The organism is Cupriavidus sp. 01L415, assembly GCF_056400065.1.
Genome location: NZ_JBFTSP010000003.1, coordinates 343,443 through 455,577 on the forward strand (window position 1 = coordinate 343,443; position 112,135 = coordinate 455,577).

The window sequence follows — 112,135 nt, forward strand, 5'->3', positions numbered from 1 at the left end:
ACAACTCCCAGTCCACCGAGGACACCCTGAATCGCCACGGCTTCTTCCTGGGTGCGGCAGCCCAGTCGGACGCCGACGTCAGCGCCGAGGTGGCCCCGCCGCCGGCCGACCTGCGCACCGCCGAACACCTGGGCGCACGCGTCGCGCAAGTGGCCCAGCAACTGGCCGCCGGCCGCGAGGCACTGGCCACGCTGAAGAAGGCCGCCTGATCCCCTCACATCCCTCAGATCCCATCTGACCTCCCGCGCCCTAGGCGCCCTCCCGGGCGTCTCGGGCGCGGACTTGCGACGGGCCATCGTCCATCAGAGCACGCTGACCACCGTCGCGGCGACGAGCGATGCCGTCGCGGCCGCCAGCGGTGCGGCGAATGCATGGCCGGGACGCACCAGCACGCTTGCGGCAATCGGCCCGGCGATCTGTCCGATGCCATAGGCCGCCGTCAGCACCGCCACCAGGTTGTGGCGAACGCGCGGCGCCAGATGCTTCGCCGCCGACATCACGATCGTCACCGTTCCCATGAAAGTCCCACCCACCAGCAGCGCGCTGCCCAGGTAGCCTGCCCGCGATGGCAGGAGCACGGGCAGGATCACGCCGAACGCCTGCACCATCAGATTGAACGCCAGCGCACGCTTTGTGCCGACCTGCTTCTGGACGACATGCCACAGATAGCAGGACGGTGCCGCGCAGAGACCGAAGACCGCCCAGACGTGAACGGGATCGACGGATCCGAATGCATCCCGGACGAACAGCGGCAGATAGGTGGCCGTGATGATGTAGCCAAACCCGGCCAGCCCGTAGGCCATCGTGAGCATCCAGGGCTGAGGCAGGCCGGAGACCTCGCCATGACCCGATCCGGGCGCGGTAACGGGCGATGGCAGGAATCGCCCGAGGACTGGCCACGCGAGAACCATCGGCAGCGCCGCCGCCACCGCAAGCAGTATCCACATTCCCCCACTGGACAGGCCCGCGACATTGCCCCTGGCGATCAATTCGGCCGATACCGTGATGCCCGCGCCCACGCCGGCAAACAGCAATGGCGCGCCGCGAGAGCTGCCCATCACGCCGAAGAGCCACACCGAGGCGGACACCATCGAGAACGCGCTCAGTACGCCGGCCACGAAGCGGATGGCGATGATGGCCGACGGCGGCATCGGTATGGCGAGCGCGAGCATCGCAACCACCGTCCCCGCCAGCGCCAGGCGACACAGCTGGGCGGCCCGGGTCTCGGGAACGCGGCTGGCGAGCAGCGCGCCAGCCAGATAGCCGGCATAGTTCGCGGATGCCGCCAGCGAGCCCGCCGTCACGCTCAGCACGTGGTCGCGGACCATCAGCGGATAGATGGCGGTGAACGCGAACCGGCCGAACCCCATGGCGACCGCCAGCACCAGCGCGGCGGAAACGGTGGCCATCGACAAGCCCGCAGGGACATGGCCGGCGGTCGACGCCGGCGCGGTGGATTCTGATCTGGACACGATGCAACTCGCGAAGGAAAGCCTTTAGTCTGCAGAATGGGCAGGAAAGCGCGGCACGACGTATTCGGCCAGTTCTTCCAGCACCTTGCCCGCCGGACGGCTGCCGTACTTCAGGTTGAACAGGACGTGGTTGGCCCCGACGTGCTCGAGAAACTCCAGATGCTTCAATAGCCAGTTCCGGCCGAGCCGATGTCCGCCGTGAATGGGCGTGGGCATTTCATTGGGGTTCTCCACCAGGTCGATATGGTAGGGCTGCGCAAACGGCTTGAATGCGCCCGGCGCGGCCACTTCCACGGCCTGATGCCAGCTCCGGATCAGGTCCGCTTGCACGTCGTAGCGTCGCGGATAGGTGATCCAGCCATCGGCCTGACTTGCGATCCACTCGATCGACTGCTGACTGTTGCCAGTCACGATCAGCGGGACCCGCCTGGCCACCGGCTTCGGCACCAGGTCCGCACCGCTCAGCACGCCATAGCTGCCGGCGATCTCGGGAAAACTCTCGCCCCAGGCAGTCTTCAGATAGCCGACCTGCTCGCGGAACAGTTCTCCGCGTTGTTCGCGGGAAACGCCGAACGCGGGGAACTCGACCTCACGGTCTCCCGATGCGATGCCGAGCACGAAGCGCCCGTCCGTCAGTCGATCGACACTTGCGGCGGCCTTCGCGGTGTGCAGCGGATGCCTGAGCGGCAGCACGATTGCGGCGGTAAAGAGCGAGATCGATTCGGTTTGCGCGGCCGCGTAGCCGAGCCACGTCCAGGGATCGTAGATCTGTCCGAGATCGCCGAAGCCGGGATCGCGGAGCGGAACGTCACGCACCCCCAGTGCCGCGAATCCAGCCTGCTCGGCACGCTTCGCCAGCGCAATCTGGTTGCGCATGGTCGGTGCGTCGCCCGCGTATGACTCGATCGCGAACAGCACGCCAAGCGTCAGCCGCCCCGGCTTGAACATGCGTGAGAAGCCATTGCCCGACTGCGGCTCGAGAGCGGTGGAAGGGGTCAGCATGACGACCCCCAATCGGCCATCGCGCAAGTCGAGGCAAGCCCGCGCACGAAGGTGTAGGGGACTTCGTCCAATGCGGCGACGTCCGGCCGCCATGATGTGGGCAGTTCATCGGCCCAGTGGCTGGCAGAGGGGGTGGCGCTGATGGAATGCGTCGGCCCCGAGTGATTTCCGTAGTGGTCCATGATGATCGAGTGGCAACGTGAATGGAAACTCGTGCCCCCGGGACTGCAATCTGCTTGCGCTCAAGGGCGGCGCGTTGAACCCATTCTGGTCGGTCGACGCCGGAAGATCATCGTGGTGAGGCGAAATTGATTTGTTCCACCGTGTATAGGGTGGACTTTCGGGAAGCGCCGGCATGTCTGCGCGCAGGCCCGATCCCGCACCTGCGCGCATCACGCGGCGTGCCGCGCCAGTGGCGTTCAGGCCCGTTTCGCCTGGAACGGAAAGCCGTCGGCGAACTGCGCACGGAGGTATGTGACGAACTGGCCCACCGCGCGCGGTACGTGGGGGGTGTAGGGGCGCACGAGATAGAGCTGGTCGGCAAAGGCCCCCATGGCGTGCCAGTCCTGCAGGATCGGCACCAGCTTGCCGGACACAATGGCCGCCTGGGCCGTGAAATCGGGCAGGAGCGCGATGCCGAGCCCCGCCAGCGCGGCGTCGCGCAGCGCCTCGCTGTTGTTGGCCGCGAAGGGGCCGGACACCTTGAGGGAAAACCGGTCCTGCCCCGCCTTGCGCGTGCGCCGCTCGAACGACCATGTCGCCTCGCCGCCGAGCCGCGGATAGTAGAGGCACTCGTGATCGGAGAGATCCGCCGGCGACTGCGGCGTGCCCCGCCGGCGCAGATAGTCGCGCGTGGCCACCACGACCGACCGCGATTCGCACAGCTTGATGGCCACGTGGGTGTCCGGCGCACCCGCGCTATGCCGGATCGCCAGATCGAAGCCCTCCGTGGCCAGCGACGCGATGCGGTCCGACAAGTCGATCTCCACACGGATCTCGGGATTCTCCGCCAGGAACGCCGGCAACTTCTGAATCAGCTGCTGTCGGGCGAAGGCGACGGGCGCCGTCACGCGCACCAGTCCGCGCGCGGCACCGGCCTGGTCGCGGATGGAGGCAAAGCTCAGCGCAATCTCGTCATAGTGCTGCCGCGTGCCCTCCACGAGGCGCAGACCCGCCTCGGTCAGCCTCACGCTGCGCGTGGTCCTGCTCACCAGCGGAATACCCGCGATGCGCTCCAGCTCCGCGATGCGCTGGCTCATCGCGGCCTTGCTGACGCCCAGGCGCGCTGCCGCCTGCGTATAGCTGCCGTTCTCGGCAAGGACGACGAGCCAGTGAAGGTGCGTCCACAACCCTTCTATTTTTCGCTGATCCATACGGTGATCGTTCACGTATCAAAACAATGAGTTAAATCATACCGCCTTCCGCTCCACACGGTATCTCCCTAGACTGCATCCATTCCTACAGCACAGCAACGGAGGCAAGTCATGAGAAGCTACGAAGACGCGCGCGATGTCGACCACTTCATCCACGGCAAGCGTACGGCGGGTTCCGGTACGCGCAGCCGGCCGGTGTTCAATCCGGCCACCGGCAAGCCGGCACGCCAGCTGCTGCTGGGCAACGTCGCCGATGTCGACACCGCCGTGCGCAGCGCCAGCCAGGCCTTCCCCGCATGGAGCAACACCCCGCCCATTCGCCGCGCGCGGATCATGCTGAAGTTCCTGGAGCTGATGAACCGTCATCGCGACGAACTGGCGGCGATCATCACCGCCGAGCACGGCAAGGTGTTCTCCGATGCGCAGGGCGAAGTATCTCGCGGCATCGACGTCATCGAGTTTGCCTGCGGCATTCCGCAGCTGCTCAAGGGCGACTACACGGAACAGGTTTCCACCGGCATGGACAACTGGACCGTGCGTCAGGCGCTGGGCGTCGTGGCCGGCATCACGCCGTTCAACTTCCCATGCATGGTGCCGTGCTGGATGTTCCCGGTGGCCATCGCCGCCGGCAACACGTTCATCCTGAAGCCCAGCGAGCGCGATCCCTCCGCCTCACTGCTCATGGCCGAGCTGCTCAAGGAAGCCGGGCTGCCGGACGGCGTATTCAACGTAGTCCAGGGCGACAAGGAAGTGGTCGACGCACTGCTGCAGCACCCGGAAGTGCGCGCGGTGAGCTTCGTCGGTTCCACGCCCATCGCCCGCTACATCTACGAGACCGGCGCGCACTACGGCAAGCGTGTGCAGGCGCTGGGCGGCGCGAAGAACCACATGGTCGTCATGCCGGATGCGGACATCGACCAGGCGGTGGATGCGCTGGTGGGCGCCGGCTACGGCTCCGCGGGCGAACGCTGCATGGCGATCTCGGTCGCCGTGCTGGTCGGCGACGTCGCGGACAAGATCGTCGACAAGCTGGCCGAGCGCGCACGCAACCTCGTGGTCGGCAACGGCATGAACCCGGCATCGGAAATGGGCCCGATTGTCGCGAAGGAAGCGCTGGAGCGCATCGAAGGGTATATCGGCCTGGGCGTCGAAGAAGGCGCGAAGCTGGTTGTCGATGGACGGAAGTTTGTCGTCGACGGCCACGAAGAAGGCTTCTTCACCGGCGGCACGCTGTTTGACCACGTGACGCCCGAGATGCGCATCTACAAGGAAGAGATCTTCGGACCGGTGCTGGCGTGCGTGCGCGTGAAGGACTTCAGCGAGGCCGTCGACCTGGTCAACGCGCACGAATTCGGCAACGGGGTCGCGTGCTACACCCGCGATGGCCATATCGCCCGCGAGTTCGGCCGCAGGATTCAGGTCGGCATGGTTGGCATCAATGTGCCGATCCCCGTGCCGATGGCGTGGCATGGCTTCGGCGGCTGGAAGAACAGCCTGTTCGGCGACATGCACGCCTACGGCGAAGAGGGCGTCCGCTTCTACACCAAGCAGAAGTCCATCATGCAACGCTGGCCCGAAAGCACGGAAAAGGGCGCGGAATTCGCGATGCCGACCGCCAAGTAATCCTCATCGCGCCGGGCCGCATGGCCCGCGCTGGCATCGGCCAGCCATGCGAGCCGCCAGATCCCTTCGGGGCCTGGCGGCTTGTTGTTTCATGACGTGCCGCTCGGGCGCGCGCTCTCCTGCCGTCTCGTCAGGTGTCACGCGATGGCGTGGCGTCTGCGGAGCCAGCCAAGGCGTTCAGTCAGCCGGAGTTTCCAGCCGTCGGCCAATCCAGGCACCGCGATCAGTGCCTCCAGGTCTTCCGGGTCGGGCCGGTGAGTGAGCTGCAAGCGCCAGAACGCGTCGATGGAGAATCGCTCCGTCGTCCGATCCGTCAGTTCGATCACGTCACCGGGCGTGATGACACCGTCGCCCAGCACCCGGTAATACCAGCCGGTGATGCGCTCCTTCGCGACGACCAGGGACATGTCGTCGGTATTGAAGCGATGATTGATCTTCCAGCACGGGCTGCGTGGCTGGGATACCTGAACCGTTGCAGTGCCAATCCTGAATACATCGCCAATATGGACATTCCATTCAGTCAGGCCATCGGTGGAGAGATTTTCGCCAATCGCGCCGGGAATCAATTCCGCCTCGCAATCGGGAAAATGCTGCGCCAGTCTCTTATAGCTCTCGGCAGCAAAGTGATGAATGGCTTTCTCGGGCCCGCCGTGAACCCGTCGGTCGACCTGTACGTCTCCGGCAATACCCTGGGCGGATACCGCTACCGGCACATGTGACCGGTTCTTGAATATCCCGCTGCGCTGACCTTCCCCGCCGAGAATGCCAGTGCCTCCGGCAAAAATAGCCGTGACAGCCGATTTCAACTCCACATTTGCCATGAATACTCCGGGGTATATCAGTCACACCGTATTTGAAAAAATGATCGGAAAAACCGGCATGAATCATTGCCGACCTAGTGTACTCCCTGATTTACCATCACTCATGATTATTTATAATCATAAGATCCATCATCAGGTGGAATACTTGGGAAGGGTGAGACATGGAACTGCGTCAGCTACGGATGTTCTGTGCGGTGGCCGAGCAAGGCAGCTTCACCGCAGCCGCCGAGAAGGTGCATTGCGTGCAGTCGAACGTCACGATGCGCGTGAAGGAGCTTGAGTCCGAGCTGAAGCAGCCCTTGTTTATCCGCCATAAGAGCGGCACCACGCTGACCTCCGCCGGCAAGACGTTCCTGGGCTATGCCCAGAAAATCCTCCAACTCACCGATGAGAGCCGGAGCGCACTGCTGGACACCGAGACGCCCACCGGAACCCTGCAATTGGGCTCCATGGAAACCACTGCGGCGGTACGGCTGCCAAAGGTGCTCACGCGATATCGGGAAGAATTTCCCCAGGTCCAACTCTCGCTGACGACGGGCACGACGGTCGAACTGATCAAGGCCGTTGAAAGCCACCGCATCGACGGCGCCTTTGTCGGGGGATTCCATCAAAATCCCCTGCTCCATCAGGAGAAAATCATCGACGAGGAACTGGTGCTGGTCAGCAGCAACAAGTACCAGACCTTTGATCGCCTCGCCAACGACATGGCACAGCAGACCATCCTGGTATTCAGGACCGGCTGTTTCTATCGGTCGACGCTGGAGCAATGGCTTTACCATGCGGGCCTGATTCCGGGCCAGATCCTGGAGTTGGGCACCCTTGACGGCATCCTCTCGTGCGTTGCGGCCGGCATGGGCGTCACCATCCTGCCGAAAACCGTGGTGGAAAACCTGAGCGCCCAGGCATTGATCAGCTGCCACAAGCTGCCTCCCGAATTCGCGAACGTTGCCACCGTTTTTGTCCGAAGAAAGGACGCCTTCGAGACGTCCGCGCTGCGGGCCCTTGTCGGCATGGCGCACGCGCAGTTCATGACCGGCGCGGGCGCTGCCGGCTAACGCACCAGACAAAAACGCCCCGGTACCGGGGCGTGCATCCGAAATACGGTTCGATGTGCGGTCCCGCGTGAAATGCCCGGGGACCGCACGTCGTCATGACAATACTGTTTCGGCTTCCTCGCGGCGGGCCGGCAACCAGGGCGTGAAACCCTCGGCGAGTTCCGCCACCCGCTCACGCGCCGGAACGACACTGTCGATCTTGCCGACACCCTGCCCGGCATAGAGGGACAGCTTCTCCGCCATCTCCGGTTTATCGATTACCCGGGCGCCACCACCGACAAATCGAATCAGATTCCACTTTCGCCGATTCGGGATGACCCGGTGCGGCGTGCCGAATTTCCAGCCGAAGGAGTATCCCGTTCGATATTCGGTATCGTCGGTCGTCGCCTCGACAATCTTCTTCTTGTAGAGGTCGTGCGCCAGCGATTCGTCGCTGGCAACAAATGCGGTGCCAACCCACACGCCGGAAGCGCCGACCTCGACCGCCGCACGCACATCGGCCCTGTTGGTAATACCCCCCGCCGCCAGCACCGGGCGCCCCCGGGACACCGCAACCAGTGCGGGCACCAGCGATAACACGCCGATGGTCCCTTGATTCAGGTGTCCGCCGCCTTCCGCACCCTGGGCGACGATCATGTCGGCGCCCTGTTCGATGGCCTCCCTGGCGAGCTTGACCGAGCCAACTTGCACGACCACGACAATCCCCGCGTCTTTCGCCCGGGGAATCATCTCCTTGAAATCGCCATAAAACAGCGAAACGACTTTGGGCTTCTCTTCCAGGATGACGCGGAACTGGGCCTCGAATACCTCCGGTCCGCCGAACGACGGGACGATATTCACGCCAAACGGCTTGTCCGTCAGTTCCCGGGTTTCGCGAATCCACCTGCGCAATGCCAGTGGTGGCAGGCGCAGTCCGCCAAGGTGTCCCAACCCGCCGGCCTCGGAAACGGCCGCAGTAAGCCGCGGACCGGATATTCCTGCCATGCCCGCCTGAAAGACGGGATATTGAATTCCACACAGCTCGGTCGCGAGGTTCCTAGGCATCGTCAGTTGTCTCTCGTGTTTCATGGCATCAAAGCTCCACCCGTTTGCCCAGCATGCGCCGCACCGTATCGTTCTTCAGCACAAAATGGTGTTTGACGGCACCAAAGATATGCAGCGCCAGGCCGGCCATAAATGCATACGCGCCGATCTTGTGAAGCAGCCGCGCGACTTGTTCAACCTCCGCGTTGGGGCGGATCAGCGCGGGGAGCACGATGCCGCCGGGCAGCGTGATCGCCTTGCCGGCAGCAGACATCATCAGCCAGCCGTCCAATGGCAACAGCACGGGCGCAAGGGCCAGCCCGACGGCCACCGAGCGACTGACCATCACCTCGATGGGATTAGGCGACCCAATCGGCAGCGGATGATAGGACGACAAGCGGGCCCACAAGCGGTAGATCGAGATAATGAAAATGACCACGCCTGCAATGCTGTGGAGGTAGACCATGCCGGCCTTGCCGCCTGCGTCTCCATATGTGGCGGAAAGCCCGGACCAGATCATCCATGCCGCAAGGCCTGCCACGATCCAATGAATCAAAATGGTGATGGGAGAGAATCCCAACCCGGTATCACGAAGTTTCATGGTGACTCCTCGTATTCGACGGATGCGCTCAATGCGAGACGGCTTGTGCTGCGCCAATGCCAGTCTGGGCGCGGACGAACTGGTCGCCGAAATCGTTGCGCTCCTGATTGGCCCGACTGCTGCGATCCGTGATCGAGCCCAGCCACGTCACCAATAGCGCCACATTCATCGAGATGATTGCCGGGTAATCGAGCGGGAAGATCGCACTCTGGTGACCCAGAACCTTCACCCAGACCGCCGGCGAGAGAATCACGAGGGTGACCGAACACACCAGGCCCGTCACACCGCCGAGGATCGCCCCGCGTGTCGTGAGCCCTTTCCAGTAAATGGAGAGCACCAGAATCGGAAAATTGACGGATGCGGCCACGCCGAACGTCAACGCCACAAGGAAGGCGATATTCTGGTCCTTGAACACCATGCCAAGAACCACCGCGACGATGCCGATGCAGACGGAAGCGATGCGCGATACGCGCATTTCCTGCGCTGGCGTCGCCCGGCCTTTCCGGATGACATGCGCATACAAGTCGTGTGAAATGGCGGAGGTGCCGGCCATCGTCAATCCCGCGACGACCGCCAGAATCGTGGCGAAGGCGACGGCGGACAGGAAGCCGAGGAAGATATCGCCACCCAGGGCTTTTGCAAGGTGCATGACGGGCATGTTGCTACCGCCGATGAGCTTGCCGCCAATAAGCCCGCCTTCGAAGAATGCCGGGTCCTGACCGACGATCACGATGGCCGACAAACCCAGAATGGCCACCACCACGAAGAAGAAGCCGATAAACCCGGTGGCGACGAACACCGATTTACGGGCTTCCTGCCCATTGGGGACCGTAAAGAAGCGCATCAGAATATGCGGCAGCCCGGCAGTGCCAAACACGAGTCCCATGGCGAGTGAAAACATCGAGACCGGATCGGCGGCCAGCGGCCCGGGTGCCATGATCTTCAATCCATTCTTGTGAACGCTCGCGGCCTTGCCGGCCAGCGTATCGAACGAAAAGCCAAACTTGGCGAGCGCGAGGCATGCCAGCAGCGTTCCGCCGACCAGCAGCAATGCGGCCTTGATAATCTGCACCCATGTCGTCGCGACCATGCCGCCGAAGGTGACGTAGACAATCATCAGCAGACCGACGCAGATCACCGCGTAGTTGTAGTCCAGGCCAAACAGCAGTTGAATCAGCTGCCCGGCCCCAACCATCTGCACCACCAGATAGAAACAGACGACCGTCAGCGAGCCGAATGCCATCATCGTGCGGACCTTGTCCTGGTCCAACCGGTAAGCGGCGATATCGGAGATCGTGATCCGTCCGAGGTTGCGAATTTTCTCCGCGAACAGAAACAGAAGCAGGGGCCAGGCGACGAAAAAGCTGATGGAGTATATGAAGCCGTCGTAGCCGCTGTAGTAAATCATGCTGGTGACACCCAGCAACGCCGCGGCGGACATGTAGTCGCCAGCCAGCGCAAGGCCATTCTGGAAACCGGAAATGCCGCCGCCACAGTTGTAGAAGGCGTCCAGCGACTTGGTTTTCGATGCAGCCCAGTAGGTGACCCCCAGCGTGGCCACCACGAACACCAGAAACATCGCGATCGCGATGACGTTAATGGGCTGCGTCTGGGCGGTTGCCGAAAGCGCCGGCGCGGCATGGACGGCGGAAGCGGATGCTGAAAGCATCGCGGAAATCGAGAGCGTGGCCAGAAACCTCATTTCTTCAACTCCAGAACAATTGCATCGAGGCGTTGCGTGAATTCTCCGTTCGAGCGGAGCACGTACCAGCCAGTCAGCAGCCACGACACGAAAATCAGTGCGAGACCAATCGGCCAGCCAATCGTGATATGGCTGGCTTCGGAGATCCGCATGACCAGCACATGCGGCGTCAAGGCGGCAACCAGAATGAAGGCGCAATACGGCACCACGATCGCCAGGGAGAGCAGCGCCGTGAATTGCTTTCTGCGCTTCACGAACTCACAAAACGACGGGTTATGTTGAACAGCGGAATAAGAAACGGGTCCCTGCATGTCTCCTCCTTTTTGTAGGTCTGATACGCCGGGTGCCGGGCTGAGCGCTGACGTAGCTAGCTTGCTGCCAGGACCATTCACGGCGCGGTTACATCCGGATCTCCAACCTGTTTTGGGTGGCATTCGCCGCAGGTCGTCTTGCTGCATCGGGCTCGCGGAAAGTGGGAACCGTCGAGCCCGTCAATCTCACCTCCGTGACTGGACGATAGGTGGGCACAGAAATCATGTACAACGATAATTAGTGATGCCACGCATCACTATTGATGATTCATGGAACGCATGCGGGGCGTGTGGATTCGCCACCCGTTCGCTGTGAAAAGGCGGTCTCATCCTGGGTTGCAAGGGAATTTGCCAGGGTATTCACCGCCACTGGCCTGGCGGGATTCGTGGGCGGCGCTTGCCAGACTCTGGCGGCGCGTCAGGGCAAACCCCGACGGCCGCCAGGTGTGGCCGTGTGACGTTATGGGCGCCGGACGATCAAGATCGACCGCTGCTGGTCTCGCCCTCGATCCGGCTCGATACGCTCAAATTGCCCGCTGGGTGCTCATGCAACACCACATTGATGATCTTGGGGTCCGAGCCGATCGCCTCGTGGGTGATTTGCACGATATCCCTGATCAGCTTGTGACGCCGCTCCGTGGTCAAGCCGGCGGAAATGTGGCACTCGATGAAAGGCATGGTTGTCTCCTTGTTTATTTCTGATGCGACTTACTTGAGCCGGCTGATGAGTTCCTTGTCGCCGGCGCCCCCGTCGACATAATCCGGAAGATGCTCGCCGTGCTCCACGAAGTTGATGCCGCGCCCTTCCCGAATGACAAAGAAAATGTCATTGCGCGTTTCACCGGTCGCTTCACTGACCACCCGGATCAGGCCCGCAGCGAGTTTCCGTTTCTGTTCATCGGTCCTGCCAAAACGCATGTCACATGAAATCAAGGCCATGTTTATCTCCTGTGTGAGTTGTCACTTAGAGGTTGTTTCAAAATGAAGCGAAGCGGTCCTGGCTAGGCGTGCGGCCGCAGACAGTACAACTAGTACGGCAAGGCCGCGCAACGACGCCAGGATTTTTTTGAAACGACCTCTTATTGAATTCCCGCGTGGCGAGCTGGATATGCCGCCCGCGGATGAACCGCTGTCATGAGCGCCATTAGCTCGGCGATCGAGTGTCGCTCCAGGTCTTCCACCATCTCGATAATCCGATGTCGAAGCTGGCTATCGGCGTAAGGCTCGCTGAGCCAGTGGAATTTCTCCACCGTCCGGTCCCATGTGAGCGGGTTTTCCAGGCCGCCCTCGAACCCGACGTGTTCCTTCGAGAATTCGCGCCCGTCCTTGCAGCGGATCGTGACGCGCGTATTCAATGCGTGGGGATATTGCGCGGTGAATGTACTGTCCGGACGGATCACGACCCGCCGGAGCAACGATTGCGCATCTGCCGCCTGAACACGCTCCGGCTCCAGCTGTGCAGGGCCCACCTGGTTATCAAGCAATGCGGCGGCGATCAGGTATTTGAGGTTGTAGTCGGCCTGTTCCTTGGTCTGCGGGTGGTCTTTGGCGCCAAAACCGCCGCCGCCCGCGATATCGAATCCGGTCTGGAAGATGTCGCATGTCACTGCTTCGATGTCATCGCCGGTCAGGTCATGTCGCCGCTTGAGATCCAGCGTGACTTCCAGTACCGGCTGGCCGTGAATCAGCGAGCAATATTTCTTCATGACGGTCTGGTGGATCACGCCGAGCGTCGCATCATCCCAGTCGACATCGATGGGCTGGTCGAACATCCGGACCAGGCCATTGGGGCCTTCAAACAGCCGCATGGGCCCGGTGAATCCCCGTTTGGCCAGCGATGCCGAATAGACCGCCCGCATTCCCGTCATCCCCGGAGAGAAACCCTTCCATTGCGATACGGGCTCGGAATGCACACAGGTCAGGGAAATGTTGTCGACAGTCGCGATGGCGATGGCATTGGCAATTTGGCCCGCGTCGAGGCCCAGCAGTTTCCCGGAGCCGGCCGCCGCGGAAACTGCCAGCTGGATGGCATGATTGAAGCCCTTGGACATGACCGGGACGATGGCCGTGATCCGGCACTGGATTTCGTAGGCCACCGCGAGCGCCAGCATGAAGGCCTCGCCACTCGCCGAAGCATGCTCCGCCGCGGCCAGCACGGCGCCGAAGTTATCGCTCGGATGGCAAAGGCCGCCCGGCGACATATAGCTGTCCAGCAGATCCACATAGCGCACCAGCCCGGCGTTGTAGAGCGCCGCCTGATCCGGCGAAGTGGTCCCGCCGCCGATCAGCGAGCAAGTCCCCGCCGACCGGTACTCGTCAAACTGTGCACGCAACGCCTGGAACGGCGGCCCCGGCAGCGCGGCGATGGCACAACCCAGGCTGTCCAGGATATTGCGCTTGAAGAGCCGTCTTGCCTCGGGCGTCAGGTCGTCCGGGCTGGCATCGTACGCAAACCGGGCGATGCGCTGGACGGTTGTAGCTGAACTCATTTCTCAAGTCCCCTCTTGATCGATTCACCTTGCCACCGCCGGGAAGCGGCGTGTTCCCGCGGTCGAGGCTGCCTTAACGGTGGCAGACGCCGACCCGGATTCCAAACGAATTGATGGCATAGGGATATCTGGCAGGGAGATGGCGCACCCCCGACAACAGCACTTCTGGCAGCGGGGGACTTGTTCTCGCCACGCAAAAGTGTTTGTCCGCCCCGGGTATTAGAAATTGAAGCCGATGCGCCTAAATTAGGACTCATCGGGGCCGACTGGCCCGATCGGCATCCCGCCGAATCCCATTACCCCTGGAGGTTTGCAATGAGTGCAGCACAGAAAGTCGTCGTTGTTACGGGCGCATCGCAAGGCATCGGCGCTGAGATCGTCAGCGCTTTCCTGAAGCGCAACTACCGTGTCGTGGCCACCGCACGCAGCATCAAGCCGTCGGACAATCCGAACCTGCTGACGGTAGCCGGGGATCTTGCCGATCCCGCGACGGCGCGCCACGTCATCGCTGAAGCCGTGACCAAGTTCGGCCGCGTCGACACGCTCGTCAACAACGCCGGCATCTTCGTGGCCAAGCCGTTCACCAGCTACACGGCCGAAGACTACGCGGCGGTAACGGGCATCAACCTGTCGGGCTTCTTCCATATCACGCAACTTGCCATCGCCGAGATGGAGAAGAACAAGAGCGGCCACGTGGTCAGCATCACCACCAGCCTGGTCGATCACGCCATCAGCGGCGTGCCGTCGGTGCTCGCGTCGCTCACCAAGGGTGGCCTGAACGCCGCCACGAAGTCGCTGGCGATTGAATATGCCAAGACCGGCATCCGTGCCAACGCCGTATCTCCCGGCATCATCAAGTCTCCGATGCACGCGCCGGAAACGCACGAGGCATTGGGCGCCCTGCACCCGGTCGGCCACATGGGCGAGATGAGCGATATCGTCGACGCAGTCCTGTATCTGGATTCCGCCCCCTTCGTGACCGGAGAGATCCTCCACGTGGATGGTGGCCAAAGCGCCGGTCACTAATCAGCATGCACGGGGGCATCGCTTACCCGTGCCCCCGCCTCCCGTCTCCCAGTAGCACGAGTCCATCACGCAGATTCGCCGCGTGATGGACTCGCTCTGGCGCCGATTTTCTGGCACCCAACTGCCCGGCGCCGACGATTTTTGGCGATAGGAGGTATCTGGAAACCAGATACCTCAGCGTGGGCGGACGTCGCCCTGCAAGCGCTTCATGGTTGCCAACTTGCCGCGAAATGCGCCGGATTGCCGACGTTCTCCCGCGTATGGCGCCGAGAATGCGTGAGGGATGCGGTGTTGGGTATCTGGCTCAACGATGCCCGCACGCGCACATTGCCGGTGAATCGCCGATGAGTGCCCACGGCAGACACGCAAACGATGCCGTACACTCGCCCGGCGATCTTCCGCGTCGACGCATGCCGATGCGTTCAGCGACGAGCATCCCTGAACGATGTGCTGCGCAAGATGGATGTAGCTGACAGAGGGAAAGAACATGGATGTAGCCGACCTCAGGTTCTTTGAAGCAGTCGCCCGCCACGGCAGCATGAATCGGGCGGCGACGGCGCTGCACACCGTACAGTCCAATGTCACCGCCCGGATCCGGGCGCTGGAAAGAGAGGTGGGCGTCGCGCTGTTCCAGCGCCATGTGCGCGGCGTGAGCCTGACGCCGGCCGGACAGCGCATGCTCCCGTATGCGGCCCGGATCGCCAAGCTGGTATCGGACGCCCGACAGGCCGCCATGGATGACGGCCCGCCCAGCGGTTCGCTGGTGCTGGGGACGCTGGAGACGACAGCCGCGCTGCGCCTTTCTCCCATGCTCAGCAATTTCGCCCGCCGATATCCGCAAGTGAGGCTGTCCCTGACCACCGGAACAACCTGCAGCCTGGCGGCGGACGTCGTCGAGTGTCGCCTCGACGCCGCGTTCATCGCCGGCCCCGTCGACCATCCCGATCTTTGCAGCGAAGCGATTTACCAGGAGGAACTCGTCCTGGTGACGCCACGGACCATCGCATCACTGGATGCCCTGCCGTCAGTACAGGATCTCCGCGTCATCGTGTTCCGGCTCGGATGCTCTTATCGCCAGCGACTCGAAGTCCTGCTGGCGGAAATGGGCATTCTGGTGAGCACGCCGCTCGAGTTTGGCTCGCTCGATGCGATCATCGCCTGCGTTGCAGGGGGGATCGGCATCACGCTGCTCCCACGTGGCGTGGTGGCAGCCGCCGCGCAGCAGGGTCTGGTTTCGCTTCACGAACTGTCGCCTGACAAGGCTCACGTCGAGACGCTACTTGTAAGGCGCCGAGACGCCTACGTCTCGACCGCGATGACGGCCTTTGTCAACGCGGCACGCTCTCAGTTCTCCACATTGATGGCGGCTGCGTAAGCCACTTCGCTCACGCGTCCGTTGTGCCACCAGCTTCGGCGGCACAACGGACGCATCGCGTATCAGCCCAACTGATACTTCTCCCGCACCAGGTGACCGATGCCGATGCGGTCAAGCACGTTCAGCGGGCAGAGGAAGGTCACGCGGACCGTGCCGGGCAGCCTGCTGATATCGATCGATCCCGTAATCGTCGCGCGATTGAGGACCTCATCGTAGGGCAGACCGGTCACGTCGGCGGCACGCTGGAGGCCATTCTTGGTCGCCGCGTTGAGATCCGGCCCGCTGCCGATAAAGGTAATCGGACCGGATTCCTCGATGTCGCGCTGGCCCCAGCGCGCACCCAGCTCGCGCACCTTCTGCGTCTCCAGCGCGGACATCGGCCGGGCCAGCGGCGGCAGGTCTTCCAGGTTTTGCAGCAGGATCGGGCCATCGATCGTCAGGCCCTTGATCACCTCCACAGTCAGCTCCGTCTCGCCGGATACATCCGTCGCATGGCCGGCGATTTCGCCATTGCCCTGCTGCGCATGCATGTCGCCCATATACACGCCGGCCCCAGGTACCTTGACGGGGCAGATCAGGATGCAGCCTTCGCGCACCGCGTTGGTATCCATATGGCCATCGGTCTTGGCCGCGTGCAGATCCGCTTCACTCATGCCATAGCGATGCGGCGCGTCGATCAGGTATTGACCGAAATCCGCGCAGTTATGGGAATCCGGCAGGTCGCGTGACGGCGTGGTGCCGATGTTGCCCAGGAACGGGCGCATGCGCGATGCCACGCCGGGCATGTCGGCGCGCGCCAGCGACAGGATCGAGTGCTGCGCGGCCAGTTCGGGCAAGGCGGACATTTCGGACGCGTTGCCGGCCAGCCGGTTTGCGACGTCCTGATTGACGGTCAGGCTGACTTGATTCTCGTGATCCAGCACGATGACGTAGCCGTGGCCGAAGCGGAATGCATTGACTTCCGCGCCGCAGTGATTGCAGCGGATCGCCATCTCGCCGATGCCCTCGACATGGCTCGCGGGATGCTCGGTGCCGCATTCGGCGCAGAATTTATGGACGAACGGATCACCGGTATAGCGGCCTTCGACGAACTTCATCACGCCTGACGAGGTGGCGAACGACGTGACCGTCATGCGCTGGATCTTCAGCGCAACGGCGTCGCCGATCTCGGCGCCCTCGATGGCAACGGGCTGCGTGACCTCGTGCCCGCCCTGGAAGGATGGCGTGATCATCGGGCCCCAGCAGCCGGGCGGCGTGCCCGTGACCAGCGTGCCGCCGTTGGCAAGCGGCCCCAGCATCTTCTGGCTCGGCCCGATCACGCCTTGCGTGTAGCGGGTGACGCGCAGCCAGTTTGTGGGGGACCGGTCGCTCAAGGCGTCGAGGGATTTGGTTGTCATAACGTGTCTCCTTGGAGTGGGGCCAGGTGCGAATCACCGGCCGGAATGGGGGGCGCGGCGATGCCGGCGCATCGCCTGCAGGACTTCGTGCCGCAGGGCGTCTTGCTTCCTGCGCCAATCACATACGCCGAATCACGTGCGCCATTTGCCGCCGGCCACCAGCTCGCTCACCGCATCGACAAAGGCCTGTGGCGCTTCTTGCGGCAGGTTGTGGCCAACGCCTGGGATCTGGCGATGGATACGGGGACCCGAGAAACGGGCGGCCTGCCCCTTACCGTCCGTCGCCGGCACGACCCCGTCGGCCATCCCATCCAGCGTGATGCTGGGCACCGTGATCGCCGGCAACTTCGCCAGCTTCTTCTCCGCGTCTTCATACAGCGGATAGCCGGGCGCCAGACCCAGTCGATGGCGGTAGGAATGGATCACGATGTCGACGTAGTCGGGGTTGTCGAACGCTTTGGCAGCGCGCGCGAACGTGGCGTCGTCGAACTGCCAGGTCGGCGAGTTGTTCTTCCACAGAATGCGGGCGATATCCTTGCGACTCGCCTCCAGCCCCTTGCGGCCGCGTTTGGTCTGGAAGTAGAACTGATACCAGAGGCCCCATTCAACCTGCGGCGGCAGGGGCTGCGTCGCGCGCGCGATGTCCTGGATCAGATAGCTGTTTACGGAAACCAGCCCGACGCAGCGCGATGGCCGCAGCGCAGCGACCACGCAGGCCGCGCGCCCGCCCCAGTCGTAGCCGGCGAGCACCGCCTCCGGAATATGGAGCGCGTCCATCAGCGCGATCACGTCCTCGCCAATCGCCGCCTGCTGGCCCGAGCGCGGCGTCGACGCGCTGAGGAAGCGCGTGGTGCCGTGTCCGCGCAAATGCGGGACGATCACGCGATAGCCGCGCGCGGCGAGCATCGGGGCCACATCCACATAGCTGTGGATGTCATACGGGAAGCCATGCAGCAGGATCACCGGCCGGCCGTTTTCGGGCCCTGCCTCGTGATAGCCGATATCGAGCAATTCCGTCCGCACCTGGCGGATGGACAGATGGCGCAACGTGCCGCCCGTGACGGCGGCGGCAGCGGCATCCGTCACGCCCTGGGCCGCCTTGGCGGCAAAGGCCGGCGCGCTGGCGCCCAGCGTGGCGCCGGCCACGCCGGCTGCGCCAGTCAGCAAGAACCGGCGACGGGAAAGGTTTTTCTCGGACACGATGTCATTCCTCAAGGTTAGTCGGGAGCAAACGATCGATCCCGAACGTTCCATCCCAAACACTCAATCCAATGTCACGCCGACGATGAGCCCGTTGCTCACCCAGTCGGCAAGCAGCGCCCCGGCCCTGGCGATGCCATCCACATCGCCGAGTTGCTGGACCAGGTGATCGCAAAGCTCGGAGAAGCTGCCGTTCTGCTGCAGATGCAGGAGCGCGTCGCGCTCCACCGCATCGACATGCCGCAGAAAGCAGGAAAAGTCGCGGCGCCAGACGATCAGGCCGCCCGGGGCTTCCAGCATCTCGCCCTCGGGCGTCGGCGCGCCGTTGCGCATCGCGGTCCAGATCTGCTCGGCATTGGTCGTCGCCGTCCGCATCATCAGCGAGGGCGTCAGGCGCAGCTGCGCGGCGTCCCAGTCGAGATCCGCAAGGTCCTGCGCCGAGATCGGCACCGCGTCGGCCGCGACGAACGCCTGCGATAACGCCAGCTCGATCCAGGCGAGTTCATGCAGATCCGGGTTGTCGGGGTAATGCGCCACCAGCGTCTCGCCAAAGTCGTCGGCGTAGGCATCGAGCGTCCAGGCGTACGGCGGATGAGTGTTGATATGGGCGATGGCGGCCGCCACGAACGTCTCGTCGCCCAACCATTCGCGCACCACCGGATACGAGGACTCGAGGCAGCCCACCAGTTGGGCGCGATAGTTGTTCTGGTAGACGGCAAGGCCCGGCGCGGCGCCGGAACGCAGACGGCGCGCCGCCACCGGCGACGACCGGGTCAGCCACGCCTGAAAATCCTGTTGAAGTGCGGCCAGACTCATGACGCCTCCACGGCAAGGGCGGGCGCGGCGTCATAGCCGCGGGCGCCGATGGCACGCGCCGTCGACAGTTCGGCCAGCAAGTCGGCAAGCGGCGGGATATCATCGTCACGCTCGATCATCGTCGCCACGTTGCCAACCCGGGCCCTCGCCTCGGCATAGAGCTTCCACACCGCGTCGCAGACCGCGCTGTCGTGGGTATCGATCAGCAGGTCGCGGCCCTGGCTATGGCCGGCAAGGTGAATCTGGCGCACGTGTGCAGCGGGGATGCCGGCCAGATAGGCGTGCGCGTCGAATCCGTTGTTCGTCGCGCTCACATAGACATTGTTGACGTCCAGCAGCAGGTTGCAGCCGGTGCGCCTGCACATGGCGGCGATGAACTCCCACTCGCTCATGTCGCTGTCATCGAAGGTGAGATAGCTCGACGGGTTCTCGAACAGCATGGTGCGGCCCAGCGCGTCCTGCGCCATCCCGATGTTGGCGCAGACGATATCGAGGGCTTCTTCCGTGTACGGCAGCGGCAACAGGTCATGCGAGTTGAAGCCGCCGACGCGGGACCAGCTCAGGTGATCGGATACATAGAGCGGTTCGATCTCGTCGACGAGGGCCTTCAGGCGTTTCAGGTAATCACGGTCGAGCTCGTCCGACGAGCCCACCGACATCGAGACACCATGCAGCACCACCGGATAGCGGCTGCGGACTTCTCGCAAGACATGGCGAGGCCGGCCCCCGCTGACCATGAAGTTCTCGGAGATGACTTCCACGAAGTCGACGGGAACGTCAGTCTCCAGGAAGTCACGGTAGTGTTCCTTGCGCAGGCCGAGGCCGTAGCCGGCGAAAGGCAGACTGTGAGCGGGCATGGTTCTTACTCGGGGAAACGTCAATGCATGGCCGGCCCGACGCGGCGAATCACCGCGCCGGGGCCGGAGGCTTCTTACTTCGGCTCGGTCAGCGTGCCGCCGGCCTTCAGGCATTCCGACTTGGGCTTGACCAGCACGCCCTTGCCTTTGCATTCGTTCAGGCCCTTGCAATCGTTCTTGGCGGTGGCGCAGAGGCTGGTGCCCTTGCAGCTGTTGACGCCGTAGCAGCGGCCCGGCTCTTCCTTGCCGGCGGCTTGCGCCGGGCTGGCGATCGAGATCGACGCCATGGCGATGAGGGCGGCGGCGGCGGCGATGCTGGCGCTGGACTTCTTGATCATGGACATGAAACTTCTCCTGGGTTGAATCAGTGGGGGGTGCCGGATGGCAGGAAGTACGGAAGAGCGAGGCGCCCGTCCAATCTTCCGGTTACTTCACGTTGCGTGCCGCTTCCTCGATCACCTGTGCGACAGCTTCGGGCTGCGAGATGTAGACGGCATGGCTGGCCTTGATTTCGGTCACCTTGGCACCGGCGCGCTTGTACATCCAGCGTTGCAGGTCGGGATTCAGGGCGCGGTCTTCCGTGGCCACGATGCCGTAGCTGGGCTTGTCGTGCCACGCGGCGGTCCATGCGCCGGCGGCAAACGCAGCGGACGTCACCGGCACCTGGGAGGCGGCCATGAAGTCCGTGCGATTGGTCGTCAGGTCGCCGGCAAAGTCCGCGCCGAACTTGGCGTGATCGAAGTAGAGATGCCCATCGCGGGTGGTACGGACATCGTCGCTGGCCGCAGGCATGGAAGCGGCAAGCTGCGCCACGCTTTCGCCGACGTCCGGCTGCAGGCCGGCCACGTAGACGAGCGCCTTCACCTTGCCGCGTGCGCCGGCCATCGTAATCACGGAGCCACCGTAGCTGTGGCCGACCAGCACCACCGGGCCGTCCTGCTCATCGACCAGATCGCGCGCGGCGGCAACGTCTTCGCTCAGCGTCGTATGCGGGAGCTGCACGACGCTGACCTTGTAGCCCTTGTGGATCAGGATGTCGTGCACGACGCGCCAACCCGAACCATCGACAAACGCCCCGTGCACCAGGACGATGTTCTTGGCCCCCGGCGGCGCGGCCGGCGCTGCCGCCGAAGCGAGCGTGGGAATTGCCAGCGCCATGGCGATGGCTAGCGTGGAGGTAAATCGCACTTTGTTTCTCCATCGGGCCGCAGGGGCCCTTGTTTTACGAAAGAAATCGGTTTGTCGCGGGAATCTGTGGCGCTACCGGGCACGCATCGGCGTGCTAACGGCGGCGCCCCAGGACGTGATCCAGCGACCAGGCCCCGCCGCCGTAGGCAATCAGGGGCAGCAGCAAGCCGGCCCAGCTGAGATGCGTTGGCCAGGCGTCGGGGTAGACGAAGATCTCGATCACCGCCGTCATGCCCAACAGCGCGGCGGCCGCGGGACGCGTGGCCAGGCCGAGCACAAGCAGGATCGGGAACAGATGCTCGGACCACGTCGCCAGTTGCGCGGCGAGTTCGCTCGGGATCAGCGGCAACGCGTACTCGGAGGCAAACAGTTCGTAGGTCGACGCCTTGATCGCCAGCAGGCCGTCGACCTTCGTCCGCCCCGACAGAAAGAACACCGAGGCGATGCCGAGCCGCGCAACCAGCAGCAACAAGGCTTGTGGCATCAGGCGCTGCAGCGCGGCGGCCGCCGGTCCGATCCCTGCCTCGGCACGCTGTGGTGCGGGGATGCCCGCACCGTGGCCTGTGCGCGTCGTCACTGGATGGCCTTCAGCGAGCCATGACCCTTGGGCGTCTTGATCTGCGTGCAGGTGCCCTTCTCCACCATCACCCAGGCATTGCCCTGGTAGTCCTTCTTGGACGTGCCCGCGCAGGACGTGCCCGCACCGGCCGAACAATCATTCTTTCCCGCTAGCGCCACGCCGTAGCACTTTTCGGTGGCCTTGGCCGGCTCCGCGGCATGCGCGATGCCGGCGAGGGCGTTGAGGGAAATAGCGAGGGTGGCCGCGAGGGCTGCATGGGAACGCTTCATGGTGATTTCCTTGGTCAAACGTCGAGAGTCAGAAAACAGATCCGGTGCCGGAACGGTGCTGAAGAAAATGAGTTCGAATTTGCTTTGAAATCGCATTCGATTGCATCGGATGCGATGGATAATACGCGAGGAAAAACAGATGTCAACCCTATCGATTAAATCGGATGCGATGTAGTTATAATGTGTCCCGGATACAGACTGATACAGACAGCAATTACCCATTCACGACCCTATGAAACGCACCAACGCCGCCACCAAAAAGAGCGCCGCCGACAATCCGCGGCTTGCGGATTTCCTCTGCTTTGCCGTCTATTCGGCGAACCTTGCCTTCGGCAAGGCTTATCAGCCGATCCTGAAGGCGCTCGGCCTGACCTATACGCAATACATCACCATCATCGCGCTGTGGGAGGAGAATCATCAGACCGTGAGCGGCCTGGGCGAAAAGCTCTTCCTGGAATCCAACACGCTGACACCCATCCTCAAGAAGCTCGAAGCGATGGGCTACATCGACCGGCAACGCGACCCGGCGGATGAGCGACAGGTCGTCGTGAGCCTGACCGATGCGGGACGACGCCTGCGCGAGAAGGCGCTGAGCATGAACCTCGTGGACGCCTGCGGCCTGACGCCGAACGAATTCCAGACCACGCAACAGTCCGTCGCCGCGCTGCGCGACAATCTGATCCGGTCCATGTCCGACAAGTCATAGCCATGGCGCGGCCTTTGGCCTTATTGGCTCCATTGGCCGCGCCATCGTCTACAGGAATCCCGTCGAGATCCACGGCACCGTGGCGATCAACAGGAGCGCGATGAATAGCGCACCCAGATACGGCCAGATCCGCCGCATCGCCTGGTCGGGGCTGACCTTGCCGATGGCACAGGCCGCATAGAATCCCACGCCAAATGGCGGTGCGAACAGGCCCAACCCCATGGCGAAGACCACCACCATGGCGAAATGCACCTCGTGCACGCCAACAGACTTGGCGATAGGAAACAGCAGCGGGCCGAAGAGCACGATGGCGGGAATCCCCTCCAGAAAGCTGCCCAGCACCACAAACGCGATGGCCGACACCACCATGAATCCCGCTGCACCGCCCGGGATGGCCTGCATCCACGTGGTCAGCAACGTCGAGAAGCCCGACTGGGTCAGTGCCCAGGCCATTGCCGTCGCGCAGCCAATGATGAGCAGGATCGCGCCAGACAACGACGCGGTATCGACAAGAATCGGGTAGAGCCGCGACCATCCGATGCGCCGGTAGACGATCGCCCCGACGATCAGCGTATAGGCAACGCCAATGGTTGCCACTTCCGTTGCGGTGGCAACGCCCTCCACCACGGCCGCACGGATCAGGAACGGCAATGCGATGGCCGGTGCCGCGTGCACCAGGGCTTTCATGACATCGGACGCCGATGCACGCGCAGCCTGCGCGGCGTCTCGCTTGCGGTTCTTCCACCAGACCACGATGGCCAGTGCAACAGCGCCCACAATCGCCGGCATGAAGCCACCCGTGAAGAGCGCGGCAATGGAGATGCTGGTCACCGATCCGATCGTGATCAGCACCAGGCTCGGCGGAATCGTCTCCGACATCGCCCCTGACGCGCTGAGCATGGAGACAAGCTCGCCTTCATGCTCGTTGCGCCGTTTCATCTCCGGAAAGAGCGCGGGCGCCACCGCAGCCATGTCAGCCGCCTTGGACCCGGAGATGCCGGACACCAGATACATCGCCCCGATCAGCACATAGGAGAGGCCACCGCGCAGGTGCCCGATCAAGCCGGCCAACACCCGGATCATCGCCTCCGCGAGTCCCATGGCCTCGATCAAGGCCCCCAGGAAGACGAACAGCGGCACCGATAGCAACACCGCCCCGGACATGCCTTCATCGACGCGCCCGACGGCCACGATCAGCGGCGTATGGGTTGACGCGAGCAGGTACGCCACCGTGGAAAGCCCGAAAGCCGTCATGATCGGCACGCCGACGGTGACCATCAACCCGACGCCGACGAGGAAGAAGAGCACGAGGTTCAGCGTGCCCAGGGACTGGAACATCGCCGTGTTGCAGAGGACGGCCGCCGCGACAAGGCCAGCCACCGCCACGGAAATCGTCAGATCCGCCAGCCTGGCCGTCCGCACAAGGCGCAGCACGACCAGCACCAGCATCAGCGTGAACGACACCCCCAACGCCGCGACGCGAATCGTATGCGGTATTTCCAGCGCGGGCGTCGTGATCTCCCATTCCTCACGCGCGTATTCCCACGCCGGCAGCATCATGGCGATCATGAACACCGCCACCACCACATCGCCAAACGTGTCGACGAATGCCCTGGCGCGCGGCGAAAGTCGTCCGATAAAGCTGGTCAGCCGCATATGCTGTCCGCGGCGAATGGCAATGGTGGCGCCCAGCATCGCCAGCCAGATGAACAGCAGCGACGCGAGTTCATCGCCCCACAGCAGCGGGTCCCTCACGACGTAGCGATAGAAGACATTGGCGAGCAACAGCAAGACCTCGGCGACGATCAGCAACGCGGCCGGCCATTCGGTCAGCCAGCCGATCCACTGCTCCACTTTCAGGCTCGCGCGCGACAGCGCGGTGTTGTGACTCGCGTAAAGGGCGCGGTCAGACAGCGACGATTCCATGGGGTAGTTCCTTCAGATAGTGGACCGACGATCTCAGGCGAGACCCGGCGCGTACTGCAGAAGCACATCCCAGGCTTGCGAACCGAACTTCTTCTTCCACTCGTCGTAGAAACCTGCCTTGCGCAGTGCTTCGCGGAATGGTTTCGGGTCGGTGCGATTGACCGTCATCCCCTTTTGCGCAAGCGTGGTTTCGAGACTGGCATTCAGCCTGGCCACGTCGGCGCGCAGATCCATTGCGGAGCGGTTGACATGACGGGTCACGATCTCCTGCAGCGGTTGCGGCACCGCTGCCCAGGCCCGCTTGTTCATCACCGGCCAATAGCCGTTCCACACATGGTTGGTCAGGGAGCAGTACTTCTGCACCTCGTAGAACTTGGAGGTATAGATCGTCGACAGCGGGTTCTCCTGGCCTTCGACGATCTTGGTCTGCAGCGCGGAATAAAGCTCGCTCAGGTTCAGTGCCGTCGGGCCCGCGCCGAACGCCTTGTACATCGACACCCAGAGGGGCGCTACCGGTACCCGGATCTTGAATCCCTTCAGATCATCGGGCCCCTTCACTGGTTTGGCGTTGCTCGTGATCTGGCGGAAGCCGTTCTCCCAGATGTTGTCGAACGCAACGAGTCCCGCGCCAGCGATCTTGCCGCGGACGAAGGCACCGAGCTGGCCGTCCATCGCGGCATGCGCCCGCTCCTCCGAGTCAAAGGCGAAACCGACCGCGTTGAGCGCGGCCAGTGGCACCAGCGTGCCGAGAATGATCTCGGGCATCAGCACCATCTCCATGCCGCCAGACCGCGTCTGCGCGAGCATATCGGTATCCCCGCCCAGCTGGTTGTTGCCGAACACCTGGAGGTCGAAGCGGCCACCTGACTCCGTCTTGATGCGCGCGGAAGCTTCGAGCAACCGGACGTGCATGGCATGTGCCACCGGCAGGTCATGGCCGCACTTGAACGTGAACTCGGCGGCCGCCCGTGCTTGTCCCGGCAGGATGGCGGCCGCGGGTGCCACCGCGATGGCCGCGGCACCCTGGATGATGCGTCGACGCTTAATGTCTATCAATTTGGTTCTCCTTTGGATTTCATGGCGATAGCACCCCGCCGCGCGCTAGCGCGGGGGATGCAGCGTGTGTTGTTCTTTTTCTTGGAAAGGGACGCGTGCGTGCGTCAGGAATGTCAGTCGACGCGGTAGCGATCGATGACTGCGGGATCGGGGTCGAAGCCAAGGCCCGGCCCCTGGGGAACGTCAATGTGCCCGTCACGTGGGCGCAGGGCGCCGCCATACAGGTCGGCGGCCATATCGAAGTAGCGCCACTCGATCATCGACCCGGCATCGCCCAGTGCGGCGGTGGCGTGGATGCTGGCGAGCAACCCCGGACCGTCATAGAACGTATGCACCATGACCGCCACGTTGTGCGCATCCGCGAGTGCCATGACCTTGCGCAGTTCGGTGATGCCGCCCATCTTGGCCGGACTCGGCTGGACGAAGTCCACCGCGCCGGCCGAGAGCATCTGCTGGAATTCGATCAGCGTGGACGCGTTCTCGCCTGCGGCGACCGGAATGTGCGACGCGCGGCGCAGTGCCGCCAGCCCGTGGTAGTTCTCCGGCGGCCAGATCGGTTCTTCCAGCCATCGCAGCCCGAAGGGCTCCAGCTTCGCTGAGATATCGATCGCCTCGCGCAGCGACCAAGGGCAGTTCACATCGAGGGTGATCTCGACGTCGGGACCGGCCGCCTTGCGGGCCGCTTCAATGACCGCTAGATCGACTTCGTGGAGCTTGAGCGAGCGGTAACCCTCGTCAATCGCGCGGTGGATATTCGCCGTGATCGCGTCACTATCCGCGTAGCGAATCAGGCTCGCATAGGCCGGCAGGCTGGTGCGGCGTGCACCGCCGAGCAGCGCATGCACCGGCTTGCCCGCCGCCTTGCCGGCGAGGTCCCACAGTGCGATGTCGAGTGCCGACAGCGCGAACGTCACGGCACCACTGCGGCCAAAGATGTGAAAGCGCCGTTGCAGGTCCTGCGATATCGACTCGATCGCGCCCGCGTCCAGGCCAATGCATGCGGGCCCGATCATCGTCTCGATGACCGCCTTCACCGCGGGAATGGCCGTAAAGCCGAAAGACTCGCCCCAGCCCACCAGGCCGGTATCCGACGTCACTTTTACCAGGAGCGAGTCCGCTGCCTGCAAGTCGCCCTTCCCCCACACACCGGCGGCAGACTTGCCACCCACGGTGAACGGCACACGCAGAACAATCGCCTCGACGGCTGCAATCTTCATCACTACACCTTCTGCATCTCGATATTGCGCTCCGTGTCCATCACGATGCGTGTCGGCGAATTCTAGTGAGGGCTCCGGACGAGCCAGTAGCGATTTTTCCGGATACCCCCTATCTGTTTGACAGATGGCAGACGGCCGGCGCGGACTTGTTCCGCCGTGTATCAATTCATGTTCTTCCGTGCGGCTTTATTGGGGCCGACGGCACACCTATAGTTCGACGCAAGGCAGGCCACGGCAGTCGAAGCAAATGCCGCAGGCACCTCAATCTGACCGACCTAGCCATCAGGAGAACCGAGATGTCCGACAAGACGACTGCGACCACCGGCGCTACCGGCGGGCCCCCCGCCCGGACGCTGACCCTGCCTGCGCCGCCGCAGCCACTGGGCCGCTATACGGCCGTCAGCCGCGCCGGCGATCTGCTGTTCATTTCCGGTCAGCTGCCGCTGCGCGACGGCAAGGTGGTCTGGCAAGGACAGGTCGGCAAGGACCTGACCGTCGAGGAAGGCAAGCAGGCCGCCGAACTGGCCGCGCTGAACGTGCTGGCCCAGATCGACAAGTACCTGGGCGGCGGATTCGAGCGCCTCGATCATATCGTCAGGCTGGAGGGCTATGTGACCAGCGCACCGGGTTTCCTGGACCAGCCGGCGGTGCTCGACGGCGCATCGAACCTGTTCGCCGACCTGCTCGGGGACAAGGCCGGCCACGCACGCGCGGCGTACTCGCAAACCCAGCAGCCCGGCAACGCCGCGGTCATCCTGGTCGTCATCGCTCAAATCAAGGGCGCGTGACCGCGCTTCCCGACCTTCCGGAGAATCTCATGACATCTGTTGCCCGACGAATTGGATTGAGCCTGGGCCTGGCTCTTGCCGCCTTGCTCGGCGCTGGATCGGCCTCGGCCGCCGGCCTGTCGCCCAAGGTCAACGGCGCCATCCTGCAGGAAGACATCAAGTGGTCGTCCTTCCCGGCGTTTCCGCAACGCGCGCAACTATCGGTGCTGGTCGGGGACCCGTCGACCGCAGGGCCCTACGTGGTGCGCGTCAGCGTGCCGGCAGGCGTGAAGCTGATGCCGCACGTGCATCCGGAAGATCGCATCTACACGGTGATCTCGGGGGTCTTCTATATCGGCATCGGCGACGAATTCAATCCGCAGCGGCTGGTCGCCTATCCGCCCGGCAGCGTCATCGTGCTGCCTGGAGGCACGCCGCATTTCCACTGGGCCCGCTCCGGTGGCTACGTCACGCAGGTGAGCGGCAATGGCCCGCTGGGGATCGACTACGTCAACGTCGAAGACGACCCCCGCCAGAAGGCCCACGTCCACTAGGCTAGGGCTCGAACTTCTCCACCAGGAAATCCACGAACGCGCGTACCCGGCGCGAGACGTGGCGTGCGTGGGGATACAGCAGGACGAACGGGCGGGTGCTGCCGCCATATGCCTGCAGGACCTCGACGAGAGTGCCGTCGCGCAGGTCCTGCTCCACGACAAAGCGGTAGGTCTGGAACAGGCCCGCACCGGCGCGGGCCAGCGTTGCGCCGCCCAGGGCGTCCTCGGAGGTCGAGTAGGAGCCGGTGGTCACCATGTCGATCTCTTCCCCCTCTTGCTGGAATGTCCAGGGAATCCTGCGTCCGCTGCTCGGGCGTTCGAACTGGATGCATTCGTGCGTCAGCAGATCGTCCAGTGTCTTGGGCACGCCGTGTCGCTTGAGGTAGGCCGGCGTTGCGACGACCACCATTTCGGCGTCCTCGAGCTTGCGCGCGATCAGCGTGGAGTCCTCCGGTGCCCGCCCGCGCACCGACAGATCGAAGCCATCGTCGGCGAAGTCGACGTTGCGGTTGCTGATATGCACGTCGACGTCGACATCGGGATAGCGCTCCCTGAAAGCCGGCAATACCGGCAGCACGCGATAGTGGGCGTACGGCGTCGGCAGGCTGATGCGCAAGCGCCCGGCGGGCGTGGCGTGCTGGCGGCTGATCTGCCGCTCGGCGTCCACGAGATCCGCCAGCGCGGTGCGGCACTGCTCGAAGTAGGTCCGGCCTTCATCGGTCAGGCGAATCTGCCGCGTCGTCCGCACGAACAGCCGCGCGCCAAGACGTTCTTCCAGCCGCGAAACACTACGGCTGACCGCTGCGGGCGTGACGCCTGCGGCGACGGCCGCGGCGGTGAAGCTGCCAAGCTCCGCCGCAAGACAGAAGAGTTCGATGCTGCCCAGTTGCAAATCGTCGAATTGGCGCTTCATGGTCTATGACACCGTGTAATGACTGTTGTTGCTTCGACGTCGTTCATCACGACCCCCAACGCCAGTACATTGGTTTTGTCGAAGCAAGTCATTCTAATCCCGTCTCCTCGACGACGCAGCCGCGAGGAGACCTAGCAAGCAAAGGCAAGAAAATGGAACTGATCTATGTTGGCGATCCGATGTGCTCGTGGTGCTATGGATTCGGCAAGGAAATGACGGCGCTCCGCGAACGTTTCCCGGAACTGCCGCTCCGCATCGTCGTGGGCGGCATCCGCGCGGGCGCCACCGATATCCTGGACGATGCCGGCAAGCAATTTCGCCTGCAGCACTGGAGCCGGGTCGAGGCCGCCAGCGGCCTGCCGTTCAATCGCGAAGGCTTCGTGGCCCGCGAGAACTTTGTCTACGATACGGAGCCCATCTGCCGTGCCGTGGTAGCGGCGCGCCAACTCGCCCCGCAGGCCGATCTGCTGGCGATCTTCCGGGCGCTGCAGCACGCGTTCTACGTCGACGCGCGCGATACCACCGACGGCAAGACGCTGGCGGAAGTCGCCACGCAGGCGCTGGCCCGGCAAGGCCATGACATCGCCGTGGAGACGTTCCTGGCAACGTGGGCCAGCGAAGCCGCCAGGACGGCCACCGTCGACGACTTCCGCACGGCCCGTAGCTGGGGCATTTCCAGCTTCCCGGCCCTGGTGCTGGGCCACGCAGGCAAGCTCTACCGCGTATCGGCCGGCTACGCCCCGGTTGCCGACATCGCGCAACAACTCGAGCATGTGCTGCAAGCCACCAGCGCCGCCGCCTGACGCATCCACCCAGTCGCCATCGCGCCGTCATGCGGCATGCAACCGCTAGCGGCGCGATGGCATCCGACCGTTGGGCGCGGTCTGCATGCATCAGGAGAAACCGAAATGTCGGCTTCACTCACCCAGGGACCTGTCGACAAGGCCCATCAGCAGATCCTGCAGCAACTGCAGGTCTATCTCGACGCACTCTATGACGGAGACGTCGACGCACTGCGGCCCACCTTTCATCCCGCTGCACAGCTCTTTGCCGAAGTGCGCGGGGAGATCGTCCAGAAATCGCTCGACGTCTATCTGCAGGGCGTGGCATCGCGCAAGAGTCCGGCCTCGCTCAACGAGGCCTATGGCATGTCGGTATTGTCCGTGGAGGTCGTCGGCAAGATCGCCTCGGCCAAGGTGCGCGTCCACATGGGCGGCTTCCGCTACCAGAACTTCCTTTCGCTGCTGAAGGTCGGCTGCGAATGGGTCATCGTCAACAAGCTCTATACCCACATCGACGACTAGACACGGCGCACGGCGCGCCGGAGCGTCAGTCCCGGGGCGGCAGCAAGGTCCGCTTCCCGCGCCCGCCAATCGCCCCGGACGCCGCCGCGCGCAGGAAGCGCTGGAACGTGGGGCATTCCATGTGAGTCGGCTTGGGGCAGGCCGCGGCGTGCCGCAGGCCGTCGCGCATGGCGCTCAGCTTGCGGATCGTCCTGTCCAGCTCCTCCGCCTTGTCCGCGAGCATCTGCCGGTCGATGTGCGGGCGATCGCCCGGCGCGAACATGAGCGCGATCTCTTCTAGCGAGAATCCGGCAGCGCGCCCCAGCGCGATCAGTGCCAGCCGGTCGAGCACGCCCGCATCGAACAGACGACGCAGCCCCCGCCTGCCGGTCGAGGCAATCAGCCCCTTTTCCTCATAGAACCGCAGCGTCGAAGCCGGCACGCCGGAGCGCTGCGCCACCTCGGAGATATCCAGGTTTTCCACCCTCTTGACCTCAAGTCGACTTGAATTTGTATAGTGCAGATTCCGCTTCTTGAAGGCAAGCCGGAAGGTAAAGGGAACGACCATGGATGTGACGCACCAGACCGCCGACGAACAGGCGAGACTTTGGAATGGCCCCTCCGGACGCGCGTGGGTTGACGCACAGGCGTGGCTCGACGCGATGTTCCAGCCATTCGAAGACCTGCTGGTCAACGCCGCGTCCGCCTCCGGAGGCCGGGTGCTCGACGTCGGCTGCGGCACGGGCGCCACCACGCTCGCCGTTGCCCGGCGGCACGGTGCCGCCAGCCGCTGCGTCGGCATCGACATTTCAGGGCCGATGATCGCCGCCGCCCGCGCGAGCGCCGAGCGGGCAGGCACGCCGGCAAGCTTCATTCAGGCCAACGCGCAAACGCACGTGTTCGCGCCCGCGAGCTTCGACATGATCATTTCGCGCTTCGGCGTGATGTTCTTCGACGACCCGGTGCTGGCCTTTGCAAACCTGCGGCACGCGGCCAGTCAGGGCGCCGGGCTCCGGTGCATCGCCTGGCGCAGCGCGGCGGAAAATCCGTTCATGACCACGGCCGAGCGTGCGGCTGCGCCGCTCCTGCCCGACCTCCCCGCCCGCCGGCCGGGCGCCCCGGGGCAATTTGCCTTCGCCGATCCGGACCACGTTCGCGGCATCCTGGAACAAAGCGGCTGGCTGGATATCGAGATCCGGCCGATCGACGTGGCTTGCATCCTGCCGGAACAAGGGTTGGTCGAATACCTGACGCGGCTTGGTCCCGTCGGCCTGGCCCTGCAGGAAGCGGACGACCAGACGCGCGCGAAAGTCATCGAAACGGTCCGCGCCGCCTTCGATCCCTATGTGCACGGGGCCGAAGTGCGCTTTACCGCCGCCTGCTGGATGATCGGGGCGCGGGCGCCGTCAGCATCGGGCGCGCAGAAGGAGGATGAACATGTCTGAGATCGGGCGCTTCATGATCTGCGCGCCGCTGATCGGCGCGGGCGCGACGGTGGTCATGGATGTCTGGATGGCCGTCCGGCAACGGCTGCTCGGCATTCCGCCGCCGAACTATGCGCTGGTCGGCCGCTGGATCGCCTACCTGCCGCGCGGACGCTTTCACCACGATCCCATTTCCGCCTCGCCGCCCGTGCAATGCGAGCGCCTGGTTGGGTGGATCGCCCACTATGGGATCGGCATTGCGTTCGCGGCCACGCTGCTCGCCATCTGGGGCCTCGACTGGGCCCGTGGTCCGACGATCGGCCCCGCGCTGATCGTCGGCATCGGCAGCGTCGCGGCACCTTTCGTTGTGATGCAACCGGGCATGGGCGCGGGCGTCGCCGCCAGCCGCACGCCGCGTCCCGCCGCCGCCCGCTTCCAGAGCATCGTCACGCACGCGATATTCGGCCTCGGCCTCTACGCAGCCGGCTGGGTGACACGCATATGGGCCGTGACGGCCTGAGCGTCACCGCTTCGGTTCGAGCGGACGGGTGCGTTCATCGCGCCTAGGACAGGAAGCGATGTATCTGTGCCACCACGGCCGCGCCTTCGCCTACCGCCGACGCGACACGCTTGGTGGACCCCGAACGAACGTCGCCAATCGCGAACACGCCTTCGATGCTCGTCTGCAACGGCAGCGCCTGCAGCGCGGCTTCGGCAACGTCGGGGCCCGTCAGGACGAACCCCTTGCTGTCGAGAGACACGCCGCAAGCTTCGAGCCAGCTTGTATTCGGCACGGCGCCGATGAACACGAACAGGTGATGCGTCGTCATGCTGCCTTCGACGCCGCCGGGGCCGCGGTAGTACACGCGTTCGAGGCGCGTCTCCCCTTCCAGCGCACTCAGCTCCACACGCGTATGCAGTGTCACGTTCGGCTGCGCCCCGACGCGTTCCATCAGGTAGTGCGACATGGTGTTTCCAAGGCTCGTGCCGCGAATCAGCATGTGCACATGCTCGGCATGCGATGCCAGGAAAACCGCCGCCTGCCCCGCCGAGTTGCCACCGCCGACCAGCAGCACCGGCTCCTTGCGGCATAACCGGGCCTCCAGTGGAGTGGCCCAGTAGTAGACGCCGCAGCGCTCGAATCGCTCGAGGCCTTCGACGGCGGGGCGCCGATACTCCGCGCCGCTGGCGATGACCACGGTGCGCGCGGCGATGCGGCGCGCATCGGCAAGCTCCACGAACAGCGGATGCTTGCCACAATGCAAGGCCTTGACCTCGCACGGGATGCCGATATGCGCGCCGAATTTCTGCGCCTGGACGAACGCGCGGCCAGCCAGGGCTTGCCCGGTGATGCCGGTGGGAAAACCCAGGTAGTTCTCGATACGCGCACTCGTCCCCGCCTGGCCACCGGGTGCACGGCAGTCAAGCACCGCGACCGACAGCCCTTCGGACGCCGCGTAGACCGCCGTGGCCAGTCCGGCCGGGCCGGCGCCTACAATCGCCACGTCGTACACATGCGTCGGATCGAACTCCGGAATCAGCCCCAGGCAAGTGGCAAGCTGACCCTCGTCGGGGTTTCGCAGCACCGTGCCGTCCGGACAGACGACAAGCGGAAAGTCGTCGGCTTGCGGCGTCAGCCGCGCAAGCAACGCAATGGCGTCGGCGTCCTGATCCGCATCCAGCGCCATGTTCGGAAAGGCATTGCGGCGCAGAAAATTTTGCAGCGCAAGAAGTCGCGCATTGCCGGGTGCGCCGACCAGAACGACACCCTGACCGCGCTCGATCACCAGCACACGCCTGAGGATCAGCGCCCGTATGATCTTTTCGCCAAGATCGGCCTCCATGACCATCATGGCGCTCAGCTCGTCCGGCCGCAGCAAGACCGCCTCGACGTCTTCTACAACATGGGCGTCCACGACCGCCGGCTTTCTCGATAGCTGCGTGACGTCCGAGGTGAACTCACCGCGTTGGGTATAGGTGTGGATCGTCCGCTCATGGCCCAGGCCATCGCGGCCAACAATCCGGATCTTGCCCGACAGCAGGAGGAATACCCCCGGGCAGATGCTCCCGGCGCGATAGAGATATTCGCCCTGGGCGTAGTGGCACGGGTTTCCAAAGCGACGCAACCTCTCGACTTCCGCATCCGTGAGAACCGGAAACATCTGCTGGTAACGCGGATGGTCGCGCACACTCGGGTCTTCGACCATCCGGTCGTCGCCAATGCGACTCGCGTCCTCCGCTGGCTCGGAGGTGCGCGTATCGCCTCCCGGCACTGATTCGTTGCTCATCGCGGAATCTCCTCCAGCGGCTGCCGCTTGCCAAGGCAAGAGTAATCGACATGTCGCGGCCACCCAAGGATTCTTGCGATCCCGGCGAACGCTCGGCTTACCTCATTTCGATTGAGAAAAACTCAAACGAGTCGCCCGGAAATCTCGTTTGTCGAGGCGCGGTCCAGGTACGACTATCCAGTCATCCCCTGGCCATACCCATCCATCGACAAAGGAGACACCCGTGTCAATGCAGCCCTACACGCTCTGGAGCGCCGACGCATCCCCGGCCCTGCTGGCGTCCCGTGACCAATACACCGGCGAACAGGTGTTCCCCGCCGTGCCCGCGAACTCGCCGCTGGCGTCGCGCCATGACACCGTGCCAGTGACGGGTGTCGGCACGGTCTACAGCTTCACCGTGATCCACCCCGCGCCAAAGACCGGCCAGCCGCCTTACGCGCTGGGCTATGTGGACTTCGCCGGCCCGGTGCGCATCTTCGGCCGCTTGCTCGGCAACGATCGCCCCACCATTGGGGACCGCTACCTGCCGCAGCCGGACGAGACCTTCGGCTACGTGTTCCACGCTCTTCACGACTAAACAAGGTACGCCATGCAAGACATCTACATCTCCGGCGGTGCGATGACCCCCTTCGGCCGTCACCCGGGCGTGCTGGCACCGGAACTGGCGCAACAAGCCATCCTGAAGGCGGTCGACGACGCGGGCATTTCCCTCGATGACATCCAGGCCGTCTACTGCGCCAACGTGCTGGGCGGCATGATCCTGGGTCAGCTGATCGTGCGCGATCTCGGCCTGCGCGGCATTCCGGTCTACAACGTGGAGAACGCCTGCGCGAGCGGCGCCACCGGCGTGCATCTGGCGCGGCACGCGCTGCTGGCACAACAGTACGACACCGTGCTGGTGTTCGGCATCGAACAGCTGACCGCACTCGGCGGCGGCACCATCCCGCTGCAACGCAACGATCACAAGACGGATCTCTACGCCAAGGCCGGCATGGTCCTGCCAGCGGTCTATGCCATGCGCGGCACGCGCTTCCTGCATGAGCGCGATGCCACGCCCGAGGACCTGGCGAGCATCGCGGTGAAGAACCGCTACAACGGCACGCTGAACGAATTCGCGCAACAGCGCACGGAAACCACCGTGGAGGAGGTGCTGGCCTCGCGCATGATTGCCGATCCCCTGACGCTGCTGCAGTGCTGCCCGTCGCAGGTGGATGGCGCCGCCGCCGTGATCCTGAGCACGCGGCGTCCCGCGCAGGCAAAGCCGGTGAAGGTGCTGTCCTCGGTGGTGGTGTCGGGCATCCGCGAGCAGGCCGATGACGACATCCTGGATGCGGAAATCACGGCCCGCGCGGCGCGCCAGGCCTACGAGCAAGCGGGCCTGGGGCCGCAGGACGTCAACGTGGTGGAACTGCACGACGCGTTCACGATCGCCGAGTTGCTCTACTACGAAGCACTCGGCCTGGCACCAGTCGGGGAAGCGGTGCCGCTGCTGCGCTCCGGCGCCACGCGCCTTGGCGGCCGCGTGCCGGTGAATCCGAGCGGCGGCCTGCTGGCAAAGGGCCATCCGCTGGGCGCCACCGGCGTTGCACAGATGGTGGAAATCATGTGGCACCTGCAAGACCGGGCCGGCAGCCGCCAGGTGGCCGGCGCACGGGTCGGCCTGACCCAATGCACGGGTGGCGGCATCGCAGGCGTCGACCACGCGGCCTCATCCGTTCACCTGCTGGGAGTCTGACATGAACGCACCTGCCATCCACTCGCCGCAAGGCTCGCCGCAGGATTCGCAAGATTCACCGCAAGTGGCGGTGATTACCGGCGCCGCACGCGGCATCGGTCTTGGCATCGCCACCCGCCTGGCCGAACAGGGCATGCGCGTGGCGCTCTTCGACCGCGATGCCACGGCGCTGGCGGATGCCGTGGGCGGGCTGGTCCACGCGGGCCATCGGGCGATGGGCGTCACCGTCGACCTGACCGACGCCACGGCGGTCAATGCGGCCTTCGAGCACGTGACAGCGTCGATGGGCCACATCGATTGCCTCGTGAACAATGCCGGCGCCGTGCGCGACATGCGCTTCCTGAAGATGACGGACGACGACTGGGACCTCGTCATCAACACCAACCTGCGCTCGCAGTTTCTGTGCTGCCGTGCCGCCTTGCCGGGCATGGTCGAGCGCGGCTACGGCCGCATCGTCAATATTTCCTCCCGTGCGTGGCTGGGCGGCTTTGGCCAGGCCAACTACTCGGCCGCCAAGGGTGGCGTGGTCAGCCTGACGCGATCGCTCGCCATCGAATTCGCGGCCAAGGGCATCACGGTGAACGCCGTCGCGCCCGGCATCGTCGACACGCCGCTGTTCCGCAACTTCGCGCCCGAGGTGCAGGCCCGGCTCCAGAAATCCGTGCCGGCGCAGCGCATCGGCACGGCCGAGGATATCGCCAATGCGGTGGGCTTCTTCCTTGACCCGCGCGCGGCGTATGTCACGGGGCAGACGCTCTATGTGTGCGGCGGCCGCAGCCTGTCGTCGCCCAGCGTGTAAGGAGCCGCCATGACCGTACACCTGAACATCGACGGGCCCGTGGCCGTGCTGACGATCGACCGGCCCGAGGCACTGAATGCGCTGAACGTGGACGCCTTGCACGCATTGCGCCAGCATCTCGGCGAGATCCGGGACCGTGACGATGTGCGCGTGGCCATCCTCACCGGCACCGGCACGCGTGCGTTCTGCGCCGGCGCAGACCTCAAGGGCACGCAAACATCGCCGGCAAGCTATCCGGAGGCCTTGTTCCATGAGCCGGAACACGCCGCCGACCTCGGCCTCTACATCCGGCTGATGGACCTGTCCGGTCTCTCGTTCTGGAAGCCAATGATCGCGGCCATCAACGGGCACTGCCTGGGGGCCGGACTCGAGATCGCCTTGCAGTGCGATATGCGCGTGGCATCCACCCATGCCACCTTTGGATTGCCCGAGGCAGCCGTCGGCTCGATCCCCGCGGTATCCGGTCTGCATCGCCTGCTCAAGGCCGTGCCGTCCGCGTACGCCATGCAGATGGTGATGACGGGTGAGCGCATCGGCGCCGCCGACGCGCAGCGCATCGGGCTGGTCACCGAAGCCGTGGAGCCAGACCGCCTGCTCGACCGCGCGCTGTCGCTGGCGCACAAGGTGGCCGGCAATGCGCCGCTGGCCGTGCAAGCCATCAAGAAGCTGTCACGCCAGACCGCCCATCTGGGCGAAGCCGACGCGCAGGACCTCACCGAACTCTACTGGGGCGTGCTGCGAGACACGGCGGACCGCATCGAGGGCCGCAAGGCGTTTGCCGAAAAGCGGCCACCGCACTTCACGGGCCGCTGAGAACACGCCACACCAACATCAACGACATCACCACATAACGACATCCCACCATCAGGAGACAACCATGATTTCCGTATCCCGCGCCGCACGCGCGATCCTGCTCTGCATCGGCACCGTGCTGGCCGCTGGCACCGCCGCACCGACCAACGCGCAGTCCGCGTTTCCGACCAAACCCATCACCCTGGTGGTGCCGTTTGCCCCCGGCGGCGGCAACGACATCCTCGCGCGCCTGATTGCCCCGAAGATGAGCCAGCAGCTAGGCCAGACCATCGTGATCGAGAACAAGCCCGGCGCAGGCGGCAACCTCGGTGCCGACTTCGTCGCGCATGCGCCGGCTGACGGCTACACGCTGGTCATCGCCTCGAGCCAGGTCACAATGAACCCGTATCTCGACATGAAGGTGCCGTTCCGGATCGAGCGCGATTTCGAGCCCGTGGGACTGATCGCCTCGGTGCCGCTCATGCTGGTGGCCAACCTCGACCAGCCGTTCAAGACCCTCAAGGAATTCATCGACTACAGCAAGGCCCACCCCGGCAAGCTCAGCTACAGCAGCCCGGGCCCCGGCACGCCGCAGCATCTGGCCGGCGAGGTCTTTGCCAAGATGAACAAGACCGAGCTCCTGCACGTGCCCTATCGCGGCACCGGCCCGTCAATCACGGACCTGATGGGCGGGCAGGTGCAGATCTCCTTTGCCACCTTCGCCTCCGTCATCCAGTACGTACGCACTGGCAAGCTGCGCGCGCTCGGCATCGCCGGCAAGAGCCGGACGTCGTTGATGCCCGAGCTGCCGTCCTTTGCCGAGGCCGGCCTGAAGGGCTACGACGCCGAGCTCTGGTACAGCCTGCTGGCGCCGGCCAAGACGCCGCGTGCCGTGGTGGACAAGGTGAATGGCGCGCTGCTGGCCGCATTGAAGTCGCCCGACGTGAAAGAACAGTTCGCGAAGCAGGGCTTCGAGGCCAAGGGCTCCACACCCGATGAGCTCAGGGCCTACATCGGCCGGGAGTTGGCGCGCTGGCAGCGCGTGATCACCGAGAACAATATCAAGGTGGCGATGTGAACCCGTCCACCGACAATCCCCTGCTCGACGACCTCGGCATCCGGCTGACAAACGTTGGCCCGGGCGAGTGCACCTTCACGCTCGATATCGAGCCCCGGCACCTGAACCGCCAGGGCACCCTGCAGGGCGGTGTCAGCGCCACGCTGCTCGATGCGGCTTGCGGCTACGCCGGGCTGCAGGATGAGGATGGCGCCATGGGCAATGCCGTCACGCTGATGCTGACGATCAGCTATCTCGGCAAAGTCAGCACGGGCCGCGTGCGCGCCGTGGCGATGGTGACTCGCGCGGGCCGCAGCATCTACTTCTCATCGGCCGAACTGGTCGCCGATACGGGCGAGCGGATCGCCACGGCCCAGGGCACCTTCAAGCGGTCCCGCAATTCCAGGGAGTCATGATCATGTTGCGCAATGCACTCGATGGGCTGACCGTCATCGATTTCACCCAGATTGGCGCGGGCCCCACCTCCACCATGCTGATGGCCGACATGGGCGCGCGCGTGATCAAGGTGGAGCCGCCAGGCGGCGAACTGGGACGAGGCCTCGGCCCCGGCTGGATCGGCGATGACAGCGCCCTGTTCCACGCGTTCAACCGCAACAAGCTCGGCGTCGCGCTGGATCTCAAGTCCCCGGAGGGCGCCGCCGTGGCGCGCCGCCTGATTGCCGAAGCCGACATCGTCGTGGAAAGCATGCGCCCCGGCGTGATGGAACGGCTCGGGCTCGGCTATGCGCAACTCGCCCAGGACCATCCCGCGCTGATCTATTGCTCGATCTCGGCTTACGGGCAGAGCGGCCCCTACGCGGACCGCGCCGGCGTGGACGGTATCGTGCAGGCGGACTCCGGCCTCATGAGCCTGATCGGGGTGGAGGGCGGCGAGCCGTGCAAGGTGCAGGCCCCCGTGGTCGACGTGATGACCGGATATGTGGCCGTGGTCGGTATCCTGGCCAGGCTGGCCCAGCGTGCCAAGGATGGCCAGGGCGGCCATCTCGACGTCAACCTGCTGAACGCGGCGCTCGCCTTGCAGCAGTCATCACTCGCGAGCTATCTGGCCGACGGCGAACTGCCGGTGCGCGCCGGCAGCGCCGCGCCGTACTCCGCGCCGAATCAGGCCTTCCAGACCGCCGACGGCTGGATCATGGTGGCGGCTTACATGCCGGACCGCTGGCGCCGGCTATGCGAAACGCTCGGTCTGTCGGCGCTGGCCGACGACCCGCGCTTTGCCACATCGCCGCTGCGCGTGGCCAATCGCGCGCAAATGGTGCAGGCGTTGACGCAGGTGTTTGTCACGCGCACCACGGACACATGGCTGCCAGTCCTGCGGCAGGCTGACATTCTCTGCGCGCGCGTGGCCACGTATGCCGATGTAGCGCAGCATCCGCAAGTCCACGCCAACCACATGCTCGCGGAAGTCCACCACGACACGCTGGGCGCCATCCGGATGCCGGGCTTCCCGATCAATAGCGTCGACTGCAATGCACAGCCGATGCGCCCTGCCCCGGCGTGCGGCCAGGATACGGATGCCGTGCTGCGCGATCTGGGTTATGCAGAGGCCGAAATCGCACGGCTGCGCGAAGGTCGCGCCATCCACTGCGCCGAGGCCAGCCTGCCGACGGCGCGCCACGCTTCTCTCGCTGTCGCGCCATGACCACGGACCACACCCACCACGCCCCCGGCAACGGCATGGACGTCGTCGCCACGCTCCATGCCAGGAAGAGCGTGCGCGGCTTTCTCGACACGCCGGTATCGCAGCAAACCGTCGAAGCCATCCTTGCCGTCGCTTCGCAGAGCCCCAGTGCGTCGAACACCCAACCGTGGCGCGTCCACGTCTGCGCCGGCGCCGTGCGCGACCAGCTCAGTGCGGAACTCGTGGCGCTGCATCTCGCCGGCGGCCCCGGTCACGCGGAGGAGTACGCCTACTATCCGGCGACCTGGCGCGCGCCCTACCTGTCGCGGCGGCAGGCCGTCGGCAAGGCACTCTACGGCCTGCTGGGGATCCCCAAGGGCGACACTGGCGCGATGACACGCCAGTACGCGCGGAACTTCGATTTCTTCGGTGCGCCGGTGGGCTTGTTCTTCACCATCGAGCGCGACCAGGCGCAGGCAGCGTGGCTGGACCTCGGCATGTTCCTGCATGCCGTGATGCTGGCGGCGGTCGCCCATGGGCTCGGTACGTGTGCACAGCAGGCGTTTGCGCGGTATCACCGCCTGATCCGCGCGCGGCTTGCCATCCCGGAGGCGGAGATCGTGGTGTGCGGCATGTCGCTCGGCTACCCGGATCCCGCGGCAGCAGCCAACCAACTGGAAACCCGTCGCGAACCGGTGGACGGCTTTGCGCGATTTGCCGGCTTCACGGGGTCGGGCGATAGCGGTATCGCGCGCTAAGCGGTGGTTTCGAACTGCGCCAGCAGCCACTTGCGGAAGGTCGCCATGCTGGCGCTCTCGTTCCGGTCGGCAGGCGTGAGCAGGTAGTACGTGAAGTCGCCCATGTCCACGGCCTGGCGGAACGGTGCCACCAGCTTGCCGGCGGCCAGGTCATCTTCCACCAGGAAGCGCTGGGCAATGGCGAAGCCCTGCCCTTCCAGCGCCGCCGCGTAGGCCATGGCCGAACTCTGGTAGGTCATGCCGCTGCGCGCGTCGACCTGCTTCTCGGCCTTGGCCGCCGCCAGCCAGCATGCCCAGTCATCGGGCCGTGCAATCGAGTGCAGCAGGACCTGGCGATCCAGATCCGCCGGCTTGCGGACCTTCTTGCCCAGATCGGGGCTGCAGACCGGCACCAGTATGTTCGAGACAAGACGATAGGCGTTGGTGCCGCTCCACTTGCCGTCACCAAGCCGGATCGCGCCGTCGATGTCCTCCCTGCGGAAGTCCACCGGATCGAGCGAGGCCGTGAGCAGCACCTCGATTCCGCTGTTGGCCGTATGAAAGCTCGACAGCCGCGGGATCAGCCAGCGCATCGCAAACGTCGTATAGGCACGCACCTTGAGCTGTGTCCGCTTGGTGCGCCGGGTCAGGCGGACGGTCGCCTCGCGCAGTCCGTCCATCGACTTCGTGACCGCACGGTAGTAGTCCTCGCCAGCGCGCGTGAGCGAGATCTGCCGATGCCCGCGCACCAGCAGCTGAATACCGAGGGTGTCTTCGAGCGTCCGAATCTGGCGGCTGACCGCACCGGGCGTGACGTGCAGCTCTTCCGCTGCAATCGTGATGCTCAGGCGTCGCGCAACGGCTTCAAAGGCCCGGAGTGCATTGAGGGGAGGCAGGCGATCCATGGCAAAAATTCTGGCACACGATTGAGGTTTTCTCAATCATCCGAACGGACATCGCCGACTCCGGAATGTCACACGACATCGATGCCGGCGGACGCGCCAGACAGTGCTGGAAGAATGCAATGGGGAATGGGGTGCTGGGACCCCGGCATCTCGCACCTGCGCGTGGCACGTGGAGACGCTGATGGATCTGCCGGGCAAGCCGGCTACATGATCATCTAATGGCCGCGGCCTGATGGCAGCGGCCGGTTTCAGACGCCGAATCCCGGGTCGCCGAATTTCGACAGCAATTGCTCGAGCAGCGCCATATCTTCCGTGCGCGGCGTGCGGTCCTCGGTCACGCGCGACGCGCCACCATAGGTCGCACTCACATGGCGGCGCACCGTCAGCACGTCATCGGCAGGCGGCGCGATCTCGACGGCCTCGCCCGGCTCGTGGCGATAGCTTCCATCCTTCCAGCCATCGGGCGTCAGGTGCATGATTTCCCATTCGTCGCAAACGGACATGGCGGCTCCTTGGTTATCAGTCAGGCAAGGCAGAGGACGACGCGAGCGTGACGCGGCACTGGGTGGCCGGCACGCGAATTCCGGCGGTTGCGGTGCGTTGCTCAATTCTTGTGACGGTAATTGATGCGGCCCTTGGTCAGGTCGTAGGGAGACATCTCCAGCGTGACCCGATCGCCGGCAAGGATCCGGATGCGGTTTTTCTTCATGCGGCCCGACGAGTACGCCCATACCTGGAATCCGTTCTCCAGGATGACGCGAAAGCGGTTATCGGGTAGCACTTCGGAAACGTGGCCACCAAATTCGACGAGTTCTTCCTTAGCCATGACGGGCTCCCTGATAGGCGTGGGCGGATACGCCCGGGTGATGGGGACGGGTTGCCAGGCGCGCAATGGCGCGTTCGCCGGCGCTACGGGCCGCTTGCTTGGCCTTGGCTGCCGAGCGATGCGTGTCGTGACGCATGACAACGTTGGCCAGCACGCGTTCCGTGCCGTCCTTGTATTCGCTGATGAGGTACGCGGCAAACCAGACGCCGGGTTGCTGCTCGATGGGATACACGGCTACCGTGTACGGAGATGGAATAGCGTTCATTGTTCTCATATTTCTGTTCGCGCGATCACGCGTGCGGGAGCGAGGGCACCGATGTGCGCCAATGCCAGCCGGAAGGATTCGCCGCGATTGAATGGGGTCAATACCCGCGACACGTATGCATGTCGCCGCGATTGACGCGAAAGTGACCGTGCTTGCGTAGGCCGGTGCGCTGGTACGGGGCGTGCCGGGTACGGAGCGGACTAGGCCGCGGGTCAGGTAGGTGACGGGCCATGTGGCCCGGATCGATTCGGGTGTACGCCCGAAGGGCGCCGGTGGTGAGTAATTGTCTTGAGGCCGGCACCCGGCCGCGGTCGCTTTGAACGCGGGCAAGGTCCCGCACTATAACAGCTTCGCGGGTTGGCTGCCGAAAGCGGGGCCCAATGTGACGCAAGGCACCCGAAAGTGCCTTGTGCCTTGCAATCGCGCCCGCCTTAGGTCCGCATAGGCGGCGCCACGCCGGCGCCCTCGATACCGTGGCGTCGCAGCGCATCGGCCACAAAACCCGAGGCCTTCATCTCCTCGATAAAGCCACTCAGCCAGGCGCGCGTGGCACCGCGACCTTTTGGCACGCCCATGGCCTGCTCGATCACCATGAAGCGCCCGGGCAGCAGCCGCACGCCGCCAACACGCCGCGCATCGGCTTCGAGCTGCTGCTTGACGCCTGCCGCAACATCCAGGCGCTCGGCAAGGAACATGTCGGTGACAGCCGGCGAAGTCGGCGCGCGTACCAGCGTGGCCGCACGCAGCTCGCGCGTCAGGAACAGATCGTAGGCGCTGCCACGGCCGACCACGACGCGTGTGCCCGTACGGTCGACCTCCTCGTTGCGCTGCAGGGCCGAATCATGACGCACGAGATAGGCCCCTTCGATGATCACATACGGTGCCGTGTACTCCATGTCCGCTGCACGTACCGGATCGATCGCCACGAACGCGAGGTCCACCTGCCGGCCCTTGACCGCCTCGACCACGCTTCCCGCCGATGAAAAGGGCACCAGCTCCGGCGTCAGCGCGAGGCGCCGCGCCGCCTCGCGCGCGAGGTCCACCGAAACGCCCTGGAGATCGCCATTCGCGGCGCGGCTCGCCAGGATCGGATTGCCAAGGTTGATGGCCGCACGCAGCTTGCCGGTGCCGCCCAGTTCCGCGATCGCGGCCTCACGGGAACCGACGGTCCCCGAGCTGCCCGAGGTGGCGCAACCCACCAGCGCGAGTGCGGCGGCAAGCGGGCCGGTGGCGCATATCGTTCGTCGCGTCCGGTCCATCAGAAGTCCACCTTTTGACCGGGTTCGGGAACGAGCACGCTCGTCCTGGCGGAGGCGCCGAGCGCCGCAGAGAATTCGGCCGGCGTACCGCGCAGCTGCGGCGTGGTCTGGTAGTGGATCGGAATCGCGTAGCGGGGCTTGATCATGTCGCGCACCGCGATCGCGGCATCCTGCGGGCCCATCGTGAAGTGGCCGCCAATCGGAATGAGCACGAGGTCGGGCTTGTAGCGCTCGCCGACCAGCTCCATGTCGCCGAACAGGCCCGTATCGCCCATATGCCAGATCTTGAAGCCATTCTCGAGTTCGATGATGTAGCCCACCGGCTCGCCAGCGTAGTGGGTTTCATCCTTGTCCGTGGCCGGGTTCTTCCAGACCAGTTCGGACGAGTGTTCGGCGCGCACCGCCGTGATCTTGGGTCCGCCCGCACCGAACGGCGCGATCGTGCCGCTCTTGCCGAACCGCTGCGACAACGCGGCCGGAACCATGCCCAGGCTGACGAGCGTCTGCCCCATGCCGCCGCCGGTATAGATGGGCGCGTTGTTCAGCTTGGCCAGCGCCGGCGCATCGCCAAGATGGTCGCCATGGGCGTGTGTCACCAGGATCAGGTCGACCTTGCCCAGCGCGGCAAGCTGCTTGAAATCGGCCGGCGTCTTCGGGTTCGTGGTCAGCCATGGGTCGATGACGATCACCTTGCCACCCGGCGTGGTAATCCGCGTGGCGGCCTGCCCGAGCCAGAGCACCTCGGCCTTGCCAGCGGCAATCTGCCCCGGTGGCTTCGGCTGCTGGGCGCCCGCCGTCGACGTCGTGACAGAGGATGCGCAACCGGCGAGCACGGCAACGGCAGCGGCGAGGAAAAGCATGCGGCATCTGATCATGGTTGTCTCCTGCATCGGTTGTAGTGACATCTCAAAATCATTCCACGCCTCCGGGTGGCTGCATGACATCGGTGGAATACGCGCGGCAGGCCTGAGGAGCGCTGTGCAGTATTTGCAGCCCACTCCGGCCTGTCAATCGGGGCATGCACCGCCGCGAGCGACGCGCGGCCGGCTCACACCGTCAGGAGCGCGCGGAGCTGACGAATGTCGTTCACCTTCTCGAGGTGGTTGATTCGTTCGATCAATTTCTCGGTCTTGCTGGTGCCAAGCACCGGCGCGATCAGATCGCGAGCCTTGGCATTGACCGCCTCGGTGCTCAGCGGATTCTCCTTGGTACCGGGTGGAAACCGGGTGAAATGATTGACCTTGCGACCGTCGATCATCGTCACCTCGACGATGGCACCGCGCGGCGCGGCCGGGTCCATCAACGCCTGATCCGGCACCACCGTGACCTTGGCGCGCTGCGCGGCAATGCGCGGATCGCGCATCAGCGCCACGTCGTGGCTGTCGACAAACGACACCGCACCCTTGACGAGCGCGACCGCCACCAGATGCTGGCAGTTCACATCCGGCATGGCGCTTTCCCCGACAATGCCGACCGCATCAGTCGGAAGCTTGACGAGGATGCTGCGGACATTGTCAGGCGTCAGCCCGTGCTCCTTGCGCAATGTCAGCAGCGCGTCCAGCGGCGACTGGATGGGATATCCGACGGAAAACGTCTTGATCGCGGTCTCGGTCACATAGAACCGTTTGCCGAGCTGATCGAGCATGGCTTCCGGCTTTGGCGACGTCGAAAGCGCAATGAACAGGTTGTGCGTGCCATCGAGTACGTCGGAGACGCCCGTCAGCCCGGCCTGCACCATGCCGACTGCCGTCACGCCATTGCGCGCGCCCATGCCGGCGAAGTCGAACGCCTTCTCGATATGGTCCTTGTCTTTCACCCAGCTCCACAGCCCGGACACCTGCTGCGCGGAATACGAGAGCGCATATCGCATGCCGGTTTCATCGAGCCGCGCGAGCGACGCCGCGGCACCCAGCGCGCCGAAGGTCGAGGACGTGCCTTCAGCACTCCGATGCGAGCCGCGTACCAGATCGGGCCCCAGCGCCATCAGCAGGCGGCAACACAGGTCATAGCCAAGCGCGACGGCGCGCATGAGTTCGGTGCCGTTGCGCCCCTCCTTTTCTCCCACCGCCAGCGCGGCCGGAACGACGGCGCTGCCGGGATGGGCCTTGGTGACCGGCTCGAAATCGTCGGTTTCGTCGGCGTGCGCGCACATCGCATTCGCCAGCGCCGCATTGACGGTGGTCGTACGGAACGACGCACCCACCACCGAGGCCTGCGGCTGGCCACCAAGCGTGCGCACATACTTCACCGCCATCTCGCCCGGCGTCATGCGCGACCCCGACACCATCGCACCCAACGTATCGAGGATCCGGTGCTTGCAGGCGAGTTCAACCGCTTCAGGCAGCGCGGTGTCGCGCGCCGCGACCATATAGCGCGCCAGCCTGGCGGTGACATCGGCTTTCACGGCGGCATTTGGGGCACCATTCGCGGCGGCCGCCGCAGCGCCATTCGCCACACCCTCCGCCGCCAGCTCGGCGGCCCGGATCGGCGATGCCGCCAGTGCGGCGAGCGCACCGGCGGACTGGAGCACGCGGCGGCGTACCAGCCTGTGATGATCGGACATGTCCCCTCCCGTTCGAATTGTTATCAGGCTCGCGATGCTTCCACCGGACTCCGCCCTTCCAGCCACGACGTCAACGCGTCCACCACGCCTCGCGCAAACATCGCGAACACGGGCTCACTGACGAAGCCCATGTGCGGCGTCACCACGAGATCGCGGCGCTTCCGCAGTGCATCGTCCGCAGGGACCGGTTCCACGTCGAAGACGTCGATGGCGGCAAGCCCCGGCCGCCCCCGGTCCAGCGCGGCGGGCAGCGCATCCATGTCCACCAGCGCCGATCGCGAGGTATTGACGAGGATGGCGTCCGGCCGCATCAACGCCATGCGGTCGGCATTGATCAGCTTGCGCGTCTCAGGCGTGGGCACCAGATGAAGACTGACGACGCGGGACGTCGCCAGCAAGATGTCCAGGCTGACTGCGGTGACGCCTTCCGCCGCCGCGCGCTCGGGCGTCATGCGTGGGCTCCACGTCACGACGTCCATGCCGAACGCCTTGCCGACGCGCGCCACGCGCTTGCCGATCTCGCCAAGGCCGATCAGGCCAAGGCGCTCGCCGTGGAGCACCCCAGGCAGCGGCGCGCTCTCGGCCGGACGCCAGCCGCCAGCGCGCATCGTCGCCATCTGGGCCTCCAGCTGACGCGTGGCGGCAAGAATCAGCGCCCAGGTCATCTCGCAGGTACTTTCCTTCGACGGCCCCCACTCGGTGTTCGCAACGGGGATGCCGCGCTCGCGCAGGGCTTCCACGTCGAGCGTGGTGTTGCGGGTGCCCGTGAACACGACCAGCTTCAGTCGCTCCGCCACGCGCAGCGTCGCCGCATCGAGCGGCGTGCGGTCGCGTACGAGCACGAGCACGTCCGTCTCGCGCAAGACCGCCGCGAGTGCATCCTTTGCCAGCGGCGCGTGATGGAACGTGACGTGCGCCTGGGCCTCGATTGCCGACCAGTCCGCCAGCCGCGTGAGGGCGCGCTCGTAGTCGCCGAGTACCGAAATGCGGGCACGCGTCATGGTTACGGGCGTGCCAGCGCAGTGATGGTGCCGACGTTCGCGGTCTGGCCCAGTTTCCAGCAGGCGTCGATCAGCTTGCCCACCTGGCCGGCGCCCAGCACCGGATCGGCCAGCGCGTGGAACTTGGCGTTCAGGTCCGCATCGCGCATCGGCCGCTGCAGGGACCCGATGGCGTGCTCCACCGTCACGTTCACTTCGCGGCCATCCTTGAGCACCGCCTTGACGATCGATGCGGCTTCGTCGACGTTGGCATCGGCCGTCGCCATCACCTTGCGGCGCAGCGCCACCACGTCGTCGCGCGTGACGATGTGGTCCGAGAACTCCTCTTCCGCCGCGCGCCCGAAAATCAGGCCCGCCGCGCAGCCATGGTAGACGCTGAACTTGGCGAGCAGCCCGTCGGTCGGCTCCTTCTTGCCGGTCAGCTCCAGCACCAGCGGGTGCACGCGCAGGTCGATGCGCTCCACATCCTCCGGCCTCACGCCCTGCTCGCGCAGCTGCACGCAGGCGTCGATGCTCGGGTGGATGACGATGCCGCACGCAAACGGCTTGTAGGTGTTGAACGAGATCTCGAAGCGGCTGCCGAGTTCGTCGGTGATCTCGTTCCAGTCCGTCTTTGCGGAGATCACCTGCATGAAGCCGCGCGGGGCTTCCAGCGCCTTGGCGCTCGAGGTGTAGCCGTGGCGCGCCATCAGCGCCGACATCAGCCCGGCGCGGGCGGCGCCGCCCGGATGGAACGGCTTGGTCATGGTGCCGAACTGCTCGCGCAGGCCCACCGGCTGCGAGGCGGCGATGCCCAGCGCCATGGTGGTCTTGTCGGCGTCGAGCCCCAGCAGGCGCGAGCACGCGGCGGCGGCGCCGAGCATGCCGGTGGACCCGGTGATATGCCAGCCACGGTCGTAGTGATCAGGATACATCGCGTTGCCGACGCGGCAGGCCACGTCGATGCCCAGCACGATCGCATCGGTGACCGCGCGGCCGCTGGCGCCCGTGTGCTCGGCCAGCGCCAGCACCGCCGAGGCCACCGGCCCGGCCGGGTGGATGATCGTCTTCAGATGCGTGTCATCGAAGTCGAACGTATGCGAGGTGATGCCGTTGACCAGCGCGGCACTGGCCATGTCCACCTTCTCGCGCCGGCCCAGCACCGTCGCCTGCGCGGCGGGTTGCAGCTCGGCCACGGCGGCCAGCGCGGCCTGCGCGGATTCATGGCCGGCCGCGCCCACGGCGCAGCCCAGCCAGTTCATGAACGTGCGATGGGCTTCGTGGTCGACCTCCGGGCTCCAGCCCTGGGACGGATGGGTCGCGACAAAGTTGCCCAGGATGCGGGTGACGGCCGGGGCGTTGTGATCGGCGGCGACGTGGGTGTTGCGGGCCATAAAAAATTCCTTGTTCAGTGAGACTGCAGAGACGTGAAATCGGTTTGTCGGTCAGGTATCGAGCCGGATGCCGCGATCGCGGGCAAGCTGGCGCCAGCGATTGACCTCATCGGCGATGTAGCGGCGAAACTGGTCGGGCGTCATCGGCGTGGGCTGCAACGCCTCCGATGACAGCTTGTCGGCAAGGTCCGGGCTCTTGAGCACGGTGTTCAGCGAACTGTTCAGGCGCGCCACCACGTCCGCGGGCATGCCGGCGGGGCCCACCACGCCATACCACTGCATGGCGTCGAAGCCCTTGAGCCCGGTTTCCTCGAGCGTGGGCGTGTTCTTCAGCAGCGGATGGCGGGCGTGGCCCGTCACGGCCAGCGCCCTCGCGCGGCCGGAGCGGATATGGGGCAACGCCGCCGACAGGCCCGGGAACATCGCCTGCGTCTGGCCGCCGATGAGGTCGTTGAAAGCCGGAGCGATGCCGCGATAAGCCGCGTGGGTCATCTTCAGGTCGAGTTGCTGGGCCAGCAATTCCATCGTCAGGTGCGTCAGCGATCCCGGCCCGGCCGAGCCATAGGCCACCGGCTGCTTGCGTGCGTACTCGATGAATTCCTTCAGATTGGCCACCGGCAGCGCGCTGTTGACCACCAGCACATTGGGCGTGCCGCCGATCATGCCGATCGGCGTGAAGTCCTTGACGGGGTCGTAAGGCACCTTGCGCGTGGCGGGGTTGGTGCCGTGCGTAGCCACATACCCCTGCATCAGGCTGTAGCCGTCCGGGCTGGCCTTGGCCGTCATCTGGCAGGCAATCACGCCGCCACCGCCAGCCTGGTTCTCGACCACCATCGACTGGCCGAGCACGCGGCCCCAGCGATCGGCAACCGTTCGGCCAATCAGGTCAGAGCCGCCGCCGGCGGCAACCGGTACGACATAGCGCAGCGGCTTGTTGGGAAACGTGTCTTGCGCGTCCGCAAGGCCAGGGACGGCCAGCAGCATCGCGCTGGCCTTGATCAGGGTCCGGCGTGTGGAATTCATGTCTCCTCCGGGCGCACCATTGAGTCGCTTGGGCGCTGTTTTCTTGGAATGGCTCCCGGCCCTGCCCGAGCCGGATGGCAGGGAGAATCATCGCGCCCCACGAGATCGTTGTGAATTGCAAATTTCCGTACGATTGATGCAAGGTGAACATCAATGGGAAATCTGGCTGCCGGCGCACGCGCGGCACCGGACGGCCGGGACCGGCCTGATCCCGGCGACGCGGGAACGTGACAGTGCCCACGTTTGACGTGTAGTGGGTGATATCGGGGCGAACGCGGGGAAGGGAGAAGCGAGCGAAGCGGGCGAAGAGGGGCGAAGGGGGGCGAAGCAGGTGAACGGAGCGAAGAGAGTCCGGCCGGCGACACCGACGGCCTCCCTTGCAGCGCGGGCTGGCGCCCTACAGCTTGAGCGTCGAGAGCAGGATGCTCGTTTCGGTGTTGGTGATGCCAGGAACGAGGCGGATGGCGCTGAGAATCCGGTCGAAGGATTCGAGGTTGTCGGCGCGCAGTTCGGCCATCAAATCCCAGCGCCCGTTGGTGGTATGCAGTGCCACCACGTTAGGGTGACCACGCAGTGCACGCCGGACTTCCTCGCTACGGTCGCCGCCCACCTCGATGCTCATGATGGCGCGGATGCGGAATGCCTCGACCTCGGGACGCAGCCGGACGGTGTAGCCAACGATGATGCCTTCGTTTTCCAGCTTCGCCAGGCGATTCTGCACAGTGGCACGCGCCACGCGCAGCTTCTTTGCCAGCAATACAACCGGCATGCGGGCGTTGTCGCGCAGCAGTGCAATGAGCTGTCGGTCGGTGTCGTCCATGAAGTTGGCAGATTGCTTAATTTGGATAGCAAAGTGTATGACGCAGGGATGCTTTTGCCAATCCGTGAATCAAACTGACGTGCCTTGTCGCGAAAATCCTTCCTGTCGCGCGCAACGTTCAAGCAGCGCTTCTCATCTCGACACCATGAAATAGACTCAATGGGCGATGGTTGCCGGGCGGGCAAAGTGCGGTGTACCTGGCTTCCTGCTCCACGGTGACGACTACATCTATCAGGCGGTCCGCCCGACACCGCTTGTCCATCAAGGAATCCATCATGCCCAAGATTGATACTGTCCTGTTCACAGGCAAGACCCACACCACGGTCAACCGGGACCCCGGCGCCCAGCGTGGCGAGCACGGCGTCGTCGACATCAAGCTGTCGGCGCCCGGCGGCGAAGATCACACGTTTGTCGCCGTCGAACCGCATCCGAGCGCCGAGCAGTTGTTTGCAGGCGCCTGGTCGGCCTGTTACATCACTGCGTTCGGGATCGCCGCCTCGCTGAAGAAGGTCACGCTGCCGCCCGACTATTCCGTGGATATCCAGGTGGATGTGGGCCAGACTGGTCCCGCCTGGTTCCTCGGCGCCCAGTTCACCGTCCGCGTGCCGGGCCTGGCACAGGACGTCGCCGAGGCGATCGCGCACTCGGCGCATCAAATCTGCCCGTACTCGAAGGCCGTGCGCGGAAATATCGAGGTCGCCCTCAACGTCATCACGGCGTGATCCGGCAGGGCAACGTGTACAGCGCGGAAGCTGGCCGACCAGCGCCCAGAGGCGGCCGGTTTCCGCCGTTTGGCAACGTATCGCTCCCACGGCGGCGTGCCTGCCCCCCCTTGAAGGGGTAAACCTTAAAAGAGGTAAACCATTCGGCGAGATTGCCGTTATGTGTCGCAGGGGCCCACACTGTGCCAGCTTGCGGGACCACTCGCGGGCGCGCAGGGGTCGGCCATCGTATCCTCCTCTGCCGCACCTGACGCCATGCAACTCTTCCGCTCTTGCCGGATCATCTGCGCAGCTTGCTTGTTTTGGGTAGCCCCACTTGCCGTGGCGCAGACACCCATCGTGCTGTACTCGGAGGCCGGTCAGCGCCCCCAGTCCTACGAAGAAAACGGCATGCCCAAAGGGGCGTATATCGAAAACCTGCAGCGAGTCCTCAAAAGGATTCCCGAATACAAGGTGCAGATTCGGTTTGCGTCGTGGGCTCGCGCGGTGGAAGAAGCCAAGATCGGCAACAGCGCCGGCGTGCTCGGCGTGTATTACCGCCCCAAGGAGCGGCCGTTCCTGAATCACTCCAAGCCGTTCTACACCGAAGATGTCGCGGTGCATTGCAACCGGGATTCGATTGAAGGCCGCACCTTCAATACCTATCCGGACGATTTCGTCGGCCTGAAGTTCGGCAACCAGCGTCGCTATCTGGCGCCCGGCAAGCACTTTTTCCAGCTCGTCAGCGAGGGCAAAATCGAACTGGTCGAGGGACATGAATTCCAGGATCTCGTCAAGAAGATGCTGGTGCAGGAGATCGACTGCGTGGTCAACCCCAGTGTCGTCATCAACGAGGCGCTGATCACGCTGGAAGCCCTGGGCCTTCCGGAGCGCATGCGCTACAAGTCCAGACGGGTCATGGCCATCAAGAGCGAAACCGTCCATATCGGATTCAGCAAGAAGTATGAGGAATCGCATCCGGAACTCGCCAGGTTCCGGATGCTGTTCGACAAGGCGGCAGATGAATAGAATGCTCCCCTGACAACCCGAGATCGCGCATTCATGCCACTGCTGCCACCGGTTCAATCGATCCGGAACCGGATGATCGTGCTGTTTATCGTCGCCACGACGACAACGTTGGGCGCCTTTGGCGCGCATCGGCAATGGCAGTTGCAGCAGGATCTTGAGCAGCGTTTCGAGCGGACACGCGCGGAAGTCCTGGAAGGACTCAAGGAAAGCCTGGCGGCACCGGCCTGGGCACTGAACGTGGGGATCCTGCGGACCCGGCTCGAGTCAACCCTGATCCACCCCGAAGTCACCGAAGCCTGCGTTTTTTCGCCCGACCGGCAGGAGGTCTATGCCGACGTCCGCCGCACGGTGACCGCAGGCCGCCCCCCCTCGCCCGGCGCGTTACCCTGCGCGGCGGCCAACGGGCGTGACGTCCTGGCCGAGATAACGCTCTACCCTCCGGACAATATCGATCCGGAGCGCAGGAATCAGGCAATCGGCACGGCCGTCATCCGCCTCACCCGCGACAACATGCACGAGGCCCTGCGCGCGGCGATGGTCCAGGGCGTCACCGAGGTGGCCGCCATCGACGTGGCGCTGATACTGCTGCTGACCTTCGGGCTGCGGATGGTCTTCCGGCCCATCGAACATCTGCGGGGAGCCTTGCTCGAGCTTGCCTCGACCCATGGCGACCATCTCGACGAGCTTTCCAGGCTGGGCCGTACGGAGTTCGACAGCGTCATCGACGCCTTCAACCTGGTCCTGCGCCGGCTCAAGCTGATCATTGCACAGCGCACGGAAGCTGAAATGGCCGCGCGCGCGGCCACGCAGACCAGCAACGAAGCCTTCGCGCAAATCCAGGCTACCCAGGCAGAACTGGTCGAGAAGAACCGGCAGCTCGAAGCGCTTTCCAAGACCGACCAGCTCACGGGCGTATTCAACCGGCGGCACCTGAACGACGTGCTCACCCGCGCGCTGGAGCGCACCCGACGCGACGGCAGCCTGTTCTCGATCATCCTGATCGACGTGGACCGCTTCAAATCCGTCAACGACACCCACGGCCACCAGGTTGGCGACCGGGTGCTGGTCGAAATGGCCGGCCGCATCCTCGATGCCAAGCGGGCGACGGATACCGTCGGTCGCTGGGGCGGCGAAGAATTCCTGCTGATCTGCGCCGATACCGGCCTGCAGGACGCCGTGCGGTTCGCCCAAAGGCTGCGCAACGCGGTCTCGGAGCGCGACTTCTCAGTAACGGGGCGGATGACCGCAAGCCTCGGCGTGGCCAGCGTGCAGGATGGCGACACCATTCACGGCATGATCTCGCGCGCCGACGAAGCCCTGTATCGAAGCAAGGAGCTTGGGCGAAATCGCGTCGAGTACGCGGCCGACGGTATCGCAACGATGCCCGATGGTGAACCACGCATGCGTTGATTTGCAGGAAAGAGTTCTCGAACTGCACGTTTCCCCAGATGCGGTATCTCGTGCTACGGACGCAGGTATGGGCGCGTTGGCCGCGCAATTTGCGCCTCGCTTCGGCAAGTTTCAATCGATCACTGAAAAAGGTGGATGACCCCGAAACTTCCGATGCCTCCAAACCGTCCTACAGCTTTCCACGAAATTCTGAACCGCTATGGGAAACGCAATTTGCCGCGCAATTGGTGTTGTTCTATTGCTTATGGCTGCAGGATGTGCGACGCACTCTGGATCGGATGATCCGCAGTCCAGCAAGTCCGGCATAACCGTCTATGGAACGGTCGATGCCGGTGTCAGTGTGACGAGAGATAGATAATCCACCTTGGCGCCCGATCCGGGATTCGGTGGGTTGTTGAAGAATCACCCCGCCGATACCACGAGGCTTCGCCATAGCTTCAGAAGTTCAGGGACGGCAGAAGGCGATGACAGCGAGGCAGCATCTGACGCTGATCGACATGCTGCTCGCCGGCCAACTGGAAGCCGCCGCCGACTTCATGCGCTTGCACTTGCGCAACGCTGTGCGAGAGAAGTCGGACAGCTGACGGTGCTGGCAGCCCGTGCCGCCTATCTGTGATCAATCGGCGATGGCTGGGCCTGGACGGCCATGCGGTAGATCTTCACCGGGTACTCGATCTGGGCCGCCCGCATATAGCGGTTGCCGTTTTTCATCTTCCAGGCTTAAACAGGCAGGCCCTTGGCACGAAGTGCGGCGTCAAACCGCTCGGGGTCCGATGTGCCCGCGGCGTTCTGCGCGCGGATCTTCGCTTCCTTGGCCAGGTGCGCGCGGCACTGTTCCAGCACATATGCGGCCTCGGCCGCCGGAACGGCAATGACGCCATCCGCATCCCCGACGATCAGGTCGCCCGGCAGGACCGCGAGCCCGGCACAGGAGACCGGCACGTTGATCTCGCCGGGGCCGTCCTTGCTCGGGCCCCGGTGCGTGTGGCCCTTCGCGAAGATGGGCATGCCGTCTTCGGCCCATTCGCACAGGTCACGAACCGCGCCGTCGATGACCAGTCCACCGAGCTTCTTCGTCACGCACGTGGTGCGCATCAGGCCACCGACGAGTGCCTGGGTAACATCGCCGCCACCATCGATGACCAGCACATCGCCGGGATGCACCATCATCAGCGCCTTGTGGATCATCAGGTTGTCGCCCGGCCGGACGCGTACCGTCACCGCGGGGCCGCACAGCACGGTCTCCAGGCGGCGATGGTATTGGCGCAGGCCGACCGTGCCGATGTTGCGGCTCATCGAATCGCCGATCGCTGCGACGGGAATTTCGCGAAACGCTGCCACGATGGCAGCGGCGGGGCCTTCCGCACGCGGGTTGATGCGATAGCCGGCCGGCCATTGCACCGTGGCGGGGGATTCGGATTGGCTCATGACTGTCTCCAGGAGAGAAAAAGCGGGAATCAGGGAAAGGGTGAGATCAGGCAAACACCTGGGGATTGACACAGGCGGCGCGGTCCACCGGATTCCCGCCGAGCCAGCCGAGCACGTTCCGCGCGGCGGCGCCTGCCATGGCAGCCAGTGCCGCCGGCGTCGATCCTCCGACATGGGGCGTCAGCACGACGTTCTTCAGCGTCGTCAGCGGGCTATCGGCGGGCAACGGCTCGACAGCCATGGTGTCAAGGCCTGCGGCAAAGAGCCGGCCATCCTGAAGCGCGGCGACCAGCGCGGATTCGTCCACCACTTCGCCGCGCGCCGTGTTGATCAGGATGGCGCCCTTCGGCAGCTGGCTGAGTTGTTCGTCGCCAAGCATGTTGCGCGTGTGTTTGTTGAGCGGAACGTGAAGGCTCAGCACATCGGCTTGCGGCAACAGCTCCGCCATCGACGCAACGAGCATGGCGCCGTCGACTGGGCTGGAGCCGTTACGCGCGGCCGGATCGAAGGCCACCACCTTCATGCCCAGCGCCAGGCATACCTTCGCCACGCGCTGGCCGATCTGTCCAAATCCGACCAGCCCGATGGTCTTGCCGTGCAATTCAACGCCATCCTGGGCACGCGACCAGCGGCCGCCGTGCAGCTCGGCGTCCATCCAGCCGATGCGCCGGGATGCGGAGAACATCAGGCCCAGGGTCATCTCCGCAACCGACTGGGCGTTGGCACCCGGCGTGACATAGACCGGTATGCCGCGCCGCGTGGCGGCTTCCACATCGATATTGCCGACGCCGACGCCATGCTTCGAAATGACCTTGAGCGTCGGGCAGGATGCAATCGCCTGCGCGGACAGCGCTACCGTGCGCGAGATCACTGCGTCCACGGGCTCCGTGGCCATGATGTGCTCGACCTCCCCGCCATCGTCGGGCGAGGACAGGTAGATCACGCGAGCACCGGCCCGGTTCAGCAGATCCACGCCAGCTGGAGCAAGCCTGGGCGCGGTGACAAGAATTGTGTGCATGAGAATCTCAGGTTTCAGTCGAGCTTGATATTGGCGTCGCGGATCAATGCGCCCCATTTCTGGTGCTCGGCGCGCAGGTAGTCGCCGAACTGCTGCGGCGTGCTGCCCATCGGCGTGCTGCCCTCCGCAGCCAGTTTGTCCAGCACATCCTGCGTCTTGAGCGCCTTGCGCACTTCCGCATTGATGCGCTCGATCAATGCCTGGGGCGTGCGTGCCGGCGCCACCAGGCCGGTCCACGTGATGGCATCGAAACCGGGATATCCAGCCTCCGCTACCGTCGGCACGTTGGCCAGTTGCGGCACGTTGCGGATGCGCTGCGCGGAACTGACGGCCAGTGCGCGGACCTTCTGGTTCATCAGTTGCGGAATGGCAGCGGCGGTGTTGGCGAAGTTGAATTCCACCTGGTTGCCCAGCAGATCCATCATTGCCGGGCTGGCGCCCTTGTACGGCACGTTGAGCATCCTGAAGCCCGCCTGCCGCTCCAGCAGTTCGCCAGCCAGGTGTGCCACGGTGCCATTGCCCGGCGTACCCATCCGCAGGGACTCGGGCTTGGCCTTGGCTGCGACGACCACGTCCTTGAGCGTCTTGAACGGCGACGCGGCGTTGACGAGCAGAACCACGGGCTGCGACGCCACCGTGGAAATGGGCGCGAAGTCCTTCAGCGGATCGAAAGGCATCTTCGGGTACAGCGCGGGATTGATCGCCAGATTCGCGGTCTGCCCAAGTCCGATCGTGTAGCCATCCGCAGGCGCCTTCGCCACGACATCGAGGCCGACGTTGCCACCTGCCCCGGGCCGGTTCTCGACCACCACGGTCCAGTGGGCTTGTGCCGACATCTTCTCGGCGACGAGGCGCGCTACCGCGTCCGTGCCGCCGCCGGGAGGAAACGGCACCACAAGACGGATCGGCTTGGCGGGCCAGGTGTCGGCGCTCGCGGCACCGCTGCAAAGAGCCAGCACGGCGGCGCCAGCCAGAAGTCGAAGATTCAGCATCGTGTCTCCTTGGTTTGTAGCCGCATTCTTGTCGTGCAAAAGCATTCCGTCTATTTGATAATGTTCATGTTTCGATTCCTCGGAGTTATCAATGGATATCCAGCTCAGGGACCTGAGGTACTTCGAGGTCGTGGCCGAGCTCGGCCACGTTGGGGCCGCCGCCGAGAAGCTGGGCCGCACGCAGCCGGCCCTGACCAAGGCCGTGCAGCGCCTGGAAGAGGCTTTCGACAGCAAACTGTTCGAGCGCAAGGGGCGCGGCATCAGGCTGACGCCCGTCGGCGAAGTGTTGCTGGCGCGAGCCCGCATGCTGCGGGGCGCCACGGACGAGGCGCTGCGGGAGGTCGGCGATTTCGCAAAGGGCAACGCCGGGCACGTGCGGATCGGCAGCGGCCCGATCGCCGCCGAGCGTGTCTTGCCGGAGATCTGCAATCTCCTGCTGGAAGAAGCCCCCGCCACGACGATCGACATCACCGTGGCACCGAGCCTAGTGCTGCGCGAACGCCTGAAGGAAGGCGCCCTCGACTTGCTGATTGGATTGATGCCGGAGCATGACGACTTGCTGGTCAGTCATGCGATTGTGGAAGACGTGGTGGTCGTCGTGGCCAGCCTTACCCACCCGGTGTTCAAGCTGCCGCGCGTTACGCTCAAATCCCTGCTGTCATGGCACTGGGTCTTGCCCGCCGCATCGATTCCCAGCCGGCAATGGCTCGACGCCGCATTTCAGTCGCACGGCCTGCCCAGGCCAGTCACGCAGATAGACGCGAACTCCATTCCACTGCTGCCCCGGCTGATCGCAAAGACCGAGCTATTGAGCTTCCTTTCCAGGCATACCCTCGACGAGCACAAGCATGCGCTGCGCGAAGTGCCGCTGAAGGAAGCCACGTTGCGCCGCAGGCTTGGTGTCACGTACAGGCGCCAGGGCTACCTGTCGCCCGCGGCGCTGCGGCTCATGGCCCTGCTCCAGGAGCGCGGCGAAGCGCTGTTCAGTGCCGCGTCGGGCGACGAATAGCGGTGGGTCGGCACCCACAGTCCTTCCCTCAGCGCAGCGACCGGAAGCTCGTGCGAATTTCCTCCGAGAACGCTTGTGGCTGCTCCCACGCAGCGAAATGGCCGCCTTTGGGCAGGCGATTGAACATCGGCCAGAACGTCCCGGCTCAACGAGGTCGCCGCAATGGCAGCCGCTGACATGCAAAAAAAGTCGCGACGTGGCGAGCGTTCGGGAAGGAGATCGGTATCCATAAGCAACCTCTAGGAACGAAAGGCGAGGCGATGGCCGGCGCGGATCAGGCCGTCGACGGTTCCTCGTCGGTGAGGCGCCAGATACCGGCAGGATTCTCGTATTTCAGCGCTTCAGGCAGCAATTTGTCGGGAAAGCCCTGATAGCAGACCGGGCGCAGGAATCGCTCGATGGCGCTCATGCCGACCGAGGTGAAGCGGCTGTCGGACGTCGCGGGAAATGGCCCACCGTGGATCGATGCGTACGACACCTCCTGCGGATGCGAAAACGCGTTGATGACGATTCGTCCGGTCCGACGCTCCAGAATCGGCAGCAGCCGGGCAGCCATCGCATAGTCATCCGGGTCGATCTGCATCGTCGCTGAAAGCTGGCCTCCGAACTGCTTCGCAATGGCGAGGAGTTGCGCTTCGTCCTTCACCCGGATGATCAATGCGGCAGGCCCGAAGACTTCCTCCGACAATGAGGGCGCTTCGAGGACGCGCGTGCCGTCGACTTCGAAGAGCATCGCCTGGCCGTCCCAGACGCCTTGCGGATCGCCGCCAGCCGCGATTCGCTCGGCCCCGGCGTTGGAAAGCCGTTCAAGGTTCCTGCGATACGCGGTGTTGATACCCGGCGTCAGCATCGTGCGCGCATGCATGGCTTGCACACGTGCGCGCATTGCCTGCTTCATCTCTTCGTAGCCCTGGCCGTGAATGGCCAGCAGGATGGCTGGTTTGAGGCAGGCCTGTCCGACGGTGACCAGCATGCGCTCCGCGAAGCCATCGCCAATTTCGCTCCCTCGCGAGGCCAGCGCCGCCGGCAGTGCAAAGGTCGGATTGACACTCGTCATTTCGGTGAAGACCGGAATCGGATCAGGTCGTTGCTGCGCGCGTCGGAATAGCGCCATGCCACCGACTTCGGAGCCCGTGAAGGTGACGCCCTTGACCAGAGGATGATCGACAAGCGCCTCGCCGATGTCATTGCCGCCGCCTCGCACGAGAGAAAACACACCTTCATGCAGCCCCGAGTCCCTCACCGCCTGCCGGATCACGCGCCCCTGCATTTCAGACGCGCCGGGGTGCGCGTTGTGCGCCTTCAGAATGACCGGACAACCGGCGGCCAGCGCCGAGGCCGTGTCGCCTCCCGCGACCGAATAGGAAATCGGAAAGTTGCTCGCGCCAAAGATGGCTACCGGACCGATGGCGATCTTCTGCATGCGATGATCCATTCGCGCACGCGGCTGACGCTCGGGCTGCGCGGAATCGATCGTCGCCTGGCGGAAGCGTCCCTGGCGCACGACAGCTGCGAACTGGCGGAATTGGGTGGCCGCCTTGGCGGCTTCTCCCTCTAGCTGGGCGACCGGCAATCCCGTCTCGAGCGACGTGCGTTGCGCCAGTTCCTGGGCGATGGCGTCGACGCCAGCCGCAATGCGCTCGAGGAACGCGGCCCGCTCTGCGAGACTCGTGTCGTGATAGCTATCAAAAGCGTCATCGGCCAGATTTGCCGCGCGGTCCACTTCCGCGATGCCGCCCAATGCGAACGGCGGCTCGATTTCCGAATTCGTTGCCGGATTCAGGGCCTTCATCGAGCCCGCGCTTGCGGCAACTTCCTCGGCACCGATGAGGAGATGACCCGTGAGTTTCATGGCCGCTTCCCCTTGACGTCGGACAGGGCAACCTTCAGCTCGGCGGTCGTCAGGATCGCATGAGCGAAGGTGGGGCCATTGAGTTCATGCGCCGCGTGCATCATTTCCTTGCTGAAGGCCGCCGTGGCATCGCGCACCAGCGTGACGTGATAGCCCAGCTCCATGGCAAAGCGGCTTGTCGATTCGATGCAGGTATTCGCCAGCAGGCCGATGACGACGACATGCGTGACGCCCTGTTGTTTCAACTGGAAGTCGAGATCGGTGTTGGCGAACCCGCTTTGGGCCCAGTGCTCCTTGATGATGATGTCGTTCGCCTGAGGGACGAAATCGGGATGCCATTCGCCGCCCCACGTCCCCTTCTCGAATGTGTGGCGCTCCTGAACCAGGCGTTGCGTCGGATTGGGATGATCCCAGTTGCCATAGTCGCCGGGCTCCCAGCGACGATGTGGCACGTAAAACACCCGGATACCGGCGTTGCGCACGGCAGCGACCGTCGCGCGCAGGTTATCCAGCAGGCCAACTTCGGCGGCGATTTCCTGGATCATCGGAAAGACCTTGCCACCCTCCGACAGAAAGTCGTTGTACGGATCGACCAGCAGCAGGCCAGTACGATCGGCGCGATAAACAGGATTGGGCATCTCGGTTCTCCATGGCAGGCAAAGCACCGTGATTGAGACGTGCGCAATGAGCGGGCCGTCCGTCGGACGACTCGCGCGACACCATGCCGTAGCGCGTCACTGTGCCGAGCTCGAATGAACTCTGCTGGCATGGACTCTGGCAGGTCGCGTTCATGCCAGCTTTCGGCCTACAGTGCTCCCGCGCTACTGCGCTCGCTCATTCGGTGCGCGCCGGCCCCGCATGCGCGGCGCCACATTGCGCCTGCCCCGCCGAATGAATCCATCGAGTCTAGGCGATCCGAAATGGAAGAGGTAGAAGCTCGCGCATGACAGGAAAATGTCTCAGATGTCTCGTGCACAAAGCCCGCTCGCTCCATCGGCGCGAAGACGCATGTCGATTCCTTTCAGGAATGGCACCAACCATCATCCGTCACATGCAGGTGCGGTCGGCCAGCCATCCATGACGCTTTCCAGGATCTTTGTTGCGTCGCCGGATACTCTCAATCAGGATGATGCTTGACATCCTTTATGATGACGCACATCATCCTTCAGCGTTCGTGTGGAATCGGAATCTCGCTAACTGGAGAGGATGGCTATATGAAAGTTGAGTTCTACCTGGACTATCGAAGCCCGTTTGCCTATCTTGCGAATTCCCAGGCGGGAGACCTTCCTGCCGTGGTGGATCGAAGGCCTGTCGACGTCCTCAGCGTGATGCGGTGGGTCAACAATCAGCCTTCGACAGCCTGCCCGTCGAAAGCACGGTATTCGCTGCTCGATGCCAGCCGCTGGGCGAAACACTATGGCGTGGCCTTCTCTCCGAACAGACCGCTGTTCAATGCGATGGCAAGCCGGCAATTCGACGGCGTGATCCTCATCAAGGCAGCACTTGCAGCTGCGGAGCTCGGCGTCTTCGAGACGGCCAATTCGGCGTTTTTCTCCGCCGTCTGGGCCAGCGATACAGACCTGACTTCCGAATCGAGTCGCGACGCCTTCCTGCGCACCAATGGCCTGCCCTCAACGCTGTGGGAGGCCGCCATGGATCCGTCGATCGACGATCGGCTCGCCGCGCAGAACCAGTCGGCAGCCGACCGGGGCGTGTTCGGCGTGCCGATGTTCTTCGTCGACGACGAAATGTTCTTTGGCAATGACCGTCTGCAGTTTGTCGGTGACCACCTTCGGAAGCGTATTTCAATGGGAGATGCGGCATGAGCAAGAAACGCGCACTTGTCACCGGCGTCGGGCCTGGCACCGGGCTCGCGGTGGTCAATCGACTGTTGGCCGGCGGCTATCAGGTGGCCATGATTTCGCGCAGCGCAGAACGGCTGAAGCAGTGGGAAGCCGTTCTGCCCGGCACACGCGCGTTTGTCGCGGACGTCTCGGATCCGCAGGGCTTCGACGTAGCACTCGACAGCTTGTTTCACGAGTTTGGTGCGCCGGAACTTGTGGTGCACAACGCCGTCGGCGGCGCATTCGGCAACTTCATGCAGGTCGACCCGGCCGTGCTGCAGCGCAACTTCCAGACCAATGTGATGGCATTCCTGCATCTCGCGCGTCGTGTCGCGCCTGCGATGATCGAGGCAGGCCACGGTGTCATCCTCGCCACAGGCAACACATCGGCGCTGCGGGGCAAGAGTCATTTCGCCGCATTTGCGCCAACGAAGGCAGCGCAACGCATCCTGGCGGAGTCCATTGCGCGGGAACTCGGGCCCCAGGGCGTGCATGTGGCGTATCTCGTCATTGACGCCGTTATCGATCTGGAGTGGACGCGCAAGATGAGGCCGGACGCGCCCGATGACTTCTTCATCAAGCCCGCCGACATCGCCGAAGAAATCTGGCATCTTGCCCATCAGCCCAAGGGCGCCTGGTCGTTCAACGCGGAAATCCGTCCGTTCAGGGAATCGTGGTAACAGCACATGGGACATTCGCAGGAAGACAAACGCAGTAATCACGAGAGGATCGTGAGCATCGCCGCGCGGCAGTTCAGGGAGTGCGGCATCGATGGCGCGAGCATCGCCGACTTGATGAAGGAAGCGGGCCTGACCCACGGCGGCTTCTACAAGCACTTCACTTCACGCGACGAACTCGTGCTCGAAGCCATGCAGCATGCATTCGATAGCAGCGCCCGGCAGCAAGGCAGTGGAGCACCAAAAGGCAAGCTGACCTTCACGAGCCTTGTCGAGGCTTACCTGAGCCCACGTCATCGGGATCACCCCGGAACCGGATGCGCGGTTGCCGCGCTGGTTGGCGATGTCGGGCGCGCCGGCAAGAGCGTCAGAAACGCCTATACCCAACAAGTGCGAGGCAACATCGAAGCGCTTCGTCATCTTTCCGGCGCGGACGAAGACGTGGACGGTCGCCGCGAATCGATCGTTGCTCTGTGTGTCATGGCGGGCGCGCTGGGGCTGGCGCGCGCCGTGGACGACGACGCACTGTCCCGGGAAGTCCTCGAATCGGCACGCCAGTTCCTGCTCGACGAATTTCACGAAGAAGCGCCCCCGCCTGCAGCGGGACGACGCAAAGGCTAGAGATCAACATGCACCAGAACATTCGCGACGCGCTGGACGTCTTCCCAACGGTGGCGCTCATGGACAAGCCGACTACGATTCGGCGCCTGAGCAGGATCGAGACGGCAATCGGCCCAGACCACGGCGTAGGCATCTACGTCAAGCGAGATGACTTTGCCGAGCTTGGCGGCGGAGGCAACAAGCTCCGCAAACTTGAATTCCTGCTCGGTTCGGCGCTCGCCAATGACGAACGTACTGTCCTGACCGTTGGCGGACTGCAATCCAATCACGCTCGCTTGACCGCCGCCGCCTGTGCAAGGCTGGGTCTGCAGTGCGAGCTGTTCCTCGGCAAGGCCGTCGCGCGATACGATGAAGAATACGAGCGAAGCGGCAATGTCCTGCTGGATACGCTCTTTGGCGCGAGGGTTCACGTGTTGGCGGGAGGCGTCGATACACTCGCCGCCGCATCGGCCCGCGCCGATCAACTGAGAACGGAGAAGACGCGTGTATGCGTCATCCCTTCCGGCGGTTCGACACCGCTCGGCAGCCTTGGGTACGTACGATGCGCGCTGGAGATCGCCGAGCAAGAGCGCGAACTTCAGCTTCAGTTTGATCGTGTGTTCGTTCCGAATGGAAGCTCTGCTACCCACGCCGGCCTTGCAGCGGGGTTTCATGCGATGGGCCGCGGAAGTCGAACCGTCCGCTCCTTTTCGGTCCTCGCCGATTGCGAACCCACCCGCAAGCGCACGCTTGAGCTCACCAATGCGGCACTCCAGCTGCTTGGCCAGCCCGAGACGCTGACTGTTGACGACCTGGATGTCGATGGATCGCAGCGGGGCTCGGCATATGGGATGCCGACCGACACCATGAAAGCTGCCGTCCGTCTACTGGCCGCCGAAGAGGCCTTGCTTCTGGATCCGGTGTACTCCGGCAAGGCTTTCGCCGGCCTTCTCGCCGACATTGCAAGCGGCCGGTACAAGCGGGGGCAAAACGTGCTGCTGGTCATGACCGGCGGCACACCCGGGCTGTATGCGTATCGAACCGAGTTCGAGCTTCCGGCAAGTTAGGGCGTCGTTCCGAGCGTCCGGCGCCCTGCCGGTCGAGTCGATTCAGGCGGCGGACGCCGCCCATTTCCGCACGTCGTCGATGCTGGCGGTAGCGCCGCCGCAAACCACCACCAGTACCTTGTCGAAGCCGTGCAGTTCAGCGGCATCCTCATAGGCCAGCGCCAGGCTGGCTCCGCACGCGGGCTCGACAAGAAGCCGGTGCTGATCCAGGAAACGCTCGCATGCAGCCAGCGCGGCGCGGTCCGGGACGACCACGCTGCGCACGTCATGAGACTGCGCGAGTGCAAACGCCTGCGCGCATACCTGTCTGGCACCGAGCGACGTGGCCACGCTTGTGATGGCGGGCAGCGTGACGCGTTGGCCAGCCTGTATCGACTGCGCAAGCGAATCGGCGCCAATCGTTTCCACGGCGATGACCGGTATATCGGCCCACTGGTTGCGCCGCAAGCCTTCCACAACCCCGGACATGAGCCCGCCACCGCCCACGGACAAGACCACGGCATCAGGCTTGAATCCCGCACGCGCCACTTCGCCGACCAGCGTGGCGTGGCCATTCCAAAGCAGCGGATCATCGAATGGGTGCAGGAAGGCCGCGTCCTCCCCGATCATCGACATGGCCAGCGCGTTGGCTTCGTCCCACGTTGCGCCATGGACGATGACCTCACCGCCCTGCTCGCGGATCAGTTCTTTGGCACGATGCGTCGTGGATGCCGGCACGACTACCGTGACCGGAATCCCGAGGTGATGGCCGGCGTAGGCAACGGCGATTCCCGCATTGCCGCCGGATGAGGAGATAAACCGGCGCTTGCCACGTTGCGCATAGGCTTCGCACGCCGCACCGATGCCGCGCAGCTTGAACGACCCGGAGGGCTGCAAGGCATCCAGCTTGAGCCAGATCTGCCGGTGTGCGGACTTGCTCAGGGACGGCGATTCGAACAGCGGCGTTTCGATATGCAAGGGCATTTTGAATAGTGTTGGGGTTACCTGTGGAGCAACGATGCGCACCATGACTCAAGCGAGTGCCTCCGCGATGCGAGGCCGCAGGCGCGGCGTCGCGAAATCAAGGAAAGCCCGTACCTTCAGCGGCACGGGCGCTTGCCCCAGATGCACCAGACTGATTGGCAATGGCGCCGATTCGAAGGCGTCGAGCACGACGCGAAGCGCATTGTCTCGTACCGCATCCGCGACCTGGTAGTACAGCACGCGTATCAATCCAACACCAAGCTTCGCGGCCGAGATGGCCGTCTCCGCAGTATTGACGGCAAGCCGTGAATGGACGGGCACGGATAGTTCTGACTTGCCGGCCCCGAAAACCCAGGCGCGCGCGGATGCGAGGACCTCGAAGGTGATGCATTCATGTGCGGTGAGATCGCGCGGCCTGGCCGGTACGCCATGCGTTGCCAGATAGGCCGGACTCGCACATACGACCCGGCGGACCGCTCCAACCCGGGTCGCCATGAGTGCGCTATCGGGAAGTTCGCCAATCCGGACGGCGATGTCGGCGTGCTCATCCATCAGATGCACGACGCGATCCGTGAGCTCGAGGCTGACGTTGATCTCCGGATAGTGCGCGAGAAACTCCGCAATCACCGGCATGACGTGCAAGCGCCCGAAAACCAGCGGCGCCGTGATCACAAGATCACCCTTTGGCGCGGCGTATTCGCCTGTCGCAGCGCGCTCGGCCTCCCCAACGTCTTCGAGAATGCGCCGGCAGGCGGCTACGTAAGAGGTCCCGGCTTCGGTCAACGAAAGCTGTCGTGTCGTGCGATGCAGCAGGCGCGTCTTCAGATGCGATTCCAGATCCCCAACCTTGCGGCTGACCGTTGCCAACGGCATGCCAAGGCGCCGCGCCGCAGCCGACAGACTGCCCGCCTCGACCACCGCAACGAGGATGGACATGGATTCAAGCCGATTCATCAGAACCTATCAAAAAATGGAAGGATGATTCCCGATATTCCGGGATTCTCTTTGTAGATGCAAGGGCGTAGCCTCCGAAACTAGACCCGGAGCCACAGCTTCCTTCGCATTTTCAGTACTGGAGATTCCCATGCGCGCCCTGCCCAACAAATCCACGAGTGCAAGTGCGCCGGTGGTGGCTTCCCGCAGCAAGATCGTCATGATGGCGATCATCGCCGGCGCAGTGATCACTAACATCTATAGCACCCAGCCGATCCTGCCGTTGATCGGTGCCGAGCTGAAGGTTGACCTGACGACGGTCGATCTCGTCGCCGGCGCGGCGCTGCTCGGCTTCTCGACCGGGCTGGCATTCCTGCTACCACTTGGCGACCGTTTCGACCGGCGCAAGCTGGTGCTCGCCCAGATCGCCCTCGCCTTTTGCTTCGCCGTGGCGGCGGCACTCGCACCCAGCATCTGGCCGCTGATCATTGCTTCCTTCGGCCTTGGCGTCGTCAGTTGCGTGCCGCAGCAGCTGGTGCCCTTTGCGGCCGTCATGTCGTTGCCGAGCGAGCGCGGGCGTTCGGTCGGGACGGTTGTCAGCGGCATCATGGTGGGTATCCTGCTTGGCCGCACGATCAGCGGTGTGGTCGGCACGGCTTATGGCTGGCGCGCGGTCTACGGCCTGGCGGCGATCTTCATGATCCCGGTCTGGATTGCGGCCGCTGCGCTGCTCCCCCGCGGGTTGCCGAGCACAAACCTTTCCTATGGGCGCTTGCTCGCTTCACTCTGGCCACTGGCCCGGGACAATGCTCCGATTCGTCAATCGATGATTGTCCAGGCGCTGTTGTGGGCTTGTTTCAACGCGTTCTGGGTCAATCTGGCCGCGCTTCTGGCGGACGGGCCGTTGCACCTCAGCAGCGCCTGGGCCGGCGGCTTCGGCATCATCGGCGCGGCCGGCGCGCTTGCCGCTTCACTCGGTGGCCGCGCCACCGACCGGATGGGCCCGCGGACCGTCATTGCAGCCAGTATCGGCTTCGTGATGCTGGCGTACGTGCTGCTCGCTGGCGCGGAGTCTTCGCTGACGTTCCTGGTGATTGGTGTTGTTGTGCTCGACATCGGCGTGCAGTCGGGGCTCGTCTCCAACCAGACGCGCGCCTTCGCTGTCGATCCCAAGGCGCAGGGCCGCATCAACAGCCTTTACATGACAGCCACCTTCCTTGGCGGTGCCATCGGCGTGATGATCAGCGGTTGGCTGATGACGCGCTTCGGCTGGACCGGCATCGTCATCTTTGGCATTGCCCTCGGGATCGTCGCATCCGTAGTTCACTGGATTGGCGGCGCCCCGCGAGCCGTATTGAAATCGAATTGAGATGAGCCGCGCATTCGCTGTTATCCACCGAACGCAAAGACGATCTCGTCGATCGTCACGCGGATGCGTGCGGTGTGCCGCAGATCCTGATGCGTGACGAGCCAAACCTCATACTGCGCGTCGTTTGAGCGGTCTGGCCAAAGCCGCACGAGGCCGTCGCGCTCGCCCATCGGCACGGGTATCTCACTGATGCCGAGCCCAGCCTTGAGCGCCGCGCGCAGCGTCAGGTTCGTGTTTAGCCGTGCGACGATGCGGCCGTCCGTCAGCGGCTCCCCGACAAACGACGGCACGCGCGCCTTGGCGAAATACGGCTGGTAGACGACGAGATCGTGCCCTGCGAATCGCTCCCCCGGTACGGGTTCGCCATGGCGCCGCATATAGTCGGGTGACGCGAACAGCCCCACTTCCCAGCGCGCAAGCCGACGGGCGAGCAGATCCGGATTTCGCGGCTTGACGGTCCGGATCGCGATGTCGGCTTCACGCTTCGCGAGATTGAGGACATGGGTCGTCGTGTCGAGCACCACCGATACGTCCGGGTGCTTTGCATGCAGGCGCTCGATCGCCGGGACCACATATTCCTGCGCGAGCGCGTCAGTCGTCGAGAGCTTCACTTCGCCGGCGAGGCGCTTGTCCATCCCTTGTGTGTGGCGCACCAGATCGTGCGCCGACTGCTCCATCGCCTCGGCGGCGCGGATCGCGATCCTGCCGGCCGGCGTGAGCTCATAGCCATTCGAGGTGCGAAGGAATAGCGTTGCACCGAGCGCGTGCTCAAGCACGGCAAGCCTGCGGCCTACCGTCGCCTGATCGATGTCGAGCGCGCGTGCGGCGGCCCGCAAGGTCCTTTCCCGATAGAGCGCGACGAAGATGCGCGCGTCGTCCCAGTTCATGTCGCCTCCTCCGTGATGCAAATTTGCATCATACGATCGGAAAATCGCTGCGTGTCAAGCACCGGCGGCGTCCCTACACTTTGTTCAACCGATGCAGCGATCAGGCAAAACGCTCGAATCCGCAGTGCATCCGGCATTTTGAAAGGACGAAGTCGTGACACATGCAACGCATACCATTCCCGTGGCGATGGCCGCCATTGAAATCACGCGTCCGGGCGGCCCCGATGTCCTGGCCCCCGTGCAGCGGCCTGTTCCCGCGCCGACTGCCGACGAAGTACTGATCCGCATTCATGCAGCCGGCGTAAACGGCCCCGATGTCATGCAGCGCAAGGGATTGTATGATCCGCCGCCGGGCGCGACGGACATCCCGGGACTCGAAGTCGCGGGTGAGATCGTGTCCGTCGGGCGCGACGTGACCCGGTTCGCGGTCGGCGATGCTGTCTGCGCGCTGGTCCCGGGCGGCGGCTATGCGGAGTACGCGGTCGCGCACGAGAGCAACACTCTGGCGATCCCGGAAGGTCTCTCGATGGTCGAAGCGGCCGCGATGCCTGAGACCTTTCTGACGGTATGGCTGAACCTGTTCCAGCGCGGAAAATTCGCGGCGGGCGAAAGCGTGCTGATCCACGGCGGCGCATCCGGGATCGGCACCACGGCGACGATGCTCGCAAAGGCGTTTGGTGCATCGAAGATCATCACGACCGTCGGCTCCGACGCACAGCGCGACGCAAGCATTGCGCTTGGCGCCGACGTCGCAGTGGACTACCGCGACGAGGACTTCGTCGAGGCGGTCGCGCGCGCGACGGACGGGTGCGGCGTCGATGTGATTGTCGACATCATTGCCGGTGACTACGTTGCGCGGAACTACGCCGCGGCTGCGATGAACGGCCGGATTGTGCAGATCGGCGTCATCAAGGGGCCGGCGCAGTCGCTCGACCTGTTCCCCATGCTGGCGAAGCGCCTCACGCACATCGGCTCGACGCTGCGCTCGCGCACACACGAGGAAAAGGCCGCGTTGATCGACGATCTCGAGCAATCCGTTTTTCCGTTCATTCGGAGCGGCGCGGTAAAGCCCGTGATGTATCGGACCTTCGATCTCGACGATGCGCGCGGCGCGCATGTGCTAATGGATTCGGGCACGCATATCGGCAAGATCGTGCTGACGACCCGAGCGGCACGCACAGCCTGATACGCACTTCTGGTCTGGAACGCAGAGTTGTTGCCGTCGCCACCGAGGATGGCTGTCAACTGCCGAAGGCGCCTGCCTATGCCTGACGCTGGCCAGCATCGGAGATCGGCTCTTGCGATTGCAATGCTGCGTTGATTTCGTTTGCCGCGGCCGCAAGCAGATGCGTCAGGCGCGTGATCCCACGCGCGTCGATTGCGGATTCCGATACGACGTAGCTCAGGCTGCCGATGGCGCGGCCATCTTCGTTGAGCACGGGCGCGGCAAGGCCAACGCGTCCGCGGTCAATCTGACCGTGAGAGACCGCATGCCCCGCGCGGCGCAACTGACTTAACGCCTGGCGGAACGTGGCCCAGTCGTCGCCAAGGCCCGCCGCGCGGATTTCATCGGCGTGCTTGTGATAGATCGCCTGCAGCGTCCGGGTCTGCTGATAAGCCAGGATGATCCGTGACGTAGCACCGCGAAACATGGGCATGGGACGCCCGCGTTCGTAGCTGATCACGGATTGCGGGCCGGGCCCGAGCACCTGGTGCACGCAAAGCACCGAGTCGGCAAACGCGCGGCACAGCAGCATCACCGAGCCTGCCGGCGCATAACCGATCAACTCCTCCATGACCGGACGCGCCAATTGCAGCATGGGGTCGGTCAGCTGGATCTGCCGATCCAGCTGAATGATCGCGGGGCCGAGCACATAGCGCCCTGCGCCGGCCGTCGCTACCAGGCCAATCTCCATCAGGTTCGACAGGTAGCGGTAGGCGCTGCTGATCGACACCTCCAGCCGCACCGCCACCTCATCCGCCGTCCAGATCGGCTTCTCCAGGGAAAAAAGCCCCAGCACCCCCAAGGCACGATCGGTTGCCATTGCCCGTCTCTCACCAGAAATTCGTGTGCCTGAAGCATAGCATCAAATTTCGTCGCCTCGATATCAACAAATTATCCAAATACGCGTCTCCGGGTAAACGTTACGTGTTTTTTTATCAAACTGTGACAATACTGCGTTCACCAACCGGTTAACACGACGTGTTTGTGATGACCAAATCACCTTCAGGGGACGACAGTGAAGCTACTGAGTTTTGAGTACCGCAACCACCACTCCTTCGGCGTGGTTGCCGATGACCGCGTGATTGACCTGGCCCCCCATCGGGCAGCGCTCGGCACGAGCCTCCGTGATGCGCTCGAGCGCGGCACGCTGCCGGCTATCGCGGAGATCGCAAAGGAGAGTGAAGCGACCATTTCGCTGTCCGAAGTCCGCTTTTTGCCGGTTATCCCGGACCCCGCGAAGATCCTCTGCGTGGGGATCAACTACGCATCGCACGTCAAGGAAACGGGGCGGGAGATGCCCCGGTATCCAATGTTCTTCACGCGCTTTGCCGATTCCCAGACCGCCCACGAGCAGCCGATCTTGCGTCCCAGGGCTTCGGAAAAGCTGGATTTCGAAGGCGAGTTGGCGGTGGTCATCGGCAAGACCGCACGGCACGTGAGCGCCGCGGATGCCCTCAGCCACGTGGCGGGCTACGCCTGCTACAACGACGGCAGCGTGCGCGACTGGCAGAAGCACACCATCCAGTTCACACCCGGCAAGAACTTCCCGCAGACCGGCGCCTTCGGGCCCTGGCTCGTGACTGCCGACGAGATTCCCGATCCGTCGCGGCTCTCGCTGACCACCCGGCTGAATGGCGAGGTCGTGCAACAGGCCACCACCGACGACCTGATCTTCAGCGTGGGCGAAGTCATTGCCTACTGCTCCACCTTCACTGAGCTACGCCCGGGCGACGTCATCATCACCGGCACCACCGGAGGCGTTGGCGCCTTCCGCGAGCCGCCGCTGTGGATGCGAGCCGGCGATGTCGTCGAGGTCGAGATCTCCGCCGTCGGTGTGCTGCGCAACACCATCCGCGACGAGTAAGGGCCAAGCGGAAGCACGGCACACAGGAGACAAATCATGCAAAGCACGGAAACCCTGCACACCGCGGTATTGGTGGTAGGTGCCGGCCCGACCGGGCTCACGCTGGCCAATATCCTCGGCCAGCACGGTATCGACACGGTGCTGATCGACCGCAAGCCGTCCACAGTGGCAGAGCCACGGGCGGTTTCGATCGATGACGAGTCGCTTCGCACCATGCAGGCGATCGGGCTGATCGAACCGGTAATGAAGGACGTGGTGCCGGGCTATGGCGTGCACTACTACACGCGGCCCGACGGCCGCTGCTTTGGCAAGGTGGAGCCGACGGCGAGCGACTATGGCTTTCCGAAGCGCAACGCCTTCCGGCAACCGCTGTTCGAAGCCACCTTGTGCGATGGGCTGCAGCGCTTTGGCTCGGTCCAGGTCTTGTTCGGCCATACGCTGGAGGAATTCACGCAGGACGATACCGGCGTCAGCGCGGTCGTGAACGGGCCGCAGGGTTCGATCACTGTGCGGGCGGCGTACCTGGTAGGCACCGACGGCGGCCGCAGTTCGGTGCGCCAGGCAATCGGCTCGACCCTCGTAGGGTCCTCCTTTAACGCGCGCTGGCTGGTGGTGGACACCGAGGACGACGACGATCCGTTCTGGCAGACGCGCGCCTATTGCGATGCGCGGCGTCCGGTAGTGGAAGTGCCGGGGCCGAATCGCACCCGCCGCTTCGAGTTTCTGCTCAGGCCACAGGAAACCGACGAAGCAACATTGCGGCCGGAGCGCGTCAGCGAGTTGCTTCGGCCATTCCGCGGCAAGCGTCAGACCAACGTGGTGCGCAAGACCGTCTACACCTTCCATGCGCGGGTCGCAGACCACTGGCGCAAGGGCCGTGTCTTCCTGGCCGGGGATGCCGCGCATCTCACGCCTCCCTATGCGGGGCAAGGCATGAACAGCGGTGTACGCGATGCGCACAACCTCGGATGGAAGCTGGCGGCAGTGCTGCGCGGCACGATGAGACCGTCGACGCTGGACAGCTACGAAGCCGAACGGCGCGCCCACGCGTGGGCGCTGATCCGGCTGGCGCTGAACCTCGGCGTGGTGATGGCGCCGTCCAGCCGCCTGCGCGCCTGGGCCGTGGCGTCGTTCTTCACCGCCACGGCGTTGGTGCCGCCGGTACGTGACTACTTCCTCAAGATGAAGTTCAAACCCAAGCCGCGCCTGAGCGCCGGGCGCGCGGGCGTGCTCGAGGTCATGCAGGCCGACACCGCCAGGCTGGTCGGGACGATGTTGCCCCAACCGTCCGTGGCATTCGCTGACGATCCGCAGGTGCCACTCGACGACGTCATCGGCCATCGCTTTGCGCTGCTCGCGCTTGGCGTTGACGCTGCCGGGCTGACGCAGATCGCAGCGCACCCGCTGTGGCGCCGCCTTGGCGCTGCACGAGTGCTTCTGCTGCCGGTGCCGGATGCCGCGCTGGCCGGCACGGCGCGGTCGTTTGGCTTCGAGGTGGTGTGCCTGCCCGGCCCTCAATGGCCCGCGAGCTTCCGCACGATGCAAGGCCGCCTGATCCTGGTCCGGCCCGACCGCTATATCGCTGCGATTTGCGAGCCCTCGCAGGCCGACGCGCTCGCGGCCCGCTTCGCTCGCCATATGGATGGCACGGGGCAGGACGCCATGGAACCCCAGGCACACGCCGCCGCACCCGCAGGTCGGGCCGCGCTCGGCCATTGATCACCAGAACCGGAGGAAAACGATGAGCAGCCTGCAAACCGACACGCCGCTGTCCCTGCATCACCTGCATATCACCAGTGACAAGCCCGAAGCGCTCGCCGCCTTCTACGAGGACCTGTTCGAGCTGGAGCGCGTGAACAGCCATGGCGATGCCATCGTGCTGACCGCGGGCGAGCGCGCCGTCGTCATCGGCGATGGCAAACCCGGCGAGCTCGCCGCGGCAGCGTACACGGCCCGCGATCATGCGGCGCTCTCCCTGCTGCGGGCCCGGCTGCACGATCTGGCCGAGCCACCGCCCCCATCTGCCAGCCTGCTCTTCCACGACGACGCTTTCGCCGTGCGCGATCCGCAGGGCCGGCAGTTGATCCTGGGCGTGGCCAGGGCGCCGCGTTCTGCCGACAGCATGGCGGCGCGCGTGCAGCACACGGTGTTCCAGACCACCGAACTGGAGAAGGTGCTGGATTTCTATGTGAACAGGATTGGATTCGCCGTCTCCGACGAGGTCGTGGATGAGGACGGCGTGCTCATGACGTGCTTCCTGCGCTCGGACGACGAGCACCACAGCCTGGCGTTCTTCCGCGGATCGAACAATGCCTGGGACCACCACTGCTACGAGACGGGGTGTTGGAACGACATCCGGGACTGGGGCGACCGCTTCGCGCGCGCGCGCCGGTCCATCTTCTTCGGGCCGGGGCGCCATGGTCCGGGCAACAACCTCTTCTTCATGGTGACCGATCCCGACGGCAACCGGATCGAACTGTCGGCCGAACTGGTGCAGGTGGATGCCGGCGGCTTGCCGGGCATCTGGCCACACGAGGAGTACACCCTCAACTCCTGGGGCCGTGGCTGGATTCGCAGCTGAGCAGCCCCCCATGGTGCCACCCGCCTCGCAATGCACGAGGCGACACCGCAGGCGGCCGGACGGCAATCCATCCGGCCGCGTCGCGATCAAGGCGACGGGATTATCCCGCGCACGGAGACAACAATGAATACCTCGTCCCCCTCGCTGTTCGTTCATGAGGTGATAGACAGCCGCCCGCTGGGGCGCATGCAGTGCTGGGCAATCGGGCTGTGCATCCTCGTGGCGGTGCTCGACGGCTTCGATACCCAGACGATCGGCATGCTGGCGCCCGCCATGTCCGCGGAGCTGGGCATTCCTGTCAGGTCTTTCGGACCCATCTTCAGCGCCGGCCTGGTCGGCATGCTGATCGGCGCTGTCACTCTCGGGCCGCTGGCAGACCGGCATGGGAGGAAGACGATGATCGTGCTGTCTTCCGTGCTGTTCGGCAGCCTGTCACTGGCCACGGCTTATGCCACCAGCTTCGATCAGTTGCTGATCCTGCGATTGCTGACCGGAGTTGGCCTGGGCGGTGCCCTGCCCAATGCGATCTCGCTGGCCTCCGAATACGCACCGAAGCGGCACGCCCGCACCACCGTGGCCACGCTGATGTGCGGCATGCCGCTTGGCGCCGTGCTCGGCGGGCTGGTCAGCTCGGCGCTACTGCCGGTGCACGGTTGGCACTCGGTGTTTGTCGTGGGTGGCGTTCTGCCGCTGGCGGTGGCCTTGCTGGCGGCCGCATTCATGCCGGAATCCGCGCGCTTCCTGATTGCCCGCGGCGGCGATGCGGGACGGGTGGCGGCGATCATGCGGCGGATTGCTCCGGAGCTGGGAGCCTCGCAGGTATATCGCGCCCCCCAGGCACCGCGCGGCGGCGTGCCCGTGCGCGAACTCTTCACCGGCGGGCGGGCGGCGGAGACGGTTTTGCTGTGGATCCCCTATTTCCTGAACCTGGTGGTGCTGTATTTCATCGTGAGCTGGATGCCTGCACTGCTGATCGGCGCGCAGCATCCCGCTTCGGTCGGCATCACGGCAATTTCGCTGTTCAGCATCGGCGGCGTGGCTGGTTCGATTGCGCAGGGGCCGCTGATGAACCGCTTCGGCGCCAGGCGCGTCCTGCTGTGCGAACTGCTTGCCTACGCGGCGCTTGCCGTGGTGCTGGCCAACTGGTCGGCCAGCTTTGCAACGGTAGCCACGGTGAGCCTGCTGATTGGCATTGCGGTGCAGGGCGCGCAGGCTGGCCTCAATGCACTGGCCGCGGAGATCTACCCCACCCACATGCGGGCCACCGGCGTTGGCTGCGCCATTGGCATGGGCCGCATCGGCTCCATCTGCGGCCCGTTGCTGGGCGGCGTGATGCTGGGCCTGCAATGGGACGTCGCACACATCTTTCTGGCCGGCATCGTACCGGCGCTGGTTGCCGCAATCGCGATCGCCGGCAACCGCAAGACCCGCGCATAGGCAGAACAAATCAGAGGTAATGGAGGAGACAACATGAATAAGAAGAAATGCATCCCGGCCACGACGCTCGTGTTCGGCGCGCTGGCCGGCGTGCCGGCGCTGTCGATGGCGCAATCGGTGATTCTTTATGGCGTGGTGGATACGGGGATTGAGTACGTGTCAAACATCGGCACGGCAAAGAACAGCGTGGTCCGCATGCCGGGGTTGGCGGGCACGGTGCCATCGCGCTGGGGCCTGCGGGGCAGCGAGGACCTGGGTGGCGGACTGAAGAGCCTCTTCGTGCTTGAGTCGGGATTCGCACCCGATGCAGGGACTTCCAACCAGGGAGGCCGCCTGTTCGGACGCCAGGCGCTGGTGGGGCTGTCCGGCGGCTGGGGCCAGGTAGCGTTCGGGCGGCAGTACACCATGCTGTTCTGGTCGATGCTGGAGCCAGACATGCTAGGGCCGAACACGTTCGGATCGTCGTCACTGGACAGCTACATGCCCAGCTCGCGCGCCGATAACGCGGTGTCGTACAAGGGAACCTTCGGTGGGCTGACCGTCGGTGCCACCTACAGCTTCGGCCGCGATACCGCGCTTGCCGGCTCGGGACCCACGGCCACGACATGCGCCGGCGAGAACCCGGCCGACCGCAGTGCCTGCCGGGAATGGTCCGCCATGCTCAAGTACGAGATCGGAACCTGGGGCGCAAGTGTCGCCTACGATTCCTTGCGCGGCGGCCAGGGCGCGGCGGGTGGCCTGACCAGCAGTGGCCTGAAGGACGATCGTCTTGCGCTGAACGCATACGCCAACGTCGGCAAGGCCAAGCTCGGTGGCGGCGTGATCCGGCGCGACAACGATGGCAGTCCTACGCCGCGCAGTGACTTGTGGTTTGGCGGGGTCTCATATGCCATCACGCCGGCCTTCAGCGTCGACGGCGAAATCTTCCTGCTGCGCTACCACAACAGCCCCAACAAGGCCTGGCTCTATGCCGCGCGAGGCACGTACGCCTTCAGCAAGCGCACCTCCCTCTATGGCACGGCCGGCTTCATTGATAACCGCGGCAACCTCGCGCTTTCGGTCAGCTCTGGCGCTGCCGGCGCCGGGGCCGCGCCGGGCGGCAACCAGCTCGGCGCCATGGTCGGCGTCAAGCATATCTTCTGATTTTCCGAACCCCTGTTTTCTGAACCCCTGAAGCGGCTGCGGCTGGCGCCGACGCCAGAACCGGCGCGCCACGAACCAGTAGGAGACAACCTTGCCCGCCCCAATACCCCATGCTCCCGGAGAGCCCGTCGCCCTTGCCGACGCCATGCAGGACCTGGTGGATGCGAACCATATCCTGTACCACGAAGGCCTGCTGGACGCCTTTGGCCACGTCAGCATGCGTTCCCCGCAGCGCGCCGACCGCTTTGTGCTGGCCCGCAGCATGGCACCCGCACTCGTGACGGCCGACGATCTGCTTACGTTCGACCTGGACGCAAACCCGGTAGCGCATGGCGATGCCACGGCGATCGAAGGCGCGGCTCCGGCCGTCTTCCTGGAGCGCTTCATCCACAGCGCCATCTATCGCGCCAGGCCCGACGTCATGGCCGTCGTGCATAGCCATTCACCGGCTGTGATCCCGTTCGGCGTGGTCAGGAACGCCACGCTGCGGCCCGTATGCCACATGAGCGGCTTCCTGGCACGCGGGACACCGGTGTTCGAAATCCGCGACACGGCCGGCCCGGGGTCGGATCTGCTTATCCGCGACGCTGCCCTGGGTCAGGCACTGGCCGCAAGGCTCGGCACGGCCACCGTCGTCCTGATGCGCGGTCATGGGGCCACGGTGGCCGCCGGCTCGCTGCGGCAGGCGGTCTATTGCGCCATCTATACCGAGAAGAACGCCCGCCTGGTGCTGGATGCCGGTCGCCTCGGCGAAATCGAGTACCTCTCCGACGAGGAGGCCCTTGCTGCAGAAGCCACGAACGCGCAGCAGGTCAACCGGGCATGGGACCTGTGGCGGCGATCCGCCCGACAGTCGACCGTCGCCTGACGAGACGAAGAGACGAAGAGACGAAGAGACGAAGAGACGCGACAACACAAGGAGACACCCGATGATTACCCCACAACTATTGCCGCGCCTGCGCGCCTATGCCCTGATCGCCGCGGCGCTCGCGGGCGCCGCGGCAGGCTGGGCCAAGCCCTCCGCAGCTGCCGACGAATGGCCGGCAAGGCCCGTCCGGCTGATCGTGCCGTCGGCCGCGGGAGGCGGCACCGACGTCTATGCGCGGCTGCTGGCCACCAGTCTGTCCAAATCGATGAAGCAGTCGTTTGTCGTCGAGAATCGCCCGGGTGCCAGTGGCCATGTCGGCACGCAGGCCGTGTCGCGCGCCACACCCGACGGCTACACCTTCCTCATCACCGCCAATGCCGCCGTTGCAATCAGTCCGGCGCTGTACAGCAAGCTGCCGTTCGATGTGGAGCGTGACCTGGTTCCAATCGCGCGCGGCGTGATGGCGCCGATGGTACTGGTTGCCACGCCAGACGCGGGCATCCGGACATTTGCTGACCTGATCCGGCTTGCGAAGGAGAAGCCGGGAGAACTGCCGTATGGATCCGCCGGCGAAGGCAGCCCGCCGTACCTTGGCGTGCGGATGATCGAGGAATCGACGGGCGCACGCTTCTTGCATGTGCCCTACAAGGGCGTGGGCCCTGCATATCAGGACCTGCTCAGCGGCCGCCTGAAGTTCATGTTCACCGATCTGAGTTCGGTGCAGTCGTTCATCAAGTCCGGCAAGCTGATCGCACTCGCGGTCAACGAAAAGACCCAACTTCTGGCAGCCGTGCCGTCCCTCGCCGACGCCGGACTCAAGGGGGTACAGGTGTGGACGTCATTCAGTGTGTTTGCCCCCACCGGCGTACCGCCCGCCGTGCTGCGCAAGCTGAGCGATCAGGTCGTGCAGGCGATGAAGACGCCGGAGATGACTGCCGCACTGGAAGCGCACGCGCTCGTACCCGTATTCGATACGCCTGATGCGTTCCGCGGCAGCCTGCGGAAGGAGCGCGAGCAATGGGCCGCCTTCATTCGCCGCAACGGCATCCATCTCGAATAGGGAAGGCGCCGCCCCGAGGGGCGCCGCTCATCCCGTGGACAACCGACACCCAGGATTTACTCCATGCACCTGAATGAACGAAACCAGCGTCCGATGCTGATCGACGGCGAGCTGTGCGAAAGCGCCGGCCGCCAATGGCTGCCCAGCCTCAATCCGGCCACCGAAATCGTTATCGGACACATTCCGGCTGGCAATGCCGATGACGTCGAGCGTGCCGCGGCAGCCGCCGAGCGCGCCTGGCCCGCGTGGCAGGCGCTAGGTGTCGAAGGCCGCGCGGAGCGCCTGCGCGAAGTCGCCCGGCGCCTGACCGCGCAGGCCGAATCCCTGCTGACCGTGGAGGTTGCGGACACAGGCAATACGGTGACGTCGCTGCGGCGCGACGTCGCCGATGCGGCCTGGGGTCTGAACTTCTATGCCGGCCTTGGCTATGAGCTGAAGGGGGAAACCATCCCGGCAACGGTCGAGTCGCTGCATTTCACGGTGCGCGAGCCCTACGGCGTGGTTGGCCGCATCGTGCCATTCAATCATCCCCTCATGTTCGCCACGGCGCGCACGGCTGCCGCCCTGATGGCGGGCAACGCGGTGGTGGTCAAGCCGCCCGAAACCAGTTCCCTTTCCGCCACGATGCTCGCGGAGATCTGCCGGGACGTCTTGCCGGCTGGCGTCATGAACATCGTCACCGGGCTCGGCAAGGACGCCGGCGATGCCATCGCGCGAAATCCTCGCATCAAGCGCATTGCCTTCATCGGATCGCCCGCCACGGGCCGGCAGATTCAGCGGAGCGCCGCCGACGTGGGCGTCAAGCATATATCGCTCGAACTTGGCGGCAAGAACCCGCTGATCGTCTTCCCCGATGCCGATCTGGAAGCCGCCAAGGACGCTGCCGTGCGCGGCATGAACTTCCTGTGGCAAGGCCAGTCCTGCGGATCCACCAGCCGCCTGCTGGTCCATGACAGTATCTATGACGACTTCGTCGAGGCGGTGGCTGCACGCGTCGCCCGGATCCGTCTGGGCGATCCCCAGTCGGCCGAGACCGATATGGGGCCCATCAATTCGCAGGCGCAGTACCAGCGCGTGCTCGACTACGTGGAAATCGCAAAGCGTGATGGTGCCCGCCTGGTGACCGGCGGCAAACGGCCAGCTGGCGAGGCCTTCAAACGCGGCTACTGGATCGAGCCGACCGTCTTCGCCGACGTGACGCCGGAGATGCGCATCGCACAGGAGGAAGCGTTTGGCCCCATCCTGTCCATCATGCGTTGGTCAACGCCGGAGGAGGCGCTGCGCATGGCCAATGGTGTGGAGTACGGCCTGACCGCCTCGATCTGGACCCGAGACATCCAGGCCGCGCTGGCGACGTCGACGCGGCTTCGCACCGGCTATATCTGGGTCAACGGCGTCGGCACGCATTTCAAGGGCATGCCGTATGGCGGCTACAAGAGTTCCGGCGTGGGCCGTGAGGAAGGTATCGAGGAGATGCTGAGCTATACCGAAACCAAGGCGATCAACCTGGTCGGCCCGTTCGGGTATCGGTAGCGGAGACCGGGACGCCGGGAGCCGGATCGGGGACGCCGGCTGGCACGTCGGAAAAGATCCCGCGATAGTAGCGATATCCCTCGTCCAGGTGCTTGTCGAAGGCGAAGCCCTGCGCAAGCATGTCATCGAAGTCGGCGCGCGTGATCTGCATGACGTAACTGTGTTCCGTGGCGACCAGGCGGCAACCTCTGGTCGCCTGACGCGCGCTGAACCACTTTCCTGCGTCCGCATGGCCTGCCGGGTAGCTGTGGCCGTCGTACTCGAGCTGCCATCCTCCATCGAGCAGGATCCAGACATCCTGGGAGGTGGTGGGGTCATCCTGGCACTGCGCGATGACGGTGCCGGCCTCCGCCTCCCACTCGCGCGAGTGGCTGATCGTCGCGCGCAACTGCGGCGTCGACAAGCTGGTGAAGAACGGTGTCTTGCGCAACAGGTGCAGGTAGGTGATCGAGGCTTTCATGGGTTTCCCCTGTGTGGCGGCGGCGGCGGCATCGTCGCGCCACTTTGGCTGCGCATCGCATGCGCCGGTCAGCGCCGGCAGCAATGCCGCGGACGCAAGGCAGATCCATCGCTTCATGGTCATCTCCAGAATCCAGAAGGCAGCGCGGACCCTGCCAGGCCCGCGCCGCATTTGCCTAGCGGCCGATCCTGGCGTCGAGCAGGTCGCCCATGCCGATCCGCCTGGCGAAGTCGATTCGTACGCGCTCCGACACCTCCAGGACTTCCCGGGCGCCATCGCCGACGAAATCGATCACCGCGCGCATCGGGCGGGACCCTGACGACATGCCCACGATCCGCACGATCTCGTCGGCCACGGCCTGCGGGTCGGCGTCATCGGGCGTCAACGCGGTCAGGCGTTCGCCGATCTGGTCCATGAGGCCGTCATAGCGGCTGTAGGCTGCGGCCCTTGCTGCATCGGCCGGCTTGCCCGCAGTGGGAAAATGCGACGTGCCCTTGGTGAACGCGCCGGGGACCACGATCGAAGTCTCGATGCCAAAGCGCGCAATCTCGTAGGCCAGCGTCACCGCGAGGGAATCCATCGCCGCCTTGGCCGCGCCATACGGGCCCATGAACGGCGGGAATCCGCCCTTGGTCGTGGTGCTGCTGATCCACAGCATCAGGCCGGCCTCGCGCTCCCTCATATACGGGAGCACCGCACGATTCACGCGTTGCGCGCCGAACAGGTTGGTATCGAAGACCCGCATCATTTCCTCGGGTGTGAACGCCTCGGAAGGTCCCACGACGAGGTGGCCGGCGTTCTGCATCACCACGTCGATGCAACCTTGCTCCCGGACAATCGCTGCGGCCGCGGCATCGGCGGATTCCTGCGACAGCACATCGAGCTCAAGCGGGTGCAGGTGCACGCCGCGTTCGGCGGCCCACTGTCGGACTTCGTCCGCACGGCCTTTGTTGCGGCCTTCGATGCCCCGCATCGATGCGTACACCACGTGGCCAGCCAGGGCCAGGGATTGTGCGGACAGCTTGCCGATGCCGCTGCCGGCGCCAGTTACCAGGACAACTTGCTTCATGACCGAACTCCTGTTCAGTGACGATTGATGGATTGGAGGGTGAGCCCGGTTTCAGGCGACGCCGCCATTGGCACGCAGGATCTGGCCGTTCACCCAGCCCGCATCGGGGCCGGCGAGGAACGACACCACGCCGGCAATATCGTCGGGCTGGCCCAGCCGCTGCAGCGGCGGCATCTTTGCGAACGCCTGGATCTGCTCGTCAGTCTTGCCATCGAGAAACAGCGACGTGGCGATCGGGCCCGGCGCCACGGCGTTCACGGTGATGTTCCGGCCGCGCAGTTCCTTGGCAAACACGTGCGTGAACGACTCGACCGCTGCCTTGGTCGCGTTGTAGACCGCATAGCCGGGCATGTTCAGGGCCAGCGTGGTGCTGGAGAAATTGACGATGCGCCCGCCGTCGTTCAGGCGCGTGGCAGCTTCGCGCAGCGTGTTGAAGGTACCGCGCACATTGATGTCGAAGGTCTGGTCGTAGAGCGCGTCGCTGGTGTCAGCCAGGGGCATCGTCTTCAGCACGCCGGCGTTATTCACCAGCACATCGACCTTGCCGAGCTGGTCTTCGACGATCTCGAACATGCGCCGCACTTCGCCGGCGTCCGAGACATCGGCCTTTACGGCGATGGCCCTGGCGCCCTCCGCTTGCAGGCTGGCGACCAGCGCATCCGCCTGGGCGGGGCTGGACGCGTAGTTGACGGCGACGGCGAAGCCGTCTTGTGCCAGGCGTTGGGCGACGGCGGCGCCGATACCGCGCGATGCGCCGGTAACGATGGCGACTTTAGTGTTGCTGGCTTGATTCATGACTCGCTTCCTCATTTCGGGTTGGTGGTGAAGCGAATACTGGATCATTCCATTCGAAAGATAATCATGGACAGACTGGTAACATATTTCCATCCTCTTTAACAATAAACCCAGCGGAGCGCCCGATGGATCGCTTTCAGGAAATGCAGGCCTTTGTGCGTATTGCCGAGCGGCAGAGCTTTACGCAGGCATCCGACGACTTGCAGATACCCCGGGCGACCGTGACCAACCTGATCAAGCGCATGGAGCAGCGGCTCGGCACTCGGCTGCTGGAGCGCACCACCCGCACGGTGCGGCTGACGCATGACGGCGAGGCGTACTACCGTCGATGCGTGCGGCTGATCGCCGATCTGGAGGAGGCCGAGGGATCGTTCCGGAACACGGCGCCCAAAGGGCTGCTACGTGTGAATCTGCAAGGCACGCTGGCCCGCCATTTCGTGGTACCGGCACTGCCGGATTTCCTGGCCCAGTACCCGCAGATCGAACTGCAGATCGGCGAAGACGACCGCCTGGTGGACCTGGTGCGCGAAGGCGTCGATTGCGTATTGCGAGCTGGCACGCTGCAGGACTCATCGATGGTAGGCCGGCAGATCGCGCTGCTGGAGCAGGTGACCGTCGCCAGCCCCGGCTATCTCGCGAAATATGGCGAGCCGGCCGACTTGCACACACTGGCGGCACATCGGGCGGTGAACTATGTCTCCAGCGCGACCGGCAAAGCCGTCCCACTCGAATTCACGGCGAATGGCCGCGTGACGGCGGTCCAGCTTCCCGCGATCGTTTCAGTGACCGGCGCCGATCTCTACACCGGAGCAGCGGTGGCGGGGCTGGGGCTCGTGCAGGTGCCCCGCTACCGGGTGGCCGCGGAACTGGCGTCGGGTCGCCTGAAGATCGTCCTGCCGGATTTCCCATGCCCCCCGATGCCCGTCTCCGTTCTGTATTCGCAGCATCGCCAGCTCTCGTCGCGGGTTCGGGTCTTTGCGCAATGGCTGCGCGAGATCTTTGCGGCAGGAGACGCTTGATGCCGCACTTTGCGATAGGATGGCGCCGGTAACCAGGATCCGAAACCGCAAGGAAACCCGCGCTTGCCCGAAGCCCTCCCCTCCAGCCCGACCGGCGAGTTTCCCACCTTCGAAACGTCGGATTTCGCGGGCGAGGGGTCGTTCTACTTCGACCTCGTGCGGCTGCAGGACCGCGACGACATCCCGCGCGGTTTCCTGCACAGGCACAACTACTACCACCTGCTCTGGATGACCCGGGCGAGTGGCACGCACATGCTCGACTTCGCGCATTTCGACGTGCGCGACCACTCGGTGTTCTTCCTTGCGCCAGGCCAGGTCCATGCGTGGACGTCATCGGTCAAGCCCCACGGCTATGTGCTGAATTTCAGCACCGACTTCTTCGCCCGGATGTTTCCGCGCGCCGAAGATGTCGCGAAATTCCCGTTCTACCACCCCTCGCGCGGCAACAGCGCGCTCTATCTCACGCAAGCCCAGCATGACAGCATGCTGCCGCTGCTCGGCGAGATGGAGCGCGAGGCGCGCGATCGCCAGCCCGGCTATCCCGACGTGGTGCGGGCCTGCCTGATGATCCTTCTCACGCGCCTGCGCCGCCTGTGCCCCGGCAACGAGCACGCTGGCGGCGTTGGCCCGCAGCAGGCGCTCACGCGCCGTTTCACGATGCTGGTGGAAACGCACTACTTGCGCTTCGGCACGATCGGCCAGTACGCCGAGGCGCTATGCGTGAGCGAGCGTCAGCTCAACGACGCGGTCAAGCGAACCGTGGCACGCACAGCCAGCCAGGTGGTACAGGAACGCGTGGTGCTCGAAGCCAAGCGCTGGCTCAGCAACACCGAAACGGGCATCGCCGAGATCGCGTTCCGTCTCAACATCGAGGACCCGGCCTACTTCGCGCGCTTCTTCAAGAAGCAGACCGGCCTCACGCCGGGCGACTTCCGCAGGAAGCATTGTCGTCCGCTGGAATGACGCGCGAAAAAGTCCAACACAACGTCTGATCCGTCCTAACGCCGCCGCCACGCGGCTGCCTAAAGTGTCCCCCATGGCGCAGCCGAACCCGGCGTCGCCGTCGGCATGCCATAAGAAACCAGAGGCACAGGAGACAGACATGTACAAGAAAGCAATCGCTCCGTTGCGGAGCCTTGCCGTGGCCACCGCATTGGCCGTCACTTCCCTCAGCGCGATGGCGGATTACCCGGACCATCCCTTGCGCATCATCGTGCCGTTCGCCGCCGGCGGCGCCACCGATGTGATTGCGCGCACGGTGGCGCAAGCCATGTCGGCCCGGCTCGGCCAGTCGATCGTGGTGGAAAACAAGGCCGGCGCCAACGGCAACATCGGCGCCGTCTCGGCCGCACGCTCGGACCCCGACGGCTACACGCTGCTGATGGCCACGTCGAGCCACGCGATCAACGCGTCGCTCTACCAGAAGCTCAACTACAGTCTCACGCGCGATTTCGTGAGCCTGTCGAACCTGGCGTCGGTGCCTCTGCTGCTGGTGGTGAATCCATCGGTGCCGGCCAATTCGGCGAGCGAGCTCGCGGCGTACGCCAAGTCCCATGCTGGCCGCGTCAACTACGCGTCGGGCGGCACCGGCACCGCATCCCACCTGGCCGGCGAGCAGTTCAGCACGCTGGCCGGCACGAAGATGACGCACGTGGCCTACAAGGGCGGAGCCCAGGCGCTCAATGACGTGATGGGCGGCCAGGTGCAGATCATGTTCGCCAACCTACCCGAAGTTCTCGCGCAGGTGCAGAGCGGAAAGCTCAAGGCACTGGCGGTCACCGGCAGCAAGCGCCACGCCGCCCTGCCCGACGTGCCCGCCTTCGCGGAAACGCCGTTCCCGGGGATGACCGCGCGCTCGTGGTTCGGCCTGTTCGCGCCGGCCGGCACCCCACCAGCCGCCGTCGAGAAGCTCGCGCAGGCCATCGTCCAGAGCGTAGCCGACCCCGCCGTCAAGGAGCGGCTGAAAGGGCTCGGCGCCGATCCCGTCGGCGACGACCAGGCTGCATTTCAGAAGTACGTGAACCAGGAGGTGGCGCGCTGGGCCGTGCTTGTCAGGCAATCCGGCGCCACCGTCGATTGAATCCACTCATCCGCCACCGTTCGAGGAAACCCCATGCTGTTCGATGTTCGCACCTACACCTGCCACCCCGGCACGATCAAGAAACACCTGGCGCTGTATGCCGAGTACGGCTACGCGATCCAGAGCCGCCACCTGGGCAAGCCGCTGGCCTACATGCAAACCGAGACCGGCAATGTCAACAGCTACATGCACATCTGGGTCTATGACAGCGCTGCCGATCGCGAGGCAAAGCGCCAGGCGCTGCAGAAGGACCCGGCCTGGAGCGAATATCTGAAAATGAGCGCCGAGGCCGGCTACCTCATCAGCCAGGAGAACCGGCTGATGACGCCGGTGTCGTTCTTCACGCCGTAGGCGGACCTGCGATCGCGGCCCGCCGGCGCCGGGCGATCGCGAGTCTTAGAGCTTGTAGCCGATGCGCCGCAGCAGATCCTTGCGGTCGGCGATATCGGCCGCGGTCTCGATGCCGAGTGGCGGCTCGCCATCGACCACGCCGAGCACGGCCCGGCCCAGTTCCGTCTGCGCGACGATGATCTGCGTGGGGTTCGCGGTGGCGCAATAGATGCGGCACACCTCCGGCACGGCGCGCACGGCGCCCAGTACATTGACCGGAAAGAACCCATCCCCGAGAAAAATCAGGAAGGTATGTCCGGCCGCGATCGCCATCGCGTTCTGGCAGGCCAGGTCGATCATCGCCTCGTCGGTGCCGGACCAGCGTACGAGCCGTTTGCCGGACGCCTCGCAGAAGGCGATGCCGAACCGGATGCCAGGAACCGTGCCGACGAGCGCCTCGTGCAGATCCTCGACGGTCTTGATGAAATGCGACTGTCCGAAGATGAAATTGGTCGCTTCCGGCTTCGATACCTGCACCACGCTGAGTTCCATGACCTGCCCTCCCGAGTTGCCCCGCATGCAGACAATGGTAGGTGGCGAGCCTTCGAATGCAAGCCGAGCCAGATGCGGCTCGATCAGCTTTCTCGCTTAGAAAAGCTGGCGCCGCCCATCGTAGTCGAGCACGATTTGATTCAGGGCCTCCAGGAGCGTCTGGTCATTGCCCAGTGTCGGCTCGATCGCCTTCATGTAGCCGAGCAACTGAGCCTGAGCAGCGCTCGCGACTTCGGTCGTAATGCCTTCATCGTCGTGCAGGATCACGTAGGAGCGGGCGAAGCCGTAGATCAGGAAGTAGGCTGCAGCATTGCCCGGATCGCTCTTCATGAGCGCAAGCGACTGTTGCTTGACCTTCAGGAAGGCGTCCGTTCCAGGAACGCTCTGCGCAAACTCGGCGGTGACGGTATTGAAGTCCATGAGTCTCTCTCTAAAACAATCAAATCAAACTTGTTGCAGCATGCGCCGCAATAGATCGGCGCCGTCGAGGCCCTTGTAGGATCGCTGCCACAACGCCTCGACCATGCTCGTGTATAGGGAGACAGCCTCTGGCGCGGCGGTCACAGACGCAATGCCTCCGGAGATATTGGGAAATTCGCCGAAGCGAAACGGGCTGATTGCCACGTACGACCCAGTTGGTCGCTCGAAAATCTGAAACGTGGCGTTCGGCATGCTCTCGTTGACGATGCCGATCTGCATCCCGGCAGGTTGCTGCTCCAGGAGGCTGGCAATGCGCGCCACTTCGGATCGGGCAGCCAGCGACCGTTCCATCTTTGTCGCTGGCGGCAAATCCATGCGTCCGACCAACCCGAAGTGCACGAACCGTTCCAGCTCGCGCAAACCAATCAGGCTCACAATCGGCGCTGGCTGCGAGCTATAGGACGCTTTCCGTTCGCGCAGCAATTCCATCATGGCCTGGATTCGGCCTTCGTCGTTGTCCCCGCTCTCTCTCAGCATTTGCTCGAGATACCCGGCGTAGCTGGGTGAAGTGAGCAGGAACGAAATGGGCTCGAAGTGCGCCAGGATGCGCGTCGCACCTTGCTCAAGCTGTCGCATCCGCTCGATGTAGGCGATGGCCGAGGGATAGTATTCGGTGCCAGCCCCGAGCAGCGACTCGAGCGACGTACCCAGGATGCCGGCGAGCCGCTCGAGCGTTTCAATCTTGACGATCTCCCCTTTCTCCATCCGGTAGACCGCGGCACGCGAGATCCCGAGCACATCCGCAATCTGTTCGGCCCTTAGCTGCGCGCCCAGGCGGTAGGCACGAAGCCGGGCACCGATGGCTTCGAAGTCGATCCCACCCAATGTCGTGGCGCGGTGTTCCATTTCTGTCTCATTAATTAGATGGATTTCACTATAGCACGTCAACTGCGCGCACGATACCTCGCAACTGGCGAGCATCGGTGGAAACCCGAAGTTCGCTGCAAAGCGCTTGCAATCGCAGGGCCTTCGACATAGTCTAAAAAATAAGATTCTCCACTGCATCAGTACTTGGCCTCCCCCATGAACCCCAAGTGCACCGCAATGCAGTGGTTTTTCAGGCCCCTACAGTCTAAAAATGGAGACAGCATGAGCAGCCAGCCCCTCACTCAGTCAGTTTCAGAGGCCGAGGCCCCAACTTCCCCCTACGCATGGAAGGCCTTGGCCGGATCGGCCATTGGCTACGCCATGGACGGCTTTGACCTCCTGATTCTTGGCTTCATGCTGCCTGCCATCAGTGCCGCCCTCGCGCTCAGCACCAGCCAGTCGGGCGCACTGGTGACATGGACGCTGATCGGCGCCGTTGCAGGTGGGATCATCTTCGGCGCGCTCAGCGACCGTTATGGGCGCGTTCGCGTACTGACCTGGACCATTGTCCTGTTCGCGGTGTTCACCGGCATGTGTGCCTTTGCGCAGGGGTTCTGGGATTTGCTGGCCTATCGCACCATCGCCGGCATCGGCCTTGGCGGCGAATTCGGCATCGGCATGGCACTCGCAGCCGAAGCCTGGCCGGCCAGCAAGCGGGCACGCGTCTCGTCCTATGTCGCCTTGGGCTGGCAATCGGGCGTGCTGATGGCTGCGCTGTTGACCCCACTGCTGCTGCCCGTGGTGGGCTGGCGCGGAATGTTCCTGATTGGCGTGATTCCGGCGCTGGTAGCGTGGTTTATCCGTAATCGCCTGCACGAGCCTGAAGTATTCGTGCGGAGCGCCCGTACGGAGAAGAAGCCCAACGCATTCAAGCTGCTGGTGGCAGACCGCAAGACCACGCGAACCAGCCTTGGCATCGTCGTCCTTTGCTCGGTCCAGAACTTCGGGTACTACGGCATCATGATCTGGCTGCCCACCTATCTCTCCAGGACGCTCGGATTCTCGCTGACCAAGTCGGCCCTGTGGACCTCTGTCACGATCGTGGGAATGATGATTGGCGTCGTGATCTTTGGCCATCTCGCCGACCGCATTGGCCGCAAGCCGACTTTCCTGTTCTTCCAGGCCGGCGCGGTTGCGATGGTGCTGCTCTACGCCACGTTGTCCGATCCCATGACGATGCTGTGGGCCGGTGCGGTAATGGGCATGTTCGTCAATGGCATGATTGGCGGATACGGTGCACTGATCTCCGAGGCTTACCCCACGGCGGCACGCGCCACCGCACAAAACGTCCTGTTCAATATCGGACGCGCAGTAGGCGGACTTGGACCGATTGTCGTAGGCGCCATCGCGGCAACCTACTCCTTCCAACTCGCGATCGCACTGCTTGCCAGCATCTACGTCCTCGACATGATCGCAACATTCTTCCTTGTTCCCGAGCTCAAGGGCGTGGAACTGGAATAACGCCGGAACCTGTCAGGCATTCCTCGGCTGCGCCGTCCGGCGCAGCGCATTTCTCAGGAGTCACCCCCATGTGTGCCACCGTGTGTAGCCCGGAATCCGCGGCTACCGTAGCCTCCTATCGCTGTCGAATTGTCGAGCATTACTGGGTCAACCAGCGATACAAGTACATCAGGCTCGAATCCGATGCCCCGATCGCCAACATTACGCGGCCTGGGCAGTTCTACCAGCTCAATTGCCCGACCACCGCTGAAGAGCAACCATTCCTGCTGCGGCCGATGAGCGTCTACGGCGCCGGCCCTGAAGCCGGACGGATCGAGTTTCTTTACAACGTCACCGGCGTCGGCACGCGGGCGATGGCGACGCTTCCCGTCGACGGCCACATGGACATTGTCGGCCCGCTCGGCAACACCTTTACGTTCGAGCCCGCCTTCCGCAGGATTCTCGTCGTGGCCCGTGGCGTTGGTCTGGCCACGATGGCACCGCTGATCCACGAGGCTGCGGTAGCTGGCGTGGGGATCACCGCGGTGATGTCCGCACGCACCTCGGGCGACCTGATGGAAAAGGAGTTCCTGCGCGGCGCCACGGCAGAAGTGCATAGCGTATTCGACGCGGACGGCACGTCTTCCGTGGAGGCCGTCGAGGCCCTGATTCGACGCCTCATCGCCGAACAACGCCCCGACGCCATCTACACCTGCGGTTCTCATCGCCTGCTGATGCTGCTTCAGCGGGTGCTTCAAGACCATCCGGATGTGCAAGGCGAAGTCGCCATGGAGCAGCGCATGGCCTGCGGCATGGGCGTGTGCCTGTCTTGCGTGCGCCTGTTCGATTGCGATGGCGACAAGCAGTTCCTGCGCGTGTGTCGCGAAGGTCCGGTATTCAAGATTCGCGAAGTCGTCGGGGAGGTGGAGTTTGGCTAATTTGACTATCCGGGTTGGCGATCTGACGCTGCGCAACCCCGTAATGCCCGCATCCGGCTGCTTTGCGATCGAGTATCGCGAGGCCATGGACCTGAACCAGCTTGGCGCGCTGGTCATCAAGAGCGTTTCGCCGAAATCCCGGGCCGGCAACCCCACACCACGCGTGGCGGAAACCCATGGCGGGATGCTCAATTCGATCGGCATTCCCAGCAAGGGGCTGGACTACTACAGGAAGGAAGTGCTCCCGCCTTACACGCAATACGACACGCCTGTCATCGTATCGATCTCCGCCGATACCGCCGAAGAGTTCGGCGCAGCCTGCGAAGAGCTGTCCCTGCCTGAAGTGGCGGCGATCGAGGCAAACATCTCCTGCCCGAATCTTGAAGCCGACGGCATGGCCTTCGCCATGCTGCCGGAAACGACCTACAAGGCCGTCGCTGCGATCCGCCGTCGCACCAGGCACCCGTTCTGGGTCAAGCTCACCCCGAACGCCGGCAACATCGCTTCGATAGCCAGGGCTGCGGAAGAAGCAGGCGCCGATGCCATCGTGATGGGCAACACCGTGTTGGGCATGGCAATCGATATCCGTACCCGCAAGCCCCGGTTGGGCAATGTCATGGGCGGCCTTTCGGGGCCCGCAATCAAGCCGGTTGCGCTGCGCATGGTGCACCAATGCTACCGCGCCGTGCGCATTCCCATCATCGGCTGCGGTGGCATTCAAAGTGCCGAGGACGCCGTCGAATTCATGCTGGCAGGCGCTTCCGCCGTCCAGGTTGGCACCGCGTCGTTCCGTGATCCGGCCGCGATGCAGAAGATCATCGATGGACTCCGCGAATACTGCGAGCAGACCGGCGTCGAATCCATCAGCGATCTCACTGGCCAGGTGATTCTGGATCGCCAGCTTAGCGACCGCTGGTTGCGGTTCGCCCAGCAATCGGGCTGAGCAACCGGACACGCATATGGACATCCTCAACCTCAAGCCGCTGGCCGAGCAGCTCCTCGCCGATATCCGCGCATTGTCCTTTGACGGTGTCGGCGTCACGCGCGACAGCTACGGTGCGGGCGAGTCCGCAGCGGCGGACTACCTGCGTCGCTTCGCCGAGCAGCATGGGCTTTCCGTGCAGAGCGACAAGGCCGCCAACCTTGTGTTTTCGCTGCCTGAAGAGGACGCCGGCGCGCCGGCTGCCTGGGTCGGCTCGCATATGGATTCGGTGCCGCAAGGCGGCAACTTCGACGGACTCGCTGGCATTGTTGCCGGGCTACTTTGTCAGGTCGCGCGGAAGGAGCAAGGCGCAGCCAGCGCGACGCCACTCCGGGTCGTCGCCTTCCGCGGCGAGGAAAGCGCCTGGTTCGGCAAGGCATACATGGGCTCTGGTGCTGCGTTGGGCAAGCTGACGCCGGACGACCTTGCGCTGAAGCATCGCAGTTCCGGCCGAACGCTCTCGGAGTGCATGGCTGAGGCCGGCGCCGACATCGAAGCCATTTCGCTGCAGCAACCGCTGTTCGACCGGGCGTCTGCCGCTGCGTACCTGGAATTGCACATCGAACAGGGGCCCGTCATGGTGGCGCGGAAGTTGCCGCTGGCCGTGGTGCCTGGCATTCGCGGGAATGTCCGCCACAATCGCGTGACATGCATCGGCGAACCCGGCCATTCTGGCGCTGTACCCCGTTGGCTGCGAAAGGATGCGATGTTTGCAGTGGCTGACCTCATTACACGCCTTGACGAGCACTGGAAAGTGCTGCTGGAACGCGGCAGCGATCTGGTCGTCACCACCGGGATGGTTTCAACGGATCCCGCCGAACATTCCATCTCGCGCATTCCCGGCAAGGTCGACTTCAGCTTCGAGGTGCGCAGCAAAAGCGTGGACACGCTCGAAGGCTTCTACCAACTGTTCCGCACCGAGTGCAAGGCCATCAGCCGCGATCGTGGCGTGCATTTCGAATTTGATCGCCGCATCGAATCCGCGCCAGCGACCATGGACCCCGGGCTTTCGGATCTCCTGCGCAACGCGTGTGCCAACGCGAAACTGCCGGTGGAGATGGTCCCGAGCGGCGCAGGCCACGACGCGTCGCTGTTTGCCAATGCCGGTATCCCGACCGCGATGCTCTTCGTCCGCAACGAACACGGCTCGCACAATCCCGACGAAGCCATGGACCTGGACGACTTCATGCTCGGCACGAAGGTCCTGTACGAAGCGCTTGAGGCCATTCCGCGCGGGAGGAAGTCATGACCATCGAGACGCTCACGATTCGCCGTCCGGACGACTGGCATCTGCATCTGCGCGATGGCGACATGTTGCGCGCCGTGCTGCCGGCTTCCGCCAGCCAGTACGGCCGGGCCATCGTGATGCCGAACCTGAAGCCGCCGGTTACGACTGTCGAAGCGGCTCTCGCCTATCGGCAGCGGATTCGCGATGCACTTCCCGGCGATTCGGCGTTCACGCCAATGATGACGTGCTATCTCTGCGACGACACCGATCCCGGGGAAATTCGTGCCGGATTCGAGCGCGGAGCGTTTGCCGCCGCCAAGCTCTATCCCGCAGGCGCCACTACGCATTCCGAGTATGGCGTCACATCGCTCGACCGGATTGCCAGCGTCCTGGCGACCATGCAGGACATTGGCATGCCGTTGCTGATCCACGGCGAGTCCACGGACCCGGCGGTCGATGTCTTCGATCGGGAAGCGGCCTTTCTGCGCACGACGCTGACGCAGATCCTCACCCGCTATCCGCGACTGAAGGTTGTGCTGGAGCACATCACGACAGAGGAGGCAGCCGACTTCGTCATGCGCGATGAAAGCGGCCGCCTGGCCGCCACCATCACGCCGCAGCACCTGATGTTCAACCGCAACGCGATGTTCACCGGCGGCATTCGCCCTCACTACTACTGCCTGCCGGTGCTCAAGCGCGAGCAGCACAGACTCGCGCTGCGGCGCGCGGCCACCTCCGGGTCGCACGCGTTCTTCCTGGGCACCGATTCCGCACCGCACGACACGGACGCCAAGGAATCGGCATGCGGTTGCGCCGGCATCTTCAGCGCCCCTGTCGCCATGCAGGCATACCTGACGGTGTTCGAAGAAGAACAAGCCCTGCACCACTTCGAAAAGTTCGCCAGTGAGAACGGTGCGCGCTTCTATGGCGTCCCGCTGAACGAAGGCACTGTCACCTTCCAGCGGATACCGACGCGCGTGCCCGGGAGCATCGACCTGCCAGATGGACACCGCATCCAGACGTTCCTCGCTGGGGAAACGCTGCCCTGGACCCTCGCATAGCTTCACGCATTCTTTCATTGGACCGCACCGTGACTACTACCTATCGCATCGAAGCCGACCTGCTTGGCGAACGCCAGGTTCCTGCCGACGCCTACTATGGCGTGCATACCCTGCGGGCCTGGGAGAACTTCCAGATTACCGGCACGCCCATTTCGTCGTGGCCGGAGCTCATCATCGCGCTGGCTTCGGTCAAGCAGGCCGCCGCCGAGGCCAACGCCGAGCTGCGCCTGCTCGCTCCCGGGCTGCGCGACGCCATCATTGCCGCGTGCCACGACGTGCGCGACGGCCGCCTGCACGATCAGTTCATCGTTGACACGATCCAGGGCGGTGCCGGCACCTCCACCAACATGAACGCCAACGAGGTGATCTGCAACCGCGCCCTGGAGCACCTGGGTCATCAAAAGGGCGAATACACCTTCCTGCATCCGAACGAGCACGTGAACATGGCGCAAAGCACCAATGACGTCTATCCGACGGCGCTTCGCATCGCTACGTGCTTTGCCATCGAGCATCTCCTGGAAGCGATGGCCGTACTCCGCGTTGCCTTCGACATGAAGGCAAAGGAATTTGCGGGTCTCTACAAGCTGGGGCGCACGCAGCTTCAGGATGCAGTCCCAATGACCCTCGGGCAGGAGTTCTCCACCTATGCCGTGATGCTGGAAGAGGATATGGCACGGCTGCGCGAAGCAGGAACGCTGATTCGCGAGATCAATCTCGGCGCGACGGCTATCGGTACGGGCATCACGGCCCATCCCGACTATGCGGCGAAGGCGCTGGTTGCGCTGCGGCGTATCACAGGTCTCGATCTCGCGCTGGCACCCAACCTGGTGGAAGCCACACAGGATTGCGGTGCGTTCGTCCAGATCTCTGGCGTGCTCAAACGAATTGCCGTCAAGCTGTCCAAGACCTGCAACGACCTGCGACTCCTGTCGAGCGGCCCGCGCGCAGGCTTCGGCGAGATCAACCTGCCTCCGATGCAGGCGGGCTCGTCGATCATGCCGGGCAAAGTCAACCCTGTCATTCCGGAAGTGGTCAACCAGATTGCCTTCGAGGTTTTTGGCAATGACACGACCATCACGTTTGCGGCAGAAGCTGGGCAGTTGCAACTCAATGCCTTCGAGCCAGTCATCGCCGCGAGCCTGTTCCGTAGCTTCCGGCATTTGACGAATGGGTGCCTGACGCTGGCTCAGAAATGCGTCAACGGGATCACTGCCAACCCGGAACGCCTGCACGAGACCATCGAGCGGTCCATCGCACTGGTGACGGCCCTCAATCCCGTGATCGGCTACAAGAACGCGACGTCTGTTGCCGCCCAGGCCTACGCGGAGAACAGGACGATTCGTGAAGTGGTACTCGCCCGCGGCCTGATGACGGCGGAAGCTCTGGAAGAAGCGCTGCGTCCGGAGGCACTGGTACAACCCCGTGCGGACATGCACGGCAAGGTGTAAAGGAACGATTGCCATGTCCGGGAACCGCACCGACCTCACCCTCCAGGCATCGGTCAGCCAGGCACTGCTGGATGCCGGTTGCGTTCGCTTTCGCAGTGATGAGCCATTCCGCCTTCCTTCAGGCTGGACGAGCCCTGTCTATATCGATTGCCGCCGCCTGATCTCTTACCCGGCGTTGCGTCGCGCATTAGTCCAGCAAGGCTTGGCGCTGCTCCGTGACCGGGATCGCCTGACCGGCATCGATGTGATTGCTGGCGCCGAATCCAGTGGCATTGCATTCGCCGCATGGGTTGCCGAGTTATTGAACCTGCCAATGGTCTATGTGCGCAAGGAAGCCCGCGGCATGGGCCCTGCGGCGCAGGTCGTGGGCGATATCCGTCCCGGTGACCGCGTGCTGCTGGTCGACGACATGATGGCAGCAGGACGATCCAAGGTCGCCTTCTGCGAAGCACTGTCCGCTGCGGGTGCGACCGTGCAGGACATCCTGGTCCTGTTCGACTACGGAACCTTCCCCACAGCCGACGCGCTTTCCCGATGGAAACCGAATGTCCATGCCCTGGCCACGTGGCGCGACGTCCTGGACGTCCTGAACAAATCCGGCGACGTTCCCGAGGCTGAACTGTCCGAGCTGCGCGCGTTCTTGAGCGACCCACCGCACTGGTCCAGCGCGCACGGCGGCATCGCCGGATAGCCCCAAACCTTTGAGTTGTATGTGGCGCCTCCGCCCGTTCACCACGGGCGGTGGCCTCCTTTTGCCCGCATTTTCTGAAACCCCCCATGGACGACGCATTCAAGCAACGCGCACTCGAATACCATCGCGCCTCGACACCCGGCAAGATCTCCATCGCGCCCACCAAACCACTTGCCAATCAGGCCGATCTCGCGCTGGCCTACTCCCCCGGTGTCGCCATCGCGTGCGAAGCCATCCACGCCGATCCGCAGGAGGCGCGGCACTATACGGCGCGCAACAATCTTGTTGGTGTGATCACCAACGGCACCGCAGTGCTGGGGCTTGGCAATATCGGTCCACTTGCCGCCAAGCCGGTGATGGAGGGGAAGGCCTGCCTCTTCAAGGCGTTCGCCGATATCGATGTGTTCGACCTCGAACTGTCTGAAACGGATCCGGACAAACTCGTCGACGCCATCGCCATGATGGAGCCGACGTTCGGTGGCATCAATCTGGAGGACATCAAGGCACCGGAGTGCTTCTACATCGAGCAGGCGCTGCGGGAACGGATGCACATCCCGGTATTCCACGATGACCAGCATGGCACCGCCATCATTGCTGCCGCAGCCATCCTGAATGGCCTCAAGGTCGTCGGCAAGTCTATCGACAACGTGAAGCTGGTTTGCTCAGGCGCCGGTGCCGCGGCCGTAGCGTGCCTTGACCTGCTGGTCAGTCTTGGACTGCGTCGTGAGCATATCGCCGTACTGGATTCGCGCGGCGTGATTCTGTCCGAGCGCGAAGCACTCGAACCAGGCAAGCGCCGCTACGCCCAGGATGGAACGACCTATCTGGCGCGCACGCTGGGCCAGGCGCTGGAAGATGCCGACGTATTCCTGGGTTGCTCAAGTGCCGGTGTGCTCAAGCCCGACATGCTGCGTGGCATGCATGCGCGCCCGTTGATTCTCGCACTCGCCAATCCCGAACCCGAGATTCGCCCTGAGGCAGCACGCAAGGTGCGCCCCGATTGCGTCATTGCGACCGGTCGCTCGGACTATCCCAACCAGGTGAACAACGTGCTGTGCTTCCCGTTCATCTTCCGTGGCGCGCTCGACGTCGGCGCAACAACGATCACCGAGTCGATGAAGATGGCGTGCGTGCACGCCCTGGCCGCGTTGGCAGAGGAAGCGCCCGGCCAGGAGGTTGCCAGTGCCTATCCCGGCCAATCGTTTGAATTCGGCGCCGAGTACCTGATTCCGAAGCCATTCGACCCCCGCCTCATTACGCATCTCGCGCCTGCCGTGGCCCAGGCAGCCATGGATGCCGGCGTGGCACGACGCCCGATTGTCGACATGGCGGCCTATCGCTCGCAACTCGCTGCACGACGCTTCGTGTTTTCGGGTTGATCACCGCAGCGTTCTCAGCAAACTCAACAACGTTCCTAAAAAAGAAGGAGGAGACCATGCATCAATTGAACCGATCCCTTGCCGCCACAGCGCTGGCGGCAGGGCTGATTCAGCCTGCGTTGGCGCAATCGAGCGTCACGCTCTATGGCCAGGTGGACGCCTTTGTCGGCTCCACGAAAGCCTCGGGTGGAGACCGTGCAGCGATCCTGGGGGCTGGCGGCATGCAGACTTCCTATTGGGGCATGCGCGGATCCGAGGATCTGGGCAGCGGCCTGAAGGCAATCTTCGACCTGAATGGCTACTATCGCGTCGACACCGGGCGCTTCGGCCGATCCGACGCTGACGGATTCCTGACGCGCAGTTCCTACGTGGGACTGCAATCCTCGGGCTACGGTACGGTCAGGCTGGGGCGAAACACAACGCCGTACTTTCTTTCGACGATCCTGTTCAATCCGCTGGTCGACTCCTACAACTTCGGGCCTTCCATCTTCCAGACGTACAAGACGGCCACTGATGGACGTGTATTCGATCCCGGCATCATTGGTGACTCGGGTTGGTCGAACTCCGTTGTGTACTCATCGCCAAACTTTGGCGGCCTGACGGTAAACCTGATCTATGCGTTTGGCGAGCAGCCTGGAAGCACGGGACAAAACAAGTTTGGCGGCAATGTGACCTACTTCAACGGGGCGTTTGCGGCAACGGCGGCGGTCCAGCAGGCCAAGTTCAATATCGTCCCTGGCGATGTCACCGCTCCACCCGCGGCATTGGCCGGCTTCGACAAGCAGACGGCCGCCCAGTTTGGCCTGAGCTACGACTTTGGCGTCGCCAAGGTATTTGGGCAGGCCCAGTACATTCGTACGGCTGTCAATGGCGCACAAGGCGATATCCGCCATGCCAATGGGCAGGCTGGTGTTTTGGTCCCGATGGGCGCGGGCAACGTGCTGGCTTCATATGCCTATGCCAATACGCGCAATGACACGGCCGCGATGGGCCGGCATACGGCGGCGATTGCCTACGACTACAACGTGTCCAAGCGGACCGATCTGTATGCCGCGTACTTCTATGACCGCGTGACCGGTCAATCGCACGCCGAGACCTTTGGCGCCGGGATGCGGCATCGATTCTAGGCACGCCGCATTTGCAGGGGCGAGACTGGCGGGAGAGCACGTCGGTCTCGCCTGCGTTCCCCCATGTACGTGATTCGGCTACTGCATGCGTTGGATCCGCGGGGCCGGACGTTCCACCGAGATTCCACTACACCCCTTATTTGGCGAGCCTGGGACACAATTCGATGTAGGGCGTGCTCCCGACATATCGCTCCCAGTTATCCTGCGAGATTCTTTCCGGCAGTCGCGCACAGGCGTCCTCGATCAGATCCCGAGGACGAAGCAGCCATCGCCCCAGGTTTCCATTCTCAAGCACGGCAGCCAGGTACCGGCCGCCGGGACTGAAAGCGAAGGAGCGCACGCCTGCGGACGCCCTGAGCTGTGCGACTTCGATCTGGCCGCCCACATCCCAGATCCGTATGAATCCCCCGGTCTCCACTGCAAGGTAGCGTTCGTCCGCGCTGAACGTGCAGCGCCGGTTCTTGCCAGGATCGTCCAGAATCGCGATGTCCTGTCCTGACGCCGTTTCGCGCACCCGGATCCCTGATACGCCCGCATTGATGGCGACGCGGCCGCCGCCTTTGCTCAGACCGCAGACGTTCGCAGCAAAGCCGCCTCGATCCTGCCCGACTGGCGTCGCGGCATGCGCCATCGCCGGCAGCGTCCACGACTCCAGGCTGAGCGGTTCCCCAATTCGCCTCGCCTCGCTCCGTGTAATGGCGACGACACGCCGTGGATCGATGGCAAGCGAACCGGCGCTTGAATCGAGCGGTTCGGGCAGCGGCGCCGACGGCAGCTCATGCAGGGACGCCCCGCTCCAGACCTGGAGTACCTTGCCCCGGGTAGCCGCGGCCAGGTAGCCCGCATCCGCGCTCAGGGCGAGCGCTGCCACGACGTCAGTCGAGGTGACGCTGGCGCGCTCGCGGCCGGTCGCGACATCGACGAGCCGAACCCGATTGTCGGACGCGAGCGCCAGCGCGCTACCATCCCCGCTGAATTGCAGGACGACGGCCGATCCCAGCGGCGTGGTGGACAGGACTCGCGCGCCGGACACCTCCACGCGCTGCAGCGCAAGTCCTTCGCCCGAACGCGCGACGACGTGCAGTTGTCTTTCGTCGGCCGAGAAAGCGACCTCGACTGCACCGGTGAGTGAGTCGAATTGCCTTTCATCGCCACAGCCCGACGGGAACTCGAAGATGGCGACACGATTGGCGGCGCCGAGGGCCAATCTGCGTCCAGCGGCGGCGAACGCAACCACGGGGTCGGTCGTCCCGGCGAGCGTCTGCGTGACCTCGCACTGGTGCTCGCTGTCAAACACGCGCACCAGAGACGCGCTGCCATGCTCCGCGGCCAGGGCCACATAGCGACCACCGGGCGCGACGGCGATCAGGTGGGATGCCTCCGGCGCGGGCAGGTCGTAGACCCTCGACCAATCGGAAACGGCCCAGACGCCAATGCGGTTTGGGTTCTCGCCGTAGGAGATCGCCAGATACCGGCCATCGGGGCTAAAGAGTGGCCGTCCAGCCAGCGGCGCATCGGCCGCCAGAGAGCGCAAGGGTAACGGGTCGCCCTTGCTCAGTCGCTCGACCGACCAGATCAAGGGTTCGTAGTCCTTGCCGAGGGCTGCGAGGTAGGCACCGTCGGGACTGAACACCGGGCCGAAAATCGACGGCAGCTTCACGATCTCCCGCGCATCGTGCCCATCAGACAGCAGTTGCCAGAGTGTCGACACGGGCGGCTCGTAGCTGTTCTTGTCGGGAAGCCACTTCTCCTGCGTCACGAGCGCATAGGTAGCGCCAGACGCAAGCGCAACGTCCACAGCGTCCGTCGATTCCCTGATGCGCACCTTGAGCGCGTGGCTGCGGGCCTCACGCACGGCAACCGGACCTTCGGGATGCTTCGGCTCGATCGTCGCCAGGGCGCCGCCGTCAGGACTGAGCACGACGGCGTTGGCCGTGGCCGTGCCCTTCCCTCCCCCGACGGGTTTCGAGTCGTCCAGGCGCCAGATAACGCTGGCCGACATCGCTTTGCTGGCGGCGACGAGCTCGGCTCCGCCACGGAATGCGAGGGCGTCGATACGCAAGGCATCGTCGCCTCCAAGCTGCGCAATGCGCTGTGGCAGACGCGCCACCGCGGCTCGGAGCACCCGGTCGGCTTCGACTGACCGTTCACCCACGGCATCGACGCGTCGCAACGCCTCCGCGGCCAACTGCACACCGAGGTGCAATCGACTTGCATCGTCTGAATACTCGAGGGGGGCGTCCTGTACGCGCTCGGCGACCGCAGCCAGGCGGCGTGAAACAGCGACCGCTTCCTGACGGCCTGATTCCTTGCGCTGAAGCAGGAACAGGGTGCCCAGCACAGCCGAAGCGATCAAGGCCACGCCGACACCAGAGAGCAGGAAGGTTCGCCGCCTGACCGCCAGGCGGCGACTCTCGATGACGTAGCGCGTCTGTAGCTCGGTGGGCGGTGGAGACTTCGTCGGACCTTCGGTGAGCCATTGCTCGGCCGCCTTCAGGTCGGCGCCCCGCAATGCAAGACTGGGTTCGCGCGCCTTTCGATCCCACTCGGCCGCGCGTACCAGCAGTCGTGTGTGTGCCTTTACCCAGTCCAGATCGGTATCGACTGCGGACAGCAGCGTCTGCAAGGCCCTGTCGAAATCGTCACCAGTGAAGAACACCCAGTTCAGCCGGGCCAGCGCCGGTGGCGTCTCGCTCGGATTGACCTCCTGGCAGACGAGCGGGATCAACCGCTTGTTCTGGGCGAGAGCATACTCAAGCTCCTGAAGGCAGACCGCGCTCTTGATTGAATCCGGACTCAACACGAACGCGACGGCCTCGGCCGCGTCGATCGCCGCGTGGATTTCGTTCATCCAGTCGGCCGTCGGCGGGATCCCCTCCCAGTCAACCCAGGTTTCGCGGCCGTGCGCAACCATGCCCTCGTGCAGGCGACGGACGAAGTCGGTGTTACGACGCGAATAGGAAATGAAGACTGACATCGTCACCAAGGTCCGCCGCTGTTCGCAACGCGTCGCCTAGGCGGACATCGCGGCGTCAGTCTCATCGCAGGCGCTCCCGCTACGTTGCATTCTTCTTACGTACTTGCCCGGGACGCACGTGAGGGCGGTCCGGGCAATGCAAGCAGCGTAGAGGACCGCCAGCAAAGTGCAACTGCGCGCCGTTTCAGTCTGATCTGCACGGCATTTTCAGGCTCGACGCCCGCTTGCCGCGCCAGGGCGGACACCGGATTCCCGTTCGCGCGCCGCCGGAGCGTTCACAACGACCAACACACAGGAAGTGACTCGGTCAGCACGCACAGGGTCACCGATGTAGCAACGGGTAGATGTTGAAGTACGACGGCGCTTCGATGCCGACGTAGTCGACCGCCTGCGTGACCGCACGCAGCGCAAGGTGGAGAGCCTCCATCGCGCCATGTGTCAACACAATGCAGTCCGCCGTGAGATCCATCCCCAGCCGCGAGCTGCGCTGGGCGATCTGTTCGCGCAAAAGCAGCGAGCCAGGCGGCAGCGCGTAGGTGGCGACAATTTCGCCATGTCTGCACAGGACTGAGCTGGTGATGCGCGCCAAGCGCTCGCCCGGATAGAACCTCTTGCCGCGCGGGCCGGCGAATGCCAAATCGATGTGGCCAGGCTGCTGCTGGGCCTGTAGTACGGAGGTCATAAGATCCACCTGTGCGGGGCTCATGACGTCCTTGGCGATTCGGCGGAATGCGAATTCGGGCTCCGCCAGCTCGCTACGCACGTAGAAGCCCGACTGGGGTCGGGCAGCGATTAGCCCACGATCCTCCAGCAACCGATAGGCCGCGTTCACCGTATTGAGGCTGAGCTTGCGCTGCGCGGCGCATTCGCGCAGAGACAGCAAGCTGGAGCCAGCAGGCAGGCGTCCGGACCGGATCGCGGCAGTTAATTCGTCTGCCAGCGCTTCATACAGGCTCCCTGCGGTCCCGCTTGATCAATCCTAATATTTCGGCATTGTTGGCGGAGCGCGGACCGCAGGCATCTGGGCCAGTATTGCTGTCGACGTTTGCGCGAGTCACTGGGCATCACACTCGGACCCCATTTTTTGGAAAGCAGACCCATGTCCACTGTTCCCTTCAAGCAAGTCGACGTTTTCACCAGCACCCCTTACCGCGGCAACCCCGTAGCCGTCGTCCTGGAAGCCCAGGAATTGACTTCGGACGAGATGCAGCGCATAGCCAACTGGACGAATCTTTCCGAGACGACCTTCGTGCTGCCGCCAACGCAGGCCGGCGCAGACTACCGCGTGCGCATCTTCACGCCACAATCCGAACTGCCGTTCGCAGGTCACCCCACACTGGGTACAGCCCACGCTCTCATCGAAGCACGCAAGATCGCGCCCAGGGACGGCAAGCTGATCCAGGAGTGCGGTGCCGGCCTGATCGAGTTGACCGTCACGATGTGTGAAGGCGCCAGCCCGGTCATTGCCTTCAACCTGCCCGAGCCCCGCCTGATGCCGATGGTCCCCGCCCAGGTCGATGAGATGGAATCCATCCTCGGCGCGCCCGTGCTGCGTGAGCACACGCCAAAGTTCGTCAATGTGGGACCGGTCTGGACGATTGTGCAGCTCGCGAGTGCACAGGCCGTCCTGGACCTGCGACCGGACTTCGCCCGGATGGCCGAGTTCGATAGGCGCAATCAGTCCATCGGCATCGTAGTGTATGGAGCCTATGGCGCAGGCTCTGGGGCAGCCATCGAGGTACGTGCGTTTGCGCCCAGCGTTGGCGTGAACGAAGACCCAGTGTGCGGCAGCGGCAACGGCTCCGTGGCTGCGTTCATTCGCGACGCCGGTCAGATCGAGACGTTTGGTTCCACTTATGTGGCTACGCAAGGCGCCGCCGTGGGCCGCGCAGGCAAGTTGATCGTGAACTTCGAGGGGGATCGTGTCATCCGCGTCGGTGGACAGTCGGTCACGTGCATCAACGGCACGCTCACTGCGTGATCAGTCTTCGGCGGCATTCAGTTGCCTTTCAGTTGCCTGTCCCTTAGCCGCGTTCCAATGACGAAAGGATCTCGTTACGGCACGCCTCCAGGATTTCATCGGTCAGTGGAACATCGTCCGGGCACGCCCGCGACGATATCAGCACAACCGGATTCAGGTTGACCTATTCGCCGGCTGCCCTAAAATTACAGTGCTGACTGAGACACGCTCTCGTAAAGCGAAGGTAGGTCAGCGAATCGATCATGTTTCCCGGATAGTTTGCTGGTTGAAGCGTGATCGTGCAGGCCACATATGCCTGCAGGTCCGAGCCGGATCATAAATTGCTGACCCGGTTCGGACGCCCCCCATGGCTGGAAGCGCCGAGCACCTGTAGAAGGTGCTTTTTTGTTGGGGCATTAACGGACGACGTCGACCGCTCGCCTCGCAGCCTCCGCACGTAAGCGATTCCGTCAGAACATAAGCTCCTAGATATCGGGAGCGAGGAGCAGTCCGCTTTTCACTGTGTGGATCAGTGCAAGGCGATCTTCGACTGCCTTGCGCAGGACTTCTCGTCCCCTGAACGGATCCGTCAGGTAGCTGGCGTACTGACTTGCCCGAATCTGCACCTTAAGGCTCATCATCGGCGATCCGACCTCCGGCCATGTCACCATGAACGCCGGATGGCTGTCTGCGCATTCAACGAAAGCCGTGTCAGGAGACGCAAAACAGCAGTCAGCGCCCTGAGCCAGGAACTGGAGATCCTTGTCCTTGAACTCGTAAGTTGCCATGTGTTTCTCCCATCACGCGGAGGATCGTGGCGTGGACGTCATCAGCGCGAGCAGCCGCAACACCTGCTCATTCCCATGTTAATACGTTTGAAGTCCTTCCGACGCCGGCTATTGCTGGCGATGGCAGTTATCGGCCGCAGGTTGGGGCCACTGCGGCCTTGTGGCCGGCGACCGCCGCAAAGCGCAAGCGGCTTTTCACGCGTGCGGCCAGAAAAGAGACAGCCCCGCACGTCCGGTCGGCTATCATGCCAATCCCCTCCGAAGTAGCTCCCTATGATTTCCATCCGTAATGTCACGCTGCGTCGCGGCGTCAATGTCGTACTCGACCGCGCGTCCGTTACCTTCAACCCCGGCGAAAAGATTGGCCTTGTCGGCCGCAATGGCGCCGGCAAGTCGTCCTTCTTCGCCCTTCTCAACGGCACGCTGCACGAAGACAGCGGCGAGTTCTCGATTCCCGCTGCATGGAAGATGGGCCAGGTCGCGCAGGAGATGCCGGAGACCGCGCAGAGCGCGACGGACTTCGTAGTCGAGGGTGACACTGTGCTGTTGGCCGCGCAGGCCGAAGTAGCCGCCGCCGAGGCCAGCGACGACGGCATGCGCATGGCGCACGCCTACATGGCCCTGCACGACGCCGGTGCACACGATGCCCCCGCGCGTGCCCAGGCGCTGATCCTGGGCTTGGGATTCACTGCAGCGCAGCTTGACCAGCCGGTCAACAGCTTCTCCGGCGGCTGGCGCATGCGACTGCAACTGGCGCGCGCGCTCATGTGCCCGTCCGACCTGCTGCTGCTCGACGAACCGACCAATCACCTCGACCTCGACGCGCTGGTCTGGCTGGAAGCCTGGCTCAAGCGCTATCAAGGAACCCTGGTGGTGATCAGCCACGACCGCGAATTCCTCGACGCGGTGACGCAGGTGACGGTGCACGTCGACAACGCCAAGCTCGTGCGTTATGGCGGCAACTACAGCAAGTTCGAGGACATGCGCGCCGAGCAGCTGGTATTGCAGCAGGCCGCGATGGCCAAGCAGGCGGACAAGATCGCCCACCTGCAGAAATTCATCGACCGTTTCAAGGCCAAGGCCTCGAAGGCGAAGCAGGCGCAGAGCCGGGTCAAGGCGCTCGAACGCATGGAGAAGATCGCACCGGTGCTTGCCGACGCAGAGTTCAACTTCGAGTTCAAGGAGCCGCTCAACGTCCCGAACCCGCTGTTGTCGATGCTGGACGCGAGCTTCGGCTACCCGGCGCCGACCGGCGCACTGCCGGGCACGCCGCCCACGGTCATCGTGCGGGGCATCAACCGTTCCGTGCTGGCCGGGCAGCGCATCGGCATTCTCGGTGCCAACGGCCAGGGCAAGTCCACGCTGGTGAAGACGGTGGCGCACGCGTTGGCGCCGATTGGCGGCGAAATCAGCGAAGGCAAAGGCCTGAATATCGGCTACTTCGCACAGCAGGAGCTCGACGTGCTGCGCCCGCTCGACACGCCGATGGAACACATGATCCGCCTTGCCAAGGACACGCCGGCGCACATGCGCGCCCCCGGCCAGAGTGGCACCGAACAATCGCTTCGCACCTTCCTCGGCACCTTCAACTTCAGCGGCGACATGGTCCACCAGGCGGTTAGCACGATGAGCGGCGGCGAGAAGGCGCGGCTCGTGTTGTGCATGATCGTGTGGCAGCGCCCCAACCTGCTGTTGCTCGACGAGCCTACCAACCACCTCGACCTGTCCACCCGCGAAGCGCTAGGCATGGCGCTCAACGAATTCGAAGGCACAGTGATGCTGGTCAGCCACGACCGGGCCCTACTGCGCGCCGTATGTGACGAGTTCTGGCTGGTCACCAAGGGCGGCGTCGAGCCCTTCGACGGCGATCTGGACGATTACCAGCAGTTCCTGCGCGACGAAGCCCGTCGCATGCGCGAGCAGCCTGCCGAGGAGCAGAAGGTCATCGCCTGAAATGGCGGGACCCAGGCGTGAGCTTTACAGGATTCCGCGTGAAGGCCGCTATTGAGCGCCTCGTGACTGCTACGAACTTTGGCGCCATATAGCGCATTCTGGAGCCGGTCTTGCGACCGGCCCCATCGTTACTGCGGCCTTGCCTCTGATGTCACTTGAGGTCGAAGCGGTCCAGGTTCATCACCTTGTTCCACGCTGCCACAAAGTCCTGGACGAACTTCTCCTGCGCATCCGAGCCGCCATACACCTCGGAAACTGCCCGAAGCTCGGAGTTCGAGCCAAAGACCAGATCGACTCGCGTGCCGGTCCATCTCGGCGCACCTGTCTTGCGGTCGCATCCTTCGAACACGTCCTTTTCCTCCGACAGGGCTTTCCACTCCGTGCCCATGTCGAGCAGGTTCACGAAGAAGTCGTTGGTCAGCGTGCCGGGGCGTTTCGTGAAGACGCCGTGCTGAGACTTGCCGAAGTTGGCGTCCAGCACCCGCATGCCGCCCACCAGCACCGTCATCTCCGGCACCGTCAGCTTCAGCAGTTGCGCCTTGTCGACCAGCAACGCCTCGGACGGGATCGAGAACTTGCCTTGCAGGTAGTTACGGAACCCGTCCGCGACCGGTTCGAGCACGACCATGGCATCGAGGTCGGTCTTTTCCTGCGAGGTGTCCATGCGTCCCGGCGAGAACGGCACCGTGACATTGTGGCCGGCATTCTTCGCCGCTTGCTCGACCCCCGCGCACCCCGCCAGCACGATCAGGTCGGCCAGCGAGACTTTCTTGCCGCCGGACTGTGCCTTGTTGAACTCTCCCTGGATGCCCTCCAGCGTGGTCAGAACCTTCTTCAGTTCGGCAGGCTGGTTGACGTCCCAGTCCTTCTGCGGCGCAAGGCGGATGCGGGCGCCGTTGGCGCCGCCCCGCTTGTCCGATCCGCGGAACGTCGAGGCCGATGCCCACGCTGTCGATACCAGTTGCGGGATGGTCAGGCCCGAAGCCAGCACCTTGGCCTTGAGCGCTGCAACATCCTGTGCATCGATCAGCGGATGGTCGACCGGCGGGATGGGGTCCTGCCAGAGGAGTTCTTCCTTCGGGACTTCGGGGCCGAGATAACGTGCGCGCGGCCCCATGTCGCGGTGCGTCAGCTTGAACCACGCACGGGCAAATGCATCGGCCAGTTGCTCCGGATGCTCGTAGAACCGCCGCGATATCTTCTCGTAGACCGGGTCGAGCCGCAGCGAAAGGTCAGTCGTCAGCATGGACGGCGAACGACGCTTCGACGGATCGGCGGGATCTGGCACGGTGCCGGCGCCCGCGTCGCCCTTCGGCTTCCACTGATTCGCGCCGGCCGGGCTCTTCGTCAGCTCCCATTCATATTCGAACAGGTGTTTGAAGTAGTCGTTGCTCCACCGCGTCGGTGTGGTGGTCCAGATGACTTCCAGCCCGCTGGTGATGGTGTCTCCGCCCTTGCCCGTGGCGAAGCTGCTGCGCCAGCCGAGGCCCTGTTCCTCTAGGCCGCAAGCCTCAGGCTCGGCCCCCACGTGAGATGCCGGACCAGCGCCATGCGTCTTGCCGAAGGCGTGGCCGCCCGCGATCAGCGCAACGGTCTCTTCGTCGTCCATCGCCATGCGGCGGAAGGTCTCGCGAATATCTATGGCTGCCGCAAGGGGGTCCGGGTTGCCATTCGGGCCTTCCGGATTCACGTAGATCAACCCCATCTGCACTGCGGAAAGTGGATTTTCGAGGTTCCGGTTGCCGCTGTAACGCTTGTCGCCCAGCCACTTGTCTTCGTTCCCCCAGTAGACGGATTCGTCCGGCTCGTAGACGTCCTCTCGCCCGCCGGCGAACCCGAAGGTCTTGAATCCCATCGACTCCAGCGCGACGTTGCCGGTGAGGACGATGAGGTCGCCCCATGAGAGCTTTCGACCGTACTTTTGCTTGATCGGCCAGATCAATCTGCGCGCCTTGTCGAGACCGACGTTGTCAGGCCAACTATTGGTGGGTGCGAAGCGCTGCTGGCCTGCCCCCACGCCACCGCGCCCGTCGCCGATGCGGTAAGTACCTGCGGCATGCCATGCCATGCGGACGAACAACGGGCCGTAGTGACCGAAGTCCGCCGGCCACCAAGGCTGCGAGTCGGTCATCAGCGCCTCCAGATCCTTCTTCACGGCCGCCAGGTCCAGGCTGCTGAACTCCTTCGCGTAGTTGAACTCCTTGCCCATCGGATCTGACGGCGCGGAGTTCTGGCGCAGGATATGCAGATTAAGCCGCTCTGGCCACCACTCCTTCAGTGATCGGCCGGCGCCAGCGGGATGAAGAAACGGGCACTTCGCTTCGGTCGTCATGCGTGTCTCCTTGGTCGCTTGAACTCAACGTAACACCGCGCCGTAGCTCGTCGCCGTCAGTGGGGACTGGTCTTGGGGGACAGTGTTCGGATTTTCCAGACTGATTTGGACATCACAGTTGCAATACCATCCTAGAACGCGATTCCGCCCCGTTCCATTGATTCCAGCTATGACCGCCATTGAATTCGGGCCGACTCTGCCACTTGGGGAGGCGTCTATAGTTGTTTGCATTCGGACAACAGTCGCGATGAGCGCGTCGGAGGATGCAATCATGACCATGGCTACCACGCTGGCAAGATGCTTGCGCAACAAGCAGAGTCGGTTTGACACCGTGCGTCACCCCGGCAGCCCCAGCAGCATGGCTGCCGCGCGGGCGGAGCACGTTCCCGGAGACCGACTGGCCAAGACCGTCCTGCTGGAAGACAGCCGCGGCTATCTCACAGCCGTCATCCCTTCCACGCACCACCTGAAACTATCGGAGCTCCGCGAGCAGACCGGCCGCAAGCTTACGCTTGCGCATGAAAACGGCGTGCGCGAAGTGTTCAGGGACTGCAACCTCGGGGCAATCCCGCCGGTCGGCATGGCATACGGCACGCAGACCTGGCTGGACGACAGTCTGCTGACACACCCGGACGTCTACTTCGAAGCGGGCGACCACCAGGAACTGGTGCACATGAGCATCGAGCAATTCGTCGACTTGATGGCCGACGCACGGCGCGGGCATTTTGCGCACCGGGACATGTAGGGCCGGAACGCAAACGGAAGAATCTGCCTGCGGCGCCTTGCTCTCCGATTATCTGGGCGGCTCTCCTCCAGAGCCGCCCCAGCAGCAGCCACCTCGCACCGACCGCTTTCCTGGCCGCCTAGAGCGTGCCTACGTGCCGAAGCTGACCGCCGGCGATAGCGTGAACGACTCGCGCATGTCGCGCACTTCCTCGATTGGCGTCCGGCCAAACAGGCGCTTGAACTCCCGACTGAACTGGGACGCGCTTTCGTAGCCGACGCGTCCCGCCGCCGCCGCGGCGGTCACGCCGTCGCGGATCATCAGCAAGCGCGCCTGATGAAGGCGGGTGGACTTGATGTACTGGATCGGAGATGTCTGCGTCACCGTGCGAAAGTTGGCGTGAAACGCCGGCACGCTCATGCCGGCCTCCTCGGCAAGACGCGCGACGTTGAGTGGCGTCGCGTAGTCGGTGTGAATCCGCTTGAGTGCCCGCGCCACACGTCCAAACCGGCCGTGATGCGCAAGCGCGGCACGCATTGCCCCGCCTTGCTCCCCTGTCAGCACGCGATAGCAGATTTCTCGCACGATGCCCGGCCCCAGCACCTGCGCATCGAGCGGTGCCGTCAATGCTTCCAGCAACCGTATCGTGGCGCCGGCAAGGTCTCCCTCCAGCCGCGTGGATGCGATGCCGGTCGGGGGCGCTTCGGGATGATGCCCGTCGGCACCGATCTGCGTAATCAGCTCGCTAAGTTCGATCAGGTCCAGACGGATGGACACCGCAAGCATGGGCTCCTGCGGCGAGGCCTGCGTCTCCGTCGAGAACGGTAGCGGCACGGACAGCACGAGGTAGTGCTGCGCATCGTAGACATACACCTCGTTGCCCAGGAATCCGAGCTTGCGCCCCTGGCAAACAATCACGATGCTCGGCTCGTACAGCACAGGCGTGCGCCCCAGCGGGCGATCGGAACGCATCAGCCGCACGCTGTCGAGCGCGGACTGGGTGTAACCCTCGTTGGGCGCCAGTCTCTCAAGCAGACGGACCATCCGGGTGGAAGCAGAATTGCGGACGTTCGACACCGCTCTCTCCTTGTGTCGCGATGGACGCCATTCTAGCCCCCCAACATCCCGCGTACCACCGGAGTCAATAGGAATAGGCAATAACGGCATCGGTCCGTGTATTCGCCTCGGGGAGCGTCGTCTCTACCATTCATTCACCGGCCGACGAAACGTATCGCTTTCTTGCAGGCCGCAACCGGCAAGGCTTGTTCCGCTGGCAATCGCGGACCGAAGCCACCCAATCCGAACCGACAATAGGAGTATGCAAGATGGCAATCCCATCCAACGAGTCGAAGGTCATCCTGATCACCGGCGCCAGCAGCGGCATTGGCGAGGGCGCCGCCCGATCGCTCGCCGCGCAAGGCCATCAGCTTGTGATTGGCGCACGCCGCACCGACAGGCTCGTCGAGCTGACCGAATCGCTGCAGGCAGCTGGCGGTAGCGTCCGCTATCGCGCACTCGACGTCACCTCGGCGGATGACGTCGCCGCATTTGCGCGATTCGCACTCGATGCCTTCGGCCGCATCGACGTGCTCATCAACAATGCCGGCGTGATGCCGCTCTCGCCGCTGAACGCACTGAAGGTCAACGAGTGGAACCGGATGATCGACGTGAACATCCGTGGCGTACTGCATGGCATCGCTGCCGTCCTGCCAACGATGGAGCAGCAAGGCCAGGGTCAGATCATCAATATCTCGTCGATCGGTGGCCTGTCCGTGTCGCCGACCGCAGCCGTCTACTGCGCCACCAAGTTTGCCGTGCGCGCCATTTCCGATGGGCTGCGCCAGGAGACGGACAAGATCCGCGTGACGGTCATCTGCCCGGGCGTCGTGGAGTCCGAACTGGCCGACTCGATCTCCGACGACACCGCACGTTCGGCCATGCAGGAGTTCCGCCGCATCGCCATCACGCCCGATGCCATCGCCCGCGCGATCGCCTACGCCGTGGAGCAGCCGGCCGACGTGGACGTCAGCGAGATCGTCGTACGGCCCACGGCCAGCCCGTTCTGAATACCTGCCACGTATCACGCAATCCGATCACGGAGACCATCATGACATCACGCAATCCGGCAACCGGTGCCTTCTCGGGCAAGGTCGCCATCGTTACCGGCGCGGCCAGCGGCATCGGCCTGGCCACCACGGAACTACTGCATGCCGAGGGGGCGAACGTGATCGCCGTTGGACGCAGTGCCAACGTCGAAGCCCTGGCTCGCCCCGGCATCGTCCCCCTCGTCGCCGACGTGGCGCGCGAGGAAAGCGCAGTGCAAGCGGTATCGACGGCCATCGACCGGTTTGGCAAGCTCGACATCCTCGTCAACAACGCCGCGATCATCATCAACAAGCGCGTCGTGGATATGTCGCTCGAAGACTGGAACAGCATCCAGGCCGTCAATGCCACGGGCGCTTTCCTGTTCTCTCGCGAAGCGATGCGCGCGATGGTGCCGGCGAAGGCTGGCGCCATCGTCAACGTGGGCTCGTACGCGTGCTATCAGGCTTTCCCCCTGATCGCGGCCTACGCGGCCTCGAAGGGCGCGCTGGCGCAATTGACCCGGGCGTTGTCGCTCGAAGCCATCGAGCACGGCATTCGCGTCAATGCGGTGGGTTCCGGCGACGTCATCACCAACATCACCAACCACATCCATGCCGACGGCCAGGCGTTCCTGGCCGAACACGGCAAGAAGGCGCCCATCCGCCGCGCGGCCCAGCCAACGGAGATTGCAGAGGTGATTGCATTCCTGGCATCGGAGAAGGCCAGTTTCATCGTCGGCGCCGTCGTGATGGCCGACGGGGGCATGAGC

The 112,135-nt window shown here is 64.2% G+C and carries 111 protein-coding genes and 1 pseudogene (2 of these 112 only partly in view); 56 read left to right on the forward strand and 56 right to left on the reverse strand.

Annotated features, from left to right (window positions below):
* A protein-coding gene (locus AC1DOX_RS09290; protein WP_441616350.1) for a flavodoxin family protein crosses the window boundary here: on the forward strand, positions 1-209 show its 3' end. Its footprint begins 412 nt before the window's first position; 209 of the gene's 621 nt are visible here — the last part of the coding sequence; its start codon lies off the left edge, out of view; its stop codon occupies positions 207-209.
* 93 nt (positions 210-302) lie between these two features.
* On the opposite strand, the gene AC1DOX_RS09295 is transcribed toward AC1DOX_RS09290, so the two are convergent.
* The 3 genes from AC1DOX_RS09295 to AC1DOX_RS09305 form a co-directional block, all read right to left on the reverse strand.
* Entirely contained in the window at positions 303-1,472 is a 1,170-nt protein-coding gene (locus AC1DOX_RS09295) for a YbfB/YjiJ family MFS transporter (protein WP_477101254.1), read from the reverse strand.
* Positions 1,473-1,496: 24 nt separating this feature from the next.
* Positions 1,497-2,474, reverse strand: coding sequence for an LLM class oxidoreductase (locus tag AC1DOX_RS09300; protein ID WP_441616346.1), 978 nt, complete (start codon positions 2,472-2,474; stop codon positions 1,497-1,499).
* Between the two features lie 419 nt (positions 2,475-2,893).
* On the reverse strand, positions 2,894-3,847 hold the full coding sequence (locus AC1DOX_RS09305) for a LysR family transcriptional regulator (protein WP_441616344.1): 954 nt from the start codon (positions 3,845-3,847) through the stop codon (positions 2,894-2,896).
* Between the two features lie 111 nt (positions 3,848-3,958).
* Between AC1DOX_RS09305 and AC1DOX_RS09310 the strand changes: the two genes are divergently transcribed.
* The gene (locus AC1DOX_RS09310) at positions 3,959-5,470 is read left to right on the forward strand and encodes a CoA-acylating methylmalonate-semialdehyde dehydrogenase (RefSeq protein ID WP_441616342.1); all 1,512 of its coding nucleotides are present in this window, start codon (positions 3,959-3,961) and stop codon (positions 5,468-5,470) included.
* Between the two features lie 137 nt (positions 5,471-5,607).
* Here the strand turns inward: AC1DOX_RS09310 and AC1DOX_RS09315 are convergent, their stop codons facing one another.
* Entirely contained in the window at positions 5,608-6,291 is a 684-nt protein-coding gene (locus tag AC1DOX_RS09315; RefSeq protein WP_441616340.1) for an MOSC domain-containing protein, read from the reverse strand.
* 161 nt (positions 6,292-6,452) lie between these two features.
* Here AC1DOX_RS09315 and AC1DOX_RS09320 point away from each other — a divergent pair, with 161 nt between their 5' ends.
* A complete protein-coding gene (locus AC1DOX_RS09320) occupies positions 6,453-7,346 on the forward strand; it encodes a LysR family transcriptional regulator (protein WP_441616338.1) in 894 nt (297 codons plus the stop codon).
* A gap of 93 nt (positions 7,347-7,439) precedes the next feature.
* Here AC1DOX_RS09320 and AC1DOX_RS09325 read toward each other — a convergent pair whose 3' ends face one another.
* The 7 genes from AC1DOX_RS09325 to AC1DOX_RS09355 all read right to left on the reverse strand — a co-directional run bounded on the left by AC1DOX_RS09325 (position 7,440) and on the right by AC1DOX_RS09355 (position 13,472).
* A complete protein-coding gene (locus AC1DOX_RS09325; protein WP_092137048.1) occupies positions 7,440-8,414 on the reverse strand; it encodes an NAD(P)H-dependent flavin oxidoreductase in 975 nt (324 codons plus the stop codon).
* A gap of 4 nt (positions 8,415-8,418) precedes the next feature.
* The gene (locus AC1DOX_RS09330; RefSeq protein WP_441616335.1) at positions 8,419-8,970 is read right to left on the reverse strand and encodes a cytochrome b; all 552 of its coding nucleotides are present in this window, start codon (positions 8,968-8,970) and stop codon (positions 8,419-8,421) included.
* A 28-nt stretch (positions 8,971-8,998) separates the two neighbouring features.
* The gene (actP, locus tag AC1DOX_RS09335; protein WP_441616333.1) at positions 8,999-10,672 is read right to left on the reverse strand and encodes a cation/acetate symporter ActP; all 1,674 of its coding nucleotides are present in this window, start codon (positions 10,670-10,672) and stop codon (positions 8,999-9,001) included.
* Positions 10,669-10,983 (reverse strand): DUF485 domain-containing protein, encoded by a 315-nt coding sequence (locus AC1DOX_RS09340; RefSeq protein ID WP_441616331.1) that lies wholly within the window; start codon positions 10,981-10,983, stop codon positions 10,669-10,671. The genes actP and AC1DOX_RS09340 overlap by 4 nt, the downstream gene beginning before the upstream one ends.
* 477 nt (positions 10,984-11,460) lie before the next feature.
* On the reverse strand, positions 11,461-11,661 hold the full coding sequence (locus AC1DOX_RS09345) for a tautomerase family protein (RefSeq protein ID WP_092137044.1): 201 nt from the start codon (positions 11,659-11,661) through the stop codon (positions 11,461-11,463).
* A gap of 30 nt (positions 11,662-11,691) precedes the next feature.
* Complete coding sequence (locus tag AC1DOX_RS09350) at positions 11,692-11,922, reverse strand: tautomerase family protein (RefSeq protein WP_441616329.1); 231 nt, start codon at positions 11,920-11,922, stop codon at positions 11,692-11,694.
* A gap of 140 nt (positions 11,923-12,062) precedes the next feature.
* Positions 12,063-13,472: an MmgE/PrpD family protein gene (locus tag AC1DOX_RS09355; protein WP_441616327.1), complete on the reverse strand. Its 1,410-nt coding sequence runs from the start codon at positions 13,470-13,472 to the stop codon at positions 12,063-12,065.
* 315 nt (positions 13,473-13,787) lie between these two features.
* On the opposite strand from AC1DOX_RS09355, the gene AC1DOX_RS09360 reads away from it, so the two are divergent.
* Together AC1DOX_RS09360 and AC1DOX_RS09365 are read left to right on the forward strand one after the other, a co-directional pair.
* On the forward strand, positions 13,788-14,498 hold the full coding sequence (locus AC1DOX_RS09360; protein ID WP_441616325.1) for an SDR family NAD(P)-dependent oxidoreductase: 711 nt from the start codon (positions 13,788-13,790) through the stop codon (positions 14,496-14,498).
* Positions 14,499-14,985: 487 nt separating this feature from the next.
* The gene (locus AC1DOX_RS09365) at positions 14,986-15,873 is read left to right on the forward strand and encodes a LysR family transcriptional regulator (RefSeq protein WP_092137041.1); all 888 of its coding nucleotides are present in this window, start codon (positions 14,986-14,988) and stop codon (positions 15,871-15,873) included.
* A gap of 62 nt (positions 15,874-15,935) precedes the next feature.
* On the opposite strand, the gene AC1DOX_RS09370 is transcribed toward AC1DOX_RS09365, so the two are convergent.
* From AC1DOX_RS09370 to AC1DOX_RS09405, 8 genes are all read right to left on the reverse strand, one after another.
* A complete protein-coding gene (locus AC1DOX_RS09370) occupies positions 15,936-17,270 on the reverse strand; it encodes an acetamidase/formamidase family protein (protein ID WP_477101253.1) in 1,335 nt (444 codons plus the stop codon).
* Positions 17,271-17,402: 132 nt separating this feature from the next.
* Positions 17,403-18,437, reverse strand: coding sequence for an alpha/beta fold hydrolase (locus tag AC1DOX_RS09375; protein ID WP_441616890.1), 1,035 nt, complete (start codon positions 18,435-18,437; stop codon positions 17,403-17,405).
* A gap of 96 nt (positions 18,438-18,533) precedes the next feature.
* Complete coding sequence (locus AC1DOX_RS09380; protein ID WP_441616321.1) at positions 18,534-19,286, reverse strand: HvfC/BufC family peptide modification chaperone; 753 nt, start codon at positions 19,284-19,286, stop codon at positions 18,534-18,536.
* Entirely contained in the window at positions 19,283-20,143 is an 861-nt protein-coding gene (gene bufB / locus AC1DOX_RS09385) for an MNIO family bufferin maturase (RefSeq protein ID WP_441616319.1), read from the reverse strand. Before bufB ends, AC1DOX_RS09380 begins: the two co-directional genes overlap by 4 nt.
* 74 nt (positions 20,144-20,217) lie before the next feature.
* Entirely contained in the window at positions 20,218-20,487 is a 270-nt protein-coding gene (gene bufA2 / locus AC1DOX_RS09390; RefSeq protein WP_092137036.1) for a BufA2 family periplasmic bufferin-type metallophore, read from the reverse strand.
* 82 nt (positions 20,488-20,569) lie between these two features.
* Positions 20,570-21,331: an alpha/beta fold hydrolase gene (locus AC1DOX_RS09395; RefSeq protein WP_441616316.1), complete on the reverse strand. Its 762-nt coding sequence runs from the start codon at positions 21,329-21,331 to the stop codon at positions 20,570-20,572.
* 94 nt (positions 21,332-21,425) lie between these two features.
* Positions 21,426-21,815 carry a DoxX family protein gene (locus AC1DOX_RS09400; RefSeq protein WP_092137308.1) on the reverse strand — a complete coding sequence of 130 codons (390 nt, stop codon included), beginning with the start codon at positions 21,813-21,815 and terminating at the stop codon, positions 21,426-21,428.
* 89 nt (positions 21,816-21,904) lie between these two features.
* Positions 21,905-22,180: a BufA1 family periplasmic bufferin-type metallophore gene (locus tag AC1DOX_RS09405; protein WP_441616314.1), complete on the reverse strand. Its 276-nt coding sequence runs from the start codon at positions 22,178-22,180 to the stop codon at positions 21,905-21,907.
* 232 nt (positions 22,181-22,412) lie between these two features.
* Between AC1DOX_RS09405 and AC1DOX_RS09410 the strand changes: the two genes are divergently transcribed.
* Positions 22,413-22,886, forward strand: coding sequence for a MarR family winged helix-turn-helix transcriptional regulator (locus AC1DOX_RS09410; RefSeq protein ID WP_441616312.1), 474 nt, complete (start codon positions 22,413-22,415; stop codon positions 22,884-22,886).
* Positions 22,887-22,934: 48 nt separating this feature from the next.
* On the opposite strand, the gene AC1DOX_RS09415 is transcribed toward AC1DOX_RS09410, so the two are convergent.
* From AC1DOX_RS09415 to AC1DOX_RS09425, 3 genes are all read right to left on the reverse strand, one after another.
* A complete protein-coding gene (locus tag AC1DOX_RS09415; RefSeq protein ID WP_441616310.1) occupies positions 22,935-24,812 on the reverse strand; it encodes a TRAP transporter large permease in 1,878 nt (625 codons plus the stop codon).
* A 33-nt stretch (positions 24,813-24,845) separates the two neighbouring features.
* Positions 24,846-25,868, reverse strand: a complete 1,023-nt coding sequence (locus AC1DOX_RS09420) for a TRAP transporter substrate-binding protein (protein WP_441616308.1) — start codon at positions 25,866-25,868, stop codon at positions 24,846-24,848.
* A 113-nt stretch (positions 25,869-25,981) separates the two neighbouring features.
* A complete protein-coding gene (locus tag AC1DOX_RS09425) occupies positions 25,982-27,085 on the reverse strand; it encodes a mandelate racemase/muconate lactonizing enzyme family protein (protein WP_441616306.1) in 1,104 nt (367 codons plus the stop codon).
* 296 nt (positions 27,086-27,381) lie between these two features.
* On the opposite strand from AC1DOX_RS09425, the gene AC1DOX_RS09430 reads away from it, so the two are divergent.
* Together AC1DOX_RS09430 and AC1DOX_RS09435 are read left to right on the forward strand one after the other, a co-directional pair.
* Positions 27,382-27,873, forward strand: coding sequence for a RidA family protein (locus AC1DOX_RS09430; protein ID WP_441616304.1), 492 nt, complete (start codon positions 27,382-27,384; stop codon positions 27,871-27,873).
* Between the two features lie 29 nt (positions 27,874-27,902).
* Positions 27,903-28,406: a cupin domain-containing protein gene (locus tag AC1DOX_RS09435; protein ID WP_441616302.1), complete on the forward strand. Its 504-nt coding sequence runs from the start codon at positions 27,903-27,905 to the stop codon at positions 28,404-28,406.
* Position 28,407: 1 nt separating this feature from the next.
* Here the strand turns inward: AC1DOX_RS09435 and AC1DOX_RS09440 are convergent, their stop codons facing one another.
* The gene (locus AC1DOX_RS09440) at positions 28,408-29,319 is read right to left on the reverse strand and encodes a LysR family transcriptional regulator (RefSeq protein WP_092137030.1); all 912 of its coding nucleotides are present in this window, start codon (positions 29,317-29,319) and stop codon (positions 28,408-28,410) included.
* A 152-nt stretch (positions 29,320-29,471) separates the two neighbouring features.
* Between AC1DOX_RS09440 and AC1DOX_RS09445 the strand changes: the two genes are divergently transcribed.
* Both AC1DOX_RS09445 and AC1DOX_RS09450 read left to right on the forward strand, forming a co-directional pair.
* On the forward strand, positions 29,472-30,122 hold the full coding sequence (locus AC1DOX_RS09445) for a DsbA family protein (protein WP_441616300.1): 651 nt from the start codon (positions 29,472-29,474) through the stop codon (positions 30,120-30,122).
* 105 nt (positions 30,123-30,227) lie between these two features.
* Positions 30,228-30,623: a nuclear transport factor 2 family protein gene (locus tag AC1DOX_RS09450; protein WP_092137028.1), complete on the forward strand. Its 396-nt coding sequence runs from the start codon at positions 30,228-30,230 to the stop codon at positions 30,621-30,623.
* A gap of 25 nt (positions 30,624-30,648) precedes the next feature.
* Here AC1DOX_RS09450 and AC1DOX_RS09455 read toward each other — a convergent pair whose 3' ends face one another.
* Positions 30,649-31,086 (reverse strand): helix-turn-helix domain-containing protein, encoded by a 438-nt coding sequence (locus AC1DOX_RS09455; RefSeq protein WP_441616298.1) that lies wholly within the window; start codon positions 31,084-31,086, stop codon positions 30,649-30,651.
* 82 nt (positions 31,087-31,168) lie between these two features.
* On the opposite strand from AC1DOX_RS09455, the gene AC1DOX_RS09460 reads away from it, so the two are divergent.
* Positions 31,169-32,047: a class I SAM-dependent methyltransferase gene (locus AC1DOX_RS09460; RefSeq protein WP_441616296.1), complete on the forward strand. Its 879-nt coding sequence runs from the start codon at positions 31,169-31,171 to the stop codon at positions 32,045-32,047.
* Complete coding sequence (locus tag AC1DOX_RS09465) at positions 32,040-32,546, forward strand: DUF2938 domain-containing protein (protein ID WP_441616294.1); 507 nt, start codon at positions 32,040-32,042, stop codon at positions 32,544-32,546. Before AC1DOX_RS09460 ends, AC1DOX_RS09465 begins: the two co-directional genes overlap by 8 nt.
* Before the next feature lie 43 nt (positions 32,547-32,589).
* Here the strand turns inward: AC1DOX_RS09465 and AC1DOX_RS09470 are convergent, their stop codons facing one another.
* Positions 32,590-34,314, reverse strand: coding sequence for an FAD-dependent oxidoreductase (locus AC1DOX_RS09470; protein ID WP_441616292.1), 1,725 nt, complete (start codon positions 34,312-34,314; stop codon positions 32,590-32,592).
* 229 nt (positions 34,315-34,543) lie between these two features.
* Between AC1DOX_RS09470 and AC1DOX_RS09475 the strand changes: the two genes are divergently transcribed.
* The 8 genes from AC1DOX_RS09475 to AC1DOX_RS09510 all read left to right on the forward strand — a co-directional run bounded on the left by AC1DOX_RS09475 (position 34,544) and on the right by AC1DOX_RS09510 (position 41,097).
* A complete protein-coding gene (locus AC1DOX_RS09475; RefSeq protein WP_441616887.1) occupies positions 34,544-34,891 on the forward strand; it encodes a Zn-ribbon domain-containing OB-fold protein in 348 nt (115 codons plus the stop codon).
* A gap of 12 nt (positions 34,892-34,903) precedes the next feature.
* Entirely contained in the window at positions 34,904-36,049 is a 1,146-nt protein-coding gene (locus AC1DOX_RS09480) for a thiolase family protein (protein ID WP_441616290.1), read from the forward strand.
* Position 36,050: 1 nt separating this feature from the next.
* Complete coding sequence (locus tag AC1DOX_RS09485; RefSeq protein ID WP_441616288.1) at positions 36,051-36,848, forward strand: SDR family NAD(P)-dependent oxidoreductase; 798 nt, start codon at positions 36,051-36,053, stop codon at positions 36,846-36,848.
* A 9-nt stretch (positions 36,849-36,857) separates the two neighbouring features.
* Entirely contained in the window at positions 36,858-37,661 is an 804-nt protein-coding gene (locus tag AC1DOX_RS09490) for an enoyl-CoA hydratase/isomerase family protein (protein ID WP_441616286.1), read from the forward strand.
* A gap of 64 nt (positions 37,662-37,725) precedes the next feature.
* Positions 37,726-38,718, forward strand: a complete 993-nt coding sequence (locus tag AC1DOX_RS09495) for a Bug family tripartite tricarboxylate transporter substrate binding protein (protein WP_477101251.1) — start codon at positions 37,726-37,728, stop codon at positions 38,716-38,718.
* The gene (locus AC1DOX_RS09500; RefSeq protein ID WP_441616282.1) at positions 38,715-39,113 is read left to right on the forward strand and encodes a PaaI family thioesterase; all 399 of its coding nucleotides are present in this window, start codon (positions 38,715-38,717) and stop codon (positions 39,111-39,113) included. The genes AC1DOX_RS09495 and AC1DOX_RS09500 overlap by 4 nt, the downstream gene beginning before the upstream one ends.
* Positions 39,114-39,115: 2 nt before the next feature.
* Positions 39,116-40,360, forward strand: a complete 1,245-nt coding sequence (locus AC1DOX_RS09505; RefSeq protein ID WP_441616280.1) for a CaiB/BaiF CoA transferase family protein — start codon at positions 39,116-39,118, stop codon at positions 40,358-40,360.
* The gene (locus AC1DOX_RS09510) at positions 40,357-41,097 is read left to right on the forward strand and encodes a nitroreductase (RefSeq protein WP_441616278.1); all 741 of its coding nucleotides are present in this window, start codon (positions 40,357-40,359) and stop codon (positions 41,095-41,097) included. The genes AC1DOX_RS09505 and AC1DOX_RS09510 overlap by 4 nt, the downstream gene beginning before the upstream one ends.
* On the opposite strand, the gene gcvA is transcribed toward AC1DOX_RS09510, so the two are convergent.
* The 11 genes from gcvA to AC1DOX_RS09565 all read right to left on the reverse strand — a co-directional run bounded on the left by gcvA (position 41,094) and on the right by AC1DOX_RS09565 (position 51,111).
* On the reverse strand, positions 41,094-41,981 hold the full coding sequence (gcvA, locus tag AC1DOX_RS09515) for a transcriptional regulator GcvA (RefSeq protein ID WP_441616276.1): 888 nt from the start codon (positions 41,979-41,981) through the stop codon (positions 41,094-41,096). The genes AC1DOX_RS09510 and gcvA overlap by 4 nt on opposite strands.
* Positions 41,982-42,229: 248 nt before the next feature.
* Complete coding sequence (locus AC1DOX_RS09520) at positions 42,230-42,484, reverse strand: translation initiation factor 1 (protein WP_441616274.1); 255 nt, start codon at positions 42,482-42,484, stop codon at positions 42,230-42,232.
* A gap of 101 nt (positions 42,485-42,585) precedes the next feature.
* Positions 42,586-42,807, reverse strand: coding sequence for a translation initiation factor IF-1 (infA, locus tag AC1DOX_RS09525; protein ID WP_092137014.1), 222 nt, complete (start codon positions 42,805-42,807; stop codon positions 42,586-42,588).
* The gene (locus AC1DOX_RS09530) at positions 42,800-43,072 is read right to left on the reverse strand and encodes an isochorismatase (RefSeq protein ID WP_441616272.1); all 273 of its coding nucleotides are present in this window, start codon (positions 43,070-43,072) and stop codon (positions 42,800-42,802) included. Before AC1DOX_RS09530 ends, infA begins: the two co-directional genes overlap by 8 nt.
* Before the next feature lie 431 nt (positions 43,073-43,503).
* Positions 43,504-44,331, reverse strand: a complete 828-nt coding sequence (locus tag AC1DOX_RS09535; protein ID WP_441616270.1) for an ABC transporter substrate-binding protein — start codon at positions 44,329-44,331, stop codon at positions 43,504-43,506.
* Complete coding sequence (locus tag AC1DOX_RS09540) at positions 44,331-45,206, reverse strand: metal-dependent hydrolase (RefSeq protein WP_441616268.1); 876 nt, start codon at positions 45,204-45,206, stop codon at positions 44,331-44,333. Before AC1DOX_RS09540 ends, AC1DOX_RS09535 begins: the two co-directional genes overlap by 1 nt.
* 173 nt (positions 45,207-45,379) lie before the next feature.
* Positions 45,380-46,894 carry an MmgE/PrpD family protein gene (locus tag AC1DOX_RS09545; protein ID WP_441616266.1) on the reverse strand — a complete coding sequence of 505 codons (1,515 nt, stop codon included), beginning with the start codon at positions 46,892-46,894 and terminating at the stop codon, positions 45,380-45,382.
* A gap of 23 nt (positions 46,895-46,917) precedes the next feature.
* A complete protein-coding gene (locus tag AC1DOX_RS09550) occupies positions 46,918-47,895 on the reverse strand; it encodes a D-2-hydroxyacid dehydrogenase family protein (protein WP_441616264.1) in 978 nt (325 codons plus the stop codon).
* Between the two features lie 2 nt (positions 47,896-47,897).
* Positions 47,898-49,268, reverse strand: coding sequence for an MmgE/PrpD family protein (locus AC1DOX_RS09555; protein WP_092137008.1), 1,371 nt, complete (start codon positions 49,266-49,268; stop codon positions 47,898-47,900).
* A gap of 51 nt (positions 49,269-49,319) precedes the next feature.
* Positions 49,320-50,291 (reverse strand): Bug family tripartite tricarboxylate transporter substrate binding protein, encoded by a 972-nt coding sequence (locus AC1DOX_RS09560; protein ID WP_092137007.1) that lies wholly within the window; start codon positions 50,289-50,291, stop codon positions 49,320-49,322.
* Between the two features lie 397 nt (positions 50,292-50,688).
* On the reverse strand, positions 50,689-51,111 hold the full coding sequence (locus AC1DOX_RS09565; RefSeq protein ID WP_092137006.1) for an Lrp/AsnC family transcriptional regulator: 423 nt from the start codon (positions 51,109-51,111) through the stop codon (positions 50,689-50,691).
* 275 nt (positions 51,112-51,386) lie between these two features.
* Between AC1DOX_RS09565 and AC1DOX_RS09570 the strand changes: the two genes are divergently transcribed.
* From AC1DOX_RS09570 to AC1DOX_RS09580, 3 genes are all read left to right on the forward strand, one after another.
* Positions 51,387-51,833, forward strand: a complete 447-nt coding sequence (locus tag AC1DOX_RS09570) for an Ohr family peroxiredoxin (protein ID WP_441616261.1) — start codon at positions 51,387-51,389, stop codon at positions 51,831-51,833.
* A 297-nt stretch (positions 51,834-52,130) separates the two neighbouring features.
* Positions 52,131-52,841, forward strand: a complete 711-nt coding sequence (locus AC1DOX_RS09575) for a hypothetical protein (RefSeq protein WP_441616259.1) — start codon at positions 52,131-52,133, stop codon at positions 52,839-52,841.
* Between the two features lie 108 nt (positions 52,842-52,949).
* Positions 52,950-54,251 (forward strand): GGDEF domain-containing protein, encoded by a 1,302-nt coding sequence (locus tag AC1DOX_RS09580; protein WP_441616257.1) that lies wholly within the window; start codon positions 52,950-52,952, stop codon positions 54,249-54,251.
* Positions 54,252-54,971: 720 nt separating this feature from the next.
* Here AC1DOX_RS09580 and AC1DOX_RS09585 read toward each other — a convergent pair.
* Genes AC1DOX_RS09585 through AC1DOX_RS09595 form a run of 3 tightly spaced genes read right to left on the reverse strand, consistent with a single transcriptional unit; the run spans position 54,972 to position 57,689 of the window.
* Positions 54,972-55,679, reverse strand: a complete 708-nt coding sequence (locus AC1DOX_RS09585; RefSeq protein WP_441616255.1) for an RraA family protein — start codon at positions 55,677-55,679, stop codon at positions 54,972-54,974.
* Positions 55,680-55,725: 46 nt separating this feature from the next.
* On the reverse strand, positions 55,726-56,697 hold the full coding sequence (locus AC1DOX_RS09590) for a hydroxyacid dehydrogenase (RefSeq protein WP_441616253.1): 972 nt from the start codon (positions 56,695-56,697) through the stop codon (positions 55,726-55,728).
* Between the two features lie 14 nt (positions 56,698-56,711).
* A complete protein-coding gene (locus AC1DOX_RS09595) occupies positions 56,712-57,689 on the reverse strand; it encodes a Bug family tripartite tricarboxylate transporter substrate binding protein (protein WP_441616251.1) in 978 nt (325 codons plus the stop codon).
* Between the two features lie 91 nt (positions 57,690-57,780).
* Here AC1DOX_RS09595 and AC1DOX_RS09600 point away from each other — a divergent pair, with 91 nt between their 5' ends.
* Complete coding sequence (locus AC1DOX_RS09600) at positions 57,781-58,698, forward strand: LysR family transcriptional regulator (protein WP_092136997.1); 918 nt, start codon at positions 57,781-57,783, stop codon at positions 58,696-58,698.
* A 274-nt stretch (positions 58,699-58,972) separates the two neighbouring features.
* Here AC1DOX_RS09600 and AC1DOX_RS09605 read toward each other — a convergent pair whose 3' ends face one another.
* Both AC1DOX_RS09605 and AC1DOX_RS09610 read right to left on the reverse strand, forming a co-directional pair.
* Complete coding sequence (locus tag AC1DOX_RS09605; RefSeq protein WP_441616247.1) at positions 58,973-60,550, reverse strand: aldehyde dehydrogenase (NADP(+)); 1,578 nt, start codon at positions 60,548-60,550, stop codon at positions 58,973-58,975.
* Positions 60,547-61,188: a cysteine hydrolase family protein gene (locus tag AC1DOX_RS09610; RefSeq protein WP_441616245.1), complete on the reverse strand. Its 642-nt coding sequence runs from the start codon at positions 61,186-61,188 to the stop codon at positions 60,547-60,549. The genes AC1DOX_RS09605 and AC1DOX_RS09610 overlap by 4 nt, the downstream gene beginning before the upstream one ends.
* A gap of 576 nt (positions 61,189-61,764) precedes the next feature.
* Here AC1DOX_RS09610 and AC1DOX_RS09615 point away from each other — a divergent pair.
* From AC1DOX_RS09615 to AC1DOX_RS09630, 4 genes are read left to right on the forward strand one after another with little or no spacing between them, the layout of a single operon-like run.
* Positions 61,765-62,376, forward strand: a complete 612-nt coding sequence (locus AC1DOX_RS09615) for a 2-hydroxychromene-2-carboxylate isomerase (RefSeq protein ID WP_441616243.1) — start codon at positions 61,765-61,767, stop codon at positions 62,374-62,376.
* The gene (locus AC1DOX_RS09620; RefSeq protein WP_441616241.1) at positions 62,373-63,074 is read left to right on the forward strand and encodes an SDR family NAD(P)-dependent oxidoreductase; all 702 of its coding nucleotides are present in this window, start codon (positions 62,373-62,375) and stop codon (positions 63,072-63,074) included. The genes AC1DOX_RS09615 and AC1DOX_RS09620 overlap by 4 nt, the downstream gene beginning before the upstream one ends.
* A 51-nt stretch (positions 63,075-63,125) precedes the next feature.
* Positions 63,126-63,692 carry a TetR/AcrR family transcriptional regulator gene (locus AC1DOX_RS09625; RefSeq protein WP_441616239.1) on the forward strand — a complete coding sequence of 189 codons (567 nt, stop codon included), beginning with the start codon at positions 63,126-63,128 and terminating at the stop codon, positions 63,690-63,692.
* A gap of 8 nt (positions 63,693-63,700) precedes the next feature.
* Positions 63,701-64,738 carry a D-cysteine desulfhydrase family protein gene (locus tag AC1DOX_RS09630; protein ID WP_441616237.1) on the forward strand — a complete coding sequence of 346 codons (1,038 nt, stop codon included), beginning with the start codon at positions 63,701-63,703 and terminating at the stop codon, positions 64,736-64,738.
* A gap of 42 nt (positions 64,739-64,780) precedes the next feature.
* On the opposite strand, the gene AC1DOX_RS09635 is transcribed toward AC1DOX_RS09630, so the two are convergent.
* Together AC1DOX_RS09635 and AC1DOX_RS09640 are read right to left on the reverse strand one after the other, a co-directional pair.
* Positions 64,781-65,701 carry a serine/threonine dehydratase family protein gene (locus tag AC1DOX_RS09635; protein ID WP_441616235.1) on the reverse strand — a complete coding sequence of 307 codons (921 nt, stop codon included), beginning with the start codon at positions 65,699-65,701 and terminating at the stop codon, positions 64,781-64,783.
* Positions 65,702-65,749: 48 nt separating this feature from the next.
* Entirely contained in the window at positions 65,750-66,655 is a 906-nt protein-coding gene (locus AC1DOX_RS09640; protein ID WP_441616233.1) for a LysR family transcriptional regulator, read from the reverse strand.
* Between the two features lie 130 nt (positions 66,656-66,785).
* Here AC1DOX_RS09640 and AC1DOX_RS09645 point away from each other — a divergent pair, with 130 nt between their 5' ends.
* A complete protein-coding gene (locus AC1DOX_RS09645) occupies positions 66,786-68,003 on the forward strand; it encodes an MFS transporter (protein ID WP_441616231.1) in 1,218 nt (405 codons plus the stop codon).
* Between the two features lie 20 nt (positions 68,004-68,023).
* Here the strand turns inward: AC1DOX_RS09645 and AC1DOX_RS09650 are convergent, their stop codons facing one another.
* A complete protein-coding gene (locus tag AC1DOX_RS09650; protein WP_441616229.1) occupies positions 68,024-68,890 on the reverse strand; it encodes a LysR family transcriptional regulator in 867 nt (288 codons plus the stop codon).
* A 187-nt stretch (positions 68,891-69,077) separates the two neighbouring features.
* On the opposite strand from AC1DOX_RS09650, the gene AC1DOX_RS09655 reads away from it, so the two are divergent.
* On the forward strand, positions 69,078-70,076 hold the full coding sequence (locus tag AC1DOX_RS09655) for an NAD(P)H-quinone oxidoreductase (RefSeq protein WP_441616885.1): 999 nt from the start codon (positions 69,078-69,080) through the stop codon (positions 70,074-70,076).
* 76 nt (positions 70,077-70,152) lie between these two features.
* Here the strand turns inward: AC1DOX_RS09655 and AC1DOX_RS09660 are convergent, their stop codons facing one another.
* Positions 70,153-70,935, reverse strand: coding sequence for an IclR family transcriptional regulator (locus AC1DOX_RS09660; RefSeq protein ID WP_477112327.1), 783 nt, complete (start codon positions 70,933-70,935; stop codon positions 70,153-70,155).
* Between the two features lie 195 nt (positions 70,936-71,130).
* On the opposite strand from AC1DOX_RS09660, the gene AC1DOX_RS09665 reads away from it, so the two are divergent.
* From AC1DOX_RS09665 to AC1DOX_RS09700, 8 genes are all read left to right on the forward strand, one after another.
* Positions 71,131-71,979: a fumarylacetoacetate hydrolase family protein gene (locus AC1DOX_RS09665; RefSeq protein ID WP_441616225.1), complete on the forward strand. Its 849-nt coding sequence runs from the start codon at positions 71,131-71,133 to the stop codon at positions 71,977-71,979.
* Between the two features lie 36 nt (positions 71,980-72,015).
* Complete coding sequence (locus tag AC1DOX_RS09670) at positions 72,016-73,698, forward strand: bifunctional 3-(3-hydroxy-phenyl)propionate/3-hydroxycinnamic acid hydroxylase (protein ID WP_441616223.1); 1,683 nt, start codon at positions 72,016-72,018, stop codon at positions 73,696-73,698.
* A 22-nt stretch (positions 73,699-73,720) separates the two neighbouring features.
* On the forward strand, positions 73,721-74,560 hold the full coding sequence (locus tag AC1DOX_RS09675; protein ID WP_441616221.1) for a VOC family protein: 840 nt from the start codon (positions 73,721-73,723) through the stop codon (positions 74,558-74,560).
* A gap of 123 nt (positions 74,561-74,683) precedes the next feature.
* Entirely contained in the window at positions 74,684-75,997 is a 1,314-nt protein-coding gene (locus tag AC1DOX_RS09680; protein WP_441616219.1) for an MFS transporter, read from the forward strand.
* Between the two features lie 33 nt (positions 75,998-76,030).
* Entirely contained in the window at positions 76,031-77,140 is a 1,110-nt protein-coding gene (locus AC1DOX_RS09685) for a porin (protein WP_441616217.1), read from the forward strand.
* A 91-nt stretch (positions 77,141-77,231) separates the two neighbouring features.
* Positions 77,232-78,008 carry a class II aldolase/adducin family protein gene (locus AC1DOX_RS09690; protein WP_441616215.1) on the forward strand — a complete coding sequence of 259 codons (777 nt, stop codon included), beginning with the start codon at positions 77,232-77,234 and terminating at the stop codon, positions 78,006-78,008.
* Between the two features lie 61 nt (positions 78,009-78,069).
* Positions 78,070-79,068, forward strand: coding sequence for a Bug family tripartite tricarboxylate transporter substrate binding protein (locus AC1DOX_RS09695; protein ID WP_441616213.1), 999 nt, complete (start codon positions 78,070-78,072; stop codon positions 79,066-79,068).
* Positions 79,069-79,131: 63 nt separating this feature from the next.
* The gene (locus AC1DOX_RS09700; protein ID WP_441616211.1) at positions 79,132-80,601 is read left to right on the forward strand and encodes an aldehyde dehydrogenase family protein; all 1,470 of its coding nucleotides are present in this window, start codon (positions 79,132-79,134) and stop codon (positions 80,599-80,601) included.
* Here the strand turns inward: AC1DOX_RS09700 and AC1DOX_RS09705 are convergent.
* The 3 genes from AC1DOX_RS09705 to AC1DOX_RS09715 are packed head-to-tail and all read right to left on the reverse strand — an operon-like array spanning position 80,570 to position 82,925.
* Positions 80,570-81,178: a cyclic nucleotide-binding domain-containing protein gene (locus AC1DOX_RS09705; protein WP_441616209.1), complete on the reverse strand. Its 609-nt coding sequence runs from the start codon at positions 81,176-81,178 to the stop codon at positions 80,570-80,572. The genes AC1DOX_RS09700 and AC1DOX_RS09705 overlap by 32 nt on opposite strands.
* A 58-nt stretch (positions 81,179-81,236) precedes the next feature.
* Positions 81,237-82,130, reverse strand: coding sequence for an SDR family oxidoreductase (locus AC1DOX_RS09710; protein ID WP_441616207.1), 894 nt, complete (start codon positions 82,128-82,130; stop codon positions 81,237-81,239).
* A gap of 51 nt (positions 82,131-82,181) precedes the next feature.
* Complete coding sequence (locus AC1DOX_RS09715) at positions 82,182-82,925, reverse strand: SDR family oxidoreductase (RefSeq protein ID WP_441616205.1); 744 nt, start codon at positions 82,923-82,925, stop codon at positions 82,182-82,184.
* 125 nt (positions 82,926-83,050) lie between these two features.
* Between AC1DOX_RS09715 and AC1DOX_RS09720 the strand changes: the two genes are divergently transcribed.
* From AC1DOX_RS09720 to AC1DOX_RS09735, 4 genes are all read left to right on the forward strand, one after another.
* A complete protein-coding gene (locus AC1DOX_RS09720; protein ID WP_441616203.1) occupies positions 83,051-83,944 on the forward strand; it encodes a LysR family transcriptional regulator in 894 nt (297 codons plus the stop codon).
* Between the two features lie 63 nt (positions 83,945-84,007).
* Entirely contained in the window at positions 84,008-84,907 is a 900-nt protein-coding gene (locus tag AC1DOX_RS09725; RefSeq protein WP_441616201.1) for a helix-turn-helix domain-containing protein, read from the forward strand.
* Between the two features lie 139 nt (positions 84,908-85,046).
* On the forward strand, positions 85,047-86,024 hold the full coding sequence (locus AC1DOX_RS09730; RefSeq protein WP_441616199.1) for a Bug family tripartite tricarboxylate transporter substrate binding protein: 978 nt from the start codon (positions 85,047-85,049) through the stop codon (positions 86,022-86,024).
* Between the two features lie 33 nt (positions 86,025-86,057).
* On the forward strand, positions 86,058-86,375 hold the full coding sequence (locus AC1DOX_RS09735; protein ID WP_441616197.1) for an NIPSNAP family protein: 318 nt from the start codon (positions 86,058-86,060) through the stop codon (positions 86,373-86,375).
* 45 nt (positions 86,376-86,420) lie between these two features.
* Here the strand turns inward: AC1DOX_RS09735 and AC1DOX_RS09740 are convergent, their stop codons facing one another.
* The 3 genes from AC1DOX_RS09740 to AC1DOX_RS09750 form a co-directional block, all read right to left on the reverse strand.
* On the reverse strand, positions 86,421-86,906 hold the full coding sequence (locus tag AC1DOX_RS09740) for an adenosine-specific kinase (protein WP_092136973.1): 486 nt from the start codon (positions 86,904-86,906) through the stop codon (positions 86,421-86,423).
* Positions 86,907-87,002: 96 nt separating this feature from the next.
* A complete protein-coding gene (locus AC1DOX_RS09745) occupies positions 87,003-87,326 on the reverse strand; it encodes a hypothetical protein (protein WP_441616194.1) in 324 nt (107 codons plus the stop codon).
* Between the two features lie 24 nt (positions 87,327-87,350).
* The gene (locus tag AC1DOX_RS09750) at positions 87,351-88,232 is read right to left on the reverse strand and encodes a helix-turn-helix domain-containing protein (protein WP_441616192.1); all 882 of its coding nucleotides are present in this window, start codon (positions 88,230-88,232) and stop codon (positions 87,351-87,353) included.
* A 243-nt stretch (positions 88,233-88,475) separates the two neighbouring features.
* Between AC1DOX_RS09750 and AC1DOX_RS09755 the strand changes: the two genes are divergently transcribed.
* The 9 genes and pseudogenes from AC1DOX_RS09755 (at position 88,476) to AC1DOX_RS09795 (ending at position 98,547) form a co-directional block, all read left to right on the forward strand.
* Positions 88,476-89,714 (forward strand): MFS transporter, encoded by a 1,239-nt coding sequence (locus AC1DOX_RS09755; protein WP_441616190.1) that lies wholly within the window; start codon positions 88,476-88,478, stop codon positions 89,712-89,714.
* A gap of 68 nt (positions 89,715-89,782) precedes the next feature.
* Positions 89,783-90,631 (forward strand): dihydroorotate dehydrogenase electron transfer subunit, encoded by an 849-nt coding sequence (locus AC1DOX_RS09760; RefSeq protein WP_441616188.1) that lies wholly within the window; start codon positions 89,783-89,785, stop codon positions 90,629-90,631.
* Positions 90,624-91,574 (forward strand): dihydroorotate dehydrogenase, encoded by a 951-nt coding sequence (locus tag AC1DOX_RS09765; RefSeq protein ID WP_441616883.1) that lies wholly within the window; start codon positions 90,624-90,626, stop codon positions 91,572-91,574. The genes AC1DOX_RS09760 and AC1DOX_RS09765 overlap by 8 nt, the downstream gene beginning before the upstream one ends.
* Positions 91,575-91,590: 16 nt before the next feature.
* Positions 91,591-92,862: a hydantoinase/carbamoylase family amidase gene (locus AC1DOX_RS09770; protein WP_441616186.1), complete on the forward strand. Its 1,272-nt coding sequence runs from the start codon at positions 91,591-91,593 to the stop codon at positions 92,860-92,862.
* Positions 92,859-93,902, forward strand: coding sequence for a dihydroorotase (gene pyrC, locus AC1DOX_RS09775; RefSeq protein WP_441616184.1), 1,044 nt, complete (start codon positions 92,859-92,861; stop codon positions 93,900-93,902). The genes AC1DOX_RS09770 and pyrC overlap by 4 nt, the downstream gene beginning before the upstream one ends.
* Positions 93,903-93,931: 29 nt before the next feature.
* Positions 93,932-95,350, forward strand: a complete 1,419-nt coding sequence (gene aspA, locus AC1DOX_RS09780) for an aspartate ammonia-lyase (RefSeq protein WP_441616182.1) — start codon at positions 93,932-93,934, stop codon at positions 95,348-95,350.
* A gap of 13 nt (positions 95,351-95,363) precedes the next feature.
* Positions 95,364-96,041, forward strand: coding sequence for an orotate phosphoribosyltransferase (locus AC1DOX_RS09785; RefSeq protein ID WP_441616180.1), 678 nt, complete (start codon positions 95,364-95,366; stop codon positions 96,039-96,041).
* An 86-nt stretch (positions 96,042-96,127) separates the two neighbouring features.
* Positions 96,128-97,390 (forward strand): annotated as a pseudogene (locus AC1DOX_RS09790) (malic enzyme-like NAD(P)-binding protein); the annotation flags it as partial.
* Between the two features lie 86 nt (positions 97,391-97,476).
* The gene (locus AC1DOX_RS09795; protein ID WP_441616178.1) at positions 97,477-98,547 is read left to right on the forward strand and encodes a porin; all 1,071 of its coding nucleotides are present in this window, start codon (positions 97,477-97,479) and stop codon (positions 98,545-98,547) included.
* Positions 98,548-98,683: 136 nt separating this feature from the next.
* Here the strand turns inward: AC1DOX_RS09795 and AC1DOX_RS09800 are convergent, their stop codons facing one another.
* Both AC1DOX_RS09800 and AC1DOX_RS09805 read right to left on the reverse strand, forming a co-directional pair.
* A complete protein-coding gene (locus AC1DOX_RS09800) occupies positions 98,684-101,524 on the reverse strand; it encodes a TIR domain-containing protein (protein WP_441616176.1) in 2,841 nt (946 codons plus the stop codon).
* 322 nt (positions 101,525-101,846) lie between these two features.
* On the reverse strand, positions 101,847-102,476 hold the full coding sequence (locus tag AC1DOX_RS09805) for a GntR family transcriptional regulator (RefSeq protein WP_477114005.1): 630 nt from the start codon (positions 102,474-102,476) through the stop codon (positions 101,847-101,849).
* A gap of 147 nt (positions 102,477-102,623) precedes the next feature.
* On the opposite strand from AC1DOX_RS09805, the gene AC1DOX_RS09810 reads away from it, so the two are divergent.
* Positions 102,624-103,505 carry a PhzF family phenazine biosynthesis protein gene (locus AC1DOX_RS09810; RefSeq protein ID WP_441616174.1) on the forward strand — a complete coding sequence of 294 codons (882 nt, stop codon included), beginning with the start codon at positions 102,624-102,626 and terminating at the stop codon, positions 103,503-103,505.
* Positions 103,506-103,969: 464 nt separating this feature from the next.
* Here AC1DOX_RS09810 and AC1DOX_RS09815 read toward each other — a convergent pair whose 3' ends face one another.
* Complete coding sequence (locus AC1DOX_RS09815; RefSeq protein ID WP_092136949.1) at positions 103,970-104,272, reverse strand: hypothetical protein; 303 nt, start codon at positions 104,270-104,272, stop codon at positions 103,970-103,972.
* Positions 104,273-104,545: 273 nt separating this feature from the next.
* On the opposite strand from AC1DOX_RS09815, the gene AC1DOX_RS09820 reads away from it, so the two are divergent.
* Positions 104,546-106,225: an ABC-F family ATP-binding cassette domain-containing protein gene (locus tag AC1DOX_RS09820; RefSeq protein ID WP_441616171.1), complete on the forward strand. Its 1,680-nt coding sequence runs from the start codon at positions 104,546-104,548 to the stop codon at positions 106,223-106,225.
* A gap of 151 nt (positions 106,226-106,376) precedes the next feature.
* Here AC1DOX_RS09820 and katG read toward each other — a convergent pair whose 3' ends face one another.
* Positions 106,377-108,557 carry a catalase/peroxidase HPI gene (gene katG / locus AC1DOX_RS09825; protein WP_441616169.1) on the reverse strand — a complete coding sequence of 727 codons (2,181 nt, stop codon included), beginning with the start codon at positions 108,555-108,557 and terminating at the stop codon, positions 106,377-106,379.
* A 271-nt stretch (positions 108,558-108,828) separates the two neighbouring features.
* Here katG and AC1DOX_RS09830 point away from each other — a divergent pair, with 271 nt between their 5' ends.
* Complete coding sequence (locus AC1DOX_RS09830) at positions 108,829-109,302, forward strand: aminoacyl-tRNA deacylase (protein WP_441616167.1); 474 nt, start codon at positions 108,829-108,831, stop codon at positions 109,300-109,302.
* Positions 109,303-109,431: 129 nt separating this feature from the next.
* Here AC1DOX_RS09830 and AC1DOX_RS09835 read toward each other — a convergent pair whose 3' ends face one another.
* Positions 109,432-110,325 carry an AraC family transcriptional regulator gene (locus AC1DOX_RS09835; RefSeq protein ID WP_441616879.1) on the reverse strand — a complete coding sequence of 298 codons (894 nt, stop codon included), beginning with the start codon at positions 110,323-110,325 and terminating at the stop codon, positions 109,432-109,434.
* Between the two features lie 281 nt (positions 110,326-110,606).
* On the opposite strand from AC1DOX_RS09835, the gene AC1DOX_RS09840 reads away from it, so the two are divergent.
* Both AC1DOX_RS09840 and AC1DOX_RS09845 read left to right on the forward strand, forming a co-directional pair.
* Positions 110,607-111,347 carry an SDR family oxidoreductase gene (locus AC1DOX_RS09840; RefSeq protein WP_441616165.1) on the forward strand — a complete coding sequence of 247 codons (741 nt, stop codon included), beginning with the start codon at positions 110,607-110,609 and terminating at the stop codon, positions 111,345-111,347.
* Between the two features lie 41 nt (positions 111,348-111,388).
* On the forward strand, positions 111,389-112,135 hold the 5' portion of the coding sequence (locus AC1DOX_RS09845; RefSeq protein ID WP_441616163.1) for an SDR family NAD(P)-dependent oxidoreductase. The gene runs 15 nt beyond the window's last position; only the first 747 of its 762 coding nucleotides appear in the window; it begins with the start codon at positions 111,389-111,391; the stop codon falls past the right edge of the window.

Bases quoted from the DNA above. Each gene is read 5' to 3' on its own strand.
- AC1DOX_RS09300 (WP_441616346.1), bottom strand. From the start codon at position 2,474: ATGCTGACCCCTTCCACCGCTCTCGAGCCGCAGTCGGGCAATGGCTTC.
- AC1DOX_RS09305 (WP_441616344.1), bottom strand. From the start codon at position 3,847: ATGGATCAGCGAAAAATAGAAGGGTTGTGGACGCACCTTCACTGGCTC.
- AC1DOX_RS09310 (WP_441616342.1), top strand. From the start codon at position 3,959: ATGAGAAGCTACGAAGACGCGCGCGATGTCGACCACTTCATCCACGGC.
- AC1DOX_RS09315 (WP_441616340.1), bottom strand. From the start codon at position 6,291: ATGGCAAATGTGGAGTTGAAATCGGCTGTCACGGCTATTTTTGCCGGA.
- AC1DOX_RS09320 (WP_441616338.1), top strand. From the start codon at position 6,453: ATGGAACTGCGTCAGCTACGGATGTTCTGTGCGGTGGCCGAGCAAGGC.
- AC1DOX_RS09325 (WP_092137048.1), bottom strand. From the start codon at position 8,414: ATGAAACACGAGAGACAACTGACGATGCCTAGGAACCTCGCGACCGAG.
- AC1DOX_RS09330 (WP_441616335.1), bottom strand. From the start codon at position 8,970: ATGAAACTTCGTGATACCGGGTTGGGATTCTCTCCCATCACCATTTTG.
- actP (WP_441616333.1), bottom strand. From the start codon at position 10,672: ATGAGGTTTCTGGCCACGCTCTCGATTTCCGCGATGCTTTCAGCATCC.
- AC1DOX_RS09340 (WP_441616331.1), bottom strand. From the start codon at position 10,983: ATGCAGGGACCCGTTTCTTATTCCGCTGTTCAACATAACCCGTCGTTT.
- AC1DOX_RS09345 (WP_092137044.1), bottom strand. From the start codon at position 11,661: ATGCCTTTCATCGAGTGCCACATTTCCGCCGGCTTGACCACGGAGCGG.
- AC1DOX_RS09350 (WP_441616329.1), bottom strand. From the start codon at position 11,922: ATGGCCTTGATTTCATGTGACATGCGTTTTGGCAGGACCGATGAACAG.
- AC1DOX_RS09355 (WP_441616327.1), bottom strand. From the start codon at position 13,472: ATGAGTTCAGCTACAACCGTCCAGCGCATCGCCCGGTTTGCGTACGAT.
- AC1DOX_RS09360 (WP_441616325.1), top strand. From the start codon at position 13,788: ATGAGTGCAGCACAGAAAGTCGTCGTTGTTACGGGCGCATCGCAAGGC.
- AC1DOX_RS09365 (WP_092137041.1), top strand. From the start codon at position 14,986: ATGGATGTAGCCGACCTCAGGTTCTTTGAAGCAGTCGCCCGCCACGGC.
- AC1DOX_RS09370 (WP_477101253.1), bottom strand. From the start codon at position 17,270: ATGACAACCAAATCCCTCGACGCCTTGAGCGACCGGTCCCCCACAAAC.
- AC1DOX_RS09380 (WP_441616321.1), bottom strand. From the start codon at position 19,286: ATGAGTCTGGCCGCACTTCAACAGGATTTTCAGGCGTGGCTGACCCGG.
- bufB (WP_441616319.1), bottom strand. From the start codon at position 20,143: ATGCCCGCTCACAGTCTGCCTTTCGCCGGCTACGGCCTCGGCCTGCGC.
- bufA2 (WP_092137036.1), bottom strand. From the start codon at position 20,487: ATGTCCATGATCAAGAAGTCCAGCGCCAGCATCGCCGCCGCCGCCGCC.
- AC1DOX_RS09400 (WP_092137308.1), bottom strand. From the start codon at position 21,815: ATGCCACAAGCCTTGTTGCTGCTGGTTGCGCGGCTCGGCATCGCCTCG.
- AC1DOX_RS09405 (WP_441616314.1), bottom strand. From the start codon at position 22,180: ATGAAGCGTTCCCATGCAGCCCTCGCGGCCACCCTCGCTATTTCCCTC.
- AC1DOX_RS09410 (WP_441616312.1), top strand. From the start codon at position 22,413: ATGAAACGCACCAACGCCGCCACCAAAAAGAGCGCCGCCGACAATCCG.
- AC1DOX_RS09415 (WP_441616310.1), bottom strand. From the start codon at position 24,812: ATGGAATCGTCGCTGTCTGACCGCGCCCTTTACGCGAGTCACAACACC.
- AC1DOX_RS09425 (WP_441616306.1), bottom strand. From the start codon at position 27,085: ATGAAGATTGCAGCCGTCGAGGCGATTGTTCTGCGTGTGCCGTTCACC.
- AC1DOX_RS09430 (WP_441616304.1), top strand. From the start codon at position 27,382: ATGTCCGACAAGACGACTGCGACCACCGGCGCTACCGGCGGGCCCCCC.
- AC1DOX_RS09435 (WP_441616302.1), top strand. From the start codon at position 27,903: ATGACATCTGTTGCCCGACGAATTGGATTGAGCCTGGGCCTGGCTCTT.
- AC1DOX_RS09440 (WP_092137030.1), bottom strand. From the start codon at position 29,319: ATGAAGCGCCAATTCGACGATTTGCAACTGGGCAGCATCGAACTCTTC.
- AC1DOX_RS09445 (WP_441616300.1), top strand. From the start codon at position 29,472: ATGGAACTGATCTATGTTGGCGATCCGATGTGCTCGTGGTGCTATGGA.
- AC1DOX_RS09450 (WP_092137028.1), top strand. From the start codon at position 30,228: ATGTCGGCTTCACTCACCCAGGGACCTGTCGACAAGGCCCATCAGCAG.
- AC1DOX_RS09460 (WP_441616296.1), top strand. From the start codon at position 31,169: ATGGATGTGACGCACCAGACCGCCGACGAACAGGCGAGACTTTGGAAT.
- AC1DOX_RS09465 (WP_441616294.1), top strand. From the start codon at position 32,040: ATGTCTGAGATCGGGCGCTTCATGATCTGCGCGCCGCTGATCGGCGCG.
- AC1DOX_RS09470 (WP_441616292.1), bottom strand. From the start codon at position 34,314: ATGAGCAACGAATCAGTGCCGGGAGGCGATACGCGCACCTCCGAGCCA.
- AC1DOX_RS09475 (WP_441616887.1), top strand. From the start codon at position 34,544: ATGCAGCCCTACACGCTCTGGAGCGCCGACGCATCCCCGGCCCTGCTG.
- AC1DOX_RS09480 (WP_441616290.1), top strand. From the start codon at position 34,904: ATGCAAGACATCTACATCTCCGGCGGTGCGATGACCCCCTTCGGCCGT.
- AC1DOX_RS09485 (WP_441616288.1), top strand. From the start codon at position 36,051: ATGAACGCACCTGCCATCCACTCGCCGCAAGGCTCGCCGCAGGATTCG.
- AC1DOX_RS09490 (WP_441616286.1), top strand. From the start codon at position 36,858: ATGACCGTACACCTGAACATCGACGGGCCCGTGGCCGTGCTGACGATC.
- AC1DOX_RS09495 (WP_477101251.1), top strand. From the start codon at position 37,726: ATGATTTCCGTATCCCGCGCCGCACGCGCGATCCTGCTCTGCATCGGC.
- AC1DOX_RS09505 (WP_441616280.1), top strand. From the start codon at position 39,116: ATGTTGCGCAATGCACTCGATGGGCTGACCGTCATCGATTTCACCCAG.
- AC1DOX_RS09510 (WP_441616278.1), top strand. From the start codon at position 40,357: ATGACCACGGACCACACCCACCACGCCCCCGGCAACGGCATGGACGTC.
- gcvA (WP_441616276.1), bottom strand. From the start codon at position 41,981: ATGGATCGCCTGCCTCCCCTCAATGCACTCCGGGCCTTTGAAGCCGTT.
- AC1DOX_RS09520 (WP_441616274.1), bottom strand. From the start codon at position 42,484: ATGTCCGTTTGCGACGAATGGGAAATCATGCACCTGACGCCCGATGGC.
- infA (WP_092137014.1), bottom strand. From the start codon at position 42,807: ATGGCTAAGGAAGAACTCGTCGAATTTGGTGGCCACGTTTCCGAAGTG.
- AC1DOX_RS09530 (WP_441616272.1), bottom strand. From the start codon at position 43,072: ATGAACGCTATTCCATCTCCGTACACGGTAGCCGTGTATCCCATCGAG.
- AC1DOX_RS09535 (WP_441616270.1), bottom strand. From the start codon at position 44,331: ATGGACCGGACGCGACGAACGATATGCGCCACCGGCCCGCTTGCCGCC.
- AC1DOX_RS09540 (WP_441616268.1), bottom strand. From the start codon at position 45,206: ATGATCAGATGCCGCATGCTTTTCCTCGCCGCTGCCGTTGCCGTGCTC.
- AC1DOX_RS09545 (WP_441616266.1), bottom strand. From the start codon at position 46,894: ATGTCCGATCATCACAGGCTGGTACGCCGCCGCGTGCTCCAGTCCGCC.
- AC1DOX_RS09550 (WP_441616264.1), bottom strand. From the start codon at position 47,895: ATGACGCGTGCCCGCATTTCGGTACTCGGCGACTACGAGCGCGCCCTC.
- AC1DOX_RS09555 (WP_092137008.1), bottom strand. From the start codon at position 49,268: ATGGCCCGCAACACCCACGTCGCCGCCGATCACAACGCCCCGGCCGTC.
- AC1DOX_RS09560 (WP_092137007.1), bottom strand. From the start codon at position 50,291: ATGAATTCCACACGCCGGACCCTGATCAAGGCCAGCGCGATGCTGCTG.
- AC1DOX_RS09565 (WP_092137006.1), bottom strand. From the start codon at position 51,111: ATGGACGACACCGACCGACAGCTCATTGCACTGCTGCGCGACAACGCC.
- AC1DOX_RS09570 (WP_441616261.1), top strand. From the start codon at position 51,387: ATGCCCAAGATTGATACTGTCCTGTTCACAGGCAAGACCCACACCACG.
- AC1DOX_RS09585 (WP_441616255.1), bottom strand. From the start codon at position 55,679: ATGAGCCAATCCGAATCCCCCGCCACGGTGCAATGGCCGGCCGGCTAT.
- AC1DOX_RS09590 (WP_441616253.1), bottom strand. From the start codon at position 56,697: ATGCACACAATTCTTGTCACCGCGCCCAGGCTTGCTCCAGCTGGCGTG.
- AC1DOX_RS09595 (WP_441616251.1), bottom strand. From the start codon at position 57,689: ATGCTGAATCTTCGACTTCTGGCTGGCGCCGCCGTGCTGGCTCTTTGC.
- AC1DOX_RS09600 (WP_092136997.1), top strand. From the start codon at position 57,781: ATGGATATCCAGCTCAGGGACCTGAGGTACTTCGAGGTCGTGGCCGAG.
- AC1DOX_RS09605 (WP_441616247.1), bottom strand. From the start codon at position 60,550: ATGAAACTCACGGGTCATCTCCTCATCGGTGCCGAGGAAGTTGCCGCA.
- AC1DOX_RS09610 (WP_441616245.1), bottom strand. From the start codon at position 61,188: ATGCCCAATCCTGTTTATCGCGCCGATCGTACTGGCCTGCTGCTGGTC.
- AC1DOX_RS09615 (WP_441616243.1), top strand. From the start codon at position 61,765: ATGAAAGTTGAGTTCTACCTGGACTATCGAAGCCCGTTTGCCTATCTT.
- AC1DOX_RS09620 (WP_441616241.1), top strand. From the start codon at position 62,373: ATGAGCAAGAAACGCGCACTTGTCACCGGCGTCGGGCCTGGCACCGGG.
- AC1DOX_RS09630 (WP_441616237.1), top strand. From the start codon at position 63,701: ATGCACCAGAACATTCGCGACGCGCTGGACGTCTTCCCAACGGTGGCG.
- AC1DOX_RS09635 (WP_441616235.1), bottom strand. From the start codon at position 65,701: ATGCCCTTGCATATCGAAACGCCGCTGTTCGAATCGCCGTCCCTGAGC.
- AC1DOX_RS09640 (WP_441616233.1), bottom strand. From the start codon at position 66,655: ATGAATCGGCTTGAATCCATGTCCATCCTCGTTGCGGTGGTCGAGGCG.
- AC1DOX_RS09645 (WP_441616231.1), top strand. From the start codon at position 66,786: ATGCGCGCCCTGCCCAACAAATCCACGAGTGCAAGTGCGCCGGTGGTG.
- AC1DOX_RS09650 (WP_441616229.1), bottom strand. From the start codon at position 68,890: ATGAACTGGGACGACGCGCGCATCTTCGTCGCGCTCTATCGGGAAAGG.
- AC1DOX_RS09655 (WP_441616885.1), top strand. From the start codon at position 69,078: ATGGCCGCCATTGAAATCACGCGTCCGGGCGGCCCCGATGTCCTGGCC.
- AC1DOX_RS09660 (WP_477112327.1), bottom strand. From the start codon at position 70,935: ATGGCAACCGATCGTGCCTTGGGGGTGCTGGGGCTTTTTTCCCTGGAG.
- AC1DOX_RS09670 (WP_441616223.1), top strand. From the start codon at position 72,016: ATGCAAAGCACGGAAACCCTGCACACCGCGGTATTGGTGGTAGGTGCC.
- AC1DOX_RS09675 (WP_441616221.1), top strand. From the start codon at position 73,721: ATGAGCAGCCTGCAAACCGACACGCCGCTGTCCCTGCATCACCTGCAT.
- AC1DOX_RS09680 (WP_441616219.1), top strand. From the start codon at position 74,684: ATGAATACCTCGTCCCCCTCGCTGTTCGTTCATGAGGTGATAGACAGC.
- AC1DOX_RS09685 (WP_441616217.1), top strand. From the start codon at position 76,031: ATGAATAAGAAGAAATGCATCCCGGCCACGACGCTCGTGTTCGGCGCG.
- AC1DOX_RS09695 (WP_441616213.1), top strand. From the start codon at position 78,070: ATGATTACCCCACAACTATTGCCGCGCCTGCGCGCCTATGCCCTGATC.
- AC1DOX_RS09700 (WP_441616211.1), top strand. From the start codon at position 79,132: ATGCACCTGAATGAACGAAACCAGCGTCCGATGCTGATCGACGGCGAG.
- AC1DOX_RS09705 (WP_441616209.1), bottom strand. From the start codon at position 81,178: ATGAAGCGATGGATCTGCCTTGCGTCCGCGGCATTGCTGCCGGCGCTG.
- AC1DOX_RS09710 (WP_441616207.1), bottom strand. From the start codon at position 82,130: ATGAAGCAAGTTGTCCTGGTAACTGGCGCCGGCAGCGGCATCGGCAAG.
- AC1DOX_RS09715 (WP_441616205.1), bottom strand. From the start codon at position 82,925: ATGAATCAAGCCAGCAACACTAAAGTCGCCATCGTTACCGGCGCATCG.
- AC1DOX_RS09720 (WP_441616203.1), top strand. From the start codon at position 83,051: ATGGATCGCTTTCAGGAAATGCAGGCCTTTGTGCGTATTGCCGAGCGG.
- AC1DOX_RS09730 (WP_441616199.1), top strand. From the start codon at position 85,047: ATGTACAAGAAAGCAATCGCTCCGTTGCGGAGCCTTGCCGTGGCCACC.
- AC1DOX_RS09735 (WP_441616197.1), top strand. From the start codon at position 86,058: ATGCTGTTCGATGTTCGCACCTACACCTGCCACCCCGGCACGATCAAG.
- AC1DOX_RS09740 (WP_092136973.1), bottom strand. From the start codon at position 86,906: ATGGAACTCAGCGTGGTGCAGGTATCGAAGCCGGAAGCGACCAATTTC.
- AC1DOX_RS09745 (WP_441616194.1), bottom strand. From the start codon at position 87,326: ATGGACTTCAATACCGTCACCGCCGAGTTTGCGCAGAGCGTTCCTGGA.
- AC1DOX_RS09750 (WP_441616192.1), bottom strand. From the start codon at position 88,232: ATGGAACACCGCGCCACGACATTGGGTGGGATCGACTTCGAAGCCATC.
- AC1DOX_RS09755 (WP_441616190.1), top strand. From the start codon at position 88,476: ATGAGCAGCCAGCCCCTCACTCAGTCAGTTTCAGAGGCCGAGGCCCCA.
- AC1DOX_RS09760 (WP_441616188.1), top strand. From the start codon at position 89,783: ATGTGTGCCACCGTGTGTAGCCCGGAATCCGCGGCTACCGTAGCCTCC.
- AC1DOX_RS09770 (WP_441616186.1), top strand. From the start codon at position 91,591: ATGGACATCCTCAACCTCAAGCCGCTGGCCGAGCAGCTCCTCGCCGAT.
- pyrC (WP_441616184.1), top strand. From the start codon at position 92,859: ATGACCATCGAGACGCTCACGATTCGCCGTCCGGACGACTGGCATCTG.
- AC1DOX_RS09785 (WP_441616180.1), top strand. From the start codon at position 95,364: ATGTCCGGGAACCGCACCGACCTCACCCTCCAGGCATCGGTCAGCCAG.
- AC1DOX_RS09795 (WP_441616178.1), top strand. From the start codon at position 97,477: ATGCATCAATTGAACCGATCCCTTGCCGCCACAGCGCTGGCGGCAGGG.
- AC1DOX_RS09800 (WP_441616176.1), bottom strand. From the start codon at position 101,524: ATGTCAGTCTTCATTTCCTATTCGCGTCGTAACACCGACTTCGTCCGT.
- AC1DOX_RS09810 (WP_441616174.1), top strand. From the start codon at position 102,624: ATGTCCACTGTTCCCTTCAAGCAAGTCGACGTTTTCACCAGCACCCCT.
- AC1DOX_RS09815 (WP_092136949.1), bottom strand. From the start codon at position 104,272: ATGGCAACTTACGAGTTCAAGGACAAGGATCTCCAGTTCCTGGCTCAG.
- AC1DOX_RS09820 (WP_441616171.1), top strand. From the start codon at position 104,546: ATGATTTCCATCCGTAATGTCACGCTGCGTCGCGGCGTCAATGTCGTA.
- katG (WP_441616169.1), bottom strand. From the start codon at position 108,557: ATGACGACCGAAGCGAAGTGCCCGTTTCTTCATCCCGCTGGCGCCGGC.
- AC1DOX_RS09830 (WP_441616167.1), top strand. From the start codon at position 108,829: ATGACCATGGCTACCACGCTGGCAAGATGCTTGCGCAACAAGCAGAGT.
- AC1DOX_RS09835 (WP_441616879.1), bottom strand. From the start codon at position 110,325: ATGGTCCGTCTGCTTGAGAGACTGGCGCCCAACGAGGGTTACACCCAG.
- AC1DOX_RS09840 (WP_441616165.1), top strand. From the start codon at position 110,607: ATGGCAATCCCATCCAACGAGTCGAAGGTCATCCTGATCACCGGCGCC.